The sequence below is a fragment of the Streptomyces bicolor genome, from assembly GCF_000719285.1.
Taxonomy (GTDB): Bacteria; Actinomycetota; Actinomycetes; order Streptomycetales; family Streptomycetaceae; genus Streptomyces; species Streptomyces bicolor.
In genome coordinates this window covers 110,793-223,501 of the sequence record NZ_JOFS01000017.1, presented here as the reverse complement: position 1 = coordinate 223,501, position 112,709 = coordinate 110,793, and the positions used below count along the sequence as shown (strand labels likewise).

Annotated in this window: 108 protein-coding genes and 5 pseudogenes (1 of these 113 only partly in view); 70 read left to right on the top strand and 43 right to left on the bottom strand. The window is 70.0% G+C overall.

The window, feature by feature from the left end:
• Positions 1-543 carry the 5' portion of a DUF3558 family protein gene (locus IF78_RS0123240; protein WP_031478137.1) on the bottom strand. 348 nt of this gene lie to the left of the window's left edge, so only the first 543 of its 891 coding nucleotides appear in the window; the start codon lies at positions 541-543; its stop codon lies beyond the left edge, outside the window.
• Positions 544-680: 137 nt separating this feature from the next.
• Positions 681-1,562 (bottom strand): hypothetical protein, encoded by an 882-nt coding sequence (locus IF78_RS0123235; protein WP_031478136.1) that lies wholly within the window; start codon positions 1,560-1,562, stop codon positions 681-683.
• A gap of 217 nt (positions 1,563-1,779) precedes the next feature.
• Here IF78_RS0123235 and IF78_RS0123230 point away from each other — a divergent pair, with 217 nt between their 5' ends.
• Positions 1,780-2,973 carry an RtcB family protein gene (locus IF78_RS0123230; RefSeq protein WP_031478134.1) on the top strand — a complete coding sequence of 398 codons (1,194 nt, stop codon included), beginning with the start codon at positions 1,780-1,782 and terminating at the stop codon, positions 2,971-2,973.
• A 52-nt stretch (positions 2,974-3,025) separates the two neighbouring features.
• On the opposite strand, the gene IF78_RS0123225 is transcribed toward IF78_RS0123230, so the two are convergent.
• From IF78_RS0123225 to IF78_RS0123215, 3 genes are read right to left on the bottom strand one after another with little or no spacing between them, the layout of a single operon-like run.
• Complete coding sequence (locus tag IF78_RS0123225; protein WP_031478132.1) at positions 3,026-4,291, bottom strand: GNAT family N-acetyltransferase; 1,266 nt, start codon at positions 4,289-4,291, stop codon at positions 3,026-3,028.
• A 58-nt stretch (positions 4,292-4,349) separates the two neighbouring features.
• Positions 4,350-4,475 carry a hypothetical protein gene (locus IF78_RS50460; RefSeq protein ID WP_267882944.1) on the bottom strand — a complete coding sequence of 42 codons (126 nt, stop codon included), beginning with the start codon at positions 4,473-4,475 and terminating at the stop codon, positions 4,350-4,352.
• Positions 4,475-5,251 (bottom strand): SDR family NAD(P)-dependent oxidoreductase, encoded by a 777-nt coding sequence (locus IF78_RS0123215; protein ID WP_031478130.1) that lies wholly within the window; start codon positions 5,249-5,251, stop codon positions 4,475-4,477. Before IF78_RS0123215 ends, IF78_RS50460 begins: the two co-directional genes overlap by 1 nt.
• Positions 5,252-5,368: 117 nt before the next feature.
• On the opposite strand from IF78_RS0123215, the gene IF78_RS0123210 reads away from it, so the two are divergent.
• Positions 5,369-5,797 carry an ester cyclase gene (locus IF78_RS0123210; RefSeq protein ID WP_031478128.1) on the top strand — a complete coding sequence of 143 codons (429 nt, stop codon included), beginning with the start codon at positions 5,369-5,371 and terminating at the stop codon, positions 5,795-5,797.
• Positions 5,798-5,962: 165 nt separating this feature from the next.
• Positions 5,963-6,409: a hypothetical protein gene (locus tag IF78_RS0123205; RefSeq protein ID WP_031478126.1), complete on the top strand. Its 447-nt coding sequence runs from the start codon at positions 5,963-5,965 to the stop codon at positions 6,407-6,409.
• A gap of 78 nt (positions 6,410-6,487) precedes the next feature.
• On the opposite strand, the gene IF78_RS0123200 is transcribed toward IF78_RS0123205, so the two are convergent.
• Positions 6,488-6,895 carry a winged helix-turn-helix transcriptional regulator gene (locus tag IF78_RS0123200; RefSeq protein ID WP_031478124.1) on the bottom strand — a complete coding sequence of 136 codons (408 nt, stop codon included), beginning with the start codon at positions 6,893-6,895 and terminating at the stop codon, positions 6,488-6,490.
• A 124-nt stretch (positions 6,896-7,019) separates the two neighbouring features.
• Between IF78_RS0123200 and IF78_RS0123195 the strand changes: the two genes are divergently transcribed.
• Complete coding sequence (locus tag IF78_RS0123195; RefSeq protein ID WP_031478123.1) at positions 7,020-7,910, top strand: NADP-dependent oxidoreductase; 891 nt, start codon at positions 7,020-7,022, stop codon at positions 7,908-7,910.
• Here IF78_RS0123195 and IF78_RS0123190 read toward each other — a convergent pair.
• Entirely contained in the window at positions 7,907-8,731 is an 825-nt protein-coding gene (locus tag IF78_RS0123190) for a helix-turn-helix domain-containing protein (RefSeq protein WP_031478122.1), read from the bottom strand. The genes IF78_RS0123195 and IF78_RS0123190 overlap by 4 nt on opposite strands.
• A 63-nt stretch (positions 8,732-8,794) precedes the next feature.
• Between IF78_RS0123190 and IF78_RS0123185 the strand changes: the two genes are divergently transcribed.
• The 5 genes from IF78_RS0123185 to IF78_RS0123165 all read left to right on the top strand — a co-directional run bounded on the left by IF78_RS0123185 (position 8,795) and on the right by IF78_RS0123165 (position 13,388).
• Complete coding sequence (locus tag IF78_RS0123185; protein ID WP_031478120.1) at positions 8,795-9,385, top strand: TIGR03086 family metal-binding protein; 591 nt, start codon at positions 8,795-8,797, stop codon at positions 9,383-9,385.
• A gap of 64 nt (positions 9,386-9,449) precedes the next feature.
• A complete protein-coding gene (locus IF78_RS0123180) occupies positions 9,450-10,535 on the top strand; it encodes an LLM class flavin-dependent oxidoreductase (protein ID WP_031478119.1) in 1,086 nt (361 codons plus the stop codon).
• Entirely contained in the window at positions 10,532-11,128 is a 597-nt protein-coding gene (locus IF78_RS0123175; protein ID WP_031478117.1) for an FMN reductase, read from the top strand. The genes IF78_RS0123180 and IF78_RS0123175 overlap by 4 nt, the downstream gene beginning before the upstream one ends.
• 73 nt (positions 11,129-11,201) lie before the next feature.
• The gene (locus IF78_RS0123170; RefSeq protein WP_031478115.1) at positions 11,202-11,927 is read left to right on the top strand and encodes a response regulator transcription factor; all 726 of its coding nucleotides are present in this window, start codon (positions 11,202-11,204) and stop codon (positions 11,925-11,927) included.
• Positions 11,928-13,388, top strand: a complete 1,461-nt coding sequence (locus tag IF78_RS0123165) for a sensor histidine kinase (protein WP_425314626.1) — start codon at positions 11,928-11,930, stop codon at positions 13,386-13,388.
• Positions 13,389-13,421: 33 nt separating this feature from the next.
• Here IF78_RS0123165 and IF78_RS0123160 read toward each other — a convergent pair whose 3' ends face one another.
• On the bottom strand, positions 13,422-14,036 hold the full coding sequence (locus IF78_RS0123160; RefSeq protein ID WP_031478112.1) for a dihydrofolate reductase family protein: 615 nt from the start codon (positions 14,034-14,036) through the stop codon (positions 13,422-13,424).
• Positions 14,037-14,195: 159 nt separating this feature from the next.
• On the opposite strand from IF78_RS0123160, the gene IF78_RS0123155 reads away from it, so the two are divergent.
• Entirely contained in the window at positions 14,196-14,780 is a 585-nt protein-coding gene (locus tag IF78_RS0123155; protein WP_031478110.1) for an SUKH-4 family immunity protein, read from the top strand.
• A 105-nt stretch (positions 14,781-14,885) separates the two neighbouring features.
• Here the strand turns inward: IF78_RS0123155 and IF78_RS0123150 are convergent, their stop codons facing one another.
• From IF78_RS0123150 to IF78_RS0123135, 4 genes are read right to left on the bottom strand one after another with little or no spacing between them, the layout of a single operon-like run.
• Positions 14,886-16,532 (bottom strand): glycoside hydrolase family 13 protein, encoded by a 1,647-nt coding sequence (locus tag IF78_RS0123150; RefSeq protein WP_031478109.1) that lies wholly within the window; start codon positions 16,530-16,532, stop codon positions 14,886-14,888.
• A gap of 38 nt (positions 16,533-16,570) precedes the next feature.
• The gene (locus IF78_RS0123145; RefSeq protein WP_031478107.1) at positions 16,571-17,407 is read right to left on the bottom strand and encodes a carbohydrate ABC transporter permease; all 837 of its coding nucleotides are present in this window, start codon (positions 17,405-17,407) and stop codon (positions 16,571-16,573) included.
• Positions 17,404-18,447, bottom strand: a complete 1,044-nt coding sequence (locus IF78_RS0123140) for a carbohydrate ABC transporter permease (RefSeq protein WP_037641003.1) — start codon at positions 18,445-18,447, stop codon at positions 17,404-17,406. Before IF78_RS0123140 ends, IF78_RS0123145 begins: the two co-directional genes overlap by 4 nt.
• A gap of 11 nt (positions 18,448-18,458) precedes the next feature.
• A complete protein-coding gene (locus tag IF78_RS0123135; protein ID WP_051828104.1) occupies positions 18,459-19,757 on the bottom strand; it encodes an ABC transporter substrate-binding protein in 1,299 nt (432 codons plus the stop codon).
• A gap of 255 nt (positions 19,758-20,012) precedes the next feature.
• Here IF78_RS0123135 and IF78_RS0123130 point away from each other — a divergent pair, with 255 nt between their 5' ends.
• Together IF78_RS0123130 and IF78_RS43800 are read left to right on the top strand one after the other, a co-directional pair.
• Positions 20,013-21,071, top strand: a complete 1,059-nt coding sequence (locus IF78_RS0123130; protein WP_324617257.1) for a LacI family DNA-binding transcriptional regulator — start codon at positions 20,013-20,015, stop codon at positions 21,069-21,071.
• A gap of 107 nt (positions 21,072-21,178) precedes the next feature.
• Positions 21,179-21,442, top strand: a complete 264-nt coding sequence (locus IF78_RS43800; protein ID WP_234439748.1) for a hypothetical protein — start codon at positions 21,179-21,181, stop codon at positions 21,440-21,442.
• 119 nt (positions 21,443-21,561) lie between these two features.
• On the opposite strand, the gene IF78_RS0123120 is transcribed toward IF78_RS43800, so the two are convergent.
• A complete protein-coding gene (locus tag IF78_RS0123120) occupies positions 21,562-22,533 on the bottom strand; it encodes an arsenic resistance protein (RefSeq protein ID WP_031478100.1) in 972 nt (323 codons plus the stop codon).
• A 185-nt stretch (positions 22,534-22,718) separates the two neighbouring features.
• Complete coding sequence (locus tag IF78_RS0123115) at positions 22,719-23,156, bottom strand: hypothetical protein (RefSeq protein WP_003974483.1); 438 nt, start codon at positions 23,154-23,156, stop codon at positions 22,719-22,721.
• A 624-nt stretch (positions 23,157-23,780) separates the two neighbouring features.
• On the opposite strand from IF78_RS0123115, the gene hemL reads away from it, so the two are divergent.
• The 8 genes from hemL to IF78_RS0123065 all read left to right on the top strand — a co-directional run bounded on the left by hemL (position 23,781) and on the right by IF78_RS0123065 (position 32,106).
• Positions 23,781-25,115: a glutamate-1-semialdehyde 2,1-aminomutase gene (gene hemL, locus IF78_RS0123100; protein WP_031478098.1), complete on the top strand. Its 1,335-nt coding sequence runs from the start codon at positions 23,781-23,783 to the stop codon at positions 25,113-25,115.
• The gene (locus IF78_RS0123095) at positions 25,112-25,828 is read left to right on the top strand and encodes a histidine phosphatase family protein (protein WP_031478096.1); all 717 of its coding nucleotides are present in this window, start codon (positions 25,112-25,114) and stop codon (positions 25,826-25,828) included. The genes hemL and IF78_RS0123095 overlap by 4 nt, the downstream gene beginning before the upstream one ends.
• A 220-nt stretch (positions 25,829-26,048) precedes the next feature.
• Complete coding sequence (locus IF78_RS0123090; RefSeq protein ID WP_031478095.1) at positions 26,049-27,353, top strand: polysaccharide deacetylase family protein; 1,305 nt, start codon at positions 26,049-26,051, stop codon at positions 27,351-27,353.
• A gap of 66 nt (positions 27,354-27,419) precedes the next feature.
• Positions 27,420-28,025 carry a TlpA family protein disulfide reductase gene (locus IF78_RS0123085; protein ID WP_031478093.1) on the top strand — a complete coding sequence of 202 codons (606 nt, stop codon included), beginning with the start codon at positions 27,420-27,422 and terminating at the stop codon, positions 28,023-28,025.
• Between the two features lies 1 nt (position 28,026).
• The gene (locus IF78_RS0123080; RefSeq protein ID WP_031478091.1) at positions 28,027-28,800 is read left to right on the top strand and encodes a cytochrome c biogenesis CcdA family protein; all 774 of its coding nucleotides are present in this window, start codon (positions 28,027-28,029) and stop codon (positions 28,798-28,800) included.
• Between the two features lie 3 nt (positions 28,801-28,803).
• Positions 28,804-30,531, top strand: a complete 1,728-nt coding sequence (resB, locus tag IF78_RS0123075; RefSeq protein WP_031478089.1) for a cytochrome c biogenesis protein ResB — start codon at positions 28,804-28,806, stop codon at positions 30,529-30,531.
• Positions 30,528-31,628 carry a c-type cytochrome biogenesis protein CcsB gene (ccsB, locus tag IF78_RS0123070; protein ID WP_031478088.1) on the top strand — a complete coding sequence of 367 codons (1,101 nt, stop codon included), beginning with the start codon at positions 30,528-30,530 and terminating at the stop codon, positions 31,626-31,628. Before resB ends, ccsB begins: the two co-directional genes overlap by 4 nt.
• 73 nt (positions 31,629-31,701) lie before the next feature.
• A complete protein-coding gene (locus IF78_RS0123065) occupies positions 31,702-32,106 on the top strand; it encodes an SRPBCC domain-containing protein (RefSeq protein ID WP_031478087.1) in 405 nt (134 codons plus the stop codon).
• Here the strand turns inward: IF78_RS0123065 and IF78_RS0123060 are convergent.
• The 4 genes from IF78_RS0123060 to IF78_RS0123045 form a co-directional block, all read right to left on the bottom strand.
• Positions 32,078-33,490, bottom strand: a complete 1,413-nt coding sequence (locus IF78_RS0123060; protein ID WP_031478086.1) for a condensation domain-containing protein — start codon at positions 33,488-33,490, stop codon at positions 32,078-32,080. The genes IF78_RS0123065 and IF78_RS0123060 overlap by 29 nt on opposite strands.
• Before the next feature lie 103 nt (positions 33,491-33,593).
• Positions 33,594-34,577: an isopenicillin N synthase family dioxygenase gene (locus IF78_RS0123055; protein WP_031478085.1), complete on the bottom strand. Its 984-nt coding sequence runs from the start codon at positions 34,575-34,577 to the stop codon at positions 33,594-33,596.
• Positions 34,561-35,037: a nucleoside deaminase gene (locus tag IF78_RS0123050; RefSeq protein ID WP_031478083.1), complete on the bottom strand. Its 477-nt coding sequence runs from the start codon at positions 35,035-35,037 to the stop codon at positions 34,561-34,563. Before IF78_RS0123050 ends, IF78_RS0123055 begins: the two co-directional genes overlap by 17 nt.
• A gap of 5 nt (positions 35,038-35,042) precedes the next feature.
• A complete protein-coding gene (locus IF78_RS0123045; protein WP_031478081.1) occupies positions 35,043-35,756 on the bottom strand; it encodes a MerR family transcriptional regulator in 714 nt (237 codons plus the stop codon).
• A gap of 93 nt (positions 35,757-35,849) precedes the next feature.
• Between IF78_RS0123045 and uvrA the strand changes: the two genes are divergently transcribed.
• Positions 35,850-38,375: an excinuclease ABC subunit UvrA gene (uvrA, locus tag IF78_RS0123040; RefSeq protein WP_031478079.1), complete on the top strand. Its 2,526-nt coding sequence runs from the start codon at positions 35,850-35,852 to the stop codon at positions 38,373-38,375.
• A gap of 24 nt (positions 38,376-38,399) precedes the next feature.
• On the opposite strand, the gene IF78_RS0123035 is transcribed toward uvrA, so the two are convergent.
• The 3 genes from IF78_RS0123035 to IF78_RS0123030 all read right to left on the bottom strand — a co-directional run bounded on the left by IF78_RS0123035 (position 38,400) and on the right by IF78_RS0123030 (position 40,835).
• Complete coding sequence (locus IF78_RS0123035) at positions 38,400-39,497, bottom strand: helix-turn-helix transcriptional regulator (protein WP_031478077.1); 1,098 nt, start codon at positions 39,495-39,497, stop codon at positions 38,400-38,402.
• Positions 39,498-39,875: 378 nt separating this feature from the next.
• Positions 39,876-40,103 (bottom strand): hypothetical protein, encoded by a 228-nt coding sequence (locus IF78_RS48515; protein ID WP_158751477.1) that lies wholly within the window; start codon positions 40,101-40,103, stop codon positions 39,876-39,878.
• 420 nt (positions 40,104-40,523) lie between these two features.
• A complete protein-coding gene (locus IF78_RS0123030) occupies positions 40,524-40,835 on the bottom strand; it encodes a PLD nuclease N-terminal domain-containing protein (RefSeq protein ID WP_031478075.1) in 312 nt (103 codons plus the stop codon).
• A gap of 88 nt (positions 40,836-40,923) precedes the next feature.
• On the opposite strand from IF78_RS0123030, the gene IF78_RS0123025 reads away from it, so the two are divergent.
• The 3 genes and pseudogenes from IF78_RS0123025 (at position 40,924) to IF78_RS43795 (ending at position 43,898) form a co-directional block, all read left to right on the top strand.
• A complete protein-coding gene (locus IF78_RS0123025) occupies positions 40,924-42,381 on the top strand; it encodes a menaquinone biosynthesis decarboxylase (RefSeq protein ID WP_031478073.1) in 1,458 nt (485 codons plus the stop codon).
• A complete protein-coding gene (mqnP, locus tag IF78_RS0123020; RefSeq protein ID WP_031478071.1) occupies positions 42,378-43,280 on the top strand; it encodes a menaquinone biosynthesis prenyltransferase MqnP in 903 nt (300 codons plus the stop codon). The genes IF78_RS0123025 and mqnP overlap by 4 nt, the downstream gene beginning before the upstream one ends.
• Positions 43,281-43,326: 46 nt before the next feature.
• A pseudogene (locus tag IF78_RS43795) lies at positions 43,327-43,898 on the top strand (Uma2 family endonuclease).
• Here IF78_RS43795 and IF78_RS0123010 read toward each other — a convergent pair.
• A complete protein-coding gene (locus IF78_RS0123010) occupies positions 43,876-44,532 on the bottom strand; it encodes a rhomboid family intramembrane serine protease (RefSeq protein ID WP_051828102.1) in 657 nt (218 codons plus the stop codon). The pseudogene IF78_RS43795 and the gene IF78_RS0123010 overlap by 23 nt on opposite strands.
• Before the next feature lie 88 nt (positions 44,533-44,620).
• On the opposite strand from IF78_RS0123010, the gene IF78_RS0123005 reads away from it, so the two are divergent.
• The 9 genes from IF78_RS0123005 (at position 44,621) to IF78_RS0122965 (ending at position 52,831) form a co-directional block, all read left to right on the top strand.
• Positions 44,621-45,304: a UbiX family flavin prenyltransferase gene (locus IF78_RS0123005; protein WP_051828099.1), complete on the top strand. Its 684-nt coding sequence runs from the start codon at positions 44,621-44,623 to the stop codon at positions 45,302-45,304.
• 78 nt (positions 45,305-45,382) lie between these two features.
• A complete protein-coding gene (locus IF78_RS0123000) occupies positions 45,383-45,838 on the top strand; it encodes an Lrp/AsnC family transcriptional regulator (protein WP_031478067.1) in 456 nt (151 codons plus the stop codon).
• A gap of 84 nt (positions 45,839-45,922) precedes the next feature.
• On the top strand, positions 45,923-47,086 hold the full coding sequence (gene mqnE / locus IF78_RS0122995; RefSeq protein WP_031478066.1) for an aminofutalosine synthase MqnE: 1,164 nt from the start codon (positions 45,923-45,925) through the stop codon (positions 47,084-47,086).
• Positions 47,087-47,283: 197 nt separating this feature from the next.
• A complete protein-coding gene (locus IF78_RS0122990; RefSeq protein WP_031478064.1) occupies positions 47,284-47,943 on the top strand; it encodes a UdgX family uracil-DNA binding protein in 660 nt (219 codons plus the stop codon).
• 16 nt (positions 47,944-47,959) lie between these two features.
• Positions 47,960-48,484 carry a GNAT family N-acetyltransferase gene (locus IF78_RS0122985; RefSeq protein ID WP_031478062.1) on the top strand — a complete coding sequence of 175 codons (525 nt, stop codon included), beginning with the start codon at positions 47,960-47,962 and terminating at the stop codon, positions 48,482-48,484.
• Between the two features lie 87 nt (positions 48,485-48,571).
• Complete coding sequence (locus IF78_RS0122980; protein ID WP_031478060.1) at positions 48,572-48,883, top strand: DUF4229 domain-containing protein; 312 nt, start codon at positions 48,572-48,574, stop codon at positions 48,881-48,883.
• A 207-nt stretch (positions 48,884-49,090) separates the two neighbouring features.
• Positions 49,091-50,755 carry an SPFH domain-containing protein gene (locus IF78_RS0122975; RefSeq protein ID WP_031478059.1) on the top strand — a complete coding sequence of 555 codons (1,665 nt, stop codon included), beginning with the start codon at positions 49,091-49,093 and terminating at the stop codon, positions 50,753-50,755.
• The gene (locus IF78_RS0122970) at positions 50,752-52,098 is read left to right on the top strand and encodes an SPFH domain-containing protein (protein WP_031478057.1); all 1,347 of its coding nucleotides are present in this window, start codon (positions 50,752-50,754) and stop codon (positions 52,096-52,098) included. Before IF78_RS0122975 ends, IF78_RS0122970 begins: the two co-directional genes overlap by 4 nt.
• Before the next feature lie 70 nt (positions 52,099-52,168).
• Positions 52,169-52,831 carry a TetR/AcrR family transcriptional regulator gene (locus tag IF78_RS0122965; protein ID WP_031478056.1) on the top strand — a complete coding sequence of 221 codons (663 nt, stop codon included), beginning with the start codon at positions 52,169-52,171 and terminating at the stop codon, positions 52,829-52,831.
• On the opposite strand, the gene IF78_RS0122960 is transcribed toward IF78_RS0122965, so the two are convergent.
• Together IF78_RS0122960 and IF78_RS0122955 are read right to left on the bottom strand one after the other, a co-directional pair.
• On the bottom strand, positions 52,813-53,652 hold the full coding sequence (locus tag IF78_RS0122960) for a MaoC family dehydratase (protein WP_031478054.1): 840 nt from the start codon (positions 53,650-53,652) through the stop codon (positions 52,813-52,815). The two genes, IF78_RS0122965 and IF78_RS0122960, sit on opposite strands and share 19 nt — an antisense overlap.
• Entirely contained in the window at positions 53,652-54,968 is a 1,317-nt protein-coding gene (locus IF78_RS0122955) for a 3-oxoacyl-ACP reductase (protein ID WP_031478052.1), read from the bottom strand. The genes IF78_RS0122960 and IF78_RS0122955 overlap by 1 nt, the downstream gene beginning before the upstream one ends.
• A gap of 84 nt (positions 54,969-55,052) precedes the next feature.
• On the opposite strand from IF78_RS0122955, the gene IF78_RS0122950 reads away from it, so the two are divergent.
• Together IF78_RS0122950 and IF78_RS0122945 are read left to right on the top strand one after the other, a co-directional pair.
• A complete protein-coding gene (locus IF78_RS0122950) occupies positions 55,053-56,339 on the top strand; it encodes an acetyl-CoA C-acetyltransferase (RefSeq protein ID WP_031478051.1) in 1,287 nt (428 codons plus the stop codon).
• Positions 56,340-56,598: 259 nt separating this feature from the next.
• Positions 56,599-58,527: an AMP-dependent synthetase/ligase gene (locus tag IF78_RS0122945; protein WP_031478050.1), complete on the top strand. Its 1,929-nt coding sequence runs from the start codon at positions 56,599-56,601 to the stop codon at positions 58,525-58,527.
• A gap of 27 nt (positions 58,528-58,554) precedes the next feature.
• Here IF78_RS0122945 and IF78_RS0122940 read toward each other — a convergent pair whose 3' ends face one another.
• Both IF78_RS0122940 and IF78_RS0122935 read right to left on the bottom strand, forming a co-directional pair.
• Positions 58,555-59,109 carry a hypothetical protein gene (locus IF78_RS0122940; protein WP_031478048.1) on the bottom strand — a complete coding sequence of 185 codons (555 nt, stop codon included), beginning with the start codon at positions 59,107-59,109 and terminating at the stop codon, positions 58,555-58,557.
• A gap of 125 nt (positions 59,110-59,234) precedes the next feature.
• Complete coding sequence (locus IF78_RS0122935; RefSeq protein WP_031478046.1) at positions 59,235-59,771, bottom strand: hypothetical protein; 537 nt, start codon at positions 59,769-59,771, stop codon at positions 59,235-59,237.
• Positions 59,772-60,000: 229 nt separating this feature from the next.
• Between IF78_RS0122935 and IF78_RS0122930 the strand changes: the two genes are divergently transcribed.
• Positions 60,001-60,516 carry an EF-hand domain-containing protein gene (locus tag IF78_RS0122930; RefSeq protein ID WP_031478045.1) on the top strand — a complete coding sequence of 172 codons (516 nt, stop codon included), beginning with the start codon at positions 60,001-60,003 and terminating at the stop codon, positions 60,514-60,516.
• A gap of 72 nt (positions 60,517-60,588) precedes the next feature.
• On the opposite strand, the gene IF78_RS0122925 is transcribed toward IF78_RS0122930, so the two are convergent.
• Both IF78_RS0122925 and IF78_RS0122920 read right to left on the bottom strand, forming a co-directional pair.
• Entirely contained in the window at positions 60,589-61,551 is a 963-nt protein-coding gene (locus tag IF78_RS0122925) for a CU044_5270 family protein (protein ID WP_031478043.1), read from the bottom strand.
• On the bottom strand, positions 61,544-62,161 hold the full coding sequence (locus IF78_RS0122920) for an RNA polymerase sigma factor (protein WP_031478041.1): 618 nt from the start codon (positions 62,159-62,161) through the stop codon (positions 61,544-61,546). The genes IF78_RS0122925 and IF78_RS0122920 overlap by 8 nt, the downstream gene beginning before the upstream one ends.
• 343 nt (positions 62,162-62,504) lie before the next feature.
• On the opposite strand from IF78_RS0122920, the gene IF78_RS0122915 reads away from it, so the two are divergent.
• Positions 62,505-63,641, top strand: a complete 1,137-nt coding sequence (locus tag IF78_RS0122915) for a sugar ABC transporter substrate-binding protein (protein WP_031478039.1) — start codon at positions 62,505-62,507, stop codon at positions 63,639-63,641.
• 18 nt (positions 63,642-63,659) lie between these two features.
• Here IF78_RS0122915 and IF78_RS0122910 read toward each other — a convergent pair whose 3' ends face one another.
• Positions 63,660-64,628, bottom strand: coding sequence for a LysR family transcriptional regulator (locus IF78_RS0122910; protein ID WP_234439747.1), 969 nt, complete (start codon positions 64,626-64,628; stop codon positions 63,660-63,662).
• A gap of 186 nt (positions 64,629-64,814) precedes the next feature.
• On the opposite strand from IF78_RS0122910, the gene IF78_RS0122905 reads away from it, so the two are divergent.
• Both IF78_RS0122905 and kstD read left to right on the top strand, forming a co-directional pair.
• Positions 64,815-65,354: a DUF6817 domain-containing protein gene (locus IF78_RS0122905; RefSeq protein ID WP_037640996.1), complete on the top strand. Its 540-nt coding sequence runs from the start codon at positions 64,815-64,817 to the stop codon at positions 65,352-65,354.
• 83 nt (positions 65,355-65,437) lie between these two features.
• Positions 65,438-67,189, top strand: coding sequence for a 3-oxosteroid 1-dehydrogenase (kstD, locus tag IF78_RS0122900; RefSeq protein ID WP_031478033.1), 1,752 nt, complete (start codon positions 65,438-65,440; stop codon positions 67,187-67,189).
• On the opposite strand, the gene IF78_RS0122895 is transcribed toward kstD, so the two are convergent.
• Genes IF78_RS0122895 through IF78_RS0122880 form a run of 4 tightly spaced genes read right to left on the bottom strand, consistent with a single transcriptional unit; the run spans position 67,186 to position 69,144 of the window.
• Positions 67,186-67,845 carry a class I SAM-dependent DNA methyltransferase gene (locus tag IF78_RS0122895; RefSeq protein WP_031478032.1) on the bottom strand — a complete coding sequence of 220 codons (660 nt, stop codon included), beginning with the start codon at positions 67,843-67,845 and terminating at the stop codon, positions 67,186-67,188. The two genes, kstD and IF78_RS0122895, sit on opposite strands and share 4 nt — an antisense overlap.
• A gap of 27 nt (positions 67,846-67,872) precedes the next feature.
• Positions 67,873-68,118 carry a glycine zipper domain-containing protein gene (locus tag IF78_RS0122890; protein WP_031478031.1) on the bottom strand — a complete coding sequence of 82 codons (246 nt, stop codon included), beginning with the start codon at positions 68,116-68,118 and terminating at the stop codon, positions 67,873-67,875.
• A gap of 25 nt (positions 68,119-68,143) precedes the next feature.
• Entirely contained in the window at positions 68,144-68,458 is a 315-nt protein-coding gene (locus tag IF78_RS0122885) for an AzlD domain-containing protein (RefSeq protein WP_031478030.1), read from the bottom strand.
• Entirely contained in the window at positions 68,455-69,144 is a 690-nt protein-coding gene (locus IF78_RS0122880; RefSeq protein ID WP_051828097.1) for an AzlC family ABC transporter permease, read from the bottom strand. Before IF78_RS0122880 ends, IF78_RS0122885 begins: the two co-directional genes overlap by 4 nt.
• Positions 69,145-69,250: 106 nt before the next feature.
• On the opposite strand from IF78_RS0122880, the gene IF78_RS0122875 reads away from it, so the two are divergent.
• Positions 69,251-69,799 (top strand): helix-turn-helix domain-containing protein, encoded by a 549-nt coding sequence (locus IF78_RS0122875; RefSeq protein ID WP_031478026.1) that lies wholly within the window; start codon positions 69,251-69,253, stop codon positions 69,797-69,799.
• Positions 69,800-69,877: 78 nt separating this feature from the next.
• On the opposite strand, the gene IF78_RS0122870 is transcribed toward IF78_RS0122875, so the two are convergent.
• Positions 69,878-70,081, bottom strand: coding sequence for a cold-shock protein (locus tag IF78_RS0122870; RefSeq protein ID WP_003992177.1), 204 nt, complete (start codon positions 70,079-70,081; stop codon positions 69,878-69,880).
• A 287-nt stretch (positions 70,082-70,368) separates the two neighbouring features.
• On the opposite strand from IF78_RS0122870, the gene IF78_RS0122865 reads away from it, so the two are divergent.
• The 9 genes and pseudogenes from IF78_RS0122865 to IF78_RS0122830 all read left to right on the top strand — a co-directional run bounded on the left by IF78_RS0122865 (position 70,369) and on the right by IF78_RS0122830 (position 77,500).
• Positions 70,369-71,217, top strand: a complete 849-nt coding sequence (locus tag IF78_RS0122865; RefSeq protein WP_031478021.1) for a menaquinone biosynthetic enzyme MqnA/MqnD family protein — start codon at positions 70,369-70,371, stop codon at positions 71,215-71,217.
• A gap of 104 nt (positions 71,218-71,321) precedes the next feature.
• Positions 71,322-73,031 carry a serine/threonine-protein kinase gene (locus IF78_RS0122860; protein WP_031478020.1) on the top strand — a complete coding sequence of 570 codons (1,710 nt, stop codon included), beginning with the start codon at positions 71,322-71,324 and terminating at the stop codon, positions 73,029-73,031.
• Positions 73,032-73,093: 62 nt separating this feature from the next.
• Positions 73,094-73,219, top strand: coding sequence for a hypothetical protein (locus IF78_RS50455; RefSeq protein ID WP_267882943.1), 126 nt, complete (start codon positions 73,094-73,096; stop codon positions 73,217-73,219).
• Positions 73,219-74,094, top strand: a complete 876-nt coding sequence (locus IF78_RS0122855; protein ID WP_031478019.1) for a prepilin peptidase — start codon at positions 73,219-73,221, stop codon at positions 74,092-74,094. Before IF78_RS50455 ends, IF78_RS0122855 begins: the two co-directional genes overlap by 1 nt.
• 73 nt (positions 74,095-74,167) lie before the next feature.
• Entirely contained in the window at positions 74,168-75,367 is a 1,200-nt protein-coding gene (gene mqnC, locus IF78_RS0122850) for a cyclic dehypoxanthinyl futalosine synthase (RefSeq protein WP_031478017.1), read from the top strand.
• Positions 75,368-75,374: 7 nt separating this feature from the next.
• Positions 75,375-75,980, top strand: coding sequence for a hypothetical protein (locus tag IF78_RS0122845; protein ID WP_031478015.1), 606 nt, complete (start codon positions 75,375-75,377; stop codon positions 75,978-75,980).
• Between the two features lie 8 nt (positions 75,981-75,988).
• Positions 75,989-76,632: pseudogene (locus IF78_RS0122840) on the top strand (glycosyltransferase family 2 protein); the annotation flags it as partial.
• A pseudogene (locus tag IF78_RS46360) lies at positions 76,620-76,808 on the top strand (acyltransferase family protein); the annotation flags it as partial. The pseudogenes IF78_RS0122840 and IF78_RS46360, both read left to right, overlap by 13 nt.
• Positions 76,805-77,500 (top strand): demethylmenaquinone methyltransferase, encoded by a 696-nt coding sequence (locus IF78_RS0122830; RefSeq protein WP_031478012.1) that lies wholly within the window; start codon positions 76,805-76,807, stop codon positions 77,498-77,500. The pseudogene IF78_RS46360 and the gene IF78_RS0122830, both read left to right, overlap by 4 nt.
• A gap of 9 nt (positions 77,501-77,509) precedes the next feature.
• On the opposite strand, the gene IF78_RS0122825 is transcribed toward IF78_RS0122830, so the two are convergent.
• Both IF78_RS0122825 and IF78_RS0122820 read right to left on the bottom strand, forming a co-directional pair.
• Positions 77,510-77,848 (bottom strand): PASTA domain-containing protein, encoded by a 339-nt coding sequence (locus IF78_RS0122825; RefSeq protein WP_267882942.1) that lies wholly within the window; start codon positions 77,846-77,848, stop codon positions 77,510-77,512.
• An 83-nt stretch (positions 77,849-77,931) separates the two neighbouring features.
• Positions 77,932-78,462, bottom strand: a complete 531-nt coding sequence (locus IF78_RS0122820; RefSeq protein ID WP_031478009.1) for a GNAT family N-acetyltransferase — start codon at positions 78,460-78,462, stop codon at positions 77,932-77,934.
• A gap of 97 nt (positions 78,463-78,559) precedes the next feature.
• Between IF78_RS0122820 and IF78_RS0122815 the strand changes: the two genes are divergently transcribed.
• Positions 78,560-79,867 carry a geranylgeranyl reductase family protein gene (locus IF78_RS0122815; protein ID WP_031478007.1) on the top strand — a complete coding sequence of 436 codons (1,308 nt, stop codon included), beginning with the start codon at positions 78,560-78,562 and terminating at the stop codon, positions 79,865-79,867.
• A 10-nt stretch (positions 79,868-79,877) separates the two neighbouring features.
• Here the strand turns inward: IF78_RS0122815 and def are convergent, their stop codons facing one another.
• Complete coding sequence (gene def, locus IF78_RS0122810) at positions 79,878-80,507, bottom strand: peptide deformylase (protein WP_031478005.1); 630 nt, start codon at positions 80,505-80,507, stop codon at positions 79,878-79,880.
• A 90-nt stretch (positions 80,508-80,597) separates the two neighbouring features.
• Between def and IF78_RS0122805 the strand changes: the two genes are divergently transcribed.
• Positions 80,598-82,442: a hydroxysqualene dehydroxylase gene (locus tag IF78_RS0122805; RefSeq protein ID WP_031478004.1), complete on the top strand. Its 1,845-nt coding sequence runs from the start codon at positions 80,598-80,600 to the stop codon at positions 82,440-82,442.
• Between the two features lie 89 nt (positions 82,443-82,531).
• Here the strand turns inward: IF78_RS0122805 and IF78_RS0122800 are convergent, their stop codons facing one another.
• Positions 82,532-83,359: a C40 family peptidase gene (locus IF78_RS0122800; RefSeq protein WP_031478003.1), complete on the bottom strand. Its 828-nt coding sequence runs from the start codon at positions 83,357-83,359 to the stop codon at positions 82,532-82,534.
• A 714-nt stretch (positions 83,360-84,073) separates the two neighbouring features.
• On the opposite strand from IF78_RS0122800, the gene IF78_RS0122795 reads away from it, so the two are divergent.
• The 15 genes from IF78_RS0122795 to recQ all read left to right on the top strand — a co-directional run bounded on the left by IF78_RS0122795 (position 84,074) and on the right by recQ (position 102,238).
• Positions 84,074-84,433 carry an NADH-quinone oxidoreductase subunit A gene (locus IF78_RS0122795; RefSeq protein ID WP_003974383.1) on the top strand — a complete coding sequence of 120 codons (360 nt, stop codon included), beginning with the start codon at positions 84,074-84,076 and terminating at the stop codon, positions 84,431-84,433.
• Between the two features lie 15 nt (positions 84,434-84,448).
• Complete coding sequence (locus tag IF78_RS0122790) at positions 84,449-85,003, top strand: NuoB/complex I 20 kDa subunit family protein (protein WP_003998928.1); 555 nt, start codon at positions 84,449-84,451, stop codon at positions 85,001-85,003.
• Entirely contained in the window at positions 85,000-85,761 is a 762-nt protein-coding gene (locus IF78_RS0122785) for an NADH-quinone oxidoreductase subunit C (RefSeq protein WP_031478001.1), read from the top strand. Before IF78_RS0122790 ends, IF78_RS0122785 begins: the two co-directional genes overlap by 4 nt.
• Positions 85,758-87,080: an NADH-quinone oxidoreductase subunit D gene (locus IF78_RS0122780; protein ID WP_031477999.1), complete on the top strand. Its 1,323-nt coding sequence runs from the start codon at positions 85,758-85,760 to the stop codon at positions 87,078-87,080. The genes IF78_RS0122785 and IF78_RS0122780 overlap by 4 nt, the downstream gene beginning before the upstream one ends.
• Positions 87,077-87,949 carry an NADH-quinone oxidoreductase subunit NuoE gene (gene nuoE / locus IF78_RS0122775; protein WP_031477997.1) on the top strand — a complete coding sequence of 291 codons (873 nt, stop codon included), beginning with the start codon at positions 87,077-87,079 and terminating at the stop codon, positions 87,947-87,949. Before IF78_RS0122780 ends, nuoE begins: the two co-directional genes overlap by 4 nt.
• A complete protein-coding gene (gene nuoF, locus IF78_RS0122770) occupies positions 87,949-89,298 on the top strand; it encodes an NADH-quinone oxidoreductase subunit NuoF (RefSeq protein WP_031477995.1) in 1,350 nt (449 codons plus the stop codon). The genes nuoE and nuoF overlap by 1 nt, the downstream gene beginning before the upstream one ends.
• Positions 89,295-91,799, top strand: coding sequence for an NADH-quinone oxidoreductase subunit G (locus tag IF78_RS0122765; RefSeq protein WP_031477993.1), 2,505 nt, complete (start codon positions 89,295-89,297; stop codon positions 91,797-91,799). Before nuoF ends, IF78_RS0122765 begins: the two co-directional genes overlap by 4 nt.
• The gene (gene nuoH / locus IF78_RS0122760; RefSeq protein ID WP_031477991.1) at positions 91,796-93,160 is read left to right on the top strand and encodes an NADH-quinone oxidoreductase subunit NuoH; all 1,365 of its coding nucleotides are present in this window, start codon (positions 91,796-91,798) and stop codon (positions 93,158-93,160) included. Before IF78_RS0122765 ends, nuoH begins: the two co-directional genes overlap by 4 nt.
• Positions 93,153-93,794, top strand: coding sequence for an NADH-quinone oxidoreductase subunit NuoI (gene nuoI, locus IF78_RS0122755; protein ID WP_031477989.1), 642 nt, complete (start codon positions 93,153-93,155; stop codon positions 93,792-93,794). Before nuoH ends, nuoI begins: the two co-directional genes overlap by 8 nt.
• A complete protein-coding gene (locus IF78_RS0122750) occupies positions 93,791-94,633 on the top strand; it encodes an NADH-quinone oxidoreductase subunit J (RefSeq protein WP_031477988.1) in 843 nt (280 codons plus the stop codon). The genes nuoI and IF78_RS0122750 overlap by 4 nt, the downstream gene beginning before the upstream one ends.
• Positions 94,630-94,929 carry an NADH-quinone oxidoreductase subunit NuoK gene (gene nuoK / locus IF78_RS0122745; protein ID WP_019756142.1) on the top strand — a complete coding sequence of 100 codons (300 nt, stop codon included), beginning with the start codon at positions 94,630-94,632 and terminating at the stop codon, positions 94,927-94,929. The genes IF78_RS0122750 and nuoK overlap by 4 nt, the downstream gene beginning before the upstream one ends.
• 15 nt (positions 94,930-94,944) lie before the next feature.
• Positions 94,945-96,909 (top strand): NADH-quinone oxidoreductase subunit L, encoded by a 1,965-nt coding sequence (gene nuoL / locus IF78_RS0122740; RefSeq protein ID WP_031477986.1) that lies wholly within the window; start codon positions 94,945-94,947, stop codon positions 96,907-96,909.
• A gap of 5 nt (positions 96,910-96,914) precedes the next feature.
• Positions 96,915-98,486, top strand: coding sequence for an NADH-quinone oxidoreductase subunit M (locus tag IF78_RS0122735; protein WP_031477984.1), 1,572 nt, complete (start codon positions 96,915-96,917; stop codon positions 98,484-98,486).
• Complete coding sequence (nuoN, locus tag IF78_RS0122730; protein WP_342342076.1) at positions 98,483-100,096, top strand: NADH-quinone oxidoreductase subunit NuoN; 1,614 nt, start codon at positions 98,483-98,485, stop codon at positions 100,094-100,096. Before IF78_RS0122735 ends, nuoN begins: the two co-directional genes overlap by 4 nt.
• A 129-nt stretch (positions 100,097-100,225) precedes the next feature.
• The gene (recQ, locus tag IF78_RS0122725; protein ID WP_031477981.1) at positions 100,226-102,238 is read left to right on the top strand and encodes a DNA helicase RecQ; all 2,013 of its coding nucleotides are present in this window, start codon (positions 100,226-100,228) and stop codon (positions 102,236-102,238) included.
• Positions 102,239-102,331: 93 nt separating this feature from the next.
• Here recQ and IF78_RS0122720 read toward each other — a convergent pair whose 3' ends face one another.
• Together IF78_RS0122720 and fahA are read right to left on the bottom strand one after the other, a co-directional pair.
• Positions 102,332-103,270: a M56 family metallopeptidase gene (locus tag IF78_RS0122720; protein ID WP_031477980.1), complete on the bottom strand. Its 939-nt coding sequence runs from the start codon at positions 103,268-103,270 to the stop codon at positions 102,332-102,334.
• Positions 103,271-103,581: 311 nt separating this feature from the next.
• Positions 103,582-104,802, bottom strand: a complete 1,221-nt coding sequence (gene fahA, locus IF78_RS0122715; RefSeq protein ID WP_031477978.1) for a fumarylacetoacetase — start codon at positions 104,800-104,802, stop codon at positions 103,582-103,584.
• Between the two features lie 187 nt (positions 104,803-104,989).
• Here fahA and IF78_RS0122710 point away from each other — a divergent pair, with 187 nt between their 5' ends.
• The gene (locus tag IF78_RS0122710; protein WP_031477976.1) at positions 104,990-105,451 is read left to right on the top strand and encodes a carboxymuconolactone decarboxylase family protein; all 462 of its coding nucleotides are present in this window, start codon (positions 104,990-104,992) and stop codon (positions 105,449-105,451) included.
• 132 nt (positions 105,452-105,583) lie between these two features.
• On the top strand, positions 105,584-106,414 hold the full coding sequence (locus IF78_RS0122705; protein WP_031477974.1) for a Cof-type HAD-IIB family hydrolase: 831 nt from the start codon (positions 105,584-105,586) through the stop codon (positions 106,412-106,414).
• Between the two features lie 31 nt (positions 106,415-106,445).
• On the opposite strand, the gene IF78_RS0122700 is transcribed toward IF78_RS0122705, so the two are convergent.
• The 3 genes and pseudogenes from IF78_RS0122700 to IF78_RS0122690 form a co-directional block, all read right to left on the bottom strand.
• A complete protein-coding gene (locus IF78_RS0122700; protein ID WP_031477973.1) occupies positions 106,446-107,177 on the bottom strand; it encodes a LysM peptidoglycan-binding domain-containing protein in 732 nt (243 codons plus the stop codon).
• Between the two features lie 553 nt (positions 107,178-107,730).
• Positions 107,731-108,774: pseudogene (locus IF78_RS46355) on the bottom strand (CocE/NonD family hydrolase); the annotation flags it as partial.
• A 19-nt stretch (positions 108,775-108,793) separates the two neighbouring features.
• Positions 108,794-109,945: pseudogene (locus IF78_RS0122690) on the bottom strand (peptide MFS transporter); the annotation flags it as partial.
• Positions 109,946-110,230: 285 nt separating this feature from the next.
• Between IF78_RS0122690 and IF78_RS0122685 the strand changes: the two are divergent.
• A complete protein-coding gene (locus IF78_RS0122685) occupies positions 110,231-111,241 on the top strand; it encodes a polyprenyl synthetase family protein (protein ID WP_031477971.1) in 1,011 nt (336 codons plus the stop codon).
• A 265-nt stretch (positions 111,242-111,506) separates the two neighbouring features.
• A complete protein-coding gene (locus tag IF78_RS0122680; protein ID WP_234439745.1) occupies positions 111,507-112,517 on the top strand; it encodes a CHRD domain-containing protein in 1,011 nt (336 codons plus the stop codon).
• The last annotated feature ends 192 nt before the right edge of the window (positions 112,518-112,709 follow it).

The following is a 112,709-nucleotide window of genomic DNA, read 5'->3' as shown; positions in this document are numbered from 1 at the left end:
CACCCCGGCGACCGGCTCCGACTTGACGTTCTTCGCGCCACTCACCGAGCGGGCGTCCTCCACCTGCGTCTCGAAGTACTCCCGCGCCAGCTCCTCACCCGAGCCACGCGTGACATCCGAGTCGAAACGCAGCAAAGAGACGTTCAGCCAGCGGAACTGCGAGCCCTTCACACCGTTGTTGTCGAGGCTGCTCCACGAGCACGAACCACGCGTCGAGGAATCGTCCGACGACCCCGCCTTGCCGGACTTGGCCTGCGGGACCAGATCCTCCAGCGTCTTCTTCGCCAACACCTTGCACGACTGAGGAAGCGACTCGTACACAGCCGCCTGCACCGTCGGCGACGGGCTCGCGGACGACTCCGACGCCGACGCCTTCGTGCTCTCCCCGGCTCCGTCATCCGAACCGGAGTCCGAGGAACAACCCGTGGCGATCAGCATCACCGGGACGGCGGCCGCGCAGACAAGGACGCGGCGCAGGCCCCTCGCCCACTGCTCGCGCTGCTCACACCGGTCATGCTGGTCTCGCTTCGCTGCTCGCTGCATGGTTCCTTCACTCATGACTGACACTCGTGGTCCCTGCGGTCGGAACGGGTCCGAGGGGCCACGGTACGCGGTGAAGAAGCTGTGTGGTCTCGTTTCGGTTACGTCGCACACAGGCGCACAGGCGCGACGCAGGGGCGCTACTCCGACAGCTCATCCGCCAGTCGCGAAGCCAGATTCAGGGCCCTGTCCTGCATTTCCTCACTGTCCGGGACCACACCGACCGTCGCCGGCTGCTCCTCGTACACGATCCGCACGATCACGTTGGACGTGCGGAACGCCACAGTCACCGTGCGCTGCTGGGCCGTCGAACCCGACGTACTGAGCCCGTCGTCGAGGAAGGCCTCGTCGCCGAGATCGTCGAGGACGCGAGGCTGCAACTCGGTGGGCGTCGCGCCGTCCGTGGGGATAGCAGGGGAGGACGACGAAGACGAGGAAGACGAGGACGCGGACGAAGGGGACGAGTCAGACGTAGCGGTAGAAGAGGAAGGCGACACCGACGCAGAAGGCGAACCGCTCGGATCGCCCGACGACGTCCCCTCGGCGCTCTCACCACTCCCCGAACTCGTCGGCTCCGGAAGGTCGGCCGCCTCCCGCTCCGTCGCGAAGATCTGCTCCGCCTCGCTGTCGTCGCTCACCGACGTGTCGTACGACACCACACGCTCGAAGTCGACGAAGAGATGGTCCGTGGCGTCCGCCGACTCCACCTTCCAACGGCAACCTGCCTTGCGGCCCGTGTCGAACGTCACCGTCGGCGTGCCCTCGTACGCCTTCTCACGCTGCTCCCCGTCCGTGAGCTGCTTGATGCCGGGCAGCAGCGAGTCGAGGGTGTCCTGGCCCACCACGTCGCACGGCTCCGGGAGCGTGTCGTACCGGCCCGGCTCGGCCGTCACGGTCGCCGTACCGGCATCGCCCGGGTTGGCGTCGTCGGTCGAACCACCGCTGTCGGAGCTGCCGGTGCAGCCGGCCAGCAGCGCCGCGAGGAGCGCGGCGACGCCGGATACGTACGCCTTCCGCTGCACGGTCAGGCTCCTCTCGACGGTGGCTGTGTGGTCGGTCCGTTGCCGGGTCTCTCAGTGTCCCCGCTGGTTAATCGCTTGCCGTGCGGGGGCGCCCACTGGAGACAATGTGTATCGCACGCACTGCCGTGGACGCCGGTCCGTTGTCCCATTTCACCGACCCTGGCGCCGGTTTTGCGATTTCAGGCTTGTGTTTTGATTCCGGGGGATAGAGGACGATATGTCGTACGTGGAGATGCCGGGCGCGAAGGTTCCGATCCGCATGTGGACCGACCCGGCGACGGTCGAGGACGTGGCCCTGCAGCAGCTGCGCAACGTCGCGACCCTGCCGTGGATCAAGGGTCTGGCGGTCATGCCGGACGTCCACTTCGGCAAGGGGGCGACGGTCGGGTCCGTCATCGCTATGCAGGGGGCTGTGTGTCCTGCGGCGGTGGGGGTGGACATCGGGTGTGGGATGTCGGCCGTCAAGACGTCCCTTACCGCCAATGACCTGCCGGGGGATCTGTCGCGGCTGCGGTCGAAGATCGAGCAGGCTATTCCGGTGGGGCGGGGGATGCATGACAGTCCGGTTGACCCCGGGCGGTTGCATGGCTTCGGTACGGCCGGGTGGGACGACTTCTGGGGGCGGTTCGACGGGGTCGCGGAAGCGGTCAAATTCCGTCACGAACGCGCCGGAAAGCAGATGGGAACGCTCGGATCCGGCAACCACTTCGTCGAGGTGTGCCTGGACACGACCGGTTCTGTCTGGCTGATGCTCCACTCCGGCTCGCGGAACATCGGCAAGGAGCTGGCCGAGCATCACATCGGCGTGGCCCAGAAGCTGCCGCACAACCAGGGCCTGGTCGACCGTGACCTCGCCGTCTTCGTCGCGGACACCCCGCAGATGGCGGCGTACCGCAATGACCTGTTCTGGGCGCAGGAGTACGCCAAGTACAACCGCTCGATCATGATGGGGCTCCTGAAGGACGTGATCCGCAAGGAGTTCAAGAAGGCGAAGCCGACCTTCGAGTCCGAGATCAGCGCACACCACAACTACGTGGCCGAGGAGCGCTACGACGGCATGGACCTGCTCGTGACCCGTAAGGGCGCGATCAGGGCCGGCTCCGGCGAGTACGGGATCATTCCGGGCTCGATGGGCACGGGTTCGTACATCGTGAAGGGCCTCGGCAACGAGAAGGCCTTCAACTCGGCCTCGCATGGCGCCGGTCGGCGCATGAGCCGTAACGCGGCGAAGCGGCGCTTCTCGACGAAGGACCTGGAGGAGCAGACGCGGGGCGTGGAGTGCCGCAAGGACTCCGGCGTCGTGGACGAGATTCCGGGTGCCTACAAGCCGATCGAAAAGGTCATCGATCAGCAGCGGGACCTGGTGGAAGTCGTGGCGAAGCTGAAGCAGGTCGTCTGTGTGAAGGGATGACGCGCGAGGCCCCGGTCGACGGGGTCTCGCACGTCCGCTCACTCCTCGCCCGTCACCCGAGCCGCTTCTCCAGCAGCGTCACCGCGTACGGGCTCCCCAACCCGCCGTCCTTCGCGGACTGTTCGCCGACCACTTCGTAGCCCGCCGACTCGTAGTAGGCGCGCAGGCGGGGGTTGGAGGCGAGGCAGTCGAGGCGGGCGTAAGGGCGGCCCTCCGCGGTGATGCGGGCCTCCGCCTCGGCCAGCATGCGGCGGCCCGTGCCCGGTGGGGCCGTGTGCGGGGTCGTCATCAGGCGGTGGATGTAGCCCGCGTCGGCGGGGCGCGGGCCCCAGGCCGCCGGGTCGCTCCACCAGAGTTCCCAGGCGCCCGCCACATGGTCACCGGCGTGCGCCAGCCAGACCTCGCCCTCCTGCATGCGGTGGATGAAGTGGGCCTCGTTCTTCTCGCCGGGGCGCCACTGGTCGATTCCGCGGGCCAGTTGCCAGAGGGCGGCCGAGTCGCGGAGGTGGACCAGCAGGGCCGCGTCCGTCGGTGTCGCCTTGCGGTACGTCAGGGGTGGATGGGCTGTGGGGTGGGGTTCCAGGAGGGTGTTGCGGAGGGTTGTCGACAAGGCTTCCGCGTCGAGGTCCAGGGCGTTCGAGACGTAGCCCTCCAGTGAGCCGTAGCGGGTCCTCAGGGCCGTGAGGAACAGGCGCATGACCGACTCCGGTGCCTTGCCGAAGCCCGGCCATGTGGGTGCGCGGCCGGCGTTGCGGGCCTTCCATTCCGTCAGCAGTGCCGGGGCCGCCAGTTCGGTGAGGCTGAAGTCCTCGGCGATGGTGGGGTCCGGTACTCCCAGCAGGCCCAGGACCAGCGCCGCCAGCAGGCCTGTGCGGTCCTTGCCGGAGGCGCAGTGGAAGGCCAGGGGTTGCGCGGACTGCGCCGACTCGGCCACCAGCTCCAGCGCTCCGCGGATCTCCTTGGTGCCGTCCTCCGCCACCTCCACGTACCGCTCGACCAGGTAGGGGCCGACTTCCGCCTCGGGGCCCAACCCTGCCTGGTTGTAGGGGCGGTGCTCGATGCTGAGGTTGTGGTAGGCAAGGGAGGGGTCGTCCGGTATGCGGCCCGTCGTGTCGATCTCCCAGGGGTAGCGCAGGTCGATCACCGTGCGGATGCCCAGGGAGAGGAAGCGGGTCCAGTCCGGGGTGCCCTCGCTCAACTTGCCCAGGGAGTCGGTGCGGTAGAGGCGGCCGGGGCGGACGCGGTGGCCGTCCGCCGTCGCGTAGCCGCCCAGGTCACGGAAGTTGTGCAGTGCGTCGAAGCGTATGTGTCTGTCCACGTGCAGTGACCATATGCGGTCGTCGCACGGCGTACCTCGCCATTTACCGCGGCGCCGGTCACTTCGGCGCGTGTGTCACCGCGTAGATCATGACGAACGCCACGATGTGGATGCCGAAGAGGAAGTAGCCGAGCCACCACCACATCTGGCGTTCGTCGTGCGGGCCCTTGCGGCGGTCGGTCACTACAGCTCCCTGTGGACCTTGGTGTTGGACGCCTGGGCGCGGGGGCGGAGCACGAGGAGGTCGACGTTGACGTGGCTGGGGCGGGTGACCGCCCAGGTGATGGTGTCGGCGACGTCGTCGGCCGTGAGGGGTTCGGCGACGCCCTCGTAGACCTTGTCCGCCTTCTCCTTGTCGCCGCCGAAGCGGGTCAGGGCGAACTCGTCCGTCCTGACCATGCCGGGCGCGATCTCGATGACGCGGACCGGCCGGCCGACGATCTCCAGGCGCAGGGTTTCGGCGAGGACGTGGGCGCCGTGCTTGGCGGCGACGTAGCCCGCGCCGCCCTCGTAGGTGCCGTGGCCGGCGGTGGAGGAGACGACGACGACCGTGCCGTCGCCGCTGGCGTCCAGCTTCGGGAGCAGGGCCTGGGTGAGGTTCAGGGTGCCGATGACGTTCGTCTCGTACATCGTGCGCCAGTCGGCGGGGTCGCCGGTGGCCACGGGGTCGGCGCCGAGCGCGCCGCCCGCGTTGTTGACCAGGACGCCGATCGTGGTGAAGGCCGTGGCGAACTCGTCGACGGCGGCTCGGTCGGTGACGTCCAGCTGGTAGGCGGTCGCCGAGTGGCCGGCCGCGTTGATCTCCTCGGCGAGCGCCTCGATGCGGTCCTTGCGGCGGGCGGTCAGGACGACCCGGTAGCCGGCCGCGGCGAGCTGTCGTGCCGTGGCGGCGCCGATTCCGCCGCTCGCGCCGGTGACGACGGCGATGCGGGAGGCGGCGGACGGTGCGGCGGCGGACATGGCTGCTCCTCGTGCGTGGTCGACGTGCGCGGTCGGGTCGAGCGTCTGTCCGGCCAGGATAGGCGGGCGGTGCGGTGGGACAATGGGATGGGTGATCCCCTGGACAGGAGGTGGATCATGGGACAGGCACGTGACGTGATGGACCGGCTCACGGACGCGATCACCACGCATGCGGACGCGAAGACGTTCGGTGAGCTGTATGCCGACGACGCGGTCGCGCTCACTCCCGACGGCGGTGAGATCCGCGGGCGTGACGGCATCGTCCAGTACTGGCGTCAGATGACGGAGGCGATCCCCGACGGGACGTACGAGTCGGTGCACTCGTACGAGGTCGGTGACACGGCCATCGACGAGGGGTACTTCAGCGGGCGCAACACCGGGCCGATCCAGCTGCCGACCGGGGAGACCCTTCCCGCGACGCAGAAGGAGATCCGGATCCGCGGGGTGGACTTCGCGACGGTCAGGGACGGCAAGATCGTGGAGTACCGGCTCTACTTCGACGAGATGGACTTCCTGGGGCAGTTGGGGCTGCTGCCGCCGAGTTAGGGCCTCGCGGCGGGGTTCGTTCGGCCAAGCCGGGCAGATTTCGCATGCCCTGGCGTGAGTTCGCGCATGGGCCCTCGAGTCACCTGTTGGACGGCGCCTGCCGGGCGCTCCGCGTGGGATACATCGGTACGACCGTATGACCACGTGGAGTGAGGAGTGGGGCGGATGCGGGTTGCCGTGGTGTGCGGTGCGGCCGTGGTGGCGGTCGGTGGGGCGGCTCCGGGTGTCGGTGCGGTGGGCGGGCCCGAGGCGCCGCTCGCCTATCACGGGTCCGTGGCGCTGGCCGCCGGGAAGGCCGATGTGCGGTTCGCGCCGCACCGTCCCGCGTCGGGCGGGGCGCCGGGTGGGAAGGTGACGGTACGGCTGCGCTGGTCGGTGCCGCTGGCGGACCGGCAGGCGCTGCCGCGGGGCTGTGTGCGGGCGGAGTCGCGGGTTCTGCTGTGCCGGGTGGGTGGGCCGGATGCGGACGGGGTGGGCCAGCGGGTCGGGTTGCGGGTACGGCTGCGGGACGCGCCGTCGGAGGTGGAGCTGGAGTTGGACACCGTGCACGGGGCGCCGTCCGGTCGGCAGCGGGTGCTCGTGCTGGACACGGGGGACACGTACTACTTCTGACCCCGGCTTCTCTGGCCCCGGCTTCTCTGGCCCCGGCTTCTCTGGCCCCGGTTTTTCTGGCTCCGGCTCCTTCTGACCTCAGTCGCCGGTGTCCTCGGCGTCGTAGCGCTCGCGGGCCTCGCGTACCTCGTCGAAGTGCGTCTCCGCCCAGTCCTTCACCGCGGTCAGCAGCAGGGCGAGGTTGCGGCCGAGGGGGGTGAGTTCGTAGTCGACGCGGACCGGGACGGACGGGGTGACGGTGCGGGTGAGGAGGCCGTCGCGTTCCAGTGAGCGCAGGGTCTGAGTGAGCATCTTGGGGCTGACGCCGGCGATCTTGCGGCCGAGGTCGCTGTAGCGCATGGGGCCGGTGGCGAGGGCGGCGACGACGAGGCTGACCCACTTGTCGCTGATGCGGTCCAGGAGCTGGTTGGTGGGGCAGCTCTTGAGGAACGCGTCGTACTCGATGCGGGCCTGTTCGCGTCGCTGTGCCGCGGTCATGGTCGGCATGGCTCACCTCCGGGGTACGTACGCACTCTCAGGTAACTACTTACCAATGGATAGTAGCTCTTCCTAGGGTTGTTCGCAGTGGACGGCGGAACGTCCAGATGCTGACAAACCAAGGAGAGCTGCTGTGCGTGCCGTAGTGGTGAACTCGTTCGGTGGGCCCGAGGTCGTGGAGGTCGTGGAGACGGAGGTGCCGGAGCCCGGTGCGCGGGAGGTGCGGATCAAGGTCTCCGCGGCCGCGCTGAATCCCGTGGACGCGGGGGTGCGGGCCGGGGTCTTCGGAGGTACGGGGAAGCGGATCGGGCTCGGCTGGGACGTCGCCGGGACCGTGGACGCGGTGGGTGTGGCCGCCGCGTGGAGTGTCGGAGACGAGGTGGTGGCGCTCGACTACGGCATGGTCAAGCCGGTGGGTACGCACGCCGAGTACGTCGTCGTGCCCTCGGACGCCGTGGCCAAGGCGCCGGTGACGGTGGACGCCGTCCACGCGGCGACGCTGCCGCTGAACGCGCTGACCGCCGTACAGGCGCTGGACCTGCTGGAGCTGACGCCGGAGCGGTCGCTGTTGGTGACGGGGGCCGCGGGGGCCGTCGGGGGGTACGCCGTCCAGCTTGCGGCGCGCCGGGGGATCTCGGTGACCGGGCTGGCGCGGGAGGGGGACGAGGAGTTCGTACGGTCGCTGGGGGCCGGGGAGTTCCTGAGCGGTGAGGTCGGGGCGGGGAGCTTCGACGCCGTGCTGGACGCCGCGGTTCTCGGTGCGCCGGCTCTGGAGTGGGTGCGGGACGGGGGCGCCTACATCGGCGTCATTCCGGGGGCGGAGCCGGCGTCGGTGCGCGGGGTGCGGACCGGTGCGGTCGAGGTGAGTGCGGATGGGGCGCGGCTCGCCGAGCTGGTGCGGTTGGTGGACGAGGGTGTGCTGACGCTTCGAGTGGCCGACACCTATGCCCTGGACGACGCGGCCAAGGCGCATGCCCGGCTCGATGAGGGCGGGGTGCGCGGCCGGTTGGTGCTCGTGCCCTAGGTCCCGGCCGCGGCTTCCGCGGCGTATGCCGTCGGTGGCACCCCCACCGTCGCCGTGAAGTCCCGTACCAGATGGGCTTGGTCGGCGTAGCCGAGGTCGGCGGCGAGGGTGGCCCAGTCGAGGTCGGTGCGGGTGCCGGCGAGTTCCAGGGCCTCGTGGATGCGGTAGCGGAGGATGCACCACTTGGGGCTGACGCCGACGTAGGTGGAGAAGAGCCGCTGCAGTGCCCGCACCGACAGGCCCTGTGCCTCGGCGAAGTCGCCGACGCGGCGGACCGTGCGGTCGGCGCGGATGTGCTGGACGAGGCTCATGGCCAGGTCGGCCTGGGGGTCGGGGGTGTGCGGGAGGGCCAGGAGGAAGGTGTCCAGGGCGGCCACTCGGGCCGCGTCGTCGGCCGGGGTGACGATCGTGTGGGAGGCGTCGGCCGTGGCCTGCGGGAACACCTCATGGGCGGGCAGCGCGCGGCCCGTCCACCGCGCCACCGGGGCCTCGGGGGCGTACGGGTGGAAGCCGCCGGGCCGGAACTTCACTCCGCAGACCCGGCCGCGTCCGGTCAGCTTCCGGGTGAACAGGCCCAGTGCCACGCCGGTGACCTCGGCGTAGGGCGGCCCCTCGGTCTCGTCCCACTGGAACGTGAGGTTGACGGCCGGATGCGGGACGACATGGGAGGCGTAGGGCGCGGGCAGGTCCCAGTCGATGAGCCAGTACCACTCGACGTGGCGGCGCACTGGCTCGGCGGGCTCGTGGCGGCGGAAGCGGACGTGGTTCAGCAGTCCGGACGGGTCGACGATCCCGCGGGTGTCGTGGCGGGGGGCGTCCATGGCCGGATCGTACGTCGCGTTTCTTCAAGAAGGGCAGCCGTCGGTGTCCCTACGGTCGGAGGCATGGACAGGAACGCGGTGAAGACGTACGGCATCGGTGAGCTGCTGGGCATGGCGCGGGAGCGGGCGGCTGCGGTGGTGCGGGGTATCCCGGACGAGGCCCTGGCCGGTCCCACGCCCTGCGCCGAGTACGACGTGAAGGCCCTGGTCAATCACCTCTTCCAGGTGGTCGTGCAGTTTCAGCGGCTGGCCGCGAAGGAGGCGTCGGACTTCGGTGAGACCCCCGACCGGGTCGCCGGGAGCCCCGAGTGGCGGGAGCGGCTCGTGGGGGAGGCGGACCGGCTGGTGGCGGCCTGGTCCGCGCCCGGCGCCGAGGAGGGGACGACCGGCGGGATGAACATGCCCGCGCGGCTCGTCGGCTCGATGGCGCTGCTCGATCTGACCGTGCATGTGTGGGATCTGGCGCGGGCGACGGGCCAGGACTACCCGGGTGTCGACGAAGCGGTCGTGGCGGAGCTGGCCGGCGCCGTTGCCGAGCTGGCGCCGACGGCCAGGAAGATGGGCGTGTTCGGGGAGCCGGTGCGGGCGGCCGAGGGCGCGTCGGCGTTCGAGCGGCTGCTCGCGCAGACCGGGCGCGATCCGTACTGGGAATAGCCATCCACCGGTCTCCGTTCTCCAGGTATAGTTGAACGGTAAACAATCTGGAGGGTGAGCGACCATGCAGTTCGGGATCTTCAGCGTCGGCGACGTCACGCCGGACCCGACGACCGGCCGTACGCCGACCGAGCGCGACCGCATCAAGGCCATGGTCGCCATCGCGCTGAAGGCCGAGGAGGTCGGCCTCGACGTCTTCGCGACCGGCGAGCACCACAACCCGCCGTTCGTGCCGTCGTCCCCGACCACGATGCTCGGCTACATCGCGGCGCGGACCGAGAGGCTGATCCTCTCCACCTCCACCACCCTCATCACCACCAACGACCCGGTGAAGATCGCCGAGGACTTCGCGATGCTCCAGCACCTGGCCGACGGGCGCGTCGACCTGATGATGGGGCGCGGCAACACCGGCCCGGTCTACCCCTGGTTCGGCCAGGACATCCGGCAGGGCATCAACCTCGCCATCGAGAACTACGCCCTGCTGCACCGGCTGTGGCGCGAGGACGTCGTGAACTGGGAGGGGAAGTTCCGCACGCCGCTGCAGGGCTTCACCTCCACGCCCCGCCCGCTGGACGGCGTACCGCCGTTCGTCTGGCACGGCTCCATCCGCTCGCCGGAGATCGCCGAGCAGGCGGCCTACTACGGCGACGGCTTCTTCCACAACAACATCTTCTGGCCGGCCGACCACACCAAGCGGATGGTCGAGCTGTACCGGACCCGGTACGCCCACTACGGGCACGGCACGCCCGAGCAGGCGATCGTCGGCCTGGGCGGGCAGGTCTTCATGCGCCGCAACTCCCAGGACGCGATCCGCGAGTTCCGGCCCTACTTCGACGTCGCGCCGGTCTACGGGCACGGCCCGTCGCTGGAGGACTTCATGGACCAGACCCCGCTGACGGTCGGCTCCCCGCAGCAGGTCATCGAGAAGACGCTGAGCTTCCGCGAGTACGCCGGTGACTACCAGCGCCAGCTGTTCCTGATGGACCACGCCGGGCTGCCGCTGAAGACCGTCCTGGAGCAGATCGACCTGCTCGGCGAGGAGGTCGTGCCCGTGCTGCGCAAGGAGTTCGCGAACGGCCGCCCGGCCGACGTACCCGAGGCGCCCACCCACACCTCCCTCAAGGCCGCCCAGGAGGTGAACGTCGCATGAGGCTCGTCGTCGTGTCCGCGGGGCTGAGCGTGCCGTCGTCCACGCGGTTGCTGGGTGACCGGCTGGCGGCTGCGGTCGGCCGGCAGGCCGACGTGGAGGTGGAGGTCGTGGAGCTGCGCGACCTCGCCGTGGAGATCGCGCACAACTTCACCAACGGCTTCCCGGGGCGGAAGCTGGCCGCCGCCATCGACGCGGTGACCTCGGCGGACGGCCTTATCGTCGTCACGCCCGTCTTCTCGGCGTCGTACAGCGGGCTGTTCAAGTCGTTCTTCGACGTGATCGAGCAGGACGCGCTGGCGGGCATGCCGGTGCTGATCGCGGCGACCGGCGGCACGGCCCGGCACTCGCTGGTCCTGGAGCACGCGCTGCGCCCGCTCTTCGCGTACCTGCGCACGGTCGTCGTGCCGACCGGGGTGTACGCCGCGTCGGAGGACTGGGGCGCCGAGGGGCTGGACGGGCGGATCGAGCGGGCCGCCGGGGAGCTGACGGCGCTGATGTCCGGACTGGCGGCCGGACGACCTGCGAGGAAGGGCGCGGAGCCCGAGGTGGTGCCGTTCGCCGAGCAGCTGGCCGCACTGCGACCGGCAGGGTGAGAGGCCGGTAAGAAGGGTGCCGGTGAGCCGCTCATCACGTCGTACGACTGCCGCGGCTTGGCAATATGAGTCTGTGCCCCAGACTGTTCTCCTCGCCGAAGACGACCGCGCCATCCGCCACGCGCTGGAGCGCGCGCTGACCCTGGAGGGCTACCAGGTCACCGCGGTCGCCGACGGCGTCGAGGCGCTGGCGCAGGCCCACCGGACGCCGCCGGACGTGCTCGTGCTGGACGTGATGATGCCCGGCATCGACGGGCTGCAGGTCTGCCGGGTGCTGCGCGCCGAGGGCGACCGCACGCCGATCCTGATGCTGACGGCGCTCGTGGAGACCCAGGACCGGATCGCCGGCCTGGACGCGGGCGCCGACGACTACGTCGTGAAGCCCTTCGACGTCGAGGAGGTCTTCGCCCGGCTGCGCGCCCTGCTGCGCCGCACCAGCGAGGCGAACGGCGCCCCCGTCGACGTACCGAAGCCGGCGCAGACCCCCGAGCCGGCCGGCCGGCTGATCGAGGCGGCCGGGCTGCGGATGGACCCGCAGGCGCGGCGGGCCTGGCGGGACGCGCGGGAACTGGAGCTGACGCGGACCGAGTTCGAGCTGCTGGAGCTGCTGGTGCGCAACGCGGGCATCGTCCTCGACCACGCCACCATCTACGACCGCATCTGGGGCTACGACTTCGGCCCCGGCTCCAAGAACCTCGCCGTCTACGTCGGCTACCTGCGCCGCAAGCTCGACGAGCCCGGCGCGCCGCAGCTGATCCACACGGTGCGCGGGGTGGGTTACGTGCTGCGGGAGGACTGAGTGGGCTCGGCCCGCCGCCTGCTGGAGCGGCTGCTGACCGGGCGGCGCCGGTCGGGGCTCGGCAGCACCTTCGCTGTGTCGTTCGCCGCCGTGACGGCCGTGGTCACCGTCCTGGTCGGTCTGCTGTCGTACACCGCCGCCGCCCGGCTGGTGCGGGTGGACCAGGAGTCCGTGTTCGACGAGGTCGTGCAGGATCTGCGGGGCGAGGTGCGGGACCGGTCGATGACACCGGAGGACTTCTCGTCCTCCGCGCCCGGGCACGATCTCGTACGGCCCGCCCGGACCGATGTGCAGGTGCTCGGCCCGGACGGCGCCGTCGTCGACCCGGGCCGTCCGGGGCTGCCGGTCACAGCCGCCGACCGGCGGATCGCGGCGGACGGCACGGCCGGGCGGATGGTCCAGCACAAGGACGTCGACGTCGGCAGCGACGTCTACCGCGTCGCGACCGTCGCGCTGGGCGGCGGACGGGGCGCGGTGCAGGTGGCCCAGGAGTTCAGCGACACCGAGGACCTGCTGCGCGCGCTGCAGCAGCGGACCCTGCTGCTGATGGCGGCGGTCGTGACGCTCGCGGGGCTCTTCGGCTGGTGGCTGGCCCGGCGCATCACCCGCCGCCTCGTCGTCCTCACCGCCGCCGCCGAGGACGTCGCCCGCACCCGGCGGCTCGGCATCCAGGTGCCGGTCACGGGATACGACGAGGTCGGCCGCCTGGGCCGGGCCTTCGACCGCATGCTGGGCCGGCTGGCGCAGTCGGAGGAGGACCAGCGGCGCCTGGTGCAGGACGCGGGCCATGAACTGCGTACGCCGCTGACGTCGTTGCGTACGAACATCTCGTTGCTGCGTCGCATGGACGAGCTGCCCCCCGCGACCCGGGACGAGCTGGTGGCCGACCTCGGCCAGGAGGCCCGCGAACTCACCGACCTGGTCAACGAGCTGGTCGACCTGGCGGCCGGCCAGTCCGACACCGGCCCGGTCCAGCGGGTGGACCTGGCCGAGATCGCCGAGGACGTCGCGGGACTGGCCCGACGGCGTACGGGACGGCGGATCGTGGTCCGCGCGAGCGGCGAGACGGCGACGGACGGGCGGCCGGGGCTGCTGCAGCGCGCGGTGACCAACCTGGTCGAGAACGCGGCGAAGTTCGACCGCGACGGCACGGCACCGATCGAGATCAACATCGCCGGGCCGGCGCGGCCCGGGACCGTTCGGGTGGAGGTCCTCGACCGGGGGCCGGGCATCGCCGAGGACGACCTGATCCGCGTCTTCGACCGCTTCTACCGCGCCGCCGACGCGCGGTCGCTGCCCGGTTCGGGGCTGGGGCTGTCGATCGTGAGGGAGGTGGCGCTGTCGCACGGGGGAGCGCCGTTCGCGTTTCGGCGGGAGGGGGGCGGGGCGGTGATCGGGTTCACCGTGGGGAGCTCCGCGACGGAGGAGTTCGAGGAGTTCACGGTGGGGGGCTCCGCGTAGCGGCTTCGGCCGCTCGCTCCCGCCCACTCCGGCTCACCCCACGAAGCGGTACTTCAGGTGGGTCGCCAGTGGCGTGGCGACCATCCTGACCGGTTCGAGAGTCCGCCGCCCGGCGGGCACGTCCTCGAAGAGCCGCAGTCCCTGTCCGAGGAGCGCGGGCACCACGTGCAGCTGCAGTTCGTCGATGAGCCCCGCCCTGAGGTACTGCTGGACCACGCTCGCACCGCCCGCGATGTCGACGTTCCGGTCGCCGGCCGCGGCCTTCGCCTGGTCGAGGGCGCTGTGGATGCCGTCCGTGACGAAGGTGAAGGTGGTGCCGCCCTCCTTGACCAGGGCCGGCCGGGGGCGGTGTGTGAGGACGAAGACCGGCGTTCGGAACGGCGGGTTGTCGCCCCAGAACTCCTCGCCCGTGTCGTACATCATCCGGCCCATGACCACCGCTCCGGTGGCGTCGAACCACTCGCGCATCAGCTCCGAGTCACGGTTCTCCTCCCCACCGGACAGGCCCTGGCGCTGCCGCCAGCTCGCAAGGTTGTGGATCCACTCGAACAGCGGCTCGGCGCCGTCGCCGCCCGGGTTGTCGATGGAGACGTCGGTCCCGGCGATGTAGCCGTCGAGGGAGATGGCCATGTCCGCGGTCACGATCATGATGAGGTGCTCCTGAACTCCTGGGAGGTACGGCCTTCACTCTCGCGTCGATCGGGAACCGGCGAATTCGACAGCCTTCCGAAGCCTTCCGGTGAACGGGCCGTGCGATTGACTGGGGCCGGGCAATGACCGACCGACTCGGAACATGAGGACCACGCAGTGAAGAGCAACGACACTCCGCTGATACCGGACGCGGTGTGGCTGGAGGAACGGCTGGGCGATGGCTCGCTCTGGCGACCGGACGAGACCGCTCTGCCGGCCGAGCTGACCCACGGCCCGTCGAGGGAGTTCCTGCTCACGGTCGGCTTTCCCGCCGTCCACGTCGACATCGTGGGGATCGACACCAGGCACTTGCGGGACGAGGACGGGCTCGAACCGTTCGACGCCGACGAGATCTACGGGGAACGCTACCCCGACGACGACTCCCCGCCCACGAACTTCTGCTTCACGGTGGCCACCTGGTACGACCAGCACCTCATGCTCGGCGCGGCCGACGGCGGCATCACCCACTACGACCCCAACGGGTGGGACCACGCCGCCGGCTGGAAGGGACCGGCCGCCGACGACCTCCCCGTGCTGGCCGTGCTCCTCGGGCTGATCGCCGAGGCGGGCGACGCCCTGGGCTCGGCCGACGACGCCGTACGCGCGACCGCCGTCACCGAACTGCGCGAGCGCATGATCGGTCAGGACCTGAACGTGGACGACTCCGAGTTCTGGGACGAGATCTTCGAGTGTCTGGGCTGAGACTGAGAGCCGGACGCGCGAGGAACCAGGGCCTGTCCGGTCGGCGGGGAGTGAACACCGGACAGGCCCTGGTGAATTGCGGGACCGCTGCACCGCCGGTCAGACCTACACCGCCAGCCAGGCCGCCTGGTCCGGTGCCAGTACGCCGCCCTCGACCGGACCGCCGGCCAGCAGGACGGCCCGGTGGCCGGGCAGCCGGTACGGCTCCGCCGACAGGTTGACCGCGCACACGAAGCCGGGCTCGCGGCGGAAGGCGAGCACCCCCTCGGGGGCGTCCAGCCAGGTCAGGGTGCCGTCGCCGAGGGCCGGGGACTCGCGGCGCAGGCGCAGGGCCGTGCGGTAGAGCTCCAGCATGGAGGTCTCGTCGCCGGTCTGGGCCGCCACACCGCGCTCGGCCCAGTCGGACGGCTGGGGCAGCCAGGGTTCGGCCGTCGCGCCCTCGGGACTGAATCCGTACGGCGCGGTCCGCCCGGACCACGGGATCGGGACCCGGCAGCCGTCGCGGCCGCGCTCGGTGTGGCCGGAGCGTTCCCAGACCGGGTCCTGGAGCACGGACTCGGGCAGGTCCTCGACCTCGGGGAGGCCGAGCTCCTCGCCCTGGTAGATGTAGGCGCCGCCGGGCAGGGCCAGCATGAGGAGGGCCGCGGCGCGGGCGCGGCGGATGCCCAGCTCCAGGTCCAGCGGGCCTTCGGCACGGTAGGGCTCGTTGGCCACCCAGCGCCGGGCGGGGCTGGGGCGGCCGTAGCGGCTGGGGTGGCGTACGACGTCGTGGTTGGACAGGACCCAGGTGGCCGGCGCCCCCACCGAGCCGAGCATGGAGAGGGAGTCGTCGATGACGGTGCGCAGGTCCTTGGGGTCCCAGGTCGACATCAGGAAGTCGAAGTTGAACGCGGTGTGCAGGCCGTCCTCGCGGACGTAGGCGGCGAGCCGTTCGGGGGTCTCCGCCCATGCCTCGGCGACGAAGCACCGGTCGCCGGGGAACTCGTCGGCCACCTTTCGCCAGGCGCGGTAGATGTCGTGGACCTCGTCGCGGTCCCAGTGCGGGTGGTCGACGTGCTGCCAGGGCTGCCCGTCGACCGGTTCGCGGCGGGGCGGCAGGTCCGGGAGCTCCGGGTGCTTGATCAGGCCGTGGGCGACGTCGATACGGAAGCCGTCCACGCCCCGGCTGAACCAGAACCGCAGGATCGACTCGAACTCCTGGCGCACCTCGGGGTGTTGCCAGTTGAGGTCCGGCTGTTCGGCGGCGAACAGGTGCAGGTACCAGTCCCCGTCGGGCAGTCGGGTCCAGGCGGGGCCGCCGAAGCAGGAGACCCAGTCGTTGGGAGGCTCGCAGCCGTCGGGGCCGCGTCCCGGCCGGAAGACGTAGCGCTCGCGCTCCGGGCTGCCGGGACCCGCGGCCAGCGCCGCCCGGAACCAGGCGTGCTGGTCGGAGGTGTGGTTGGGCACGATGTCGGGGATGACCCGGATCCCCTGGTCGTGTGCCTCCTCGATGAGCCGCTCCGCCTCGGCCACGGTGCCGAAGAGCGGGTCGATCTCGCGGAAGTCGGCCACGTCGTAACCGTGGTCGGCCATCGGCGACTTGTACCAGGGGTTGATCCAGATGGCGTCCACGCCGAGGGACTTGAGATACGGCAGCCGGGAGCGCAGTCCGGCGATGTCGCCGACGCCGTCGCCGTTGCCGTCGGCGAAACTGCGGATGTAGACCTGGTAGATGACGGCGCTGCGCCACCACGGTGCTGTGGCAAAGGACATGGGCTGTATGGCTCCTTTGAATGCTGAGGGGGGCGTGTCTACTTCGCCGCGCCGGCCGTGAGCCCGGCGACGATACGGCGCTGGAAGACCAGCACCATGACCACCAGCGGCACCGTGACGAGGACGCCCGCCGCCATCTGGCTGCCGAACGGGGTCTCGTACGTCGTCGCGCCGGTGAACTTCGAGATGGCGACGGGTGCGGTCTGCATGCCGGGCTTGTTGGTCATCGACAGGGCGATGAGGAACTCGTTCCAGGCCGCGATGAACGTGATGATCGCGGTGGTGAAGATGCCCGGCGCCGCGAGCGGGATGATGACCTTGCGGAACGCCTGGCCGCGCGTACAGCCGTCGACCATGGCGGCGTGCTCCAGCTCGTCCGGCATCTGCCGGAAGAACGTGGTCAGGTTCCACACCGCCAGCGGCAGCGCGAAGGACATGCTCGGCACGATCATGGCCTGGTAGGTGTTGATCCAGCCGATGTCCGTGAACAGCTTCAGCAGCGGCACCACGATCGACACCACCGGGAACATCGAGGTGGCGATGATCAGGGTCAGGATCAGCCGCTTGCAGCGGAACTCCAGCCGGGCCATGGCGTACGCCGTGAAAGTCGCCAGCAGCAGGGCCAGGACGGTCGTGATCCCGGCCACGACCAGGCTGTTGAGCAGCGCGCGGCCGAACCCCTGTGCGGGGTCGAACACGGCGCGGTAGTTGTCGAACGACACCACGGACGGGAAGAGCGAGGTGTCGAAGATGTCCGTTGTGGGGCGCAGGCTGGAGACCAGCATCCAGTAGAAGGGGGCCAGGCAGTAGGCCACGACCGCGATGACCCCCGCGTACAGCAGGCCGCTGCGCCACTTCGTCGTCAGGGTCGTCATGTCGTCACCTCCGTACGGCGGCGCAGTGCCGGGATGCGGCTGCCTTTCCGCTTACGGCCGCCCGCGCCGACGTCGCCGGTCAGGTCGGCGCCGAGCAGCCGTACGAAGGCCAGGGCGACGAGGAAGACGTAGAGGAAGAGGAGCACCGAGTACGCGGAGGCCGGGCCGAAGCGGACGTTGGACGCCTCGTTCTGCGCGAGCATCGACAGGGTCTCCACCGAGTGCTTCTGGGCGCCGATCAGGATGTACGGCAGGTCGAACATGCGCAGCGCGTCCATGCAGCGGAACAGCATCGCCACCAGCAGGGCGGGCTTCACCAACGGCAGGGTGATGTGCCAGAACTGGCGCGCCGGGCTCGCCCCGTCGATGCGGGCGGCCTCGTAGACCTCCTTCGGGATGACCTGAAGCCCGGCCAGGACCAGCAGCCCGATGAAGGGCGCCGTCTTCCACACCTCGGCGACGATGACCGCGACCTTGGCGTGGAAACCCTCGGTGGTCCACAGGACCTGATGGCCGATCAGCGCGTTGGCGATGCCGTCGCTGTTGAAGATCCACCGCCACAGCAGTCCGGAGATGGCCGTGGGCACCGCCCAGGGGATGAGGATGCCCGCCCGGACCAGGCCGCGGCCCCGGAACGCCTTGTGCATGATCAGGGCCATCGCCACCCCGATCAGCGTCTCCAGCGCGACCGTGACGACGGTGAAGAAGGTCGTGTTCCAGAAGGCGTTCCAGAACCGCTCCCCGGCCTCGCCGAAGATGTCGGCGTAGTTCCGCAGCCCGACGAACGGCTCGGTGGCGCTGATGAACCCGGTCTCCGGGTCCAGGCCCTTCGTCCCGTACAGGGACTCGTTCAGCGCCATGAGCGTCGGGTAGAGCACGACGATCGTCAGCACCAGCAGCGTCGGGGAGACCAGCAGAGCGGCCATCCGTGCCGAGCCCGCGGTCGCCCGGGACCGCCCCCGCGTACGGCGGCGGCTCGCCGGCTCCGAGGGCTCCCGTTTCCCCACCGGCGCCGCAGGCGGGATCTTGGTGTCGGCCATGACCCCGCGCCTCACTGCCCGGTGGACTTCTGCAGGGCTTCCTGCAGGTCCTTCAGCGCCTGCGCGATGCTCTTGCTCCCGGTCAGCGCGGCGTACGCCTCCCGCTGGACCGCGGAGGTCACGTCGCCGTACTGCACCACGCGCGGGCGCGGCACGGCACGCAGGATGGACTCCTTGAGCACCGGCAGATACGGGTACTGCTCGACCAGCGCCTTGTCGTCGTACAGGGAGGCGTACGGCGGGGCGAGGGAGGCCTCCTTGAGGAACGTGGCCGTGTTCTCCTCGCTGCTGAAGAACTTCATGAAGTCCAGGGCCGTGGCCTTGTTCTTGGCGAAGGACGACAGGGCCAGGTTGTGGCCGCCGAGGCTGGAGGAGCCGGGGCCGTTCAGGCCGGGCAGCGGGGCGACGGAGTACTTGCCCTTGATGTCGCTCTTGCCGGCCAGGGAGTAGACGTACGGCCAGTTGCGGTGGAAGACGAGCTTGCCGGACTGGAACGCCTGGCGGCCGTCCTCCTCCAGGTAGGTGATGCCCTCCTTGGGGATCGTCCCGTCCTTGACGGAGTCGACGAGGAAGTCCAGTCCCTCACGCGCCTGTGCCGTGTCGACGTCGGGCTTGCCGTTCGCGTCGGTGATGACGCCGCCCGCGGAGTTCACGGCCTCGGCGAAGTTGACGGTCAGGCCCTCGTACTTCTGGAACTGCCCGGCGTAGCAGGACATGCCCTGGGCCTCGGGAAGCTTCTTGACCTTGGCGCAGTCGGCCTTCAACTCGGCCCAGGTGGTTGGGGGTTTGGTGATCCCGGCCTTCTTCAGCAGGTCGGTGCGGTAGTACAGCATGCCGCCGTCGGAGCTGGCCGGGACCGCGTACAGGCCGTCGCGGTACCTGGCGGTCTCCACGACCGGCTTGAGCATCTTGTCGAGCGGGAACCGCTGCTCGGGCAGCCTGTCGATCCACTGGTGGGCGGCGAACTCCGACGTCCACACGACGTCGAGGGAGAGCACCGTATAGGCGTCGGACTTCGTCTCCGCGTTCTGGATCATCTGCTGGCGCTGCGCGTCCGCGTCCGTCGGCAGCTGGATGAAGGTGACCTTCTCCTTCGGGTGCAGCTTGTTCCACCGGTCGAGCATCGGCTGTATCGCGCCGGTGGTGTCCTTGCCCGCCACGAAGGTGATGGGCCCGCGGCCTTCGAAGGTCCCCGCCCCCGCGGCCTGCCCGGAGCCGCCGCCGTCGGACGAGCCGCAGGCGGTGAGGAGGAGGGCGCCGACGGTGAGCAGGCCCACGCACGGGAACGCTCTGGTGGTTGTGGTCTTCACTGTGTCTCCTATCCCTGGTGCGAGACCGCGTTGTCACGCCTTTGCGCACATCGAAATCCCAGGTCAATGCCCATTTGGGCGACTTGGAAGATGACTGTGTGGCCCTGCCGTGACAACGCTTGCAAGCTAGGGGGCGCTTTTGCTGGAAGTCAATGCGTTACCGCGCGGTAATGCGTTGTCGCCGATGGTTTACGGGCATGAAAGCGCTGTCAGAAAAGCCCGCGCCTGCTGTGTCGCCTGTGCTACCGTCCGCTCATGCCACCAGCTCAGCGGCACCCCACGATGGCTGACGTAGCCGAACGGGCCGGGGTCTCCACATCCACCGTTTCGCGCACCCTGCGCGGCATGTCCACCGTCTCCCCGGAGGTCCGCGCGCGCGTCGAGAAGGCCGCGCGCGAGCTGAACTTCGCCGTGTCGCGACAGGCCGCAAGCCTGGTCACGGGGAAGACCGGGAACGTGGCCGTGATGGTGCCCACGCTCACCTCATGGTTCATGGGCTCGGCTCTGACCAGCCTGGGGCCGATGCTGCGAGCGGCCGGCATGGAGATGAACATCTACGTGATCCCCGACCTGGCCGAGCGCACCGCGTTCTTCGAACGCCTCCCGGCCCGGCGGAACGCCGACGCGCTGCTGGTCTTCTGCTTCGACCTCACCGAAGCGGAAACCGCGCGGCTGGACGACCTCGGCATGCCGGTCATCTATGTCAGTCAGCACGTCGACGGCCGTCCCAGCGTCTACGTCGACGACGTGGCAGGCGCCCGGAAGGCCACCCACCACCTGCTCAACCTCGGACACCGCCGGATCGCCTTCGCCCACACGGTGGGGGCCAGAGGCTTCAGCTTCAGCTCACAGGAACGGCTCCTCGGCTACCGGCAGGCGCTCACCGAAGCGGGCATTCCCGTGGACGACGACCTGGTGGTCGGCGCGCCACCCCATGACAAGCGCGGCGTGATGGAGGCGGTGGGACACCTGCTCGGCCTGCCTGAACCTCCCACGGCCGTCTTCGCCGAACAGGACGAACTGGCCGCCTCCCTCATCGGGGTCCTGCGCAGGACGCGGATCGACGTGCCCGAGCGGATGTCCGTGCTGGGCTTCGACGACCAGCCACTGGCCGACTGGTCCGACCTGTCCACCGTCGCCCAGTCACCTGCGGACATCGGCCGCGAGGCCGGCGAGCTCGCCCTCGCCCTCATCGACGACTCCGAGGCGGACCACGTGCGGCACGTGGTCCTGCCCACGCATCTGATCCCCCGGCAGACCACGGCCCCGCCTCCGGTCCCGCAGGGCGATGACGTTCGCGACACCTCGGTCTGACGGTCGTTATAGAACCGGAGTAGCCTGCTCTCGTCCATAACGACCGTCATGTACCCGAGGTCGGCCGGCTCGCGCCGGCCGCGCGGGTCGGATTCCAGGTGCACTTCGTGGAGCGGGAGCCCGACATGATGGCCATCGGCGGACGGCTGCTGGCGGACGCCGGGCAGGGGCTCGACGTGATGGTGATCGACGTGGCGGTCATGGACGCCGCCTGGCAGCCGGGGGTCCGGGCCGAGGTCATCGAGCGGGTGCTGGCCGCGCTGGCGGCGGCCTGCGGGATGGAGCGGCCGTCACCGAGCTGGTGGGTCAACTTCCGGGTGATCGAGGAGGGCAGCTGGGGTTCCTCGGGCCGGGTGCTGTCCGTTCTGTAGCTGCTGGACAGCGGTGTGTTCACGGAGGAGAGGGCCAAGGCGGTGCGCGCCGCTCTGGGTGCGTGAGCGGGCGGCAGGCACCGGCGCGGCCGACCGCTCCATCCCGGCGTCGCGGCTGGTCAGTGTCCGGCGGGCTGCGCCTCGGCCGGTTCCGTGGCGGGCATCATGCGGGGGACGAGGCGGACGTACGCGACCATGCCGAGGACTTCGACGAGGGTCTGCGTCACCACGACGACCGCGGCGACGGCCAAGGTGTCGGGCAAGGCCAGGGCCAGGGGCAGCACGACCAGCGAGTTGCGGGTGGCGCCGGTGAAGACGATCGCCCGCCCGGCCGAGGCGTCGAGGCGGAACAGCCGGGCGACGGCCTTCCCGGCGAACGCCATGATCACGAGGAAAGCCGCGTAGAACGGGATGACGGCGGCGACATCGGTGAGGCTGTCGCCGAGCTTGGGCACCTGGGAGGCGACCACCGTCAGCAGGGTCGCGGCCATCAGCGGCACCATCGTGCTGGTCGCGGCGTCGGCCACCCGCTGTCCGGCCGGGCGGCGCGCCGCCCACCCCTGCAGGGCCCAGGCCAGCACGAGCGGGACGACGATCAGGACGGCGAAGGCCTCCAGGAACGGACCCACGTCCACGATCTCGGCCAGGCCGGAGCCCATGACCAGGTACAGGAACCCCGGCAGCAGCAGCATCTGCGCCACCAGCAGGAGCGGGGTGGCGGCCAGCAGACGTCGGCTCGAACCGCCGGCCAGCCCGCAGAAGACGATCACGTAGTCCACGCAGGGGCACAGCAGCACCAGCAGGACCCCGACCCGGACGGCCTGGTCGGCGGGCAGGAACGCGAACATCGCGGCGACGACCAGCGGCGCGACCACGAAGTTCACCACGAGCGCGGCGGACAGGAACCGCCCGTCGCGCAGGGAGCGGAACAGCTCCGCGGCCGGGACCTGGAGGAACGTGACGAACAGCAGCGCGCCGAGGACGGGGTTGATGGCGTGCTCCAGGCCGGGGCCGGCGTCCGGGGCCGACCACCCCAGCAGCCCTCCGACGGCCATCGCGCCGAGGTAGATCGCCACCTGGTGGCGTTCCATCCGCCCGACCAGGCCACGCGGCCCCTGCTCCGGGACGTCCGACTGCACTCTCATCTCCTGCGTGGCGGCGGCCTCCTGCGCGGCACGGGTCTGCGACGCCGGCTGTGCCGAGGCCTGCCGGCCCCACCCCGCACATGACGAGGGCGGGGTCGTAGAACCCCGCCCGAATTCAGTGAAACCCCAGCTCAGGGCCACACAAGGCAATACGGCTGATGCCCAGCCTCATGCAACCGATGGCTGAAGTCCTGCCACTCGTGCAGCAGTTGATAGACGTTGAACGCGTCCCGGGGCCCACCCCGGTCCGGAACCGTCGACCAGATGAACGCGGCCGCGCCGACCGCTTCCTCTCCTATGCCCCGCAGCGGGTCCACCACCGTCATCGGCAGCTTGACCACCGCGTAGTCGGGGTGCAGGACGACCAGCTCCAGCGGTGGGACCTTGTGCAGGGGGACGCCCTCGATGCCCGTCAGGACCATCGCGGCCATCGTCTCCGGCTTGATCTTGGTGAACATGCCGTTCATGCCGAGCTCGTCGCCGCCGAGTTCCTCGGGGCGCATCGAGATCGGGACCCGGGCCGCGGTCGCGCCGTCGGGCGCGCCGAAGTACTTGTACGTCACCCCCACCCGACCACCATTCCTGCTCACCCTCAGCCGATCCCGATCACTGCGTCGGTCGGCCCGCTCTGACTCATTGGGAACACCCGGCATAGGCATATCCGGTACTACGTGTTCGTGACGTGCTTCGTTCGAATCCTCCGCGTCGCGCCGGTGCCTTCCCCGCCGGGCACGTCGAGGACCCAGGTCATCAGTCCCCTCGCCCAGTCCGCCACCGCGATGCATATCTCCACCCGACTGCTTTTCTAGGACGCGTGGTCCCCGCCGCGCAACCCGATCATCGTGTCAGTGACCTCCCCCACGGCCGCCCGCCGAAACGTGCGCTGAAACACCTGTCCGCAGGATCTTTTCAGTCCCTGTCCATCACACCCCGCATGAGCTGTGAGTATCACGTCCAGTCTCGCAGATCGCCGACGGGGGGCGGGGGTGAAGGGGAGTGGAGGGGATGGGGGGAGGGGGTGCGGAAGAGCGGAGGGGGGCGGACGGAAGGGCGGAGGCGCACGGGAGCCCGGGCGTCGGGTCAGCGGTGGCCCGCTGCCCTCGCCGCCCGCTGGCCTACCCTGAGGAGGTCACTGGGAACCGGAGTCCGAGATCATCGGAGAAGGTCAGAGAAGGTCGGAGTAGTCGCAGGTCATGAGCGAAGCGCCCTCTTCAGGAACGCCCTATCCGTACGATGCGCCTGCCTCGCAGGCTCTGTTCGACCGTGCGGCCGCCGTTACGCCCGGCGGCGTGAACTCCCCGGTGCGCGCTTTCCGCGCCGTGGGCGGTACGCCCCGGTTCATGGTGTCCGGCGCCGGTCCGTACCTGACCGACGCCGACGGGCGCGAGTACGTCGACCTCGTCTGCTCGTGGGGGCCCATGATCCTCGGGCACTCCCACCCGGAGGTCATCGCCGCCGTCCAGGACGCCGTCTCGCGCGGCACGTCCTTCGGTACGCCGGGGGAGGGTGAGGTCGCGCTCGCCGAGGAGATGGTCGACCGGATCGACCCGCTCGAGCAGGTGCGGCTGGTCTCCAGCGGCACCGAGGCCACCATGTCCGCCATCCGGCTCGCCCGCGGGTTCACCCAGCGGTCGAAGGTGATCAAGTTCGCCGGGTGTTATCACGGACATGTCGATTCGCTGCTCGCCGCGGCCGGGTCGGGCGTCGCCACCTTCGCTCTTCCCGACACCCCGGGTGTCACCGGCGCCCAGGCCGGCGACACCATCGTCCTCCCCTACAACGACCTCGAGTCCGTGCACGAGGCCTTCCACCGCTACCCCGGTGAGATCGCCTGCGTCATCACCGAGGCCTCGCCGGGCAACATGGGCGTCGTCCCGCCGCAGCCCGGCTTCAACGAGGGGCTGAAGGACGCCTGCCGGAAGAACGGCGCCCTGTACATCTCCGACGAGGTCATGACCGGGTTCCGGACCAGTCGCGCCGGGTGGTACGGCATCGACGGGGTCAAGCCGGACCTCATGACCTTCGGCAAGGTGATGGGAGGCGGCTTCCCGGCCGCCGCCTTCGGTGGCCGCGCCGACGTCATGGCCCACCTCGCGCCCGCCGGGCCCGTCTACCAGGCCGGCACCCTCTCCGGTAACCCGATCGCCACCGCCGCCGGCCTCGCCCAGCTCCGGCTGCTCGACGACGCCGCGTACGACAAGGTCGACACGGTGTCGGAGACCATCCAGTCCCTCGTCACCGAGGCCCTCACCAAGGAAGGCGTCGCGCACCGGCTGCAGAACGCCTCCAACATGTTCTCCGTCTTCTTCACGGACCGAGAGGTCCGCAACTACGAGGACGCCAAGCGGCAGGAGTCCTTCCGCTTCACCGCCTTCTTCCACTCGATGCTGGCGCAGGGCGTCTATCTGCCGCCCTCGTCCTTCGAGTCCTGGTTCGTTTCCACGGCACACGACGAGCAGGCCGTCCAGCGGATCGCCGACGCCCTCCCGGCGGCGGCCCGAGCGGCGGCGGAGGCCACGGCGGCATGAGCACCGACAGCAACAAGGGCGACGGCGTCCACAAGAGCGACAGCGACGTCACCGTCGTACATGTCATGCGGCACGGCGAGGTCGCCAACCCGGACGGGATCCTCTACGGCCGTCTGGCGGGCTACCACCTCTCCGACCTCGGGCGGCAGATGGCCGACCGGGTCGCCGAGCATCTCGCCACCCGTGACATCACGTACGTCTGCTCCTCGCCGCTGGAGCGGGCGCAGGAGACCGCGACACCGATCGCCAAGACGCACGGACTGGACCTCGCGACCGACGAACGGCTCATCGAGGCCGACAACGTCTTCCAGGGCAAGACCTTCGGAGTGGGGGACGGCGCCCTGAAGCGGCCGGAGAACTGGAAGCATCTCGTCAACCCCTTCAGGCCGTCCTGGGGTGAGCCGTACGTCGACCAGGTCATCCGCATGATGGGCGCCCTCGACTCCGCCAAGGACGCGGCGCGTGGGCACGAGGCCGTACTGGTCAGTCATCAGCTGCCGATCTGGATCGTGCGCAGCTATGTCGAGAAGCGGCGGCTGTGGCACGACCCGCGCAAGCGGCAGTGCACGCTCGCGTCCCTGACGACCTTCACCTACCAGGGTGACCGGATCGTGTCCGTCGGGTACTCCGAGCCCGCCATCGATCTCGTGCCCGCCCATCTCCGCGCCGGTGCAAAGCCGGTGAAGGGGAAGGACAAGGCCTTCGGAGCGTAGACGCGCCGCCGGGAGCGCCGTGATGCATCTGCAGGCCCGGTGGGGGCTGGTCGCGCCCACGCGGCGGAGCCGCATATCGATACAGCCCGCGCCCCTTCGGGGCGCTCAGTACATGTCTGTGACATTTGTTGCCAATCCTCCGTGATCAGGAGGAACCTCCCCGTTCGTCGTGCCCTCTGACTGGGTGACCACCCAGAGAAACACGACGGACGGGGCAGTAATGCGCAACTTCAGCCGAAGGGGACTTATCGGGCTCGGTGTGGGTACGGCCGCCGCCGTCGGACTCTCCGGATGCGGCGCCCTCACCGCGTCAGACGGGTCGAACCAGGGCGGAGGTTCCTCCGGCGGCGAGGGCAACGAGCCCGGAACGCAGGCCAACCGCGCCCGTCCCATAGGTGACGGCTCCACCTCCCACACCGGCAAGCAGCCCCACCAGCCCGGCAGGCCCGAGCCGCTGGAGCCCGGCCAGGAGCCGCCGCAGTTCGTCGTCTTCTCCTGGGACGGCGCCGGCGAGGTCGGCAACGGCCTCTTCCCGCGCTTCCTCGACCTCGCCAAGGAGCACGAAGCCCACATGACCTTCTTCCTCTCGGGGCTCTATCTGCTCCCCGAGTCGAAGAAGCGGCTCTACGACCCCCCGAACAACGCACGCGGCGCCTCCGACATCGGCTACCTCACCGACGACCACATCAAGGAGACGCTCAAGGGCGTGCGTCGCGCCTGGCTCGAGGGGCATGAGATAGGCACCCACTTCAACGGGCACTTCTGCGGGGAAGGCTCCGGCTCGGTCGCCCACTGGACGCCGAAGCACTGGCGCAGCGAGATCGAGCAGGCCAAGGCCTTCGTCAAGGAGTGGCGGACCAACACCGGGTGGACCGACCTGCCCTCCCTGCCGTTCGACTACGACAAGGAACTCGTCGGCGGCCGTACGCCCTGCCTCCTCGGCCAGGACAACCTGCTGCCCACCGCCCGTGAGCTCGGCTGGCGGTACGACGCCTCCTCGCCGGGCGGGCGTCAGGTGTGGCCGACGAAGAAGCAGGGGCTGTGGGATCTGCCGTTGCAGCAGATACCTTTCCCCGGACGTTCGTTCGAGGTCCTGTCCATGGACTACAACATGCTCGCCAACCAGTCGATCAACTCGACGAACGCGCCCAGCCACAACTACCCGGCCTGGCGCGAGCAGTCGGCGCAGGCGTACATCCAGGGATTCAAGCGGGCATACGAGACAAACCGCGCCCCCTTCTTCGTCGGCAACCACTTCGAGCAGTGGAACGGCGGCATATACATGGACGCCGTCGAGGAAGCCCTCAAGCACATCGCGCGGGAGAAGGAGAAGGGTGCCGACATCCGGCTCGTCTCCTTCCGGCAGTTCGTGGACTGGATGGACGTACAGAAGCCGGACGTTCTCGACAAGCTGCGCACCCTGGACGTCGGCCAGGCGCCCGCCGGTGGCTGGAAGGCTTTCCTGAAGGGCGGTTCCACGAGCCCCTCCACCGGCTCCGCCACGGGCACTCAAAACGCTGCCTGAAATGCGGGTTTACGCCCGGGAGGGGGGTGCGCAAGATCCCCGGAACGGACATGCGAAACTTTTCACATGAGTGCCGCCCGTCGCGCCAGTAGCCGTACCGCCCTGCTCGCCGTCACCAGCGCCGCCGTTGCCGCGCTGACCCTGTCCGCGTGCAGTTCGGGCGGTACGTCCGGTGGGGGCGGCGACACCAACTTCGTCGCCGGCGGCAACGGCATCGACTCGGTCGCGCAGGGCAAGCGCGCCGAGGCGCCGGAGCTGTCCGGCGAGACCATCGACGGCAAGCAGCTCAGCACCGCCGACTACAAGGGCAAGATCCTCGTCATCAACGTCTGGGGATCGTGGTGCCCGCCGTGCCGGGCCGAGGCGAAGAACTTCCAGACCGTCTACGAGGACGTCAAGGACCAGGGTGTCGAGTTCGTCGGCATCAACACCCGGGACACCAGCACCACTCCCGCGAAGGCCTTCGAGAAGGAGTACGGGGTCACCTACCCGAGCCTGTACGACCCCACGGGCAAGCAGATGCTCCGCTTCGAGAAGGGCACGCTCAACCCGCAGGCGATCCCCTCCACGCTCGTCATCGACCGGGAGGGAAGGATCGCCGCGCGTGCGCTGACCCCCCTCAGCGAGGAGACACTGCGCGGCATGATCAAGCCCGTCCTCGCGGAGAAGTGACGTGAGCGCACCGTCCACGCTCGCCGAGGCCGCGAGCTACAACGACACCGTGCTGAACGGCGCCCTGCTGATCGCGCTGCCGATCGCTCTGCTCGCCGGCCTCGTCTCCTTCTTCTCCCCGTGCGTCCTGCCGCTCGTGCCCGGCTATCTGTCCTACGTCACCGGAGTCAGCGGCACCGACCTGGCCGACGCCCGGCGCGGCCGGATGGTCGCCGGTGCCTCCCTGTTCGTGCTCGGCTTCACCGCCGTGTTCGTCTCCGGCGGGGCGCTGTTCGGCTACTGGGGCGCCAACCTGCAGGAGAACAAGGACGTCCTGACGAAGGTCCTCGGCGTCCTCATGGTCGTCATGGGCCTCTTCTTCATGGGCCTGATGCCCTGGCTCACCCAGCGCGAGTTCCGCTTCCACACCAAGCCGACCACCGGGCTGGCCGGTGCCCCCCTGCTGGGCGCCCTCTTCGGTATCGGCTGGACGCCCTGTCTGGGTCCCACTCTCTCCTCCGTGACGATCCTCGCGGCCCACGAGGGCAGCGCGGGCCGCGGCGCCGTACTCACCGTCGCCTACTGCCTCGGTCTCGGCGTCCCCTTCGTGCTCGCTGCCGTAGCCTTCCGCAAGGCCCTCGGCGCCTTCGCCTGGGTCAAGCGCCACTATGTCTGGGTGATGCGCATCGGCGGCACCATGATGATCGCGACCGGTGTGCTGCTGCTGACCGGCGCGTGGGACCGCATCGTGCAGGAGATGCAGGTCTGGTCCAGCGGCTTCACTGTGGGGATCTGATCGATGAGCAACACGACCGACAAGGCCGCCCCGGCCCCCGCTGACGAGGACCTGGGCGCCGCCGGCTCCCAGCTCTCCACCGCCCCCGCCGAGGAGATCTCCAGCCCGCCCTCCCTCGGCCTCATCGGCTGGGCCCGCTGGTTCTGGCGGCAGCTCACCTCGATGCGGGTGGCGCTGCTGCTTCTCCTGCTGCTGTCGCTCGGCGCGATCCCCGGCTCGCTCATCCCGCAGACCGGTATCGACGAGACGAAGGTCGCCGAGTTCCGCCAGGCGCACGAGACGCTCGCGCCGATCTACGACAAGCTCGGCCTCTTCAACGTCTACAGCTCGGTGTGGTTCTCCGCGATCTACATCCTGCTGTTCGTCTCCCTCATCGGCTGCATCGTCCCGCGCACCTGGCAGTTCGTCGGCCAGCTGCGCGGCCGCCCACCGGCCGCCCCGAAGCGCCTGACCCGGCTGCCCGCCTACACCACCTGGCGCACCGAGGCCGAGCCCGAGCAGGTCCGCGAGGCCGCGCTCGCCCTGCTGAAGAAGCGCCGCTTCCGCGCTCACCCCTCCGGTGACGCCGTCGCCGCCGAGAAGGGCTATCTGCGGGAGGTCGGCAACCTCCTCTTCCACATCGCGCTGATCGTGATGCTGATCGCCTTCGCCTGGGGCCAGCTCTTCAAGTCCGAGGGCAACAAGCTGACCGTCGAGGGCGACGGGTTCTCCAACACCCTCACCCAGTACGACGACTTCAAGTCCGGCAGCCTCTTCAGCCAGGACGACCTCGACCCGTTCAGCTTCACCCTGAAGAACTTCAAGGGCACCTACGAGGTGACCGGCCCCAACCGCGGCACCCCGCGCACCTACCAGGCCGACATCACCTACAGCGTGGGCGCCTACGGCAAGGACGAGAAGGCCACCGTCAAGGTCAACGAGCCGCTGGAGATCGGCGACTCGAAGGTCTACCTCGTCAGCCACGGCTACGCCCCCGTCATCACGGTCCGCGACGGCAGGGGCAACGTCGTCTACCACGACGCCGTCCCCCTCCTCCCGCTCGACGGCAACGTCACCTCCACCGGCGCCATCAAGGTCATGGACGGCTACACCGACGCCAAGGGGAAGTGGGACCAGCTCGGCTTCCAGGCCTTCTTCCTGCCGTCGTACGGCGGCGCCGGCACCGCCGTGGTCTCGCAGTTCCCGGCCCTGCTGAACCCGGTGCTGAACCTGGAGGCCTACCACGGCGAACTCGGCGTCAACTCGGGCATCCCGCAGAGCGTGTACCAGCTGAACAAGAGGAACCTGACGGGGTTCAAGAACGCCAAGGGCGAGCAGCTCCGGGAGAACCTCAAGCCCGGCGAGACCATGAAGCTCCCGAACGGCGCCGGCTCGATCACCTTCGAGAAGGAGATCAAGGAGTGGGCCGGCTTCCAGGTCGCCCGCCAGCCCGCCAGCGGCTGGGCGCTCGCCGGTTCCGTCGCCGCGATCCTCGGCCTCGCCGCCTCCCTCTTCATCCAGCGCCGCCGCGTGTGGGTGCGGGCCACCACGGGCCCCGACGGCGTCACCGTCGTCGAGATGGCCGGCCTCGGCCGCAGCGAGTCCGCCAAGGTGCCGGAGGAACTCGGCGACCTCGCCGGGGTCCTGTACGAGCAGGCGCCGGGCACGCCCGACCCCGACGACGACTCCACCGACGACACCCCCACCCCCGACCCCCAAGTCGCACCCGCCGAAGGGGCTGAGACCAAGTGACTCTCGCCGCCGCGACCGAGCTGGCCGCCGCCACCAACGAAAACCTCGCGAACATCAGCAACACGCTGATCTACTCGTCGATGGCCGTCTACACGCTGGCCTTCTTCGCGTACATCGCCGAGTGGCTCCTCGGCAGCCGCAGCAAGGTCGGCCGCACGGCCGCCGCGCTCACCCCGGCGAAGGCCGGCAAGGCCGCCGCGCCGGCCGTCACCGTGAAGAAGGGCGGCTCCACGGCCGTACTGGAGCGGCCGAAGGTCGTCGTGCGGGCCACGGCCGGGCAGCGGGACGTGCCGGACGGGCCCGGGGCGCACGGCGGGGACGCGCAGGGCGACCTCTACGGGCGTATCGCCATCTCCCTCACCGTCCTCGCCTTCCTGATCGAGTTCGGCGGTGTGCTCGCGCGGGCCCTGTCGGTGCAGCGGGCGCCGTGGGGCAACATGTACGAGTTCAACATCACCTTCTCCACGGTCGCCGTCGGCGTGTACCTCTCGCTGCTCGCGCTGAAGAAGAACGTGCGCTGGCTCGGGCTGTTCCTGATCACCACGGTCCTCCTGGACCTCGGCCTCGCCGTCACTGTCTTGTACACCGCCAGCGACCAGTTGGTTCCCGCCCTTCACTCGTACTGGCTGTACATCCACGTCTCCACGGCGATCTTCTGCGGCGCGGTGTTCTACGTGGGTGCCGTCTCCACGCTGCTCTACCTGTTCAAGGACTCGTACGAGAACAAGCTGGCGAACGGCGGCACGCCGGGCCGCTTCGCGAACTCCGTCCTGGACCGGCTGCCCGCCTCGGCGTCCCTCGACAAGTTCTCGTACCGCGTCAACGCCGCCGTCTTCCCGCTGTGGACCTTCACGATCATCGCGGGCGCGATCTGGGCGGGCGACGCCTGGGGCCGCTACTGGGGCTGGGACCCCAAGGAGACCTGGTCCTTCATCACCTGGGTCGCCTACGCCTGCTACCTGCACGCCCGCGCCACGGCCGGCTGGAAGGGCCGCAAGGCCGCCTACCTCGCCCTCATCGCATTCGGCTGCTGGCTGTTCAACTACTACGGCGTCAACATCTTCGTCTCCGGCAAGCACTCGTACGCCGGGGTCTAGGCCCTGTCGTCGACAAGGCAGGTCAGCGGGCGTAAGGGGTGCGGATCGTCCCCGGCGGAGTCAGGCTGGTGCTATGAGCGGTTCCATCGAACAGGGCACCAGCCAGGCCCACGGGAACACGCACATCCTGCACTTCCTCGTGCGGCTTCCCCGGCCCATGGAGACGGTCTGGCCGGCCCTGGCCACCCAGGAGGGGCTCGCGGCGTGGTTGACGCCGGCCGACGTCCTGGAACCCCGGCTCGGCGGAGCGGTCACGCTGCGTGACATCGGCTCCGGGCGGGTCACCGCATGGGACGTGGAGCGGATCGCCGAGTACACCCTGGAGGGCGGCGGTCGGCTCAGGTTCCATCTGGAGCGCGACGGGGACGAGGGCAGCGCCCTGCGCTTCACCCATGAGTTCCAGCGCGGGGAGGAGTCGGAGCAGCGGTGGCGGGCACGCTTCGAGCGGCTTATCGAAGTACTTGAACCGGGCCCGTGACCGTCGACGCGATGACGTCCCGCAGCCGCTCCATGTACAGCCGCATGTTCTTGCCCGCGACGTCCGTGTCCGGGTAGCGGCTCGCGAACCACAGGCCCTCATGGAGGCGGGTGACCCAGGCGCACACCTGGTCGCCGTACGACACCCGGATCAGCCCGTACGCCTTCTGCTCGGCCCAGCGCCCGGATCCGGGGACGCCGCGGGCGTCGACGTAGGAGACGATCGAGTACAGGTCGGGGGAGGTGGGGCGGAAGTCCGCGCCGAGCAGGCGCAGCACCCGGGCCAGCGGCATGCGGGCCATGTGCCGGTTGGCGTGCAGCGTGGCGCGTACCGTCCGCAGGGCGCTGGGCAGGTCGCGGGCCTCGGTCATGGGGATCTCGATGGGGGCGCCGCCCACGTACCAGCCCACGGAGTCCGACCAGCGGGACTTCACCCGGGTGTGGAAGGGCACGACGGTGCGGTAGACGGGCTCGCCGCCGATCTCGTGGACGATGAGGGCGGTGGCGGCCAGGATGCCGACCGCGCTGCCGCCGTAGGGGCGGCAGTACGCCTCGAAGGCGGCGGCGGTGTCCCGGTCCGCGAGCTCCTCGCGCAGGAGACTCTGGGTGGGCAGCCCGGCGTCGGGGTCCAGGCCGAGGTCGATGGGGAAGTTCGGCAGCCTGCCGTCGCAGCGGCCGACGAACTCCCGCCAGCGGGCGACGATGTCGTGGCTGTCGTCGATCCGGTCGGCGTCCGTCCGCTCGATCTCGCAGAAGTCGACGTAGCTGCTGACCGGCCCGAGCTCCATCGCCCGGCCCGCGACGCGCGCCGCGTAGAGCTCGTGGATCTCGCCGGGGATGCGGTGGATGGAGTGGCCGTCGACATTGCTGTGGTCGAAGGCCATGTACACGCTGGTGGAGTCGTCCCGGACGACGGCCGCGTAGATCAGGTTGGGCCAGCGCAACGCGTCCGCCGTGGCGTCGAACCGGTCCTGGAGGTACCCGACCAGCTCAGCCGGGTCGGTGAAGTCGCCGACGTCCACGCGCCGCAGGGACACGGCGTCGGCGTCGAGCGTGAACCGGCGCATCTCGTCGCCGGACTCCCCGGACCAGCGGAAGCCGCTGCGCAGCGTCTCGTGCCGCAGTGTCCAGCCGCGCAGCGCCTCCTGAAGCGCGTCGAGGTCGGCCCGGCCCGGGATGTCGAAGGCGGTGCCGAGCCAGGTCGGCACGAACAGGCCGTCCTCGCGTACGGACCGGGCGGTCCTGATGTGCGACTCCTGGATGTACGCCGGCGGCCGCGAGTCCTCGGGCAGCCCTGTCGCCGTCGCGACGGTCGACGGGCTGAGCGTCCATTCCACGAGACGTCCGGGCCGGACCTCGCAGCGCTGGATGTCAGTCATTCGCACAGGCGGCTCCATTCGCGGCGGGGGACACACCCGAAAGGGTGGTATCCCGCCCAACGAGGCAACCCTTGCTCAGAAACGGTTCGCGACGATCAGCCGAGCGCGATCAGTCCACCGTGATCGAATCCAGCTTCTCCCGCAGGTACACATGCGAGTCGACCGGCTCGTACGCCACCCGGCCGACGGGCGCCGGTACCGACTCGACCCGCGTCCCCGGCGTGCACTCGCCGAAGTAGACGAGGGACATCAGCTCCTCGGCCGGCGCGTCGGCGGGCGGCGGCAGCACGCGATGCCGGCCCGACCGCCACCGGCCGCCGGTCCAACGGGCCATCAGGTCCCCGATGTTGATGGTGAAGGCGTCCGGATCGTACGGCGCGTCCTCCCACCCGCCGTCGTCCGTGTAGACCTGCAACCCGCCCTTGCCCGCCTGCCGGTCGAGGATCGTCACCGTCCCGAAGTCGGTGTGCGGCCCGATGCGGAACTGGCCGGGTTCCGGTTCCCCGACGACCTCGGTACCCGGGTACCAGTTGATGTTGAAGCCGTACGTCGGATGGTCCATGTGCCGTGAGAAGAAGTCCGGTTCCAGGCCCAGGGCCTCACCGAGCAGGGACAGCAGCGTCTTCTCCAGCTCGGCCATCCGCGTCAGGTACTCCTCGACCAGCGCCCGCAGCTCGGGCACCTCGGCGGGCCACACGTTCGGCGCGCACCACTCGGCGTTGGTCGCCGGGTCGTCGAAGGGCTCGTGCGTCGCGAAGCTCAGGGACTCCTTCAGGTCCGGCGGGGTCTCGGTGCCCTCCGAGTAGCCGTTGGCCTCCGCCCCGGGGCCGAGCCAGCCGCGGTCGCCGACCTTCACGGCGTAGGGCTGCTTGACGTCCGGCGGGAGGGTGAAGAAGACACGGGCCACCTCCCGGATCCGGGCGCGCAGGGCCGGGTCGACACCGTGCCCGGTGACCAGGAGGAAGCCGGCGGTCTGGAGGGCCTCGTCGACGGTGCGGGCGATCGCCCCGCGCGCCTCGGCGTCGCCGTCGAGCCAGGGCCTGAGGTCGATCGTGGGGATGCGTGGCTTACGTGGCTCACTTACCGATGTCACCGATGTCACCAATGTCCTCGTTCCACAGTGCCGGATGGTCCTTGATGAAGTCGCGCATCATCCCGATGCACTCGGGGTCGTCCAGGAGCACGATCCGCACACCGTGCTCGGCCAGCCAGTCGTGCCCGCCGCAGAAGGTGACCGCCTCCCCGATCACCACCCGCGAGATCCCGAACTGCCGCACCAGCCCTGAGCAGTACCAGCACGGCGACAGCGTGGTCACCATGGTCGTACCCCGATACGACCGCTGCCGCCCCGCCGCCCGGAAGGCCGCCGTCTCCGCGTGCGTGGACGGGTCGCCGTCCTGCACCCGCCGGTTGTGCCCGCGCCCGAGGAGGGCCCCGTCGGGGCCGTAGAGGGCGGCGCCGATGGGGATGCCCCCTTCGCCGAGCCCGGCACGCGCCTCGGCGACGGCGGTGGCGAGCCAGATACGGGCCGTCGCCTCGTCCAAGAGATCCATGGCTCTCACTCTCCGGTGCACTCCAGGTAGTCGTCCAGGCGGCCGGCGCCGGACAGCATGGCCCGGGTGCGGGCCGTCAGCGCCTCACCCCGCGTCGCGATCGCCGCCCGCAGGGCCTCGCTGCTGCCTTCGCGGCGCAGGCCGTCCAGGACCGGGCGGATCTGGCCGAGGAGGTAGTGGCTGCGGCGCAGGGTGTGGATCAGGCGGGTGTCGCGGACGTCGACGGGGCGGTAGACGCGGTACCTCGTGCCCCGCTCCCGTTCCGGCGTGATCAGTCCGGCCGCCTCCCACACTCGCAGCGCCGACGTCCGCACCCCGAGCAGCGCGGCCACCTCGCCGATACGCAGCCCGGAACGCGGCAGCTCGGCCGGGGGCGCCCCGGCCAGCGTCTCCAGGGCCTCGCTCGTCGCCCGCAGCGCCGCCCGCTCCTGGTGCAGCGCGGCGTGCGCGGCGTCGACCAGGGCGAGCGCGGCCGGGACGGCACCGGCGTGCACGGCACGCATGATCCCCGCCGCCGTCACCGGCCCGTAGCCGCGCCGCAGTGCGCGATAGGTCAGCAGCGCCCGGCGGTGCACACCGGTGAAGGTCCGGTAGCCGGACGCCGTGCGCGCGGCCGGGGGCAGGATCCCCGCCTCCTCGTAGTTGCGGACCTGCTGCGTCGAGATCCCCGCGAGGCGGGCCAGGTCGACCGGCCGCAGGCGTTCGTCGTCGTTCCTCACGGGACTTGAAGGTTACGCGATCCCGATTCCCGTATCACCAGGGCGATGGGCGTCCAAAGTCTCCAAAAGCACTTCAATGAAAAACTTGAAGGCATGGAGGACTGCATCCACATCACCGGCGCCCGTCTGCACAACCTCGACAACGTCACCCTCGCGATCCCCAAGAACAAGCTGATCGTCATGACCGGCCTGTCCGGCTCCGGCAAGTCCACCCTCGCCTTCGACACCCTCCACCGGGAGGGCCAGCGGCAGTACATGGAGTCGCTTGGCATGGTCACCGGTCTGGTCAGCCGCCCCTCCGTGGACTCCATCACCGGCCTGTCCCCGTCCATCAGCGTCGACCAGCACCTCACCAACCGCAGCCCCCGCTCCACGGTCGGCACCGTCACCGAGGTGTTCACCTATCTGCGGCTGCTGTGGTCGAGGATCGGGATACGGCCGTGTCCCGGCTGCGGGAAGGACGTCCCGCCGTCGCACGCGTACGAGTACGACGACGAGGACACCGAGGGCGAGCAGAGCCCCTGCCCGCACTGCGGTGCCCCCGTCCCCGAGCTGGTGATGGGCTCCTTCTCCTTCAACAAGCCCGCCGGCGCCTGCCCCACCTGCACCGGCCTGGGCGAGGTGATCCGGGCGGACGTGAGCCGCCTGGTCGACGGCGGGCGATCGGTCGCCGAGGGGGCCGTACTCGGCCTGCACCCGAAGGCCGTCGAGCGCACTGTGCAGGTGCTGAGGGCGGCAGCGCGGCACTACGGGTTCACCTTCGACACCGAACGTCCGCTGGACCAACTGATCGATCCTGAGCGGGACTTGCTCCTGTACGGCGTCGAAAGCCCCGAGTTCCGCCGCCACTTCCCGGACACCGAGCCGCCCGCCACCGTCACCGCCGGACGCTTCGAAGGCGTCGCCACCGCGGTGATGCGGCGCTACGCCGAGCGCATCGAGGACACCGAGTACCGGGAGCGAACCGAGAAGCAGGCCCTGGTCAAGGAGGTCTGCGGGGAGTGCGGGGGCGCGCGGCTGCGGGCGGAGAGCCGGGCGGTCACCGTGCACGGCCTGACGATCGTCGAGGCGGCCCGTGCGTCCCTCGACGAACTCGCCGCCTGGCTCGGCGGGTTGCGGGAGCGGGTCTCCGAAGAGGAGTGGCTGTTCGTGGAGCCGGTCGTCGCCGACCTCGAAGAGCGGGTACGACGGCTGGTCGACGTCGGCGTCGGCTATCTCACCCTGGAGCAGCCGACCCCGAGCCTGTCCGCGGGCGAGTCGCAGCGGCTGCGGCTGGCCGCGCTGCTGGGATCGGGGCTCACGGGCGTGCTGTACGTCCTGGACGAGCCGACCATGGGACTCCACCCCGCCGACACCGCCCGCCTGGTCGACGTGCTGCGCAGGCTGCGGGACCTCGGCAACACGGTGCTGGTCATCGAGCACGACCTGGACGTGCTGCGGGCGGCGGACCATGTGGTGGACGTCGGTCCGGGCGCGGGGCGCGACGGCGGGCGGATCGTGGCGCAGGGGACGCCGCAGGAGGTGGCGCGGGCCGGGGCCACGGGGACCGTGGGCTCGCTGACGGGGGCCGAGGGCGGCTTTACGGCCGCTGAGGCTCCCGGCTCGATCACGGGGGCGTATCTGGCGGGCCGGCTGTCGGCGCCCGCCTCGAAGGGGCGGGGGAACGCCGGCCGGGCGCTGGTGATTCGCGGGGCGCGGGCGCACAACCTCAAGGACCTCACCGTACGGATCCCGCTCGGCCGCCTGGTCACCGTCACCGGGCCGTCCGGGTCGGGGAAGTCGACCCTGCTGCTGGAGATCCTGGGCCGGGCGGCCCGCAGGCACTTCCACGGCGCGGGGGACCGGCCCGGCGAGCACGACGGGATCGACGGCTGGGAGCACCTGGGCAAGGTGGTGACCATCGACCAGGAGCCGATCAGCCGGCTGCCCCGCTCGAACGCGGCGACCTACTCGGATGTGTTCACCCCGATCAGGGAGACGTTCGCGGCCCGCTCCGGCGGGCGGCTGACTCCCGGCGCCTTCTCCTTCAACGTCCCCGGTGGCCGTTGCGAACGGTGCGAGGGTGCCGGCGTGCTCTCGGTCCATATGCACTTCCTGCCGCCGGTGGAGGTGAGGTGTCCGGGCTGCCGCGGCCGGCGCTTCAAGCCGGAGGTGCTGTCGGTGCGCCATGCCGGACACGACATCGCCGAGGTGCTTCAGGCGACGGTCGACGAGGCCCTGGCGATGTTCGCCGATGTCCCGGCGATCACCGCCCGCCTGCGCCGCCTGTCCGACGTCGGTCTCGGCTATCTCCCGTTGGGCCAGCCGGCCACGACGCTCTCCGGGGGCGAGGCCCAACGCCTGAAACTGGCCAAGGAACTGGGCCGCAAGGCTGCCGGCAGCACCCTCTACCTCCTGGACGAACCCACCACCGGCCTCCACTGCGCCGACACGGCCCGCCTCCTCGCCGTACTCCAACGCCTCGTCGACACCGGCCACTCGGTCGTCACCATCGAGCACAACCTCGACGTCGCCCACGCCTCGGACTGGCTGATCGACCTCGGGCCGGAAGGCGGGTCGGGGGGAGGCAGGCTCGTGGCGGAGGGGGCGCCGGGAGAGGCGACGAGGGGCGTGGGCTGACGGCTGCGTGGGCCGGCCCGGCGCTCAGATGGTGTCCTGCGCCGGCCGTACGGCCCGTCGCACCACGATCGGGCGCCGGCGCTGGTCCCAGTAGCGGCTCAGGTTGGGTGCCGGCACCCGTGGATACAGCCGGCCGTAGCGGGCGTAGTTGGTACGGACCGTGCTGAGGCCGTTCTCGGTGGGCGTGGCGTAGGCCTGGTCGCCGCGTTGCAGGACGGTGGCGTACTGCCGGATCTGGAGGACGGCGAGGTCCGCGGCGGACGCGTAGCGCGAGATGCTGGACAGGGCGATGCCGTCGAGGCCGGCGTTGGTGAGGGCGACCATGAGCCGCCACTGACGGACGTTCATCGCCTCCGACAGAAACCGGCTCACATTCTTCGCGGCGGTGGGTTCGGCCAGCTCGATCAGGGCTTCGAGACGGATACGGCGGTTGCGGGCGCCGGCCGCGTCGTCGGCCGACTGTGCGAAGGCCTCGTCGACCTTCATACGCGCATGGTCGCGCAACAGCTCGCGGTAGGCGTCGAGTTCGGCGTTGACGATGCGGCAGGCGACTTTCGGGGACCGCTGCAGGAGCTTGGCGATGCGCTGGAGCAGGGGGTCGTCGACGTCGATGACGGCGGGGGCGTGCTCCTGGTGGGCCCGCTGGAAGACGATGCGGAGCTGTTCGGCCAGTTCGGCCTGGCGGGCGACCGCCGCGGGGTGTTTGAGCAGCGCGCGGTCGATGACGGCGGGCGTCACGCCGAAGACGCGGGCCAGGTTCATGCGAACCGTTCCGTCGTCCCGGACGGGCAGCAGGGCGCGCCGCTCGAGGTTGGCATAACTGCTGCGGCTGATACCGACTTTCGCGGCGGCCTCGGCCAGGGTCAGTCCGCTCTGGCAGCGCAGCCCGTGGAGGTCGGCCAGGGCGCGCTTCGTGCGGAGTCTGCGTGCGGGGATGCTGAAGAGGTCGCTGAGCTGCGCGATGCGTTTCGGATCCGGCTTGGAGGTGTTGTTCTCGTAGGCGAGGATGCGGCTCTTGGACGTGCCCAGGCGCCTGGCGACCGCCTCCGCGCTGAGGAGCTCGCCGTCCACCGGGCGGGTCAGGCGCGCGGTGCGCAGGGCCTCGCCGTCGAAGTCCGTCATGCCACGAGCCACTGCCGCCCGCTCCCTCTCTCGTTACCCATTCAAACTAGCTTTGCTAGCCGTGCGGTACCGTTCACGTCCATTATCGTGGGTGCGGATTCATCCTGAAGGGTGTTCTGGCGGCTTTCTGCAGCTCAAGTGGTATGGCGTGGTACCGTTCAGAACTGTTTTGGGTTTCCGTGGCATGGCTGCGGGCATCAGGATGGGCGCGCAACGGGGTGGCTTTCTGGGGGGATCTCTACAGTGGGACTGTCCCCGGAGCGCTGTGCTCCGCGACGACTTACCGAAGAGTGACTGTGGGCCCGCGCCAAGGCGGGAACCTGACCGCGGGCCCACGTGCCGACTATTCGGTAACTGACGGCGGATGAGGTCCCAACCTCATCCGCCGTTGTCGTACAGGTCGAGCATCAGCCGGACGAGCCAATACAGGCACTCGCCGGCCACGCGTGCCCGACTGCGCGGCGCGTTACCGCGGTCCGCCTCTGGAGTGCCGTGCGGCGGATCGGCGCTGTCCCGGCCCGTGGTGTCCGGTTCCGGTGGGCCCGGATCCTGCGGGTCAGGGGGGACGGCGTCGTCCCGGTCGCTCGGCTGGTCAGGGCTAGCCACGGACCTTGCTCCTCTCTGTTGGGTACCGGGCCTTGTGAACCCGTACGGCGCCCACGGGCACCGGTACAGCGAGGAGCTAGGAGGAGACTACCGGGTGTCGGGCTCGGAACCCCTATCACTCATGTGGGTCAACCCCGCGTCATCAACGGACGTGCGGCGTCAACGTGCGGGAGTGGGCGGCGAGTTCGAATAGATGAGTCGACATTCCTGTGCTCTGTGACGTTCACGCCTTGCATGTGAGGGGTGTGTTCGAGCAACTCTCTTGAGAATGAAGGCGATTGTTACCCTCGGGTAGGCTGAAAAAAGTTGTGCAACTTGCTTGGGTAAACGTCCCGAGGTCTGTCGCCGTCCGAGCGGGATGTATCATCCGCCGCTCATTCTCGGTGAGTTGTGACCGAGCGTGGCCAACAGGAGCGCCGGTCAGGGCTCGTCGCGCTTCTTCTCGTCGTCGTCCTCGTCCAGCGACTTCAGGAACTCGGGATTGTCGTCGGGGGCGACCCACCGCTGCCGTCGACGCTGGTCCCGTACGCCGGACCAGCCCTCGGCGGCCGGGCTGCGCTTCTTGCCCGCGATCATCCAGGAGATGGAGCCGACCAGCGGGAACACCAGGACGAGGATCGCCCACAGCGGCTTGGGCATGTGGCGGATGTCCTCTTCCTTCGTGCTGATGCAGTCGATGAACGCGTACACGCTCAGCGCCAGTGGCACGAGGAACATCAGCACCCGGAGCATGGGCCCTCTCCAGTGAAACGGTCGTCGGGGCCGGGGGCACGGCCCCCGGGTCAATGGCCAGGGTAGCCCCTCGGGGATACTTGACCCCATGGCTTACGACGATCTTCGTTCCCTGCTCAGGGCGCTGGAGCGCGAAGGCGACCTCAAGCGCGTCAAGGCTGAGGTCGATCCGTATCTGGAGGTCGGGGAGATCGTCGACCGCGTGCAGAAGTCCGGCGGTCCCGCGCTGCTCTTCGAGAACGTGAAGGGGTCGTCGATGCCCCTCGCGATGAACGTCTTCGGGACCGACCGGCGGCTGCTCAAGGCCCTGGGCCTGAAGTCGTACGGCGACATCTCCGACAAGATCGGCGGGCTGCTCAAGCCCGAGCTGCCGCACGGGTTCGTCGGGGTCCGCGAGGCCTTCGGGAAGCTCGGCGCCATGACGCACGTACCCCCGAAGAAGGTGAAGTCCGACAACGCGCCGGTGCAGGAGGTCGTGCTGCACGGCGACGAGGTCGACCTGGATCGTCTCCCGGCCCTGTTCACCTGGCCCAAGGACGGCGGCTCCTTCTTCAACCTGGGGCTGACCCACACCAAGGACCCGGAGAGCGGCGTACGGAATCTCGGCCTGTACCGCCTGCAGCGCCACGACAAGCGCACCATCGGCATGCACTGGCAGATCCACAAGGACAGCCGGAACCACTACCAGGTGGCGGCGAGGAGGGGAGAGCGGCTGCCGGTCGCGATCGCCTTCGGGTGCCCGCCCGCCGTGACGTACGCCTCCACCGCCCCGCTTCCCGGTGACATCGACGAGTACCTGTTCGCGGGCTTCGTCGCGGGTAAGCGGATCGAGATGGTCGACTGCAAGACCGTCCCGCTCCAGGTCCCGGCGCAGGCCGAGGTCGTGCTGGAGGGGTGGCTGGAGCCCGGCGAGATGCTGCCGGAAGGCCCCTTCGGCGACCACACCGGTTTCTACACGCCGCAGGAGCCCTTCCCCGCCCTGAAGATCGATTGCGTGACGATGCGCCGTCGACCCCTGCTCCAGTCGATCGTCGTAGGCCGGCCTCCGACGGAGGACGGTCCCCTGGGTCGTGCGACGGAACGCTTCTTCCTCCCCCTGCTGAAGATCATCGTCCCGGACATCGTGGACTACCACCTGCCGGAAGCGGGCGGCTTCCACAACTGCGCGATCGTCTCCATCGACAAGAAGTACCCCAAGCACGCCCAGAAGACGATGCACGCGATCTGGGGCGCCCACATGATGTCCCTGACCAAGCTGATCGTGGTCGTCGACTCCGACTGCGACGTCCACGACCTGCACGAGGTCGCCTGGCGGGCCCTCGGCAACACGGACTACGCCCGTGACCTCACGGTCGTCGAAGGCCCCGTCGACCATCTCGACCATGCCTCCTACCAGCAGTTCTGGGGCGGCAAGGCGGGCATCGACGCGACGAAGAAGTGGCCCGAGGAGGGCTACACGCGCGACGGCGGCTGGCCCGACATGGTGGAGTCCGACCCCGAGACGGCGGCGAAGGTCGACCGCCGCTGGAAGGAGTACGGACTGTGAGCAGCGCCTCCGCCGCGATTCCGCAGCCAGGACGCACGAAGGCGTTCCTCCGCCTCGTCATGATCGAGCACTCGGTGTTCGCGCTGCCCTTCGCGTACATCGCCGCGCTCACCGCGATGTTCCAGATGGACAGGAACATCCACTGGGGCCGACTGCTCCTGGTGACGGTCTGCATGGTGGGCCTGCGTACCTTCGCGATGGCCGTGAACCGGATCATCGACCGCGAGATCGACGCGCGGAACCCGCGCACGGCCCAGCGCGAACTGGTCACGGGCGCGATGTCGGTCCGCCACGCCTGGACCGGCGCCCTCATCGCCCTGGTGATCTTCCTGGGCGCGGCCGCCCTGCTCAACCCCCTGTGCCTGGCCCTCGCGCCCATCGCCGTGATCCCGATGGTCGTCTACCCCTACGGCAAACGGTTCACGAACTTCCCCCAGGCCATCCTGGGCCTCGCCCAGGCGATGGGCCCGGTCGGCGGCTGGCTGGCGATCACCGGCTCCTGGTCCTGGGACGCGGTGATCCTCGGTCTGGCGGTGGGCATCTGGATCGGCGGCTTCGACCTCATCTACGCCTGCCAGGACGTCGAAACCGACCGCGAGATCGGCGTGATGTCGGTGCCGGCCCGCTTCGGGATCCCGGCGGCGATCTGGGGAGCGCGGGTCTGTCACGCGGTGACGACGGGATTGTTCGTCTGGTACGCGGTGGTCACGGACGCGGGCGCGTTCTTCTGGCTGGGCCTGCTGATCGTGGCCGCCGCGTTCCTCTACGAGCACTCGATCGTCCGCCCGCACGACCTGTCCCGCGTGAACAGGGCGTTCTTCAGCGTCAACGGGTTCATCGGGATTGCCCTGTTCGTGTGTGCGCTGCTTGATCTCTTGGTTCGGGGTCTGACCGTGTAAGTACGGTGCGGCCTACCATCGAGGGCAGGACCCCAGGGAGGCCAGCGTGACCGTCTCGGGCATCGACCGCCTGCACTCGCAGCTCAGCAAGCTGGAGGGCATGTTCCCCGGCTATCTGACGGAGATTGTCGAGGGCAGCATTGTGATGAACCCGGTCAGGCCGTTCCACGGGAGGACGATCCGGAAGGTGTCCAACGATCTGGAGCCGCAGCTTGCGCCGGTCTGGGAGCTGGTGAGCGATGTTGCGTTCCCCTTTGACGACGCCAATGAGTTCTGCCCCGACATCGCGGTCATCCCGGCCGAGGCGGAGGACGAGAACCGCAGTTCCTACCCCGCCGATCTCATCGAGTTCGTGGCCGAAGTGGTGTCCCCGGAGAGCATCCGCCGCGACTACGAGCTCAAACCCCGCTGAACGCCTCCCGAGGCATCGCCAACTACCTGATCCTCGACTGGCTGAAGGGCCATTGCGTCACGATGTGGAACCCAGGGCCCGACGGCTACCTGGGCCGCGACACCATCCCGTACGGCCCCGACCTCACCATCGACTCACCGCTCGGCAAGCTGACAGTCCCCACCGCCGGCCTCCCGATCGACCCTAAAGCGCGCTCCCGGCCCTGAGTGCCGGACCAGTCGTCCGGCGACGCAGCAAGAACGCCGCCGCCACCCCCGCCACCAGCCCCACCAGGTGCCCCTGCCAGCTGACGCCGGACTGGGTCGGGGCGAGGCCTGCCAGTATCGAGCCGCCCCAGACCGCGGCCACCAGCAGGCCGACCAGGACGCCGAGCGGGCGACGTTCCACGAAGCCGGTGACGACCAGGAAGCCGAACAGACCGAAGATCAGGCCCGAGGCGCCCGCGGTGTTGGTGCCGGCCGGGGATATCAGCCAGACGCCGAGGCCGTCGGCGACGACGATCAGGGCACAGACCGCGGCGAACCGGCGTATGCCGCCGAGCGCCGCCAGGAACCCCAGGACCAGCAGCGGCACGCTGTTCGCGGCGACGTGGGCGAAGCCGAAGTGGATGAAGGCGGCCGGGACGACGTCCACCAGCTCGGACGACGTGCGCGGGACGATGCCGAAGCCGTCCAGGGCGTGCCCGCTGATCACGTCGGCCACTTCCAGCAGCCACAGCAGGGCCACCCAGCCCAGCATCAGCTTGGCCGCGGTCCTCGCGCGCTCACCCCACGACCACTCGCGCCCCGCACCCCACGCACCCGGACCGCGCGTACCCCATGTGCCCGACGTACCCGGCATGGCAACCCCCGCCCAACTCGTCCCCCCTGGGAACGCCCGGCCCCCCTTCGTCGGTTCCCACCCCGCAACGCCGGATAGGCTCGGGGGCGTGAACCCAGTCAAGCCAGGAGAGACGCCGCGTACGCCTTGGATCGTAGGGGTGTCCGGCGCTTCCGGCACCCCATACGCCGCCGCGGTGCTGCGTGCGCTCCTCGCCGCCGGGGAGAGCGTCGACCTGGTCGTCAGCCGGGCCTCGCGGCTCACGCTGCTCGACGAGACGGGCCTCGCCTTCCGGGACGCGCACTGGCGGGACGACCTGCGGGAATGGCTCTCCCGCGGGGCCGACGGCAAGCCCGGGACCTTCGAGGTCGACATCACCGGCGTACGGCACTGGAGCGCGGGGGACCTCGCGGCCGGGCCGTCCTCCGGGTCGTACCCCACCAAGGGCATGCTGATCGTGCCCGCCTCGACGGCCTGCGTCGCGGGCGTCGCGCTCGGGCTGTCCAAGGATCTGCTGCAGCGGGCGGCGAGCGTCACCCTCAAGGAGCGTCGCACGCTGGTCGTGGCCGTAAGGGAGACCCCGCTGAACGGGCAGACGCTGCGGCATCTCGTCGCGCTGGACGACGCCGGCGCGAGCGTCGTACCGGCCTCGCCGGGCTTCTACGCGGGCGCGACCCACATCCAGGACCTGGTCGACTTCGTCGCCGGACGGGTGCTGGACGCGGCGGGCGTCGAGCACGACCTGTACCGGCGCTGGAAGGGCGAACTGGGCGGCGGCACACCCGTCCGGTAGCGGCAGGCACACAGCAAGTCGCAAGTGGCAGTACCTCTCATCACTTCTGGAACTCTTCAGCGGAAGGCTTCGAATCGCATGGACGCGGTGGACAGGCAGCTCATCCAGGCCCTGAGGGAGAACGGCCGGGCCTCCTACGCGGAGCTGGGACGCCTCGTCGGCCTGTCGGGACCCAGCGTCACCGACCGCATCAACCGGCTGGAGGCGGCCGGCGTCATCACCGGCTACCGCGCCACCGTCGACGCCGCCTCGCTCGGCCTCGGCGTCACCGCGCTGATCGGCATCTCGCTCTCCGACGCGACCGACCACGAGGACGTGGCGAACCGGCTGAAGGACCTGCCGGAGATCGAGGACTGCTGGTTCATCGCCGGCGACGACTCCTACATGCTCAAGGTGCGGGCGGCCGACGTGGACGGGCTGGAGAAGATCATCCGGCGGCTCAGCGGGACCACGGGCGTGTCCCGGACCCGTACGACGATCGTGCTCTCCACGAAGTGGGAGAACCGGGTGGGTGAGTTGCCGGCGGAGGCGTAGGCCCGGAGGGCCGTATGGGGGCACCTCCCGCCCGGAGGGTGGGGGAGTACGGTTGATCGCGGTTGTCGTAGAAAGGGTTGAGGTATGGACGTCGGGCTCAAGCGCGAGCTGGAGCAGAAGGTCATGGCCGGTGAACGGCTGACCCGTGAGGACGGCATCGCGCTGTACGAGTCGGACGACCTGGCGTGGCTCGGCGGCCTCGCGCACGAGGTGCGCACGCGCAAGAACGGCGACGTCGTCCACTTCAACGTCAACCGTCACCTCAACATGACGAACGTGTGCACGGCCTCCTGCGCCTACTGCTCGTTCCAGCGCAAGCCGGGCGAGAAGGACGCGTACACGATGCGCATCGAGGAGGCAGTCAAGCTCGCCAAATCGATGGAGAGCGAGAACCTCACCGAGCTGCACATCGTCAACGGCCTGCACCCGAACCTCCCCTGGCGCTACTACCCGCGCTCGCTGCGGGAGCTGAAGGCCGCCCTTCCGAACGTCTCGCTGAAGGCCTTCACGGCGACGGAGATCCACCACTTCGAGACGATCAGCGGTCTGTCGGCGTCCGAGATCCTGGACGAGCTGATCGACGCGGGCCTGGAGTCGCTCACCGGCGGCGGCGCCGAGATCTTCGACTGGGAGGTCCGGCAGCACATCGTGGACCACCGCACCCACTGGGAGGACTGGTCCCGCATCCACCGCCTGGCGCACGAGAAGGGCCTCAAGACCCCGTGCACCATGCTGTACGGCCACATCGAGGAGCCGCGGCACAGGGTGGACCACGTCCTGCGCCTGCGTGAACTCCAGGACGAGACGAACGGCTTCCAGGTCTTCATCCCGCTGCGCTACCAGCACGACTTCGTGGACATGAAGGACGGCAAGGTACGCAACCGCCTCCAGGCCCGCACCCAGATGGCCACCGGCGCCGAGGCCCTGAAGACCTTCGCGGTGTCGAGGCTGCTGTTCGACAACGTCCCGCACGTCAAGGTCTTCTGGGTCATGCACGGCGTCCAGACCGCCCAGTTGGCGCTGCAGCACGGCGCCGACGACATGGACGGCTCGGTCGTCGAGTACAAGATCACCCACGACGCGGACAACTACGGCACCCCGAACAAGCTGACCCGCGAGGACCTGCTGGACCTGATCCGGGACGCGGGGTTCCAGCCGGTGGAGCGGAACACGCGGTACGAGATCATCCGGGAGTACGACGGTCCTGACCCGTTGCGCCGGGAGTCGCCGCAGCCGATGCGGGTCTGACGGCTCGCCGGCTGCCGGCGACCGTCGCCGTCGCCGTCGGCAGTCCAGGGCCTACCAGGTGCCGGGCTCGGCGTACCAGGAACCCCGTGGACCGTCGGAACCGCCGTCCTCGCGGCTCGTGAATGTGTGCGCCCTGTCCTGGCATCGATCGATCGGGCTGGCCGGGTTGACTACCGGCTAGGGGGTACTCGTCGGCCATGGTGAGCACAAAGGCACCCGAGGACGCCTACACGGCCGCACCCTTCGTCCCGGACCGCGGCGGCCTCCCTTCCCTGCGTCGTGCCGCCGCCGACTGCCATGGCTGCCCCCTGCACCGAAACGCCACCCAGACCGTCTTCGGCCAGGGCACCGTCAACGCCCGCGTCATGCTCGTCGGCGAACAGCCCGGCGACCAGGAGGACCGCCAGGGCAAGCCGTTCGTCGGCCCCGCCGGCAAGCTCCTCGACCGAGCTCTCGCAGAGGCAGGCATAGACCCGGCGGACGCGTACGTCACCAACGCCGTGAAGCACTTCAAGTTCACACCGACGGAAGGCCCGAAGCGCCGTATCCACAAGGCGCCGACCCTGCGCGAGATGACCGCGTGCGCGCCGTGGCTGGCCGCCGAGCTGGCCCTCGTCGAGCCCGAGCTGATCGTGCTCCTGGGCGCGAGCGCGGGCAAGGCGCTGCTCGGCTCGTCGTTCCGGGTCGGTGAGGTGCGCGGGGCGCTGCTGGAGCGGGAGATTCACGGGCGGCAGGAGAAACTGGTGGCGACGGTGCATCCGTCGTCGGTGCTGCGGGCACGGGACGACGCTGACCGCAAGGCCGCGTACGAGGGGCTGGTCGCCGATTTGAAAGTGGCGGCGCGAGCCTTGTCGTAATAGATACGATGCCTGGGTGTCCCTTACTTTCACTCTCGATCCGGCCGTCACCCCCGCCCTTCGTGATGGGATCCTCGATCTGTGGACCGACGTCTCCAACGCGGGTGGGGCCGTGGGCTTCGTGCCGCCGGTGACGCGTGAGGAGATCCGGCCCGAGCTGGTGCGGAAGTTCGCCGCCATGGCCGACGGAAGCCGGCGGCTGCTCGTCGGGCACGACGAGGACGGCCGGGTGGCCGCGACCGCCTTCCTCACCTTCAACTCGCACCGGCTGATGACCCACTGGATCTGGCTGTACACGGTGATGGTGCACCCCCGCCACCAGGGCAAGGGCTACGGCCGCGACCTGCTGACGGCCGCCGAGCGGGCCGCCCGCACCTTCGACGGCATCGAGGCGATCCGCCTCACCTGCCGCGGCGGCCTCGGCCTGGAGCGTTTCTACGGCTCCTGCGGCTACAAGGAGGTCGGCCGGATCCCCGCCGCCATCCGGGTCGCGCCGGACGACGACCGGGACGACGTGATCATGCTGTTGCCGCTCGGCTGAGCCGCGTATCGACCCCCCTGCAAGATCAGCGGGGCGGCGTGCTTCACTGGACGGTGGCCCTTTTTGGAATCGGAAGAGTGGATTGAGATGCTCCGCTACACACTGATGCGCCTCGGGATCTTCGTGGGCTGCCTCGTGGTCGTCTGGGGCCTCGTCTACTCCGGCCTTGCCCCGCGCGGCCTCGGCGACTCCAACGGCATGTGGATCATCCTGCTCGCCCTGCTGATCTCGGCCCCGATCAGCTTCGTCGTCCTGCGCAAGGAGCGCGACCGCGCCTCCGTCCAGATCGTCCAGAAGGTCGACCGCGTGAAGGCCAACCTGGAGGCCAACCGCAGCCAGGAGGACGACGTGGTCGACGAGGCGGCTCGGGCGCAGGGGAAGGCTTCGCAGGCCTCGTAGGCCGCGGCACGTTCTCTTCCCGATCCCGGCACTTCCCGATCCTGGCGCTTCGGGATCCCGGCAGCGCATACCAACGGGTAACTGTCCGGGCCGCCCCCCTTACCCTTGTCCGGATCATGATGTGGGATGGCTGGAACCACATCGGGCCGACCGGTGTATCACCAGTAGCACCCGCATCCAACGGGCATCGGAACACAAGGGGGAAGCGTGGCACGAGCGCGCGCGAAACAGGGCGCACGACGCGTTGCCGAGGCCGTAGCCTCCGGCACCGATCCGCGGACGGCCGCGCAGGAGGAACTGCGGCGGCAGATCGGCGGACGCGGGACACCGGGAGCCGGCGGCGAGGAGTACGACGCGCAGGGCTGGGCCATCGACCCGGCCGACTTCCTGGCCGCCCGGGAGCAGGGCGGCTCCACCGCCACCGTCATGCGGCAGAAGACGGTGCCGCTGGACGAGGCAGGGGAGGCGCTCGGCCGTAGCGAGCAGGTGCGCGAGGGCGGCGAGGTGGCGCACGCCATCTGCCCGATGGTGATCCCCAAGGGCCGCTCGTTCGTCTCCATGCTGCCGGTGCTGACGCTGCTCGTGCTGGGTGCGGTGGGCGCGGGAATCGTGGGGGCGGCCGGTGCCGACGTCCTGACGAACCCGCTGTTCGGCGTGCACTACTGGGTCATCTCGCTCGTCGCCGTCGGCTTCGTGTGGTGGCGGCAGGGCATGGTCATGGTGCCGGACGGCTGCCAGGCGATGATCACCAAGTTCGGCAAGCTGGAGAAGGTCGTCGGCCCGGGCCGGGTCGTGCTGCTGAGCCCGTGGAAGCGGGTGTCGTACATCGTCAACACCACGATCGAGTACCCGTTCAACGCGCCGGTGCGCGAGGCCCCGACCAGGGGTGGCGTGAAGGCGTCGATCGACCTGTTCATCCAGTTCCGGATCAGCGACCCGACCGAGTTCGTCTACACGCTGGGCGCGGTGCGCGGCTTCGAGGAGAAGCTGAGCAACGCGGTGAGTGAGACCATTCGCAGCCTCATCTACGAGCAGGAAGCCGCCGGCATCTACGACATGGTCGGCGAGGACACCGGCCGGCTGCTGGAGCAGCTCAACCAGCAGTTCCGCCCGGCCGTCGAGCTGACCAACGCCAACATCACCCACGCCGAGCCCTCCGACCAGCGCTACCGCATGGACCTGGCGGCGCCCGAGATGGTGCGGGTGGCCAAGGAGGCGTACACGCACGAGTACGCCCTTCAGCTCCGCAAGGAGCAGGACGAGGGCGACCTCACCCGCGAACTCGCCTCCAGCCAGGAGACGCTCTCCGCGATCCAGGCCGACATCGCCCAGTACCAGGCGCAGATGGACACGGCCGTGGAGCGCGAGACCAACCGCGCCGAGGCCCTCGCCCGGCAGCGCTACGTCCAGGCCGAGTCGGAGGCGAAGGCCAACGCGGCCCTGCTCGAGGCCCAGGCCCTGGACATCCGCGCGGTCACCGCCGCCGAGGCGCCGGAGATCCTGGAGTACCGCTACCAGCAGCAGGTGCTGGACACCCTCGAGCAGGTCGCCGACCATCTGCCGCGGCTCGTGCGCATCGGCGGCACGGCGGACGGCGGCGGCGTCGCCGGGATCGACTTCCTTGAGCTGGCCCGCGAACTGGTCGGCGAGCGGGGCACGGAGCTGTTCACCGACGAGGACATGGCCGCCGCACGGTCGCGTCTCGCCGAGGTGTCCGAGCGGATCGCCGCGCGGGAGGCGGAGATCGGCGCGCTGCTGGCCGCCGAGCGGCCGACGGTGCCGCAGGTGCCCGACCAGTCCGCATCGACCGACAGCTCCGAGAGCTCCGACGTCTCCGACAGCTCCGACGTGTCCGAGGAGGCCGCCCAGTGAGCAGCGCCCGTTCCCACCGCCGGTCGGTCATCGCCGAGACGGTCGCCCCCTGGAGCGACATCGCGCGGCTCCTGCGCGGCGGCGAGGCCGACACCCTGATCCCGGTCATCATCCCCCGCCACCGGCGCCGCCTGTGGTGGATGCTGCCGCTGTGGCTCGGCGTCTACGCCCTGCTGACAGGCCTGATGCTGACACTCGGCGAGGCGGATGCCGCGAGCACCGGGGATCTCACCTACGGCACCCTCGCCGCCCTCTCCTACGCCGGCGGCGTCGTCCTGCTGCTGATCGGCGCGCTGTGGTGGTGGCGCTCCTCGATCGTCGAGATCGAGCAGGGCACCAACGGCGTGCAGACCCGCTACGGCGCCGTCGTCCGCACCCTCGACGCCGGCCGCCACTACCTGTGGCACCCGTGGTCCCGGGTCGACTTCGTCGTCGACGTGGCCACGGAGATCCCGTACTCGGCACCGGTGATGGCCTGCCCCACGCAGGAGAACGTGCCGCTGCGCTCGATCGAGTTCTTCCTGAAGTTCCGCATCACCGACGCCGTGCTGTTCGTCCGCACCATCGGCGCGGGCAACTTCGACCTGGTGCTCTCCAGCGCCGTACAGGACGCGATCCGGCAGCGGGCGCGGAAGATGCGCACCGAGCGGGCGTACGACCTGCGCGGCTCGGACGTGGCCGACATGCAGGAGCTGCTCAACCGCCAGCTGTCCGGCTACGGCGTACGCATCACCGGCTCCAACATCCCGGACGTGCAGCTGCCCGCGCAGTACCAGCAGCACCTGGCCACCCGGGAGCGGGTCGCCAAGGAGCGCACGGCTTACGACCAGGAGTGGGGGCTCGTCCGCAAGCGCCGGATCGACCAGCTGGGCATGGACATCGAGCGCGCCAAGAAGGTGCGGGACGCCCGGATCGTCGAGGTCAGGGCCGCGCTGAACCGGGCCCGCGAGGAGGTCGCCCAGCTGCTCGAGCAGCAGGAGACCAACGCCCAGCGCGTGCGGTTCGAGATCGAGACGCGGGGCCGCAGCGGCCTGATCGCCGCCGAGAACGAGGCGCGCGCCCAGCGTGCCCTCGCCAAGGCCTACCGCGACAACCGGGCCGTCCTGCAGTACGAACTGGCCCGGCGCCGCCTGGAGGTGGGCGCGAAGCTCGCCGGGAAGGCCCCGCAGCCGGTGGTCGTACGGACCGACGGCACGGGCGCCGACACCTCGGCCCTGTCCACCCTCCTCACCGCCCAGCTGCTGCCCCGGCTGACGGCCCTGCCGTCCGGCGAGGGGCGGCAGTGGAGCGACCGGATCGACCGGATCGAGCGGCTCGCGGACGAGATGAGCGGCGAGGAGTAGGGCGGGGGAGCAGGCAGCGGTTCGCGGCGGGCCGGGTGGGATCGCCCTCCCGGCCCGTACGCTAATCGGCATGGGTGCCGTGAAGACCAAGCGGATGCCGCGTGCCGTCCGTGAGCAGCAGATGCTCGACGCCGCCGTGCGGACCTTCGGCCAGCGGGGGTACATGGCCGCGTCGATGGACGAGATAGCCGAACTCGCGGGCGTGTCCAAGCCGTTGGTGTACCTGTATCTGAACTCGAAGGAAGACCTCTTCACCGCCTGCATCCGACGCGAGGCGGCCGCCCTCACCGCGGCCGTGCGGGCGGGCGTCCACCCCGAGTCGGCCGCCGACCGGCAACTCTGGGACGGACTGCGGGCGTTCTTCACGCACACCGCCCAGAACCCGGACGGCTGGTCCGTCCTGCACCTCCAGGCCCGCACCCATGGCGAGCCGTTCGCCTCCGAGGCCGCCGCGATGCGCGCGGAGATCGTCGCGTTCGTCACGCAGCTGATCCTCGCCGCGGCCCGCGAGGCCCATCGGGACCCCGACCTTCCCGAGCGTGAGGTCGCCGGTCTCGCCGAGGCCCTGGTGGGCGCCGCCGAGTCGCTCGCCGACTGGGCCAACGCCACGCCGGGCGTCACGGAGACGGAGGCGGCGGCCACCCTGATGAACTTCGCCTGGTCGGGCCTGGGCAACCTCATGGGCGGCAGGCCCTGGACACCTCCGGGCACCACTCACGAGGTGAGTGGATAGACCTCCCCGGCCAGGTGGACGCGACCCTCGCCGCCCCGCAGCTCGAACCGCCCGCCCTCCGCGGCGTAGGTCACCGTCCCCGGCAGCAGGACCGGCGCTCGGAACTCCGCCCGTACCAGCACCTTCTCCGGTGTGCCGTGCGCGGCGAGGCAGCGGGCCACCGTCCACATGCCGTGGGCGATGGCGCGCGGGAAGCCGAACAGCCGGGCGGTGAGGGGGTGGAGGTGGATGGGGTTGCGGTCGCCGGAGGCGGCGCCGTAGCGCCGCCCGACGTCCCCGGCGATGCGCCATTCGGCGACCTGAGGGAGCGGCTCGGGCACCGTGGATGTGCGCCCGTCCACCGCGTTCGTGCGGTGCCGGGCGAGATACCTGCTCCTCGACTCCCATACGACGCCCTCCCGCGCCCGCATCTCGGTGACCACCACGGCCTCCGTCCCCCGGCGATGCGGCACCAACCCGTCGACGTGAACGGTGAGTTCGTACTCGCCGGTCGCCGTCATCGCCGCGTGCCGGGTGATCTCGATCGACGTGTGAACGAGTCCGAGCAGCGGCAGTGGGAACTCCCGCGCGCTCATCAGCCGCATGGCCAGGGGGAAGCCGAGGACGTGCGGATAGGTGATCGGCAGCGCGTCGTCGCCCGTGGCGAAGCCGCACACCCGCTCGTACGCCGCCAGTCGCGCGAGGTCGACGCCCACACCGGGCAGGACGAGCCGGGTGCGCGGGAACTCCGCGTCCGCCGCCGGTCGTTTGAAGGGTGACAGCAGGGCGCCCCGGGCGAGCAGGGGCGGAAGGGAAGGAGCACTGGTGAGGACGAGGGACATCAGGCCCCCAGCAGGCTCTGGCCGCATACGCGTACGACCTGCCCGTTGACGGCACCGGATCCCGGATCCGCCAGCCAGGCGGTCGTCTCGGCGACGTCGACCGGCAGTCCTCCTTGCGCGAGGGAGTTCATCCGCCGCCCCGCCTCCCGGATGAAGAGGGGAACCGCGGCGGTCATCTTCGTCTCGATGAAGCCCGGCGCGACCGCGTTGACCGTCACCCCGTGCTCGGCGAGCGCGCGCGGCGCGAGGGAGCGGACCAGGCCGACGACGCCGGCCTTGCTCGCGGCGTAGTTGGTCTGTCCGGCGTTCCCCGCCAGCCCCGCGATCGACGCCGTCGCCACGATCCGGCCGCCCCGCCCCAGCGTCCTGCTCGCCAGGAGCGCGTCCGTCGTGCGCAGCACGCTCGCGAGGTTGACGTCCAGCACCGAACTCCAGCGCTCGGCGGTCATGTTGACCAGTCGCCGGTCACGGGTGATCCCGGCGTTGTGGACCAGCACGTCCAGCCCGTCGGGCAGCGCGGCCGCGATGCGCTCGCCCGCGTCGGGGGCGGTGATGTCGAGCGCGAGGGCGGTGCCGCCGAGCCGGTCGGCCACGCGCCGCGCGTCCTGTTCGGCCTGCGGCACGTCGAGGACGACGACCCGGGCGCCGTCCCTGGCCAGCGTCTCGGCGACCGCCTCACCGATGCCGCGCGCGGCACCGGTGACGAGGGCGGTGCGGCCGGTGAGGGGGCGGTCGGGGTCGCCGGGCTCCGTGATCCCGTCGTCGGCGCCGATCTCGATGACCTGGCCGCTGACGTACGCCGACTTGGGAGAGAGGAGGAAACGGAGGGTCGACTCGGCGGCGCGTGCCTGCGTCAGCCGGACGAGGTTCACGGTCCTGCCGCGCCCGATCTCCTTGCCGAGCGAGCGCGTGAAGCCCTCCAGTGCCTGCTGGGCGGCGGCCTGGTGGTGGTCGGCGGGGTCGAGGGGCGCGCCGAGGACGACGATCCGGCCGCTCGTGGCGACCGACCGTACGACGGGGTGGAGCGCCGTGTGCACCTCGGCGAGCGTCTCGACGTCCCGGACTCCGGTGGCGTCCAGGACGACGGCGCCGGGCTGCTCGGATGAGGCTGCCTGCGCGGAGGAGGCCGTCAGGTCGAGGCGCGGCCCGGTCAGGTCCAGTTCCGACTTGCCGGCCGTCAGCAGCAGCCGGCCGCCCTCCGGCGCGGGCCGCCCCGCCGACGAGCGTTTCAGTGGCGCGGGTTGGGGCAACCCCAGACGGCGGGTGAGGAAGCGGCCGGGTGCGGTGCCCGTGAAGCTCAGATAGCGGTCGGCCATGTGGGACTCCCAGTGCGCTCCAGAACTGACTCCGGAGTAAGGTTACCGGAGGTAAGCCCATGGTGACGTGAGGAGTGAGTGGAGATGAGCTCGCTGTTGGCCCCTGCGGTACGGCGCGTCGCGATCATCGGCGGCACCCGCATCCCGTTCGCCCGCTCCGACGGCCCCTACGCCACCGCGTCCAACCAGGACATGCTCACGGCCGTCGTCGACGGTCTGGTCGAGCGGTACGACCTGGCCGGCTCCGGCGCGGTCGGCGAGTTCGTCGCCGGGGCCGTACTCAAGCACAGCCGCGACTTCAATCTCGCCCGCGAGACCGTCCTCGGCTCGAAACTGGACGCGCGTACGCCCGCGTACGACATCCAGCAGGCTTGCGGCACCGGCCTCCAGGCCGTCATCGCCGCCGCCAACAAGATCGCGCTCGGACAGATCGAGTCGGCCGTCGCGGGCGGCGCGGACACGGCCAGCGACGCGCCCCTCGGCGTCAACGAAGAGCTGCGCCGGATCCTGCTGGAGGCCAGGCGGGCCAAGTCGCTCGGCGATCGGGTCAAGGCCCTCACGCGCGTGCGGCCGTCCCACCTGATCCCCGACATCCCCCGCAACGCCGAGCCCCGCACGGGGCTCTCCATGGGTGAGCACGCCGCCGTCACCGCCCGAGCCTGGGGTGTCTCCCGTCAGGCGCAGGACGAGTTGGCGGCGTCGAGTCACCAGCGGCTGGCGGCGGCGTACGAACGCGGCTTCTTCGAGGACCTGGTCGTGCCCTTCCGTGGTCTGACCCGCGATCAGAACATGCGCCCCGACTCGACGCCGGAGAAACTCGCCGCGCTCAAGCCCGTGTTCGGCCTCGACCGGCCCGACCCGACCATGACGGCGGGCAATTCGACGCCGCTCACGGACGGGGCGGCGGTCGTGCTGCTGGCGAGCGAGGAGTGGGCCCAGGCGCGGGGCCTGGAGCCCCTGGCCTACCTCACCGCGTACGAGACGGCGGCCGTGGACTTCGTACGCGGCGATGTGGCGGACGGCGAGGACGGGCTCCTGATGGCACCCGCGTACGCCGTCCCCCGCATGCTGGAGCGGGCCGAACTGGCCTTCCCCGACTTCGACTTCGTCGAGATCCACGAGGCCTTCGCGTCCCAGGTGCTGGCCACGCTGGCGGCGTGGGAGAAGCGGGGGCTCGTCCCCGTGGACCGGGCCCGGCTGAACGTGAACGGATCCTCCCTGGCCACCGGTCACCCCTTCGCGGCGACCGGTGCGCGGATCGTGGCGACGCTGGCCAAGTTGCTGGAGCAGAAGGGTGGTTCAGGCCGCGGGCTGATCTCCGTCTGCGCGGCGGGCGGACAAGGGGTCACGGCGGTGCTGGAGCGAGGCTGACGGCGGCTCCGGGGTGAAGGGTAAGGAAAGAGTGAGACGAAGCTGAGTACCCCTCACATAGCCCCCGACGTTGCACATACCCGGCCCCGGACCCTCGCCGAACCCGCACAACGCCCACACGCGGGCCCCGTACGATCACCTGCCTAACCAGCGGTAACCCTTTTCCGCAGGCCTCCGCAGGTGAACGCCACGGTGCGCGAGGCACGTACGTCATGCAGCAAGCAGTTTCGTCGCTGCACGCCCGCCGCAGGAGCCGCCCGTGTCCACCCCCCTTCCTTCCTTCGCCCCCTCGGCCGCCTTCGACGACGCTCCCGGACCGAACCTGGTCCAGCCCGAGACGCGGCGACTGGACGGGGCGGTACGGGAGGCGTACGTACCGCCGTTCGCGCCCCCGGTGACCCACGGCTCGCTCGCGGATCTGCCCTTCGACAACGCGCACGCGGCTCCGGACGCGGTGGTCCTCAGCCGCAAGGGCGAGGACGGGAAGTGGACGGAGGTTGCGGCGGCACAGTTCGCCGAGCAGGTGCAGGCGGTGGCGAAGGGCCTGATCGCCGAGGGATTCGTGCCGGGCGACCGGATCGCGGTCATGGCGCGCACGCGTTACGAGTGGACGCTCCTCGACTTCGCGGCCTGGGCTGCCGGTCTCGTGACGGTCCCCGTCTACCCCACCTCCTCCGTCTTCCAGACCCGCTGGATCCTCCAGGACTCCGGCGCGGTCGCCCTGGTCACCGAGACCGCCGGCCAGGCGGCCGCCCTCGGCCCCGAACTGGACCGGGTGCCCGACCTGCGCCACATGTGGGTGATGGAGAAGGGGCACGTGGAGCGGCTGGCCGAACTGGGCGCCCAGCAGCCGGACGGGGAGGTGGCCGTACGGCGGGGCATGCTGGCACCGGACACGCTGGCGACGCTCATCTACACCTCGGGCACGACGGGCCGCCCCAAGGGCTGCGCGCTGACACACGGCAACTTCTTCGCCGAGGTGGACAACGCGATCGAGCTGCTCTACCCGATCTTCAAGGCGAGGACGAGCGAAGAGGCGTCGGTGCTGCTCTTCCTGCCCATGTCACATGTCTTCGGCCGCATGGTGGCGGTGGCGTGCGTCCGGGCCCGGGTCCGCCTCGGCCACGCGCCGAGCCTGAAGGCGGAGCACCTGCTTCCCGACCTGGCGGCCTTCCGCCCCACCTGTCTGCTCACGATCCCCTACATGCTGGAGAAGGTCTTCAACTCCGCCCGCGCCAAGGCCGAGACGGGCGGCCGGGTGTCGTCCTTCGACCGCGCGGCGTCGGTGGCCGAGCGCTACGGCGAGGCGACGGAGGCCCGCGCGGCGGGGACGGGGTCGGGCCCGAGCACGGCACTCAAGACGGCCCGCGCCTTCTACGACCCCCTCGTCTACCGCCGTATCCGCAACGCCATGGGCGGCCGCGTGAAGTACGCCATCTGCGGCGGCTCACCGCTCGGCCGCCGCCTGGCCGCGTTCTACGCCGGCGCGGGCATCGAGATCTACGAGGGCTACGGCCTCACCGAGACGACGGGCGCGGCGACGGTGACACCGCCCCTGAAGCCCCGTCTGGGCACCGTCGGCTGGCCGTTGCCCGGCACCCGGGTCCGGATCGCGGCGGACGGCGAGATCCTTGTCGGCGGCGAGCAGGTGCTGCGCGGCTACTGGGACCCGGCGGCGGGCGGTGTGGTCCCCGCGGCGGCCGACGGCTGGCTCGCGACCGGTGACATCGGCGAGCTCGACGACGAGGGCTACCTGACGATCACCGGCCGCAAGAAGGAGATGCTGATCACGGCGGGCGGCAAGAGCGTGGCCCCGGCGCCCCTGGAGAACTGGCTGCGCTCGCACCCGCTGATCTCGCAGTGCATGGTCGTGGGTGACCGGCGGCCGTACGTCTCGGCGCTGATCACCCTCGACATGGACGGCGTCACCCACTGGCGCCGGATGAACGGCAAGCACTCGGTCCCCGCCGAACTCCTCGTGACCGACGACGAGTTGAGGTCGATCCTGCAGCGCGCCGTGGACGAGGCCAACAAGCTGGTCTCCCGGCCCGAGTCCATCCGCCGCTTCGCCATCCTGCCGACCGACTTCACGGAGATGGACGGCCACCTGACCCCGTCGATGAAGCTGCGGCGGGAGGCGGTCCTGCGGGACTTCGCGGCGGAGGTGGAGGGGCTGTACGAGAAGTAGGCGCACCCTCGGCGTGCCCGGCCCCTCTCAGGAGGTGCTGCCGGCGGTCTTCAGAGCCCTTTCCAGCAGGCGGTCGGCGAGGCCCGCGAAGGCCGTGCTCAGGGCCTTGTCCGTGATGCGGTGGGCGTAGGACTGGAAGACCAGTGCGGCCGAGGCCTGGATGGCGGGGGAGACGCGCTTCGGATCGGCGACGACCTGCTGCCGCAGCTGCACGGGCACGGGCCACTTCTTCGGCCAGGGCAGTTTCGGCGGGTCGGGGCAGATGTCGTCCCCGACCTCCTTCAGGACCTCGGCGGGCTTCCTTCCCGCCAGGCTGGCGGCGATGGTGGCCTCCGCCACCGCGACGGACATGTCCCGGACGGCCGGCAGCACCGCGGTCCGGGGCGGGAGCGGCTGTGGGTTCAGGCTCGCGCCGTCCCCGGCCGCCGACCTGAACCCGACGCCGAATCCGTTGCCGACGCCCGGGTCGTGGATCGGGTGGGGCGGGACGGGCGGCTCGACGATCTCCCACAACCGGGGGTCGAGACGGGCCAGCATCTCCATGACCTCGACGGTCAGCGCCGCACGGGAGGCGGTTGCCATGGGGGCTCCCTTCCTGGATCTCGGGTGACAGCGTGAGACCGTAGGCCGGGCTGGTACGGCTGTTCGGGCATTGGCCCTTTCGAGGGCGCGGCCGTTGCGAGCGGGCCGCGCCCGGCGGCTGTGTCCTACGGCAGGATCTCCAGCCGAACCGCGCTCTCGGTGCCCCGCAGGCCGGAGGTGAGGCAGTCCGTGGGCAGTTGCCGGGGGAGCGAGGTCACGGTCCGCCGTACGACGTGGCCCTTGCCGCGCCCCTCCAGGACCCGGCCCGACTGCAGGACCACCAGGACGCCGGCGACCCGGGCGGTGGTGGCGCCGTCGATGACGATCAGCGACCGGCTGCCGTCGGCGTAGCGGACGGTTTCGATGCCATGCGCGCCGGCCAGTGAGAGGCAGGACGCCGTCGGCGCGACGGCGTGGAAGGAGCCGGTGGCCGCCATGGTGTGCCCGGGGGTGGTCGTGCAGGTGTAGGCCACGTCCGCGTGGTTGTGGGTCTTACGGGGCTGGAGGGTGAGCGAGGGGTCGTAGCGGCTGCTCGCGTTGCCCGTGCAGAGGACGGACTCGTGTCCGCCCGTACCGGCCTGACCGGCCGGCGCCGCCACCAGCGATGAGACCACGAGCGCCAGAACTCCCAGCGTGACCGCCGTACCGCGCCTACCGAACACATGCCCTCCTTGAAGACCGCGCACCGCGACTGGTGCCACCAGTGCTCAACCGGCCCGGAGAACAGGCGGTTTCAGGCGCCTCGCAGCGCATCGTCGGCGCACGCGTGCGCCGCGCGCCGCCGAGCACGCGTCTGCTCCAGCTGGGCCGCTTGGAGCCGGCCGGGCGCCGGGTAGGAAGCGCCGGACGAGTCCTCGTCGAAGAGCAGGAACCGAGCTGGAGGAGACCCGAGTGAGCCGTACGACCGCCGACGCCGCGACGACCGCACGCGTGCGCGTGTTCGCGATGATGGACGCCGACGGGGACCAGGTCGTCACAAGGCACGACTACCTCTCCCGGATCGACCGCACGGTCGCGGCCACCGGCCGCAGGGAGGACGACCCCCTCGTCGTCGCCGCCCGCGCGGAAGGCGTCAAGGCGTGGGGTGAGATGGACCCCGACGGCGACGGGAAGCTGACCTTCGACGAGTACAACGCGTGGGTGGGCGCCGACAAGTTCGACAACGTCTGCCGCTTCGCCCTCGGCGCCCTCTTCGATCTCGCCGACGCGGACGGCGACGGCACCCTGGACAAAGCGGAGTTCACGACCCTGCGCACCGCGCTGAACAACCCGCCCGACAATGCCGCCGCCGCGTTCGACGCCCTGGACACCGACGGCGATGGCCGGGTCGCCCGCGACGCGTATCTGGCGTCGATCCGGGCGTACATCGTGGGCGCGGACTCACCGATGGGCGAGGTCCTGTACTGACCCGAATTCTCCCTTGAGGGGCGGCCTCGACGAGACCGCCCCTGACCAGCCATCAGCCCGAGTGCCAGGGGCCTAGGGCTGCTGCCTCAAGCGGTCGACGATCGCCCACTCCACCACGTGCGACAGCTGGATGTACGTCTTCTCCCCGGAACGCGAGGTCCGCTCGGCGCGGAAGCCCAGGAATTCATAGGACTCCGGGTCGAAGATGAGGTACTTGCCCTTCTCGGACGCGTGCTCAGGGTAGGAGATCCCCACACCGGTGCGCCCGGCGGAGTCCTCCACCCCCGGCGTCACCTTGACCCCGGGCACCAGTGCCAGCGCCTCGTACGCGGCAGGACGCAGCCCCTCGGGCAGCACCGGCCACTTCAGGAGCTCGCCGAGCATGAAGTAGGCGTCGTACCAGTCCCACGCGGTGAAGTCGTCGATCGACTTGCCGGACGTGCCGGAGCCGACGATGCGCGGGATGAGCTTCTCCGGGTCGGTGGGCAGCTTCTCCAGCTTGCTCCACTCCCGAGGCGGCCACACGCTCCCGTTCCCCATGGGTTCCTCCCAGATCACCCGGCCGAGTTCCATGGTCAAAGAGCGCTTGGAGCCGTCCACCGAGTCCCAGTTCACGTCCACATAGGTCTTGACCGCGCCGGTCTTCGTCTCCGTTTCCTTGATGATCCGCTTCGAGTAGATGAACTGGTCGTCGCGCGGCGCCACGGGCTTCTCGTGCCTGGTCGCCCACGCCGCCGCCCCGTTCAGCACCGTCACGGCGGCGGCGTTGCGCATCCGCGGGGCGTTCGTGCCCGCGCCGCCGCCTTCGTCTGCGCCGTCCGCGGTGATCACTACCGCTGTGCCCGTGACCGCCATGGTGACCACCGCGGCTGTCGCGAGGCGCAGCGCGAGGCGGCGGCTGGGTGCGGCGTCGGGGTGCCGCTTCGTGCGCGCAATCGTGTTGAGCAGCCGGTGGCGGGCCTGCGCTCGGGTCGGTTCGGTGAGCGGGGCCGCGTCCGCGTTCCAGTCCCGCAGGAGTTCGAGTTCGTCACTCATGGCCGGATGCCTCTCGCAGTGTCGTCGGATCGGATCCGCCCAACGCTTCGCGTAGCTTGCTGCGAGCCCGGTGCAGCCGTGATCTGACCGTGCCGATGGGGACACCGAGGGCCTGGGCCACCTCCTCGTAGCCGAGACCGCCCCACGCCACCAGCAGCAGCACATCCCGGTGCCGTGCGGGCAGTGCGGCCAGTGCCGCCGCCAGCTCGCGGCGTACGGCCTCGGCCCCCACCCGGGCCGCGGCCCGGTCGGCCAGCGGCTCCTCGTGGTCGGCGGGAGCCGGGATGCGGGCCAGGGCCTTGAACCGGCGGGCCTCGGCCCGCCGGTGCCGGCCGACCAGGTTGGTCGCTATCCCGAACAGCCAGGGCCGGGCGTCGTCGCCCGTGACCCGCGCCGGGTCGTACCGGCGCCGTTGCTGGAAAGCGGTGGTGAAGGTCTCCGCCATGAGGTCGTCGGCGGACTCGCCGCCGAGCCTGCGGGCCAGATAACGGTGTACCGCATCCGCGTGCCGGTCGAAGAGCACGGCGAATGCCTCGGGCTCATCCCGGGACCGCGCAATCACCGAGGCATCGCTCTCCGCCCCCGTGCGGACGCCTGGTTCGACGGTCATCGGGGCTCCTCTCGTGCTGTGGAACGCTTCGAAGGCTTGGGCTTTCAACTCTCCTTCGCCCGTCGCCTCCGGTGAGTTCCATCGCCGCGCCCCCAGCCCCGCTCGGCGACCAACTCCCCTGACCGGAAGGCCGACCAGGTAGTGGGCTCTGACCTGGGGAGTTGCCGGTCGGGACGTCGGCAGGACGGTGTGGGCGGACGTCGCACTGAAGGACGCCTTGTCCTGGACGTGGAAAACGGTTGCCGTCTCGTTACGACAACACCTTGACGTGACATGCCCTATCCGCGTTGGCTACCGCCAACCCGGGTAGCAACGCCGCTCCTCCGCTCGGAAGGCACCACTAGTGACCGCTCGTACCCCCCACACCTCTGCCGTACGCCGTATCGGCATAACCCTCGCCGCCTCCGTCTCGGCCCTGTCGCTCACGGCGTGCGGTGTCATCGACGGAATCGGGGGCGGTGACAGCTCCGCGGCACCGGAGAAGGGCGACGACATCACGGTGGGGCTCCTGCTGCCCGACAAGGACACGGCACGTTTCGAGAAGTTCGACTACCCCCTGATCAAGAAGGAAGTCGCCTCCCTCACCCACAACAAGGGCAAGGTCGACTACGCCAACGCCGAGGCGAGCCCGGACAAGCAGAGCCGGCAGTTCCAGCAGATGATCGAGGACCAGGTGGACGTGATCCTGGTCGACGCGCTGGACGCCAAGGCCATCGCCTCCGATGTGCGCAAGGCCAAGGACGCGGGCATTCCGGTCATCGCCTACGACCGGCTCGCCGAGGGGCCCATCGACGCGTACGTCTCCCACGACAACGAACTCGTCGGCGAGGTCCAGGGCCGCTCGCTCGTCGAGGAACTCGGTTCGAAGGCCGCGACCAGCAAGGTCGTCATGATGAACGGGGACCCCGCCGACCCGAACACGGGCCGGTTCAAGGAGGGCGCGCTCGACGAGCTCGAGGGCGAGGTCGACATCGTCAAGCGGTACGACACCGACAAGTGGTCGCCCGAGATCGCCAAGAAGAACATGCAGGCGGCGATCGCCTCCGTCGGGCTGAGCACCATCGCCGCCGTCTACTCGGCCAACGACGGCATGGCGGGCGCCGTCATCGAGGCGCTCAAGGGGGCCGGGGCCACCAAGATGCCGCCGGTGACCGGGCAGGACGCGAATCTGGACGCGGTGCAGCGGATCGTCGCGGGCGAGCAGTTCATGACGGTGTACAAGCCGTTCGCGCAGGAGGCGACCAACGCCGCGAGGATGGCCGTGTACAAGGTCCAGGGGCGTGACATCGAGTTCGACGCGCTGACCCAGGACTCGGTCGACAGCGGGTCGGAGGAGAACATCCCCGCGCAGCTGGTGTCGGTGGTCTCCGTCACGAAGAAGAACATCAAGGACACGGTGGTCAAGGACGGCGTCTACACCGTCAAGGAGATCTGCACTCCCGAGTACGCGGCGGACTGCGCGGCCATCGGCCTGAAGTAGGCGCGAGGCCGGGAGCGTTCAGCCCCGCTCGCGCCGGCGGTGTCCGTTCGAGCCTCGCGCGCCCCGGCGGTGTCCGTCCGCGTCCCGCGCCCCCCGGCGGTGGCTCTCCACCAGGTCCGCGAACGCCCTCGCCGGGGGACTGAGCGCGTCCCAGCGGCGGACCGCCCAGCCGACGGGGAGGGGCCGCAGGGCGGGGAGGGGGATCAGGCGCAGGTCGCCTTCGGCCTCCCCGCCGGGGGCGGGCAGCCCCGGAAACGCCGGCACCACCGCCCGCCCGACCCCCAGCTCGGCCAGCAGCAGTGCCGTGTCCCAGTCGGCGACGCTCGTGTCGTGCGCGAGCCGGACGCCCAACTCGGCGCAGGCGGCGTCCAGATGGGCGGCCGAGGCGGAGTTCGGTGGCAGCCGGATCAGCCGTACGTCACGCAGGTCGGCGCCGGCATCGACGTACGGCCGCTCCGCCAGCGGATCGTCGGCCCGCACCGCCAGCACCCACGGCAGCTCCACCACCGGTCGCTGCTCGATGCCGCGCACCGGTGGGCCGAGGGTGATCCAGGCCAGGTCGAGCGTGCCGTCGGCCAGCGCGTCGAAGCTGCCCCGGCCCGAACTCACCGTGCGGAACTCCAGGCTGACCTTGGGGTGCCGACGCCGGTACGCGACGACCGCCTCCGACATGAAGTGCCGTACGCTCGTCGCCCCCGTCGCCACCCGCACGTACCCGCTCTCGCCGTCGACCAGGTCCCGCAGCTGCCGTATCGCCAGATCCAGCCCGGAGATCCCCTCGGCGGCGGCCGTCTCCAGCATCCGCCCCGCCCGGGTCGGTACGACTCCGCGAGGCTGCCGTTCCAGCAGCGCGACCCCGGTCTCCCGCTCCAGCCGCTTCACGTGCTGACTCACCGCCGACTGGGTGCACCCCAGCTCCCGGGCCACCGAACTCAGGCTCCCGGCCCGGCACACGGCCACGAACACACGCAGGTCGTCGAGAGTCATGACCCCCAAGCTAACACTTGGGGGTCGCGACAAATCCCAAGGATTGACTGGGCTTTGCCCGATGCACGACGATCCTGAACGGGCCCGGGCGGCAACCCGCTCCACGCCCCCGCAGGAGTCCGGACCAGTGCGGGGAGGGAGCGGGTGCCGACCCAAAGACGACCGAAAGCTCCGAGAGGAAAGCACGTGTCGACCCCCATCGCTCACGCCGAGTCCCTCCTGGCGGACCTCGGCGCCGGGACCGTCCCGCACCCGGGCGGCACCCTGCTCGCCCACCTGCGCCGCGTACGGACCCGCCTCGCCGGCTGGAACGCCCGCCCGGCTCTCCAACTCGCCGGTCTCTGCCACGCGTTCTACGGCACGGACGGCTTTCCGACGGCCCTGCTGCCGCTCGACCGCCGTGACGAACTGGTGGGGATCATCGGAGCGGAGGCAGAGTCGATCGTGTACTTCTACGCCTCCTGCGACCGCACGGCCTCGTATCCGAGCCTCGCCGACGAGGGCTCGCCCTTCCACGATCGCTTCACCGGTCACTCCCACACGCCGGACACCGGCCTGCGCCGCGACTTCGCCGAGCTCACCGCCGCCAACGAACTCGACCTCGCCGACCACGATCAGACGTTCCTCGAACAACACGGCACCGACCTGTTCGCCTTGTTCAGCCGCTTCCGGCCGCTGCTGAGTGAGCCGGCCTGGAAGGACTGTCTGACCCTTGACTTCACATGACAGTCGCGTCACATTCGCATTTCTGACACATCGTCAGGACGGGTCGGACGGTCCAGGGCGGGAGCGGCGAGATGAACAGTGACATGAACCCCTCGCGCAGACACGTACTCGCCGTGGGCGCCGCAGGCACGGCCGCGGCACTTGTCGGTGTGTCTCCACAGGGCGCACACGCGGCCGACCTACCCCTTCTCGGCACCTACGACGTCGTCGTCATCGGCTCCGGAGCCGCCGGCATGACCGCCGCCCTGACCGCCGCCGAGCAGGGCCTGAGCTGTGTGGTGCTGGAGAAGGCCGCCACCTTCGGCGGGTCCGCCGCCCGGTCCGGTGCCGGGATCTGGATTCCGAACAACTCCGTGATCCTCGCGGCCGGCGTCCCGGACACACCCGCGAAGGCCGCCGCCTATCTCGCCGCCGTGGTCGGCCCCGACGTCCCCGCCGGCCGGCAGCAGGCCTTCCTCGCTCACGGCCCGGCGATGCTCTCCCTCGTCATGGCCAACAGTCCGCTGCGGTTCCGCTGGATGGAGGGGTACAGCGACTACTACCCCGAGCTGCCCGGCGGCCTCCCGAACGGCCGCTCCATCGAGCCGGACCAGCTCGACGGCAACATCCTGGGCCCGGAGCTGGCCCGGCTGAACCCGCCGTACATGGACGTGCCCGCCGGCATGGTCGTCTTCAGCGCCGACTACAAGTGGCTGGCCCTGGCCGCCGTGAACGCCAAGGGGGCCGCCGTGGCCGCGGCGTGCCTGGTGCGGGGCACGGCGGCGGCCCTGCACGGGGAGAAGCCGCTGACCATGGGGCAGTCGCTTGCTGCGGGACTGCGGGCGGGGTTGCGGTCGGCCGGGGTGCCCGTATGGCTCGGTACGCCGCTCACCGATCTGTACGTCGAGGGCGGCGCCGTGCGCGGAGCGGTCGTCACCAGGGACGGCGCCCCCGCCCTGGTCCGCGCCCGCCGGGGCGTGATCGTCGGCTCGGGCGGCTTCGAGCACAACGCGGCCATGCGTGAGCGCTATCAGCGACAGCCCATCGGAACGGACTGGACGGTCGGCGCCAAGGAGAACACGGGCGACGGCATCCAGGCCGGGCAGCGGATCGGCGCCGCCCTCGGCCTCATGGACGACGCCTGGTGGGGCCCGGCGATCCCGCTTCCCGGCCGGCCGTACTTCTGCCTCGCCGAACGCACCCTCCCCGGGGGCCTGCTGATCAACGCCGCGGGCGCGCGCTTCGTCAACGAGGCCGCCCCCTACAGCGACGTCGTCCACACCATGTACGACGTCAACGACACCGACCCCGCCATCCCGGCCTGGCTGATCGTCGACCAGCACTACCGGAACCGGTATCTGTTCAAGGACGTCCTGCCGACGCTGCCGTTGCCCGGCGCCTGGTACGGCTCGGGCGCCGCGCACAAGGCCTGGACCCTGGACGCGCTCGCCACCTCGATCGGCGTCCCGGCGACCGCCCTCCGCACGACGGTGGACCGCTTCAACTCCCAGGCGCTGCGCGGCGAGGACCCCGACTTCCACCGGGGCGACAGCGCCTACGACCACTACTACACGGACCCGTCGGTCCTCCCGAACTCCTGCCTCGCGCCCCTCTGGCTCCCTCCGTACCACGCCTTCCGCATCGTCCCCGGCGACCTCGGCACCAAGGGCGGCCTGCTCACCGACGCGCGGGCGCGGGTGCTGCGGGAGGACGGCTCGGTGATCCCCGGCCTGTACGCCGCCGGAAACGCCAGCGCCGCCGTGATGGGCCGCAGTTACGCGGGGGCGGGCTCGACGATCGGCCCGGCGATGACGTTCGGGTACATCGCGGCGCGGGACATCGCCGGGGTGCTCTAGATCTCCGGACGAGTGGGCTTCCGGACGATCAGGAACGCCTGCGGGGACACCTCGTCGAGCGCCGGGTCCGGTTCGCGGACCGTCCGGGAGAGGAGGGCGAAGCCGGCCGCCCTCAGCAGGTCGACGATGTCGTCCGGCCGGCGCCGCTGGAAGGTGAGCGAGACCGGCTGCCCGAAGGGCCGGTCATGGTGCCGGTGCTCGTCGCCGGCCTGGAAGGCGACGAGCAGGGGCGCGCCGGGGGCCAGTACGCGGTGGAACTCGGCGAAGAGAGCCGGGAGTTGATCCATGGGGGTGTGGATGGAGGAGTAGAAGGAGAGGGCGCCGGCCAGAGCGCCGTCCGGGATGTCCAGCTCCAGCATCGACCCCTGCTCGAATCGCAGCCCCGGGTTCTCGCGGCGGGCGATCGCGAGCATCGACTCCGACAGGTCGATCCCGAACATGGGCAGCCCCAGCGCGGCGAGGCGGGCGGTCGTCCGCCCCGGGCCGCATCCGAGGTCGGCCACCGGGCCGTCCCCCTCGACGAGTTCGGCGAACACCCCCAGCACTGCCCGCTCCACCGGCCTGTCCGCCAGCTCGTCCCGGAAGAGGTCCGCGTAGTCCTCGGCGATGGCGTCGTAGAAGGTGCGGGTGGTGGTGATGAAGTCGGCTTCGGTCATGGCCGGGGACCCTAGCGAAGCCGGTGACTACTCGCCTCCGGCTCCCTGCTTGTCCGTCCCCTTCAGGCCAAGGCCGATGGCGGGTCCGAGGGCGGTACCCATCCCCATGCCCAGGGCAAGTCCGACCCCTATGTTGTCGAAGACGGTCATCCCGAGCATGATGCCGATGCTCGTGCCGAGGGAGAGGCCGATCGCAATGCCCATGGCCAGTTTGTTGTCGTCGGCGGAAGTCCCGCCGCTTTCCCCCTGGTTGTTCTCCTCATCGCTGGTCATCCGGCAAGTCTCCCATGGGGGCTCCTCATGCCACCCCCGCAGCCCGCAGCACCGCCGTGACCCCCGCGGCCCCCAGCACCACCACCGGAAACGGCGCCCGCCTCCACGCCAGTACGCCCGCCACCAGCACCCCGGCCGGCCGAGCCCACCCCGCGAAGCCGCCGCCCTCGGTCAGAGCACCCGTGGCCAGCAGAGCCACCAGCAGGACGACCGCGCCCGCCGACAGCAGCTCCTGGACTCGCGCGGGGAGTTGCACACGCCCGTGGAGCACCGGCCCGACCAGCCGGAAGGCGTACGTCCCGACCGCCAGCGCCAGCATCATGGCCACCGTCGCGCTCATGCCGTACGCCTTCCGTGGTCGCGTCCGAAGACGGCGAGCCCCGCCAGTGCCACCAGCACCGGCACCCCCGCCGGGGCGGCCGGCGTCACCGCCAGCGCCAGACCGGCGCCGAGCAGCGCGGAGCGCCGTACGGCCGGATCCTCGCGCAGGGCGGGCAGGACCAGGGCGACGAGGACGGCGGGGAAGGCCGCGTCCAGGCCGTAGGTGCCGGTGTCGCCCAGCGCGCCGCCCGCCAGTGCGCCGGCCAGGACGCCGAGGTTCCACACGGCGAACAGGCCGAGCCCGGAGATCCAGAAGGCCGCCCGCCGCCGCGCCGGATCCGGCTGGGCGAGCGCGAAGGCCACCGTCTCGTCTGTCACCAGGTGCGCGCCGAGAAACCGGGCGAGGCGGCCCGAGCCGATGATGTCCGCGACGGCGAGACTGAAGGCCGCCGTACGGGTGTTGAGCAGCAGCCCGGTGGCCGCGGCCGCCACCGGCCCGCCCCCGGCGAGCAGCACACCGACCGCGCTGAACTGCGCCGAGCCCGCGTACACGACCAGCGACATCACCACCGGCACCCACACCGGCAGCCCACCGGCGACGGCGATCGCGCCGAACGACACGCCGACGACGCCGCTGGCCAGCCAGACGAGTGCGCTGTCCCGCACCAGCGGTGCTGTCGGCGGTGCTTTCAACCGTGCGATCATCGGTGTTCGGAGTAGCGAACGCATGTTTTCCAGAATGAACAGGTGACCGGTCGTTCGTCAAGGCGAACGAACGTACCTGTGGAGCGAACGGCAGGAAGTGAACCGCATGAGCGAACCCCTCGCGTGGATCGCCGCCTCACTGCGACGCGAGCGCACCCGGGCCGGGCTGTCCCTGTCCGAGCTGGCCAAGCGGGCCGGGATCGCGAAGTCCACGCTGTCCCAGCTGGAGGCGGGCGGCGGGAACCCCAGCGTGGAGACGCTGTGGGCCCTGGGGGTCGCGCTCGGCGTGCCGTTCAGTGCTCTGGTGGAGCCTCCGGCGTCTGCCGTTCAGGTCATCAGGGCCGGTGAGGGGTCGACCGTGGCCTCCGAGCGGTCGGACTTCGTGGCGGCCCTGCTCTCCGCCAGTCCGCCCGGCGCCCGCCGGGACATCTACCACCTGCGCGCGGAGCCCGGCACGCCCCGGGAGTCGGAGCCGCACATTCCGGGCAGCGTGGAGCATCTGATCGTCAGCACGGGGCGGGTGAAGGCGGGGCCACGGGGCGAGGAGGTCGAGTTGGGGCCCGGCGACTACATGTCGTATCGCGGGGATGTGCCGCACTCGTACGAGGCGCTGGCGCCCGGGACGACGTTCGTGCTGGTCATGCAGCACGTATAAGGCAGGAGCCCCTGCGCCGGACGGCGAGGGGCTCCTTGGGTACTGCTCTCAGACGTCTTCAGAGGGGCATCCCTCGGATCAGACGGGGGTGACGTTCTCCGCCTGCGGGCCCTTCGGACCCTGGGTCACGTCGAAGGAGACCTGCTGGTTCTCCTCCAGCGAACGGAAGCCGCTCGCGTTGATCGCGGAGTAGTGAACGAAGACGTCGGGGCCGCCGCCTTCCTGGGCGATGAAGCCAAAGCCCTTTTCGGCGTTGAACCACTTCACGGTTCCGGTAGCCATAAGCCCTCCTTGGGCCCAAAGGGTTGCCCTGCTCCAGAACCCTGCAAGTGTGAAAACAAGATGCCGCACAACTGCATACGTCTGAAAACGACGAGAGCCCGCGGTTACATGCTCCGCAGGCTCTGTACTGCAAGGGAAACCAAACTGCAACTTGCGGCGAGCCTAGCACGCGGGCAGCCGAAAGCAATAGAGGTCAAGATCACGTCACCCGGACGTTTGAAGATCGAGAAGTGGTTGACCCTGGGGTCGAAGTTCGAAGCGTACCCCACGGGGTCTAGTCTCGCGATGTGGACAATTCTCGCACCCGGCCGCGCGTGGGCCACATCCAGTTCCTGAACTGCCTGCCCCTGTACTGGGGGCTCGCGAGAACGGGCACGCTCCTCGACTTCGAGCTGACCAAGGACACCCCGGAGAAACTCAGCGAGCAGCTGGTGCGGGGCGACCTCGACATCGGGCCGATCACCCTCGTCGAGTTCCTGCGCAACGCCGACGATCTGGTCGCCTTCCCCGACATCGCGGTCGGCTGCGACGGCCCGGTGATGTCCTGCGTGATCGTCTCCCAGGTCCCACTGGACGAGCTGGACGGCGCCCGGGTCGCCCTCGGTTCGACGTCCCGTACGTCCGTCCGCCTCGCGCAGCTGCTGCTCGCCGAGCGCTATGGCGTACATCCCGACTACTACACGTGCCCGCCCGACCTGAGCGTGATGATGCAGGAGGCGGAGGCGGCCGTACTCATCGGGGACGCGGCCCTGCGGGCCAACCTCCTCGACGGCCCGCGCTACGGCCTGGAGGTCCATGACCTCGGTTCGCTCTGGAAGGAGTGGACCGGCCTGCCCTTCGTCTTCGCCGTGTGGGCGGCGCGCCGGGACTACCTGGAACGCGAGCCCGTCATCACCCGCAAGGTCCACGAGGCCTTCCTCGACTCCCGCAACCTCTCCCTGGAGGAGGTCGGCAAGGTCGCCGAGCAGGCGGCCCGCTGGGAGGCCTTCGACGAGCGGATCCTGGAGCGGTACTTCACCACCCTCGACTTCCGCTTCGGCGGCCCGCAGCTGGCGGCGGTCGCGGAGTTCGCGCGGCGGGTGGGTCCGACGACCGGATTTCCGGCCGATGTGAAGGTGGAGCTGCTCCAGCCGTAAACGGCGGGGTGCTTCGGCACCAGGGCCTGTCCGGCGGATCAGGCCCTAACCTGCTGTCAGTTTCCACGGCCGCGACAGGCCGTACGGGGGAGGAGTGGGCGCCGATGCAGCCGCTCGGAGTTGACGAGCCGACCGTCGTCGGGCCGTACCGGCTGCTCGGGCGGCTCGGTTCCGGCGGGATGGGGCGGGTGTACGTCGGACGCAGCGCGGGCGGCCGTACGGTCGCCGTCAAGATCGTGCACCCGCACTTCGCGCTGGACGAGGAGTTCCGCGCCCGCTTCCGCCGGGAGGTGGCGGCGGCGCGCCGGGTGGGCGGTGCCTGGACGGCGCCCGTGCTGGACGCGGATCCGGAGGCCGCGGTGCCGTGGGTGGCCACGGCGTTCGCCGCGGGGCCGTCGCTGGCGGCGGCCGTCGCGGGCTCGGGTGCGCTGCCCGCGCATTCGGTACGTGTGCTGGGGGCGGGGCTGGCCGAGGCGCTGGCGGCGGTGCACGAACTGGGCCTTGTGCACCGGGATGTGAAGCCGTCGAACGTGCTGCTGACGCTCGACGGCCCCCTGCTGATCGACTTCGGCATCGCGCGGGCCATGGACGGCACGGCGTCACTGACGTCGACCGGCGTCTCGATCGGCTCGCCCGGCTACATGTCGCCCGAACAGATCCTGGGCAACGGGGCCACGGGGGCGGCGGACGTCTTCTCGCTGGGCGCGGTGCTGGCCTACGCGGCGACCGGGGAGCCGCCGTTCTCCGGGGACTCGTCGGCTGCGCTGCTCTACAAGGTCGTCCACGAGGAGCCCGAACTCGGCTCGCTGGACGGGGAGTTGCGGGAGCTGGTGGCGTCCTGCCTGGCCAAGGAGCCGGGTGCACGGCCCGCGCCGGGGGAGGTGGCTCGGCGCCTGGCTCCGGACGGGGCCGCTCGGGCGGTGGCGGGTGGGTGGCTGCCGGGGCCGTTGGTGGAGCAGGTCAGCCGCAGTGCCGTGCGGCTGCTGAATCTGGAGGCGGGGGACGACGTCCCCTCGGGGCCGGTGGAGTTCAGCCGACAGGCGACGGTCGGGGAGTTCGGGCCGCCGCCGGTGATGCCGGGAACCGCGCCAGGGACCGCTGCCGCCTCCGAGGCCCCCGTCGCCGCGCCCGAACCGCGTGACGCCGCGCCTTCCCAGGGCACGGCTTCGTCTTCCCACGACACGCCCCCGCCTCCTCAGGGCACCGCTCCGGCATCCGAGAACCGCCCGGGCAAGCTCTCCCTCTCCGTCGCGGCGGCCTCGACGCCGGGGGACGGAGGGCGAGGGCGGCGGCTGAGCTGCACGGTGGCGCTCGCGGTGGCGGGGGCGTTGGCGGCGGTGACGGTGGGGTCCGTGTTCGTGTTCGAGTTGCTGCCGGGCGGGGACCAGGACACCAACGCGGATTCGGGAGCGGTCTCGTCCCAGACGCCGGGCGAGGAGGCGTCCGCCACCCCGGCCGCGGGCTCCGTCCCCGCCCGCTACCTCGGCACCTGGGAGGGCGAGGCCAGTGCCCTGGGCGGCAGGTTGCCGGCGGGCACCTTCCGGCTAACCGTGCACAAGGCCGACACCGGCGACGAGTTGGGCACCCTGCGGCAAACGGACCTGCTCGGCGGCACCTGCAACGACGTACTGACCCTGAAAGAGGTGACGGCGAAGGAGCTCGTCGTCACCTCCGTGGGCAAAAAGGGCAACCACAAAGGCTGCAACCCGACCCCGCACACCGTCCGGATCACTCCGGCGGGCGACGACCTGGTGTACCGCTCGGAGAGCGACGCGGAGGGCAATCCCGAGGCGCGGTTGTCGAAGGTCGGGTAGTCACAGGGACCCTCTACTGTGTCTGTCTGCTCAGGTGCGCATGACGACGGGGGAGGGCCACCATGGCGACACCGCAGCCCGACGAGCCGCGGGAGTTGGGCGGTTTCCGACTGCCGCGCGGACTCCGTGCGGGCGGTGAGGGGCGCGTGGCGAACGGCCCGGCCGGCTGCGCGTCGCCGGCCGTCTGATGAGCACCGCCCTGCTGGTCCTCGCCGCCGCGCTCTGGGGTGCGGCGGCGGGGGCGCTGCTGCCCAGGGCCGCGTACCGGTTCTCCGTGCCGGAGGTGCCGGAAGAGTCGGAGAAGGCGGAGGCCTCGGAGGATTCCGAGAAGGCGGAGGAGCCGGAGAAGTCGGAGAAGCCGGAGGAGGGGTGGCGGGAGCGGTGTCCGGGCGGGCATCCCATCGCGGGGTTCGGCGGGGGGTGGATCGGGCGGGCCCGGTGCGGACAGTGCGGGACCGGTTCGCCGTCCAGCTCCGGTTCGCCGTCCAGCTCCGGCACGCCGTACGGCCCGGGCACGTTGTACGGCCCCGGCGCCCCGACGCTCGCCACCGTCACCGCCCTGGTGTGCGCCGCCCTCGCCGCCGCCACCGGCACCCGGCCCGAGCTGGGCGTCTGGCTGCTGCTGGCGCCGGCCGGCGTGCTGCTCGCGGTCGTCGACCTCCGGGTACGGCGGCTGCCCGACCCGCTGACCCTCCCGCTCGCGGCCGCCGCGCCGTTGCTGCTCGGCCTGGTCGCGCTCGTCCCCGAGCACACCGGCGACTGGCCGACCGCCCTGTGGGCCGCGCTCGCGCTCGGTGTCTTCTACTACCTGCTGTGGCTCATCAACCCCGACGGCATGGGCTTCGGCGACGTGAAACTCTCGGTCGGCGCGGGGGCGGTGCTGGGCTGGTACGGCTGGCCGGCGGTCATGCTCGGCACCTTCGCCGGGTTCCTGTCCGGGGCGCTGTACGGCTGGGGGCTCGTGCTGATACGGCGGACCGGGCGCAAGTCGGCGATCCCGTTCGGGCCGTTCCTGCTCGGCGGGACGTTCGTGGGGCTGCTGATCGGGGCGTACGCGGCCTGACGTCGGCCGCCCTCGGTGCCTGGCGTACGCTGGATCAGTCCGTCCACAACCCTTGATGAAAGGGACGCCGCCGGTGACCGAGAAGGCCGACCTTCAGTCCGTCCTCGACCGTGCCGCCGCGGGCGGGCGCATCACGCCCGAGGAGGCGCTCGACCTCTACCGGGACGCGCCGCTGCACGCGCTCGGCGCCGCCGCCGACGCCGTGCGCCGCCGCCGGTACGCGGGCACCGAGCACATCGCGACGTACATCATCGAGCGCAACATCAACTACACGAACGTCTGCGTGACGGCGTGCAAGTTCTGCGCCTTCTACGCGCCGCCCACCGCCAAGGACAAGGGCTGGACCCGCGACCTGGACGACATCCTGCGCCGGTGCGCCGAGACCGTCGAGCTGGGCGGCACCCAGATCATGTTCCAGGGCGGCCACCACCCGGACTACGGCGTCGAGTACTACGAGAAGCACTTCGCCGCCATCAAGAAGGAGTTCCCGCAGCTCGTCATCCACAGCCTGGGGGCGAGCGAGGTCGAGCACATGGCGCGGATCTCGAAGGTGAGCGTGGAGGAGGCGATCCAGCGCATCCACGCGGCCGGTCTCGACTCCTTCGCGGGCGCCGGCGCGGAACTGCTCCCCGAGCGCCCGCGCAAGGCCATCGCGCCCCTGAAGGAGTCCGGCGAGCGCTGGCTGGAGATCATGGAGACGGCTCACCGGCTGGGCGTGGAGTCCACCTCCACCATGCTGATGGGCACCGGCGAGACCAACGCCGAGCGCATCGAGCACCTGCGGATGATCCGTGACGTACAGGACCGGACGGGTGGCTTCCGCGCCTTCATCCCGTACCTCTACCAGCCGATGAACAACCACCTGAAGGGCCGCACGCAGGCCACGATCTTCGAGTACCTGCGGATGATCGCGATCGCCCGGCTCTTCATGGACAACATCGCCCACATCCAGGGCTCCTGGCTGACCACCGGCCAGGACGCCGGGCAGCTGACGCTGCACTACGGCGCGGACGACCTCGGCTCGGTCATGCTGGAGGAGAACGTCGTCTCGGCGGCCGGTGCCAAGCACCGCTCCAACCTGCAGGAAATGATCGACATGATCCGTACGGCGGGGCGGGTCCCGGCCCAGCGCTCCACCACGTACGAACACCTCGTCGTCCACGACGACCCGGCGAACGACCCCGTCGACGAGCGGGTCGTGTCCCACATCTCCTCCACGGCGATCGAGGGCGGCACAGCCCACCCCGAGCTGAAGATCCTCGCGTCCAACTGACGTACTCGTGCTGACGATTCACGCGGACTCCAGAGGGCGGGCGCTCGCCGTGAAGGGCGCGTGGATCGCCGACACGGGGGAGTTGGTGGAGCTCGTCGCCGCCCATCCGCGGGCCCGGGTGCGGGAGTGGCCCGGCATCCTCACGCCCGGACTGATCAACCTCCACGGCAACGAGCTGCTGGAGGAGGCGTACCACCCCGACCCGCGCGAGGCCGACGAACTGGGCACCGAGCCGCTGACCGGCGACGCGCTGGCGGCCCTCGCCATGGACGACGCCCGCTGGGGCGCGAGTGCGCGGCGCGCGCTTCAGCGGATGCTGGCGCACGGGACGGTCCGGGTGGCCTGCGAGGAGTTGCGTAACCGCGCGGTACGGGACGCGGTGCACCGCTCGGGTCTGGCGGTCATGGGCCGACTCGGACGCCCTGGCGGGACCCCGGCGCTCGACCCCTACCGCTCCGGGCTGCCGGTGGAGTTCGCGGAGCCGAGGGAGCGGAACTCCGCAGCCCACTTCGCGGTGTTCGACGTACAGGACGAGGCGGAACTGCCGGAACGCGGCGCGGGAACGTGCGTGGCGACGGTGGTGGATGGGCGGTTGGTGTACCGCCGTCGGTGAGTCCGTGCATCGTGGTCGACGACGGTTCCACGGACAACACGTCCGAGATCGCCCGCAACGCGGCCCACGAACTCGGCATGACCAACATCCGCGTCATCCGTCAGGCGACCCAGAGGTCGGCGCGGTCGCCGACAATGCCAAGGTCGGCAACCGCAACACCGTCATCGGGGCCTGGCAGCACATCGAGTACGTGATGGGCTTCAACCTCGACCGCCGCATGTACGACCTGCTGCGCTGCATGCCCACCGTCCCCGGCGCGATCGGCGCGATCGGCGCGATCGGCGCGTTCCGCCGTGACGCGGTCCTGCAGGTCGGCGGCATGAGCGAGGACACGCTCGCCGAGGACACCGACATCACCATCGCCATGCACCGCGCGGGCTGGCGGGTCGTCTACCAGGAGCACGCGCGCGCGTGGACGGAGGCGCCGGGCTCGCTCAAGCAGCTGTGGTCGCAGCGCTACCGGTGGTCGTACGGCACGATGCAGGCCCTGTGGAAGCACCGCAAGTCCCTGACGGACAAGGGTCCCTCGGGCCGCTTCGGCCGGGTCGGCATGCCTCTCGTGGTCATCTTCCAGATCATCACTCCGGTCTTCGCCCCGCTCATCGGCGTCTTCACGGTCTACTCGATGATCTTCGTCGACTTCACCAGTTCTGGAACGTCCCCGCGTTCGAGAAGTACCTGCCGCTGGAGAGCCAGTGGTTCATGTTCGGCATCGGCTGGACCCTGATCGCGGTGTTCGTGCTCCTGTGCGGCTGGGTGGAGGACGTGGCGGCCAAGAAGAAGCCGACGCTCCTCCCGGGAGGCCGTACTGCCACAATGGGCCCGTGACCCGCGCATCCCTGGACAAGCAGCCGCACGAAGTCGCCTCGATGTTCGACAACGTGGCGGAACGGTACGACCTGACCAACGACGTGCTGTCGCTCGGCCAGGACCGCAGATGGCGCAAGGAGGTCGCCAAGGCCGTCGACGCCCGCCCCGCGCAGAAGGTCCTCGACCTTGCCGCGGGGACGGCCACCTCCTCGCTGCCCTTCGCGCAGACCGGCGCCTACGTCGTGCCCTGCGACTTCTCCCTCGGCATGCTCCAGGTCGGCAAGCGCAAGCACGCCTGGCTGCCGTTCACGGCGGGCGACGCGACGAGGCTGCCGTTCAAGGACGACACCTTCGACGCCGTGACGATCTCCTTCGGGCTGCGCAACGTCCAGGACTTCGACACCGCCCTGCGCGAGATGTACCGGGTCACGAGGCCCGGCGGCCGGGTCGTGATCTGCGAGTTCTCGCACCCGACCTGGGCGCCCTTCCGCACGGTCTACACCGAGTACCTGATGCGCGCCCTGCCGCCGGTCGCCCGCTCGGTGTCCTCGAACCCCGACGCGTACGTCTACCTCGCCGAGTCCATCCGGGCCTGGCCCGACCAGCCGGCCCTCGCCGAACGCCTGCGCAAGGCGGGTTGGTCGAAGGTGGCCTGGCGGAACCTGACGGGCGGGGTCGTGGCCCTGCACCGCGGTTTCAAGCAGGCCTGAGCGTCGGTTTCAAGCCGAGCTGACAACGGGGTACGGGTCCCCGGGCGCGTCCAACTCGCGCTGCAGCCCACCCGACGGCGGCCGAGGGATGCGTGGCTCGCGTACGCCTCCGCCGCCCTCGCCGTCGCCGAGGTCGAACCAGATGTAGACCATCGAGTCCCGCGGCACCTCGGCACCGGGCTGGGGGTATTGACGTACGACGTAGTCGACGACCGTGAGGTGGAAGTCCGGCCGGTCCGGTGCGTTGAGGAGCAGGCCGTGCGACTTCGCTGCCTCGCGCGCGTCCATGGCCATCAGACCGACGAGCTTCGGCACCCGCACCTCGGGCGTTTTGGGTGTTATACGCACAGATGTCACCCCCAGCGGTATTGGCAGGGTAACCGCCCGGGGGTACCGTCCGGAAGCGCTAAGTGCCTTTCTGTAGCAGTCGGTTACTCAGAGTCATCGTGCGGTGAGGGCAGAGCCAGCCGGTAGCAGTGCCCCTTCTGCTGCCCGTCCGGCGTGGTGAACACCTCGGCGAGCTCCATCCCCAGCCGCCGGGTCACCGCGATCGACCGCGCATTGCGTGCGTCGACCATCGCCACCACACTCGGCACCCCGGCCGCCCGCACCCGCTCCAGCGTCAGCCGCGCGGCCGCCGTGACATACCCCTGGCCCCAGTACTCCCGCCCGAGCCGCCAGCCGATCTCGATCTCCCCGACGGGACCCCAGTCCCGCTCCCACGGCTGGGCGCCGGTGAAGCCGATCACCCGTTCGTCCTCGTCGAGCACGGTCCACAGGCAGAACCCGCGCTCGGCGTCGTGCCGGCGCTGGCGGGCGGTGAGTTCCTCGTAGACGGACAACTCCGCGGCCTTGCCGCCGTGGAACTCCATGACGTCCGGGTGGGCGAAAGCCCGGTGCCAGGCGACCGCGTCCTCGTCGGTGGGCACACGCAGCCGTACTACGGGGAGAACTCGGTTCACAGGGCAGCCCTTCAGCCGGGTGATCAATTCTGCTGAATAGACTGCCCATGTCCAGTGCCGGTCGGCACGCAGATTTCGAACCTGGGGAGATCCAGCCGTGACCGTTGTGACCGAGCCCCCCTCCTCGCCCCTCTCCGAGAACACCGCCGATGTGATCGTCGTGGGCGCGGGGCCGGCCGGCTCCACGACGGCGTATCACCTGGCCAAGTCCGGCCTCGACGTACTCCTGCTGGAGAAGACCGAGTTCCCGAGGGAGAAGGTCTGCGGCGACGGCCTGACCCCGCGCGCGGTCAAACAGCTCGTGGCGATGGGCATCGACATCTCCGAGGAAGCCGGCTGGCTGCGCAACAAGGGCCTGCGGATCATCGGCGGCGGTGTGCGCCTCCAGCTGGACTGGCCGGATCTCGCCTCCTTCCCCGACTACGGCCTCGTCCGCAAGCGCGACGACTTCGACGAGCAACTCGCCCGCCAGGCCCAGAAGGCGGGCGCCCGGCTCTACGAGCGCTGCAACGTCGGCGCCCCGATCATCGACGACCGCACCGGCCGGATCACCGGCGTCCACGCCAAACTCGGCGAGGAGAAGCGCGAGGTCACCTTCCACGCCCCGCTGGTCGTCGCCGCCGACGGCAACTCCACCCGCCTGTCCCTGGCGATGGGCCTGCACCGCCGCGAGGACCGCCCGATGGGCGTGGCCGTACGGACGTATTTCGAAAGCCCCCGCCACGACGACGACTACCTGGAGTCGTGGCTGGAGCTGTGGGACCGTCGTGGCCCCGGCGAGGACCGCCTCCTCCCCGGCTACGGCTGGATCTTCGGCATGGGCGACGGCACGTCGAACGTCGGCCTGGGCGTGCTCAACACCTCGGACTCCTTCAAAGAGCTGGACTGGCGCGAGGTGCTGAAGGCCTGGTGCGCCTCGATGCCGGAGGACTGGGGCTACACCCCGGACAACATGACCGGCCCCATCCGCGGCGCCGCCCTGCCCATGGCCTTCAACCGCCAACCGCACTACACCAAGGGCCTGCTGCTGGTCGGCGACGCCGGCGGCCTGGTGAACCCCTTCAACGGCGAGGGCATCGCCTACGCCATGGAATCCGGCCAGATCGCCGCCGACGTCATCGTCCAGGCCCACGCCCGCTCGACGCCCGCGGGACGTGAACTGGCCCTCCAGCGCTACCCGCGCGTCCTGAAGGACACCTACGGCGGCTACTACACGCTGGGCCGCGCCTTCGTGAAGCTCATCGGCAACCCGAAGGTCATGAAGATCGCGACCCAGCGCGGCCTGACCCACCCGCTCCTGATGAAGTTCACCCTCAAGCTCCTGGCCAACCTCACCGACCCGACGGGCGGCGACGCGATGGACCGGATCATCAACGGGCTGAGCAAGGTGGCACCGAAGGCCTGACCGGCAGAGCCTAAGGCCTGCCGAGGGCCTCGATGTTGGCGGACCGGCGCGCGAAGACCTCCTCGCGCCGGTCCGCCACCTGCCGCAGCGCCTCCTTCCGCTCCCGCCTGGAAAGCCGGTCCAGATAGACCTGCCCTTCGCAGTGATCGGTCTCGTGCGCGAGGCAACGGGCGAAGTACCCGGTGCCCTCGATCACGAGGGGCTCGCCGTCCTTGTCGAAGCCGCGTACCACGGCCCGGTCCGGGCGCGGTACGTCCATCACCGCGCCCGGCACCGACAGGCACCCCTCGCTGTCGTCGAGGAGCCGGCGGTGTGTGGCGTCGGGCGCCTCCAGCACCGGATTGACGATGTGCCCGACGTGCCGGACCCCGTCGTCGTCCGGGCAGTCGTACACGAACAGCCGGAGATCGACGCCGACTTGATTGGCCGCGAGCCCGGCCCCGTCGGCGATGTACATCGTCAGGAACATGTCGTCGATGAGCGCGGCGAGATCCGGCCCGAACTCGGTGACGTCCCGGCACCGCTTGTGCAGGACGTCCTCACCCGCTTCGGTGATCCTGCGCACCGAGCCGCGCCGGGCCTCGGGCGCGAGCTGCGGGTACGACTCGACGGGCCTGCCCTGCACGAACACGCTTGGCATGGCTGCTTCTCCCTGTGGTTGTGAGGATGCTGTAGGTGACCGGGAAACGGGCTTCCGACCTTCGGAGCCCCTCCCTACCCTCCGGGAATCATGACAACAGAACACACCCAGGAGCCCCAGGAGAAGACAGACCGCGCCCCATCCGGCCACACCCGCAGACGCTTCCTCACGGCCACCGCCGGAGCCGCCCTCGCCGTAAGCGCCTTAGGAACGGCCGGCACAGCGTCCGCGGCGGCCCCGTCCGGCAACTCCGGCAGACGCGTCGCCGTCCTCGGCGGCGGAGTCTCCGGCCTGAGCGCCGCCCACGAACTCGCCGAACGCGGCTACGCCGTCACCGTCTACGAGTACTACGACGCCCTCGGCGGCAAGGCCCGCTCGATGCCCGTCCCCGGCACGGCCGCCGGTGGCCGCGCGGACCTCCCCGCCGAGCACGGCTTCCGCTTCTTCCCCGGCTTCTACCGGAACCTGCCGGACACTATGCGCCGCATACCCGTGCCCGGCAACGCGAACGGCGTCCACGACAACCTCGTCAGCGGCACCGAGGCGCTGTTCGCCCGCGCCGGCGGCCGCCCCGACCTGCACTTCCCGCTCCGCCGCGCCACCACCCCGCCGCGCCTCGGCGACCTCACCCCCGGCTGGATCCGCGACCAGATCCTCTCGGTGCTGGACCTCGGCACCCGCCTGCCCGCCCACGAGGTCGCCTACTTCGCCGACCGCCTCCTCGTCCACCTCACCAGCTGCGACGCCCGACGCGAGGAGCAGTGGGAGAAGGTCGCGTGGTGGGACTTCATACGAGCCGAGGAGATGAGTGAGGAGTACCAGACCGTCCTCGGCATAGGCCAGACCCGCAACCTCGTCGCCACGCGCGCGGAGGTCGCCTCCACCCGAACCGTCGGCCGGATCATCATCGAGGCCCTGCTCCTGTGGGGCCTGCTCGGCCGCGGCATGGACGGCGACGCCGACATCGACCGCGTCCTCAACGCCCCCACCAGTGAGGCCTGGATCGACCCCTGGGAGACCCACCTGCGCTCCCTCGGCGTCGAGTTCGCCCTCGGCTCCCAGGTGCGTGAGGTTCTGCACGACGGCGGCCGCGTGACCGGCGTCCGCGTCTCGGCCCGCGACGGCGGCGACGAACGTACCGTCACCGCCGACCACTACATCTCCGCGCTCCCGGTCGAGCACGCGCGCATGACGTGGGGCCCGGCCCTGCGCGCGGCGGACCCGCAGCTCGCGCGGTGCGACGCCCTCCAGACCGACTGGATGACCGGCGTGATGTTCTATCTACGCACGCCCACACCGGTCGTGCACGGCCACATCAACTGTCTCGACTCGCCCTGGTCGGTGACCGCTGTCGGCCAGGCCCAGTTCTGGGACGGACGGGACTTCTCCCGCGACTACGGCGACGGCCGCGCCCACGACTGCCTCTCCGCCATCATCTCGGAGTGGGACAAGCCGGGCATTCTCTACGGCAAGACCGCCAAGGAGTGCACCAAGGAGGAGGTCGTCGCCGAACTCTGGGCCCAGTTGAAGGACGGCCTCAACGACGCGGGCAAGACCACGCTGCGGGACGAGGACCGCCTCGGCTGGTTCATGGACCCGGCGGTGACCGGTCTGGGCGGCCCCGACCCGCAGAACCGCGAGCAGCTCCTCATCCACCCCTCGGGCACCCTCTACAACCGTCCGACGGCCCGTACGAAGGTCCCGAACTTCTACCTCGCGGGCGACTACGTCCGCACCGACGTGGACCTGGCGACGATGGAGGGCGCCAACGAGTCGGCCCGCCTCGCGGTCAACGCGCTCCTGGACGCGGACAATTCGGACGCCGACCGCTGTGAGATCCGAGAGCTGTACCGGCCCCCGGAACTGGAACCCCTCAAGCGGATCGACGAGGTGCGCTACAAGCTGGGCCTGCCCAACACCTTCGACCTCGGATAGGGCACAGGGTCACCTCGGACAGGACGGAGGGGCCGCTGCCCCCGAGCGGCTGCGGCCCCTGCCGTACGACTGCGCTGTACGACCGTACGTCAGAGCACGCGCACCGCGCCCGTCGCCGGGTAGCCGGAAAGGTCCTGGATGACGACGCCCTTGGACGGGTTGGCCGCGTCCAGGTACTGGCCGTTGCCGATGTAGACGCCCACGTGGTACGCGGAGCCCTTGGCGCCCCAGTACAGGATGTCGCCCACCTGGAGGTTGGACAGCGACACCTCGGTGCCGGCCATCGACTGGTCCTGCGAGACCCGCGGCAGGTCGACGCCGACCTGCTTGAACGCGGCCTGGACCAGGCTGGAGCAGTCCCACGCGTTGGGGCCGGTGGCACCCATGACGTACGCGTCGCCGACCTGCGCCTGGAGGAAGGAGATGACGGTCCCCACGCTGCCGCTCGCGGGAGCGGACATGCTCGTGCTCGCGGAAGCGGACAGGGTGGCCCGCTCGGCGCTGCGCGAGGCGGCGGCCTCGGCGGCGGCCCGGCGAGCCTCCTCCGCCTTCTTCTTCGCCTCGGCCTTCTTCTTGGCCTCGGCGAGGTCCTTCTTGGCTTCCTTGGCCGCCGCGGCGGCGGCCGCGTCACGCTCGGCGTCGAGCTCGTAGTTCGCCGCCGCCAGCTGGGTGGCGTCCGCGGGCTGGGCGAGCTGGGTCGCCAGGTCACCCGTGAGGGTGGGCAGTTCGATGGTCTGGGTCACCGGCTCGGCGGCGTTCGCCGTGGCCGACGCACCCGCCGCTGCCATGCTGAGGACGCCACCGGCAACTCCGGCACGCATCGCGATGGACGACGACGCGCTGCGGCGGGGCTTCCGGTGGCTACGTATGTGAGCGGTGTGGGACATGAGAACAACGGGTATCAGGGGCTCCTCCATACCTTCAAGAAACGTGTGCTGCGCCACAGTTGTTCAATCGGCGCCCCAATTCCCCGGCGCACCACTCTTTATTGACGCCGTAACGGACATTGCGGACGCAGCCCTGCACGCCCGTGATCACGGCCTTTCATCATTAAGTCCGGATTGCCCGCCGCCTACCACTTGTTGGGACCGGTGGCCAAGCCCGGTTCTCAGAGGTCTCTCATTGATGTGGTGGAGGTCACGCAACGATTACGGCGTCGTGCGCGTCCTGTGTCCGAATCCCACCCCGTGTCGCTCGTGAACGTGTGCACGCGTCCACATCTCGCTCCAAAGCTCCCTCCGAGGTGTGAACGCGCTCCCCTACCAAGGCGTTCTGTCCAACACCAATTTGCATGCAAGGGAACTCTCTTGATATTGAGACGCCCCTTCCGAGCTGCGCCGACGAGCGAAAATGTCACCTCTGGTGATCACTCGGACGCTTCTTGTACGAAGATCGCCGCTCATCCAGCTTCATGATCCTTCGTCAGGTGGTGGAGATCACAAAGCTTGTGCAATACCCCGTGTCGCAGATCACAGAGCGGCGGGCATAAGATGCGAGGCAGTTGGGCTTGTGACCTGCTTCACATGTTCTCGATCTTCGCCGGGACGAGCGGGGCTCCTGGGATCGGTGGGGCGGTTGTGAGTCCAGTGCAACCGCCAGCAGTCAGTGCCGACTGAGAGGAGCGAGGAGCGGTGAACGCGTATGCGCCCATCCTCGTACTGGGAGCCCTCGGGGCAGGCTTTGCGATCTTCTCCGTGGTCATGGCCACGCTGATCGGTCCGAAGCGATACAACCGGGCCAAGCTCGAGGCGTACGAGTGCGGTATCGAGCCGACCCCCACGCCGGCCGGCGGCGGGCGCTTCCCCATCAAGTACTACCTGACGGCGATGCTCTTCATCATTTTCGATATCGAGATCGTCTTCCTCTACCCCTGGGCCGTCACCTTCGACGCCCTGGGGATCTTCGGGCTCGTGGAGATGCTGCTCTTCGTGCTCACCGTCTTCGTCGCGTACGCGTACGTATGGCGGCGCGGCGGCCTGGAATGGGACTGAGGGGCCTTTAACGACATGGGACTCGAAGAAAAGCTGCCGAGCGGATTCCTGCTGACCACCGTCGAGCAGGCCGCGGGCTGGGTGCGCAAGGCGTCCGTCTTCCCGGCCACTTTCGGCCTCGCCTGCTGCGCCATCGAGATGATGACCACCGGCGCCGGCCGCTACGACCTGGCGCGCTTCGGCATGGAGGTCTTCCGCGGATCCCCGCGTCAGGCCGACCTGATGATCGTCGCCGGCCGGGTCAGCCAGAAGATGGCGCCGGTGCTCAGGCAGGTCTACGACCAGATGCCGAACCCCAAGTGGGTGATCTCCATGGGGGTCTGCGCCTCCTCGGGCGGCATGTTCAACAACTACGCGATCGTCCAGGGCGTCGACCACATCGTCCCGGTCGACATCTATCTCCCCGGCTGCCCGCCACGGCCGGAGATGCTGATGGACGCCATCCTCAAGCTGCACCAGAAGATCCAGACCTCCAAGCTCGGCGTGAACGCCGAGGAGGCGGCCCGCGAGGCGGAGGAAGCGGCGCTCAAGGCCCTGCCCACGATCGAGATGAAGGGGCTGCTGCGGTGAGCGACGCGAACGGCACCAACGGGGCGAACGGGTCGAACGGGGTCAACCCCGAGAAGGACCTCTCCGCCTCCAACCTCCCCGGCCAGCGCGGCGAGGGCGGCGAGGAGATCCGCGTCCAGCGCGGCATGTTCGGCGCCGACAACGGCGGCGACACCTCCGGCTACGGCGGCCTGGTTCGCTCGGTCCGGCTCCCGGGACCGGCGAGCCGCCCGTACGGAGGTTGGTTCGACGAGGTCGCCGACGAACTCGAGGGCGCGCTGGAGGAACAGGGCCTCCTGCCCGAGAACGCCATCGAGAAGACGGTCGTCGACCGCGGCGAACTCACCCTCCACATCGAGCGCGAGCACCTGGTCCGTGTCGCCCGCACCCTCCGCGACGACCCGGCCCTGCGCTTCGAACTGTGCACCGGCGTCAGCGGCGTCCACTACCCGACCGACAAGGGCCGTGAGCTGCACGCCGTCTACCACCTGCGCTCGATCACCCACAACCGGCTGATCCGCCTCGAAGTCAGCGCCCCCGACAGCGACCCGCACATCCCGTCGCTCGTCTCCGTGTACCCGACCAATGACTGGCACGAGCGCGAGACGTACGACTTCTTCGGCATCGTCTTCGACGGTCACCCCGCCCTGACGCGGATCATGATGCCGGACGACTGGCAGGGCCACCCGCAGCGCAAGGACTACCCCCTCGGCGGCATCCCCGTCGAGTACAAGGGCGCCCAGATCCCGGCTCCGGACCAGCGGAGGTCGTACTCGTGAGCACGCAGTCAGCATCCGCCCGCGAAACCACCGAAGGCACCGTCTATACGGTCACCGGTGGCGACTGGGACGAGGTCGTCGAGTCCGCGGCCCGCGCCGACGACGAACGCATCGTCGTCAACATGGGCCCCCAGCACCCCTCCACCCACGGGGTGCTGCGCCTGATCCTGGAGATCGAGGGCGAGACCGTCACCGAGGCCCGCTGCGGCATCGGCTATCTCCACACCGGCATCGAGAAGAACCTCGAGTACCGGACCTGGACGCAGGGCACCACGTTCGTGACGCGCATGGACTACCTGACGTCCTTCTTCAACGAGACCGCCTACTGTCTCGCCGTCGAGAAGCTCCTCGGCATCGAGGACCAGATCACCGAGCGCGCCAAGATCATCCGGGTGCTCCTGATGGAGCTGAACCGGCTCTCCTCCCACCTGGTGTGCATCGCCACCGGCGGCATGGAGCTCGGCGCCACCACGATCATGATCTACGGATTCCGTGATCGTGAAATGATTCTCGACATCTACGAGCTCATCACGGGCCTGCGCATGAACCACGCGTACATCCGGCCCGGCGGACTCGCCCAGGACCTGCCGCCCGGCGCGGTGGACCAGATCCGCGAGTTCGTGAAGAAGATGAAGAAGAACCTCCCGGAGTACGACAAGCTCGCCACCGGGAACCCCATCTTCAAGGCCCGCATGCAGGACATCGGCTATCTCGACCTGGCCGGCTGCATGGCCCTCGGCGCCACCGGCCCGATCCTGCGCTCCACCGGCCTGCCGCACGACCTGCGCAAGGCACAGCCGTACTGCGACTACGAGACGTACGACTTCGAGATCCCGACCGCCGACACCTGCGACTCCTACGGGCGTTTCCTGATCCGCCTGGAGGAGATGCGTCAGTCGCTCGGGATCGTCGAGCAGTGCCTGGACCGGCTCCAGCCCGGCCCGGTCATGGTCGCCGACAAGAAGATCGCCTGGCCCGCCCAGCTCGCTCTGGGACCCGACGGGCTCGGCAACTCCCTCGACCACATCAAGAAGATCATGGGCACCTCCATGGAGGCCCTGATCCACCACTTCAAGTTGGTCACCGAGGGCTTCCGCGTCCCGCCGGGACAGGCGTACGCGGCCGTCGAGTCGCCCAAGGGCGAGCTCGGGGTGCACGCCGTGTCCGACGGCGGCACCCGTCCCTTCCGGGTCCACTTCCGCGACCCGTCGTTCACCAACCTGCAGGCCATGGCGGCGATGTGCGAGGGCGGCCAGGTCGCCGACGTCATCGTCGCCGTCGCGTCCATCGACCCCGTGATGGGAGGCGTCGACCGGTGACCACCTCTTCTTCCGAGCGGGGCGTCAGCCTGGGCATGCCCGAACTGCCCGCGCCCGGCTACCCGGACGACGTTCGAGAGCGGCTCGAGAGGGACGCGCGCGACGTCATCGCCCGATACCCGGACTCCCGGTCCGCCCTGCTGCCGTTGCTGCACCTCGTGCAGTCGGAGGAGGGCCATGTCACGCGCACCGGAATGCGGTTCTGCGCGGACATGCTCGGCCTGACCACGGCCGAGGTCACCGCGGTCGCCACCTTCTACACCATGTACCGGCGCAAGCCGAGCGGTGACTACCAGGTGGGCGTCTGCACCAACACCCTGTGCGCGGTGATGGGCGGGGACGCGATCTTCGAGGAGCTCCAGGAGCACCTGGGCGTCGGCAACGGCGAGACCACCGACGACGGCAAGGTCACCCTGGAGCACATCGAGTGCAACGCGGCCTGCGATTTCGCGCCGGTCGTGATGGTCAACTGGGAGTTCTTCGACAACCAGACCCCGGCGAGCGCCAAGCGCCTGGTCGACGACCTGCGCGCGGGGCGGCCCGTCGATCCGACGCGCGGGGCCCGGCTGTGCACCTTCAAGGAGACCGCGCGGATTCTGGCCGGCTTCCCCGACGAGCGGCCCGGGGCCGTCGAGGAGAGCGGCAGTGCGGGACCGGCGTCGCTGGTCGGCCTCCGCCTGGCCAGGGGAGAGGCCGCACCCGCGCGCGTGGTCCATCCGCGGGAGGGCGGCCCGCACGAGGGGCCGCAGGACAGTGCGGTGCACGAGCCGTCGCCGGCCGAACACCTCAGTTCGCATGACGCGCCGCAGGACACATCGGCATCCGACCCCGGCCATCCGGCAGGGCCTACCGCCGAGGAGGGGGAGTGATGACCTTGGCACCCGAGCTGAAAGACACCAGCCCCGAGAAGTTGCTCGCACCCGTGCTGTCGGCCTTCTGGGACGAGGACAGGTCCTGGACGCTGGACGTCTACAAGAGGCACGAAGGATACGAGGGACTTCGCAAGGCGCTCGCCATGTCGCCGGACGACCTGATCGCGTACGTCAAGGACTCAGGTCTGCGCGGGCGCGGCGGCGCGGGGTTCCCGACGGGAATGAAATGGCAGTTCATTCCCCAGGGTGATGGAAAACCGCACTATCTAGTTGTCAACGCCGACGAATCGGAGCCCGGAACCTGCAAGGACATTCCGCTCCTCTTCGCGAACCCGCATAGCCTCATCGAGGGCATTGTCATCGCGTGTTATGCCATCAGGTCTTCGCATGCCTTCATCTATCTGCGTGGTGAAGTCGTCCCCGTCCTGCGGCGGTTGCACGAGGCCGTGCGCGAGGCCTACGCGGCGGGCTACCTCGGCGAGAACATCCTGGGCAGTGGCCTCGATCTCGAACTCACCGTGCACGCGGGCGCCGGCGCGTACATCTGCGGTGAGGAGACCGCACTGCTCGACTCGCTCGAAGGCCGCCGTGGTCAACCGCGGCTTCGTCCCCCCTTCCCTGCGGTGGCAGGTCTTTACGCCTGCCCGACTGTTGTGAACAACGTCGAGTCGATCGCGTCGGTTCCCGCGATTCTGCATCGGGGCAAGGACTGGTTCCGGTCGATGGGGAGCGAGAAGTCCCCGGGCTTCACGCTCTACTCGCTCAGCGGCCATGTCGCGAGCCCCGGCCAGTACGAGGCACCCCTCGGCATCACACTCCGCCAGCTCCTCGAGATGAGCGGCGGCATGCGCCCGGGCCACCGCCTCAAGTTCTGGACACCGGGCGGTTCCTCGACGCCGATGTTCACCGACGAGCACCTCGACGTCCCCCTTGACTACGAAGGGGTGGGCGCCGCCGGTTCCATGCTCGGTACGAAGGCGCTCCAGTGCTTCGACGAGACGACCTGCGTCGTCCGCGCCGTCACCCGCTGGACCGAGTTCTACGCCCACGAGTCCTGCGGCAAGTGCACGCCCTGCCGCGAAGGCACGTACTGGCTCGTGCAGTTGCTGCGCGACATCGAGGCCGGCAAGGGCGTGATGAGCGACCTCGACAAGCTGAACGACATCGCCGACAACATCAACGGCAAGTCCTTCTGCGCCCTCGGCGACGGTGCCGCCTCGCCGATCTTCTCCTCGCTGAAGTACTTCCGCGAGGAGTACGAGCAGCACATCACGGGCCGTGGCTGCCCCTTCGACCCGGCCAAGTCGACGGCCTGGGCCGACCACCGCACGGAGGTGAACGCATGACTGTGACCACCAGCGCTCCCTCCGGAGGGGGAGAGGCGGCGGTCCCGCCGGAAGATCTCGTGACACTGACGATCGACGGCATCGAGATCAGCGTGCCGAAGGGCACCCTGGTCATCCGGGCCGCCGAGCAACTCGGCATCGAGATCCCCCGCTTCTGCGACCACCCCCTTCTCGACCCGGCCGGCGCCTGCCGCCAGTGCATCGTCGAGGTCGAGGGCCAGCGCAAGCCGATGGCGTCCTGCACGATCACGTGCACGGACGGCATGGTCGTGAAGACGCACCTCACCTCGCCGGTCGCCGAGAAGGCCCAGAAGGGTGTGATGGAGCTCCTGCTCATCAACCACCCGCTGGACTGCCCGGTCTGCGACAAGGGCGGCGAGTGCCCGCTGCAGAACCAGGCCATGTCGCACGGGCACGCCGAGTCCCGCTTCGAAGGGCGCAAGCGGACGTACGAGAAGCCCGTGCCGATCTCCACACAGGTGCTGCTCGACCGTGAGCGGTGCGTGCTGTGCGCCCGCTGCACCCGGTTCTCCAACCAGGTCGCGGGCGACCCGATGATCGAGCTGGTCGAGCGCGGCGCGCTCCAGCAGGTCGGCACCGGCGAGGGCGACCCGTTCGAGTCGTACTTCTCCGGCAACACCATCCAGATCTGCCCGGTCGGCGCGCTCACCTCGGCGGCGTACCGGTTCCGCTCCCGCCCCTTCGACCTCGTCTCCTCACCGTCGGTGTGCGAGCACTGCTCCGGTGGCTGCGCGACGCGTACGGATCACCGGCGCGGCAAGGTCATGCGGAGGCTCGCGGCCAACGACCCCGAAGTCAACGAGGAGTGGATCTGCGACAAGGGCCGGTTCGGGTTCCGGTACGCCCAGCAGCGTGACCGGCTCCAGACGCCGCTCGTGCGCAACGCCGAGGGCGATCTCGAACCGGCTTCCTGGCCGGAGGCGCTGCAGATCGCGGCCCAGGGGCTGCTCGCCTCGCGCGGCCGGACCGGGGTCCTGACCGGCGGCCGGCTCACCGTCGAGGACGCCTACGCGTACAGCAAGTTCGCGCGCGTGGCGCTCGACACCAACGACATCGACTTCCGCGCGCGTGTGCACAGCGGCGAGGAGGCCGACTTCCTGGCGGCCCGGGTCGCGGGTCACGGCCGTGACCTCGACGGTACGGGCGTCACCTACGCCTCCCTGGAGAAGGCACCGGCCGTCCTGCTGGCCGGGTTCGAGGCCGAGGAGGAGGCGCCCGGCATCTTCCTGCGGCTGCGCAAGGCCTGGCGCAAGCACGGCCAGAAGGTCTTCTCGCTCGCCACCCACGCGACGCGCGGCCTGGAGAAGGCCGGCGGCACGCTGCTGCCCGCAGCTCCCGGCACCGAGACCGAGTGGCTGGACGCGCTCGCGAGCGGGGTCGGCCTGGAGGGGGACGGTGCGAAGGCGGCCGAGGCACTGCGCGCCGAGGGCGCGGTGATCGTCGTCGGCGAGCGGCTGGCCACTGTGGCGGGCGGGCTCACCGCCGCCGTACGGGCCGCGACCGCGACCGGCGCCGAGCTGGTGTGGATTCCGCGCCGGGCGGGGGAGCGCGGTGCCGTCGAGGCCGGTGCGCTGCCGTCGCTGCTGCCGGGCGGACGTCCCGCGACCGACCCACGCGCGCGCGAGGAGGTCGCCGCCGTCTGGGGTCTGTCCGATCTCCCGCACCGCTACGGCCGTGACACCGGACAGATCGTCGAGGCCGCCGCCACCGGCGAACTGCAGGCCCTGCTGGTCGCGGGCGTCGAGGTCGCCGACCTGCCCGACCCGGCACGCGCGCGTGAGGCGCTCGCCGAGGCCGGGTTCGTGGTGTCGCTCGAACTGCGGCCGGGCGAGGTCACTCAGCGCGCCGACGTCGTCCTGCCCGTCGCCGCGGTCGCCGAGAAGGCCGGCACCTTCCTCAACTGGGAGGGCCGGGTGCGCTTCTTCGAGGCCGCGCTCAAGCCCGACCAGATGACCCGCCGCCTCGCCCCGACCGACGCGCGCGTGCTGCAGATGCTGGCCGACGCCATGGACGTACACCTCGGTCTGCCGGATCTGCGCACGACGCGCGCGGAGATCGACCGGCTCGGACCCTGGGACGGACCTCGGGCCACCGAACCCCTGGCGATCGCCGACCAGCTGCCGCGACCGGCTGCCGGTGAGGCCGTTCTGGCCGGGCACCGGCTGCTGCTCGACCAGGGCCTCCTCCAGGAGGGCGACGAGGCTCTCGCCGGTACCCGGCACGCCGCCCACGCGCGCCTGTCGGCCGCCACGGCTGCCGAGGCCGGCGTCAAGAGCGGCGACGTCCTGGCTGTGACCGGCCCCCGCGGAGTCGTCGAACTCCCGCTGCAGATCACCGAGATGCCCGACCGGGTGGTCTGGCTCCCGCTGAACTCCACCGGCGGCGGCGTCGCCTCCGACACCGGGGCGCTGCCCGGCTCACTCGTCCGCATCGGCCCGGCGACCCTTGCGGCCGAGTCCCCGAAGGAGGTGGAGGCATGAACCCGTACCTCGCCGCTGAAGACCTCTCGATGTTCGGCCGCGACCCCTGGTGGCTGGTCGTCATCAAGGCGGTGTTCTGCTTCGCCTTCCTGATGGTGACCGTGCTGTTCTCCATCGTCTGGGAGCGCAAGGTCGTCGCCTGGATGCAGCTGCGCATCGGCCCCAACCGGCACGGCCCCTGGGGAATGCTGCAGTCGCTCGCCGACGGCATCAAGCTGATGCTCAAGGAAGACGTCATCGTCAAACGCGCGGACAAGGTGGTCTATGTCCTCGCACCGATCGTCGCGGCCATCCCGGCCTTCATGGCGATCGCGGTGATCCCGTTCGGCCCGGCCGGCAACGAGATCTCGATCTTCGGCCAGCGCACCACGATGCAGCTCACCGATCTGCCGATCGCGATGCTCTACATCCTCGCGGTCGCCTCGGTCGGCATCTACGGCATCGTCCTGGCGGGTTGGAGTTCCGGATCCACCTATCCGCTGCTCGGTGGTCTGCGTTCCTGCGCGCAGATGATCTCGTACGAGATCGCCATGGGCGCCGCCTTCGCCTCGGTGTTCCTCTACTCCGGGTCGATGTCGACCTCGGCGATCGTCGAGGCACAGCAGGACCGCTGGTACATCGTCCTGCTGCCGGTGTCCTTCCTGATCTACATCGTGACGATGGTCGGTGAGACCAACCGTGCCCCCTTCGACATGCCGGAGTCCGAGGGCGACCTGGTCGGTGGCTTCAACACCGAGTACTCGTCGATCAAGTTCGCGATGTTCATGCTCGCCGAGTACGTGAACATGGTGACGGTCTCGGCCGTGTCGGTGACGCTCTTCCTGGGCGGCTGGCGGGCCCCGTACCCGGTCAGCTCCTTCTGGGAAGGCGCGAACCACGGCTGGTGGCCGCTGCTGTGGTTCGTGATCAAGGTTCAGCTGCTGCTGTTCTTCTTCATCTGGCTGCGCGGCACGCTGCCGCGCGTCCGCTACGACCAGCTGATGAAACTCGGCTGGAAGGTCCTCATCCCGGTCTCCGTCGTCTGGCTGATGCTCGTCGCGACCGTGCGGACTCTGCGCAACGAGAACTACGAATTCGCCGACATCGCCCTCTACGTCGGCGGTGGCGTCCTCGCGCTGCTGATCCTCTCCTTCGTCGCGGACATGTTCCGCGAACGGACGAAGGTGGGCGCGCAAGGCGTCGAGGAGCCCGCCGCCTTCGACGCGATGGCGGGCGGATTCCCCGTACCGCCACTGCCCGGACAGGAGCTTCCGCCGGTGCCGCGGCGCCGCCCGCGCCGGGAGCGGGAGCTGATTGTCAGTGGCGGGCCCGATACTCAGAGTGACGGATCTCTGGATGGAAAGGAGGCGTCCGATGGCTGAGGAGCCCAAGGAGACCAAGCCCGGTTTCCTGAACCCCGTGGCCGGCTTCGGCGTGACCTTCAAGGCCATGTTCAAGAAGCGGCTGACCGAGCAGTACCCGGAGCAGCAGAAGACCACCGCTCCGCGCTTCCACGGACGGCACCAGCTCAACCGCCATCCGGACGGCCTGGAGAAGTGCGTCGGCTGCGAGCTGTGCGCCTGGGCCTGCCCCGCCGACGCCATCTATGTGGAGGGCGCCGACAATACCGACGAGGAACGCTACTCGCCGGGCGAGCGGTACGGCCGCGTCTACCAGATCAACTACGCCCGCTGCATCCTGTGCGGCCTGTGCATCGAGGCGTGCCCCACGCGCGCGTTGACGATGACCAACGAGTTCGAGCTCGCCGACTCCAGCCGCGCCAACCTCATCTACACCAAGGAGCAGCTGCTCGCCGGCCTGGAAGACGGCATGGTCGACACGCCCCACGCCATCTACCCGGGGACTGACGAGCAGGACTACTACCGGGGCCTGGTGACGGAGGCCGCGCCCGGCACCGAGCGCCAGGTGGCTCTCTCCAAGGGAGAGGTGCCCCAGGAGGCCGCCTCGACCTTCGGCGAGGACGAACCGGCGTCGGAGAAGGTGATCGGCCGATGACCGAGCAGCTCGCCGCCTACTCCACCTCCACCGGAGAGGCCGTCCAGTTCTGGATCCTCGGGACCGTCGCGGTCATCGGCGCCCTGTGCACCGTCTTCATGAAGAAGGCCGTGCACAGCGCGCTCTGCCTCGCCGGTACCATGATCGTCCTGGCGGTCTTCTATCTCGCCAACGGTGCCTACTTCCTGGGCGTCGTGCAGATCATCGTCTACACCGGCGCGATCATGATGCTGTTCCTGTTCGTGGTGATGCTTGTCGGTGTCACGGCCGCGGACTCCCTGAGGGAAACCATCAAGGGCCAGCGGTGGCTGGCCCTCCTCTGTGGGCTCGGATTCGGCATCCTGCTCGTCGCGGGCATCGGGAACGCCGCGCTCACGGAGTTCAACGGCCTCGCCCAGGCGAACGCGAACGGCAATGTGGAGGGCCTCGCCGCCCTCATCTTCACCAAGTACGTCTTCGCCTTCGAGATCACCGGCGCCCTGCTCATCACGGCCACCGTCGGCGCCATGCTGCTCACCCACCGCGAGCGCACCGAGCGCGCCAAGACCCAGCGCGAGCTGGCCGAACAGCGCGTCCGCGAGGGCAAGCACGTTCCGCCGCTTCCGGCGCCCGGGGTGTACGCCCGGCACAACGCCGTCGACATCGCCGGCCTGCTGCCCGACGGCACCCCGTCCGACCTCACGGTCAGCAAGACGCTGCGCGAGCGCGGCCAGATCCGGGACGTGTCCGCCGAGGCGCTCAACGACCTGCGGGCCCTGGAACAGCGTGCGGAGGAACGGCTGGAGCGGACAGCGATCGAGCCGTCGACCTTCAAGCGGCCCGAGGAGGCATCGAAGTGAACCCGGTCAACTACCTCTATCTCGCCGCCCTGTTGTTCACGATCGGTGCCACCGGCGTGCTGATCAGGCGCAACGCGATCGTCGTCTTCATGTGCATCGAGCTCATGCTCAACGCCTGCAACCTCGCGCTGGTCGCCTTCTCCCGGATGCACGGCAATCTCGACGGCCAGATCATCGCCTTCTTCACGATGGTCGTCGCCGCCGCGGAGGTGGTCGTCGGGCTCGCGATCATCGTGTCGCTGTTCCGTTCCCGCCACTCGGCCTCGGTCGACGACGCCAGCCTGATGAAGCTCTGAGGGGTCGGAAGAATCGTGGAGAACCTGATTGCGCTGCTGATCGCGGCGCCCTTGCTCGGAGCGGCCCTACTGCTGTGCGGCGGCCGGCGTCTCGACGCCGTGGGCCAGTGGATCGGCACGCTTTTGTCGTTCCTCTCCTTCGTGTTCGGTGTGATCCTCTTCGCCGACCTGCTGGGCAAGGACGCCGAACACCGCACCCTCACCCAGCACCTGTTCAGCTGGGTCCCCGTCGAGGGCTTCCAGGCGGACATCGCCTTCCGGCTCGACCAGCTGTCGATGACGTTCGTGCTGCTGATCACCGGCGTCGGCTCGCTGATCCACCTGTACTCGGTCGGGTACATGGAGCACGACGAGCGGCGCCGCCGCTTCTTCGGCTATCTGAACCTGTTCCTCGCGGCGATGCTGCTGCTCGTCCTCGCCGACAATTACCTTCTGCTGTACGTCGGCTGGGAGGGCGTCGGTCTCGCGTCCTACCTCCTCATCGGCTTCTGGCAGCACAAGCCCAGCGCCGCCACGGCAGCCAAGAAGGCCTTCCTGGTCAACCGCGTCGGCGACATGGGCCTGTCGATCGCGATCATGCTGATGTTCCTGTGGTTCGGCACCTTCGCCTTCGGGCCGCTGCTCGGCACCCAGGGGGAGCCCGGCCTGGTCGGTGACGCGAACGAGGGCAAGCTGACCGCCATCGGCCTGATGCTGCTGCTCGCCGCGTGCGGCAAGTCCGCCCAGGTGCCGCTGCAGTCCTGGCTCGGGGACGCGATGGAGGGCCCGACCCCGGTCTCGGCCCTGATCCACGCCGCGACGATGGTGACCGCGGGCGTCTACCTGATCGTCCGCTCCGGGGTCATCTTCAACGCGGCGCCCGACGCCCAGCTGCTGGTCACCATCGTCGGAGCCGTCACACTCCTCTTCGGTGCGATCGTCGGTTGCGCGAAGGACGACATCAAGAAGGCGCTGGCCGGCTCGACCATGTCGCAGATCGGCTACATGATCCTCGCCGCGGGCCTCGGCCCCATCGGCTACGTCTTCGCGATCATGCACCTGGTCACGCACGGCTTCTTCAAGGCCGGGCTGTTCCTCGGCGCCGGTTCGGTCATGCACGGCATGAACGACGAGGTCGACATGCGCAAGTACGGCGGCCTGCGCAAGTACATGCCGGTCACCTTCGTCACCTTCGGCCTCGGCTACCTCGCGATCATCGGCTTCCCGGGCCTGTCCGGCTTCTTCTCCAAGGACAAGATCATCGAGGCGGCGTTCGCCAAGGGCGGCACCGAGGGCTGGATCCTCGGCGGCTGCGCGCTGCTGGGCGCGGCCATCACGGCGTTCTACATGACGCGCGTGATGCTGATGACGTTCTTCGGCGAGGAACGCTGGCGCCACGCCCCGACCCCGTCCCCGGCCGAGCCCAGCGTGGAGCCCGCCGCCGAGACGCGCGGCGAGCACGCGCAGCCGCACCCGCACGAGTCGCCCAGGGTCATGACGATTCCCATGATCGTGCTGGCCGTAGGGTCGGTGGCCGGCGGTGCGTTCTTCAGCATCGGCGACCGCTTCATCCACTGGCTGGAGCCCATCACCGGGCATGCCCACGGTCACCCTCCCATCAGTGCGGGAGCGGTCACCGGCGCGACCGTCGCGTGCATGGTCATCGGCGTCGCCATCGCCTACGCGCAGTACGGCCGCCGACCGGTCCCGGTCGTCGCCCCGCGCGGATCGCTGCTCACCCGGGCTGCCCGGCGCGATCTGCTCCAGGACGACTTCAACCATGTCGTCCTCGTCCGCGGCGGCGAGCACCTCACGCGCTCCCTGGTGTATGTCGACCACACCCTGGTCGACGGCGTCGTCAACGGTACGGCGGCCTCGATGGGCGGCCTGTCCGGACGGATGCGCAGGCTGCAGAACGGCTTCGCGCGGTCGTACGCGGTCTCGATGTTCGGCGGTGCGGCGATCCTCATCGCCGCGACCCTGCTGATGAGGGCGGTCTGATACCGATGTCCTTTCCTCTGCTGACAGCCACGGCGGTGCTCCCGGCGATCGGGGCGATCGCCACGGCCGCCGTACCGGCCGCGCAGCGCACCGTCGCCAAATGGCTGGCGCTGCTCTTCTCGCTCGGCACACTCGCCCTCGCGATCACCCTCCTGGTCCGCTTCGACCCGGACGGCGACCGCTACCAGCTGACCGAATCCCACGCCTGGATCGCGGACTTCGGGGTCCGCTATGAGCTCGGCGTGGACGGCATCGCGGTGGCGCTGATCGCGCTGACGGCGCTGCTGATCCCGTTCATCGTCCTCGCGGGCTGGCACGACGCCGACCCGCTGGAGACCGGCAGCACGCGCTGGCGGCCGACGCAGGGCTTCTTCGCCCTGATCCTGGCCGTCGAGGCGATGGTGATCATCTCCTTCGAGGCCACCGACGTCTTCCTCTTCTACATCTTCTTCGAAGCCATGCTCATCCCGATGTACTTCCTCATCGGCGGCTTCGGGGACCGTGCCCACGAGCACGGCGAGAAGGTGGCGTCGACGCAACGGTCGTATGCGGCCGTGAAGTTCCTGCTCTACAACCTGGTCGGCGGTCTGATCATGCTGGCCGCGGTGATCGGCCTCTATGTGGTCGCCGGGAACTTCTCGCTCACGGAGATCGCGGAGGCCCGTGCCAGCGGCGAGCTGGACATGGCGACCAACACAGAGCGCTGGCTGTTCCTGGGCTTCTTCTTCGCCTTCGCGGTGAAGGCGCCGCTGTGGCCGCTGCACACCTGGCTGCCCAACGCGATGCAGGAGGCCACCGCACCGGTCGCCGTCCTCATCACCGCGGTCGTCGACAAGGTGGGCACCTTCGCGATGCTCCGCTTCTGCCTCCAGCTCTTCCCGGAGGCCAGCAAGTGGGCGACGCCCGCCATCCTCGTCCTGGCGTTGATCAGCATCGTCTACGGAGCGCTGCTCGCCGTCGGCCAGCGGGACATGAAGCGCCTGATCGCGTACGCGTCGATCTCGCACTTCGGCTTCATCATCATGGGCATCTTCGCGATGACCAGCCAGGGCCAGTCCGGCGCGACGCTGTACATGGTCAACCACGGGATCTCGACGGCCGCGTTGATGCTGGTGGCCGGCTTCCTGATCTCCCGGCGCGGTTCGCGGCTCATCGCCGACTACGGCGGCGTGCAGAAGGTCGCCCCGGTGCTCGCCGGCACCTTCCTGATCGGCGGTCTGGCGACCCTGTCCCTGCCAGGACTCGCACCGTTCGTGAGTGAATTCCTGGTCCTGGTCGGCACCTTCACCCGCTATCCGGTGATCGGCATCATCGCCACGTTCGGCATCGTGCTCGCCGCGCTCTACACCCTCGTCCTCTACCAGCGGACGATGACGGGCCCGGTGAAGCCGGAAGTCTCCGCGATGCCCGACCTCAGGGTGCGCGAACTCGTGGTCGTCGCCCCGCTGGTCGCACTGCTGATCTTCCTGGGCGTCTACCCGAAGCCCGTCACGGACATCGTCAACCCGGCGGTCAAGCAGACCATGTCCGACGTACAGAAGAAGGACCCCCAGCCCGAGGTGGAGGCGGCCAAGTGAGCGCATCAGCCGTCCACAGCCTGTGGACAACCGCGGCCGACCCGATCTCGAAGATCGGCGCGCCGAAGATCGAGTACGGACAACTGTCGCCCACCCTGATCGTCGTCGGTGCGGCAGTCGTCGGGGTGCTGATCGAGGCGGTCGTTCCGCGCAAGGCCCGTTACTACGCCCAGCTGTTCGTCTCCGTCGTGGCGCTCGTCGCGGCCTTCGCCGCGGTCGTGGCGCTGGCGGCCGGCGGATACGCGACGACCAAGTCGGGCATCGCGGCGATGGGAGCGATCGCCGTCGACGGACCGGCGCTCTTCCTGCAGGGCACGATCCTGCTGGCGGGCCTGGTGGGCCTGTTCACCTTCGCCGAGCGGCGGCTCGACCCGGCGGCGCACGGAAACCGCGTCGACTCCTTCGCCGCACAGGCGGCGTCCGTGCCGGGCAGCGACGGAGAAAAGGCCGCGGTGAAGGCCGGGTTCACCACGACCGAGGTCTTCCCGCTGCTGCTGTTCGCGGTCGCCGGAATGCTGATCTTCCCGGCGGCCAACGACTTGCTGACGCTGTTCATCGCCCTGGAAGTCTTCTCCCTCCCGCTGTACCTGATGTGCGCCCTGGCCCGCCGCAAGCGGCTCATGTCGCAGGAGGCCGCGGTCAAGTACTTCCTGCTGGGAGCCTTCGCGTCCGCGTTCACCCTGTTCGGCATCGCGCTGCTGTACGGCTACGCGGGCTCCGTGTCGTACGCGACGATCGCGCAGGTCGTCGACGGCACGGTCCCGGACGTGAACCCGGCCCTCGCGGACACGATGGGCAACGACGCGCTGCTGCTCATCGGCGCCGCGATGATCGTCATGGGCCTGCTGTTCAAGGTGGGCGCGGTGCCGTTCCACATGTGGACGCCGGATGTGTACCAGGGCGCGCCGACGCCGGTGACCGGGTTCATGGCGGCGGCGACGAAGGTGGCCGCGTTCGGTGCGCTGCTGCGCATTCTGTACGTCGTGCTGCCCGGGCTGCGCTGGGACTGGCGGCCGGTCATGTGGGGCGTGGCGATCGTCACCATGCTGGGCGGCGCGATCGTCGCGATCACACAGACCGACATCAAGCGGCTGCTGGCGTACTCGTCGATCGCGCACGCCGGCTTCATCCTCGCGGGTGTCATCGCGGCCACGCCGTCCGGTGTGTCGTCCGTCCTCTTCTACCTGGGCGCGTACTCGTTCGTGACGATCGGCGCGTTCGCGGTGGTGACGCTGGTGCGCGACGCGGGCGGCGAGGCGACGCACCTGTCCAAGTGGGCCGGTCTCGGCCGCCGTTCACCACTGGTCGCGGCGGTGTTCGCGGTGTTCCTGCTGGCCTTCGCCGGCATCCCGCTGACCTCCGGCTTCGCCGGGAAGTTCGCCGTGTTCAAGGCGGCGGCGGAGGGCGGGGCGGGCCCGCTGGTCGTGGTCGGTGTGGTCTCGTCCGCGATCGCGGCGTTCTTCTACATCCGCGTCATCGTCCTGATGTTCTTCAGCGAGCCGAAGCCGGAGGGCACAACAAACCCCCGGAGCCCCCCCCCCCCCCCCCCCCCCCAAAAGCGGCGCCGCCCCGCCCCCCCCCCAGGGAAGGCGGGGCCGCCGCCGTTGTAGCGGGGTGGGAGGGGGCGGGACGCTCCGGTGTCTGTGTGTGGGGGCAGCCTGTGGATAACTCCGGCGGTGTCCGTGGCGACCCCTATCGTGGAGGCAGTGGTCGAGGTACGACGTACGGGGGACACGGCGATGGGCGCGACGGGTGGGATCAGGGAGATGCCAAGGGTGACCGAGGCGGCAGGCGCGGCCGACAGCGAGGCGCTGGCCGCGCTGCACCGGGTCTTCGGGTACGAGGCCTTCCGGGGTGAGCAGGAAGCGGTCATCGAGCATGTGACGGGCGGCGGGGATGCCGTCGTGCTCATGCCGACCGGCGGCGGGAAGTCGCTGTGCTACCAGATCCCGTCCCTGGTCAGACCGGGTACCGGCATCGTCGTCTCGCCGCTCATCGCGCTGATGCAGGACCAGGTGGACGCGCTGCGGGCGCTCGGTGTGCGCGCCGGGTTCGTCAATTCCACGCAGGACTTCGACGAGCGGCGGGTGGTGGAGGCCGAGTTTCTGGCGGGTGAGCTGGACCTGCTCTACCTGGCCCCGGAGCGGCTGCGGCTCGACTCGACGCTGGACCTGCTGTCGCGCGGCAAGATCGCGGTGTTCGCGATCGACGAGGCGCACTGCGTGTCGCAGTGGGGCCACGACTTCCGTCCCGACTACCTGGCCCTGTCACTGCTCGGCGAGCGCTGGCCGGACGTCCCGCGGATCGCGCTCACGGCGACGGCCACACATGCCACGCACCAGGAGATCACCGAGCGGCTGAACATGCCGACGGCCCGGCACTTCGTGGCGAGCTTCGACCGGCCCAACATCCAGTACCGGATCGTGCCGAAGGCCGACCCGAAGAAGCAACTGCTGAGCTTCCTGCGCCAGGAGCACGAAGGCGACGCGGGCATCGTCTACTGCCTCTCGCGCAAGTCGGTGGAGGCGACGGCCGAGTTCCTGACCCGCAACGGCATCGAGGCGGTGCCCTACCACGCGGGCCTGGACGCGGGCACGCGCGCGGCGCACCAGTCCCGGTTCCTGCGGGAGGAGGGCCTGGTCGTGGTGGCGACCATCGCCTTCGGAATGGGCATCGACAAGCCGGACGTCCGCTTCGTCGCCCACCTCGACCTGCCCAAGTCGGTCGAGGGCTACTACCAGGAGACGGGCCGCGCCGGACGGGACGGACTCCCCTCCACGGCCTGGATGGCCTACGGCCTCAACGACGTCATACAGCAGCGCAAGCTGATCCAGTCGGGCGAGGGCGACGAGGCGTTCCGGCGCCGGGCCGCCGCGCACCTGGACGCGATGCTGGCGCTGTGCGAGACCGCCCAGTGCCGGCGCGGTCAGTTGCTCGCCTACTTCGGCCAGGACCCCGATCCGGTGGGCTGCCGCAACTGCGACACCTGCCTCACTCCGCCCGAGACCTGGGACGGCACAGTCGCGGCGCAGAAGGGCCTGTCGACGGTGGTGCGGCTGCAGCGGGAGCGAGGACAGAAGTTCGGTGCCGTGCAGATCGTCGACATCCTGCTGGGCAAGCGCACGGGCAAGGTGATCCAGTTCGACCACGACCAGCTGTCCGTGTTCGGTATCGGCGAGGAGCTGACCGAGGGCGAATGGCGCGGCGTCATCCGGCAGTTGCTGGCGCAGGGGCTGCTCGCGGTCGAGGGGGAGTACGGGACGCTCGTGCTGACGGAGACCAGCGGGGCCGTGCTGCGGAGGGAGCGGGAGGTGCCGCTGCGGAAGGAGCCGAAGAAGCCGACGACCTCGCGGTCGGCGTCGGGGTCGGGTTCCGCGGGCTCCGGGCGGGGGGAGCGCAAGGCGAAGGCCGCGGTGGCCGAGTTGCCGGAGGAGCTGGTGCCGGCCTTCGAGGCGTTGCGGGCCTGGCGCGCCGAGCAGGCTCGGGAACAGGGGGTTCCTGCGTACGTGATCTTCCATGACGCGACCTTGCGGGAGATCGTCACGGTGTGGCCGGCGTCCGTGCGCGAGCTTGGGGGTGTCAGCGGCGTGGGGGAGAAGAAGCTGGCGACGTATGGCGACGGGGTGCTCGAGGTGTTGCGGTCGGTACGTGGGGAACCTGGAGCGGAGGCGCCCACCGAGGCGCATACCGGGGTGGATCTTGGGGCGGACGACTGGCCTGAGGTGGATGCGGAGCCGGAGGACTGGGCTTAGCGGTCGGGAGGGGGACGGAGGTTTGGACTGGGCCCGGTTCCTTGGCGGCCTCCGACATGACCGGCGGCGCCCGCACTCCTGCCGGATTCGGCGTCAGCCGAGTGCTGTGAGGCCTGGCGCGAACGTGATCAGGAGGGGGAGCAGCGGTACCAGCGCCGCCAGTGTCGTGGTGAGGGCGCGGTGTCGGCGGCCCAGGCGGGGTGGGGGCTGGAGGAGGCGGTTGACGCGTTCGCCCAGGAGGCGATTGCTGGAGGAGCAGGAGAGAACGCCCCGGTGCTGGTTGAGCTCGATCAGGGCCAGTGCCGTCGTGAGGTGACCGCAGCGACGGGACGCGGCGTCGTCGGCGGCCAGTTCGACCAGGCGGTGGGTCTGGTCGCAGAAGTGGGCGAACAACGGGATACGGGGGAAGCCGGTGGCAAGCGCGGTGGAGAGGTGCAGCAGCCAGTCGTGGCGGGCTTGGGCGTGGCCACGCTCGTGGGTGAGGACGGCGTCGAGCTGGTGGTCGGTCAGGCGGTGCAGGGCGCCCGTGGTGACGATCAGCTGGGGCGGGCTGCCGGGCATCCACCAGGCGTCGGGGTACTCGTCCTCCAGCACCAGGAGCGGGCCTCGCGCCGAACCCAGGCCGGCCGGGAGGTCGGGGGCGCGTTCCCTCAGGTGGGCCCTGGCCTGGCCACGTCGTCGGCGCGCCTCGACGAGCTCGCGGGCCAGCATCGCGGTCGTCCAGGCGGCACCGCAGGCCAGCAGCACGCTGAGCGCGGCCGCCCAGGCGGGCGCGGCCGAGAGGTCGTACGCCTCGGTCACCGACGGCGGCGCCGGGGCGAAGAGCTGGGCGCGCACCGTCCCGAAGACGGCGGCGGTGCCCAGGGCCAAGGCCGTCAGGCAGCACAGCAGGACGGTGGCGACCAGGCACTGCCACGCCCAGAGCGCGACCACGGGTTCTCGTTCGGGCCAGGTGGCCCGTGTCAGTGCCCGCGGGACGGGTACGGCGGCCGTCAGGGCGACGATGCTCAACAGGAGCAGGCAGACGGTCATGCCAAGGGCTCCGGATCCTGGTCAGGGAAGGTGCGGGGGCGGCTGTGCGGGGCGGTGGGCCGCGCAGACAGGGTGCGGCTCGCTTCCCACCGCCAGCCAGTATGACGGTGACGATCGCGTGAGTCAGGGGGAAAGACCCGTCGAATCCCCTGGACGGGGCCGATCACTTGTCCGCCCCGCCCTCGCGCCACCGTCGCGAAACACCGGCCGGGACCCGCTGGTTGAGCCGGGATCCGGTGTCAGCCTGGGCCGGATTGCCGGTGTCAGCCCGGGCCGGGCCTTCGGTGTCGGCCTGGCCCGGATCGTCAGGATCAGCCGGCCACAACCCGCCCCGTGACCTCCCCCAGCCCCACTCGAACCCCACCCGGCCCCGGAGCCCACGCGGACAGTGTCACCACGTCGCCGTCCTCCAGGAACGTCCGCTTGCCGTCCGGGAGTTCAAGAGGATCCCGGCCGTTCCACGTCAGCTCGAGCAGCGACCCGCGCTCGCGTTCCGTCGGGCCGCTCACCGTGCCGGACCCGTACAGGTCGCCGGTGCGCAGGGAGGCGCCGTTCACGGTCATGTGGGCGAGTTGCTGGGCGGCCGTCCAGTACATGGTGGAGAAAGGAGGCTCGGAGACGACGTGGCCGTTGATGGCCACTGAGATACGCAGGTCGTAGCCGCGGGGTTCCGCCGAGGGGTCGGAGTCGTCCAGGTACGGCAGCAGGGGGTGCGTCCGCTCCGGCGGTGCCACCCGGGCCTCCTCCAGCGCGTCCAGCGGGGTGATCCACGCCGACACCGACGTGGCGAAGGACTTGCCGAGGAACGGGCCGAGGGGCACGTACTCCCAGGCCTGGATGTCGCGCGCCGACCAGTCGTTGAGCAGGCACAGGCCGAAGACGTGTTCGCGGAAGTCGCCCAGTGCCGCCGGCGTGCCCATCTGCGACGGGACGCCGACCACGAAGCCGACCTCGGCCTCGATGTCCAGGCGGACCGACGGGCCGAAGACCGGCGCCGGTTCGGTGGGGGCCTTGCGCTGGCCGGAGGGCCGTACGACATCCGTGCCGGAGACCACCACCGTGCCCGAGCGGCCGTGGTAACCGATCGGCAGATGCTTCCAGTTGGGGGTGAGGGAGTCCTCGGCGTCGGGGCGGAAGATCTGGCCGACGTTCCGGGCGTGGTTCTCGGAGGCGTAGAAGTCGACGTAGTCGGCGACCTCGAAGGGGAGGTGCAGGGTCACGGAGGACAGTGGATGGAGGAGGTCCGCGATGGCCTCCTGGTGCGCCGGCACCGTCACCCACGCCGTCAGGGCGCGCCGTACGTCCGACCAGGTGGTGCGGCCGGCGGCGAGCAGCGGGTTCAGGGAGTCCTGGGCGAGCAGCGGGGCGTACGGCGAGCCGAGCGCGTAGGCCGCCTTGCCCGCGTCGAGGACGTGGTCGCCGAGCCGGACGCCGACCCTGCGCGCGGAGTCCGAGCCGGGGAGGGAGAAGACGCCGTACGGAAGGTTGTGCGTGCCGAAGGGGTCGCCCTCGGGGAGATCGAAGGGGGGCATGGGGTGCTGCCTCACTCTCATCCGCTCCGTGTGCCATTGCCATGTGGTCGGGCCACACGTTACGTGTGAGTCGCCTGTCTGGGGCTTCCGGCGGCCTCCAAAAAATCTTCGGCCTGCCGGTCACATCTGTTTCCTCCGCTCCGTCAGTGCAGTGAAGACGGAAGCACTGACACAGGAGGCACGCACCATGCAGGCACGGATGACCAACCCGGCGTACGTCCTTCCCGGCGCGATGAAGGGCATCGGCACCCTTCTCCAGGCGATCGGCGAGAGCGGCCTGTCGCAGGAGCTCGTGGAGATCGTGGGACTGCGCGCCAGCCAGATCAACGGCTGCAGCGCCTGTGTGCACGGTCACACGGTCAACCTGCGCAAGGCCGGGGCGGGTGACGAGCGGATCGATGCCGTTGCCGCCTGGCGGGAGGCGCCCTACTTCACCGACGCCGAACGGGTCGCGCTGCAGTTGACCGAGTCGGTCACCCGTCTCGCGGACCGCTCCCACGAGTCGGTGCCGGACGCCCTGTGGGACGAGGTGGCCGACCACTTCGACGAGAAGCAACTGTCGGCTCTCATCCTGCTCATCGGCGTGATGAACATGTTCAACCGCGTCAACACCACCATCAAGGAGCCCGCGGGCACCACATGGGGGTGAAATCGCAACGGCCGGAAGGCAGTTGCGGGGCGGGGAGGAAACCCGAACCGGAACAGGTGTCAACACATGTGAACACAGCAGCCGTCCGGTTCACGTCGAGTCGATGGGGCGTCCTGTCCGTATTCTCTGATCATGGCCGCACCTATCGCATATTCACTCATCGCCACTGACCTGGACGGGACGTTGCTCCGAGGCGACGACACCCTGTCGGACCGGTCCATCGACGCGCTCGCGCTGGTGGCGGCGGCCGGTGCGCAGCACCTCGTCGTGACGGGACGGCCGGCGCCCAGAGTGCGGCCGCTCCTCGACGACCTGGGCAGTACGGGGCTCGCGGTGTGCGGGCAGGGCGCGCAGTTGTACGACGCCGGCGCGGACCGGCTGCTGTGGTCCGTCACTCTGGACCGGGAGTTGGCGGAGACCGCGCTGGGCAAGATCGAGGCCGAGGTGGGGCAGGTGTACGCGGCCGTCGACCAGGACGGCGTCGACGGCCTCACGCTCATCGAGCCCGGGTATCTGATGCCCCACCCCACACTGCCCGCCGTACGCGTCCAGCATCGCGACGACCTGTGGTGCGAGCCGATCAGCAAGGTGCTGCTGCGCCATCCCAGCCTGTCCGACGACGAGTTGGCGGCGACGGCGCGCTCGGTGGTCGGCTCGCTCGCCACCGTCACCATGTCGGGGCCCGGGACCGTCGAACTCCAGCCATGCGGCATCACCAAGGCGACCGGTCTTGCGCTCGCCGCCGAGCACCTCGGCCTCGGGGCGCACGAGACCATCGCCTTCGGGGACATGCCCAACGACATCCCCATGTTCGACTGGGCCGCCCGCGGGGTCGCGATGGCCAACGCGCACCCCGAACTCAAGGAGGTCGCGGACGAGATCACCCTTTCGAACGAGGACGACGGCATCGCCGTCGTCCTCGAGAGACTGTTCGCGGGCATCTTGGCCGACTTCGTCCAGTAGGACGTTTTCCGCGGCCAATGGTGCCTTTTGTCTAGTAAGGCCCGTTCACGTTGTCGATGGAGCCGTACCGCGCGGCCGCGTAGTTGCACGCGGCCACGATGTTCGCGACCGGGTCGAAGGGGTCGTACACCGTGCCCGGCACGTGGTAGGTGGCGAAGGTCGGGTCGATGACCTGCAGGAGGCCCTTGGACGGGGTGCCCGCGGCGGCGTTGGAGTCCCAGTTGTTGATGGCGGACGGGTTGCCGGACGACTCGCGCATGATGTTGCGGTGAATGCCCTCGTACGATCCGGGAATTCCGTTTTGCGACATGATGTCCAACGCGTTGCGAATCCAGCCGTCGAGGTTGTTCGGGTAGGACTTCACGGAGGACTGGGTGGCCTGGGCGACGGAGGACTTCTTGGCGGGCGCGGACGCCTTGTCGGCGGTCGTGCCCGCCTTCTTCGTCGCCCGGACCTTCAGGTCGAGGCCCGGGTGGATCAGCCGGGGGTTGTCGCCGACGGCCTTGCGGTTGTCCTTGTAGAGCTGCTTCCAGCCGCCCTGGGCGTCGTACCGGTCCGCGATGTCGTAGAGCGTGTCGCCCTTCTTCGTGGTGTACGTGACGGAACCGACCTTCGCCGGGGCGGAGGCCTGGGTCGTCTCAGCGGCGTTCGCGGTGGTCGCCCCCAGGAGCGGGAGGGCGAGCGCGGCGGTGCCGGTTCCGGCGGCCACGACGTGGCGGGTGAGCGGGTTGGTGCGGGGGCGGCGGTGCTTGCCTCGGGGCATGGCGCTGTTCCTCTCCGACGCCTGCGAGGTGAGCTGTCGGGTTCGGGCGGGGAGGTGCCCGGCCGTGCCGCCGGGTGGCGGCGCGACTTCACCCCGAGCCGCGCCGGTACGCCATCAAGGCGTCCGGTGCGGCGACTTACCTGGGTCCCCCGCTCCTGCCGTGCGAGTGTGAGTGCGTGGGTGGATGACTCGGGCGGCGGCAGGATTCGGCGTCCGCCCGACGAGCGGGAACGTATGCGAGAGCACATGCCCGGAACAAGTGCCATGGTCGTTTGTCGTGCGGTTGACCATGGTCTGGTGCGTATGGGGTGCTTGATCCTTTGCGGTTGCCAATCCTCAACTTGCGTTTGGCGCAAGGAGGGACGTGGTCTGCCGGGTCGGGCGTGAGGCCGCTTGTGCGTGACTCAACTCACTGGCGTCCACAAGAGCGGCAAATCGGGCAATGAGTCCAACTCGCGTTTAACCGGCTGTCCGTGGAGTCCGTTTCTCCCATGTCCGGCGGAAAAGTACCTCTTCGCCCTCCGGGCAGATCACCTCGTGGGAGGTGCAGAAGTTCCTCCTCCCGCTGGTCGGGCGGCAGATCGGCGGCGTTGCCTGGACGAGGACGGGGGCGCCCTGGAGGGCGTACGTCACCGGCCGCACATGGGAGAGGGCCAGGCAGGCTCGCCCACCCAGCGGCCGGGCAGGGCGTACGCCGTGGCCGGGCGGTGCGAGTCGCTGACGTACGCGCGCAGCAGGGGCTCGGACATGACGCCCGTGTCCTTGCCCTTGAGCCAGTGGTCCCACCAGCGCGGGCGTCTCCTGGAGGAAGCCGATCGGGGGCCCGGGGGCAGGCCGTGGTCGGGGTACTGGTGTGACCCGGGGCCGATCAGGCCGCGTATCCGGTCGGCGGGCAGGTGCTCCACCAGACGCAGCACCGTGTCGCGGTACGGGTCGTGCCAGCCGCCCACCGCCAGGACGGCGGCGTCGATCGCGCCGTAGTCCTCGCAGACTCCCCACGCTCGAATCTCGCTCGCGCGCGGGGGGCCCTCATCGTGGCGCCAGTAGTCGTCGCGGGTCTGGTGGTTCAGCCACGTGTGGATGAACGGGTCGACGGACTCCAGGCGCCCCAGCCACATGTCGCGCCAGGCCTCGCCGACGTACCGCGGATCCGGCGGCCGGGAGACGAGGGCGAGCATCGTCGCCGCCCCGGCGTGCATGTCGACCGCGAGGACGGAACCTCCCAGGTAGTGCACGTCGTTGTCATAGCGATCGTCCGTGGAGCGGACCGTGACGATCGCCTTGAGCGGCTCGGGCGCGAGAGCCGCGATCTGGAGGGAGTTGAAGCCGCCCCAGGAGATGCCGAACATGCCGACCCTGCCGTCACACCAGGGCTGCACCGCCAGCCAGTTGACGACGCGTGGTGCCGATGCGGGCCTGGCCCTGCCTCGACCCCGTCGGCCAGTTCCAGGCGGTACGGCAGGTATTCCAGGAGCGCCGGTACGGGCTCGTCGGTCAGCGGGCGCCACACGCGCGCGTACAGCAGGGCCCCGTCCGGGAGCGGGAGCCGGAGGCCCTCGTGAGTCGCCTCGAAGGGGAAGGACGTACGGATGTGCATGAGCGGGTCCCCCGTCGTGTCAGTGCACCGGGTGCATCGTGCGGCGCAGCCAGGGTGCCGCGGCCATCACGGCCGGCCCCGCGGATACCGCGATCGCGCCGTTGATGCCGAAGCAGGCGGGCTTGGAGACGTCGTCGTAGAGCTTCACCGTCTGGTTCGTCGTGGCCGACGTGCCGGAGGTCTCCAGAAGGATGTCGCCGAGGCCGAGCAGCAGGTGCGAACCCACGATCCACCAGACGGACATGAGGTCGTCGTCGGTGGAGTGCCCGGCGGTCGGCAGCGCCATCAGCAGGAAGGAGAGTCCGCTGAGGACGGCCCCGATCGCGATCTTGTCGGACGCGTGCGGCCGGCTGTGCCCCATGCGGACCCACAGGGCGGCGACGACGGGGGCGAGGGCGACCTCGAAGGCGCCGACTGCGCAGGCGTACCAGCTCGCCGGGAAGTCGAAGCCGAGGATCGTCTTCTCGGCGTTCGTCGAGGCCGGCAGCATCATGGTCGAGTACGCCTGGAAGAGGACGGAGTTGAAGGCCGTCGAGGCAAGGAAGAGGACGATGTACGGGCGCAGCCGGCCGCGCTCCTCCGGGGCCACACCGGGGCCGGCGAACATGACCGCGAAGTAGGCGACCGGGGCGATCACCGAGACGAGGGTGAGCAGGTCGACGAAGCGGCCCATGGTGAGCCGGCCGGCGGCGACGAGGAGGACGGCGAGCGCGGTGGCGGTGACCAGGCCCGAGGCGATCAGATGGATCGCCCGGCGCATGGCGTCAGGCGCGAGCGCGAACTCGGCGGCGTGCTTCCGTCCGGCCAGGTGCCGGCGGCCGACGACGTACTGGGCCAGGCCGAACGTCATGCCGATCGCGGCCGCCGAGAAGCCCCGGTGCCTGCCCTTGTGGTCGCCGAGCCAGCCGGTGACCAGCGGGCCGGCGAAGGCGCCGATGTTGATCGCCATGGAGAAGAGCGCGAAGTCGGCGTCCCGGCGTTCGTCGTCGGTGCGGTAGAGCTTGCCGACCACGGTGGCGGCGCTGGGCTTGAGCAGTCCCGTGCCCGCGCTGATCAGGCCGAGGCCGACCCAGGTCATGAGGGCCGTCGGCACCGCCATGGCGTAGTGGCCGCCGGCGACGGAGACCAGGTAGACGAGGGTGCCGTAGGCGGCGGGGATGGAGGCGGCGGAGACGGAGACGGCGGTTCCGGCAGACATGCCTGGCGGGGGCCCGCTGCCGGGCTCGAAGTCCACTTCGGTTCGGGACTCCGGCCGCTGCTTCCCTATAGGTCGATAGATATCCGGCCGTATCAGGTGATCAAAAACATACCGGTCGTGATCCGATACCGCCCGTGGTGGACGGGTGGGCGGCATCGGTGATCGAAACGTGACCGGATACGCTGACTTGAGTGATGGCAGCGACCTATCGACAAACCGTGTAACCGCCAGAAGACACCAGCAGACAGGAGACCCCTCGTGACCGTCGTCGGGCCGTTCGGGCTGAGCGTGCGGGACCAGGCTCTGGAAGCCGATGTCCAGGCCGGATTGGCGGCTGTCGAGGAGGGATTGCTCGAAGCCACCAAGAGTGAGGTCCCCTTCATCACCGAGGCCGCCCAGCATCTGGTGCGAGCGGGTGGAAAGCGGTTCCGGCCGCTGCTTGTGATGCTCGCTGCCCGGTTCGGGGACCCGTATGCGCCGGGTGTCGTGCCGTCGGCGGTGGTGGTGGAGCTGACCCATCTGGCGACGCTGTACCACGACGACGTGATGGACGAGGCGGCCGTACGGCGTGGCGTCGAGAGCGCGAACACCCGCTGGGGGAACTCGGTCGCCGTACTGACCGGGGACTTTCTGTTCGCGCGGGCTTCGCACATCCTCGCCGACCTGGGGCCCGAGGCGGTGCGGGTGCAGGCCGAGGCGTTCGAGCGGCTGGTCACCGGACAGATCCTGGAGACGGCCGGGCCGCAGGACGGGCGGGACCCTGTCGAGCACTACCTGGATGTGCTCGGCGGGAAGACCGGGTCGCTGGTGGCGGTGTCGTGCCGGTTCGGGGCGATGATGTCGGGCGCCGACGAGACGGTGGTCGATGTGCTGACCCAGTACGGGGAGCGGCTGGGGGTCGCCTTCCAGCTGGCGGATGACGTGCTGGACATCGCGAGTGACTCGCACGAGTCCGGGAAGACGCCGGGGACGGATCTCCGGGAGGGGATTCCCACGCTGCCCGTGCTGCGGTTGCGGGAGCGGGCCGAGCGGTTGGGGCTGGCGGAGGATGTCGCGCTGTGCGAGTTGCTGGACTCCGATCTGAGTGACGATGCGCGGCATGCGGAGGCGTTGGCCGCGCTGCGGGTGCATCCGGCGTTGGAGCAGGCTCGGCGGGACACGGTTCGGTATGCGGAGGATGCGCGGGCTGCGTTGGCGCCGTTGCCGGACATTGATGCCAAGGCCGCGTTGATGGAGTTGTGCGACGCCGTTGTGCATCGGGCCGGGTAGGGGTTCGCCCCCCGTTCGCTCCCGCCGCCCCTACCCGTCCCATCCTGAAGGGGCCCCGCCCTTTCTGCCCCGCCAGGGGGCTCTGCCCCCTGGACCCCCGTCGACCCTGAACGGGCCTCGTCCTCATCCGCCGGACCGGTTGAGAGTGCGTGACGCACGTCACAAAGCTGGACTGAGTCCAAACTAAGATCGCCTCCGTATGAATGCCCAGAAGCTGACGCAGGGGGCGTCAGCGTCAATACGGGGAGACAACAACATCATGGGCATGAACGCGACGTTCTCGAAGCGCCGTAAGAGCCTGATCGTCACCGCTGTCGCGGTGGCCGCCGTCGGTGGTGTGGCCGCCGCGGTGATTCCCGCCTTCGCCGCCGGAGGTGACCGCGCTGACCACGCGGGCCACGCCGGAGGCGACGCGCAGGGGATCGTCAGTCAGAGCGGGATCGCCGGTGGCGGCCCCGGGGGAACCGTCCTCGCCGCCGGTCTTCGTGGGGCCAACGAGGTGCCCGTCCCGGGTGGGCCCGCCGTCGGGGACAAGGACGGTGCCGCCCTGCAGTTCGTGAAGGTCAAGGGCGACAAGGTGTCCGTCGCCGTCACCTGGCGCGGCACCGGCAAGCCGACCGCCCTCCACATCCACCAGGGCGCCAAGGGCACCAACGGCGGCATCAAGGTCGACTTCGGCGGCCTTCTCGGCAAGGGCGAGGGGCGCAGCGTCACGGGAGCCGTCACGGTGAAGGACGCCGCTCTCCTCAACGCCCTCAAGTCCGACCCGAGTTCGTTCTACGCCAACCTCCACACGGCCGAGTTCCCGGGCGGCGCCGTACGGGGTCAGCTCCACAAGGTCACCGTCGCCGAGTTCGACTTCCGCGACGCGCTCGACAACTTCCAGGCATCCGTCATCAAGGGCAAGCAGATCTACGAGTGCAAGCCCGTCGACGGCGGCGGGTACGCCTTCGCCCAGCGGGACGTCAGCGCCGTACTGGGCGGTCGTATCGCCCACTCCTTCGTCGCGCCCAACTCCGGTACACCGCAGTGGATAGCGCGGGACGGCAGCGCGGTGACCGGGTCCGTCATCTCCAGGACCCCGAACGGCGCCAAGAACATCCCCGAGCTCGACCTGAAGGCCACTCAGTCCGGCAAGCACCACGGCCTCCTCGCCGGCACCGCCGAGATCCTGCGGCTGAACACCGTCGGCGGCGTGGCACCGGCCGGCTCCTGCACGCCCGGCGACATCGTCGGCGTGCCGTACCAGGCCGACTACGTGTTCATCAACGGCTGACAGCGCGGCGGCGAACGGCGGCGTCTTCCCCCCAACCCCTACGGGTCGGGGGAGGCGCCGCCTCCGTGTGTCATACCCCAGGTGTACGCCGAGTTGGCTCCGAAGGTTGACGAATCTCCGTGGCGGATTTGGTCAGATGGAAACCACGGAAATCACCACTCCTCACCGATTCGGGTGAGAATGGCGGCTCAG

Bases quoted from the DNA above. Each gene is read 5' to 3' on its own strand.
- IF78_RS0123215 (WP_031478130.1), bottom strand. From the start codon at position 5,251: ATGTCCGCCGCCGCACCGTCCGCCGCCTCCCGCATCGCCGTCGTCACC.
- IF78_RS0123230 (WP_031478134.1), top strand. From the start codon at position 1,780: ATGTCGTACGTGGAGATGCCGGGCGCGAAGGTTCCGATCCGCATGTGG.
- IF78_RS0123160 (WP_031478112.1), bottom strand. From the start codon at position 14,036: ATGATCGTGACCGCGGACATGGCCATCTCCCTCGACGGCTACATCGCC.
- IF78_RS0122880 (WP_051828097.1), bottom strand. From the start codon at position 69,144: ATGATCGCACGGTTGAAAGCACCGCCGACAGCACCGCTGGTGCGGGAC.
- IF78_RS0122680 (WP_234439745.1), top strand. From the start codon at position 111,507: ATGAACGCGACGTTCTCGAAGCGCCGTAAGAGCCTGATCGTCACCGCT.
- IF78_RS0122890 (WP_031478031.1), bottom strand. From the start codon at position 68,118: ATGACCAGCGATGAGGAGAACAACCAGGGGGAAAGCGGCGGGACTTCC.
- IF78_RS0123090 (WP_031478095.1), top strand. From the start codon at position 26,049: ATGCGCAACTTCAGCCGAAGGGGACTTATCGGGCTCGGTGTGGGTACG.
- IF78_RS0123190 (WP_031478122.1), bottom strand. From the start codon at position 8,731: ATGGACGCCCCCCGCCACGACACCCGCGGGATCGTCGACCCGTCCGGA.
- IF78_RS0123130 (WP_324617257.1), top strand. From the start codon at position 20,013: ATGCCACCAGCTCAGCGGCACCCCACGATGGCTGACGTAGCCGAACGG.
- IF78_RS0122990 (WP_031478064.1), top strand. From the start codon at position 47,284: ATGGTGAGCACAAAGGCACCCGAGGACGCCTACACGGCCGCACCCTTC.
- fahA (WP_031477978.1), bottom strand. From the start codon at position 104,802: ATGCCCCCCTTCGATCTCCCCGAGGGCGACCCCTTCGGCACGCACAAC.
- def (WP_031478005.1), bottom strand. From the start codon at position 80,507: ATGCCAAGCGTGTTCGTGCAGGGCAGGCCCGTCGAGTCGTACCCGCAG.
- IF78_RS0122710 (WP_031477976.1), top strand. From the start codon at position 104,990: ATGCAGGCACGGATGACCAACCCGGCGTACGTCCTTCCCGGCGCGATG.
- IF78_RS0122790 (WP_003998928.1), top strand. From the start codon at position 84,449: ATGGGACTCGAAGAAAAGCTGCCGAGCGGATTCCTGCTGACCACCGTC.
- IF78_RS0123120 (WP_031478100.1), bottom strand. From the start codon at position 22,533: ATGGAACGCCACCAGGTGGCGATCTACCTCGGCGCGATGGCCGTCGGA.
- IF78_RS0122895 (WP_031478032.1), bottom strand. From the start codon at position 67,845: ATGACCGAAGCCGACTTCATCACCACCACCCGCACCTTCTACGACGCC.
- IF78_RS0123185 (WP_031478120.1), top strand. From the start codon at position 8,795: ATGGACAGGAACGCGGTGAAGACGTACGGCATCGGTGAGCTGCTGGGC.
- IF78_RS0122940 (WP_031478048.1), bottom strand. From the start codon at position 59,109: ATGGCAACCGCCTCCCGTGCGGCGCTGACCGTCGAGGTCATGGAGATG.
- IF78_RS0123200 (WP_031478124.1), bottom strand. From the start codon at position 6,895: ATGCCGACCATGACCGCGGCACAGCGACGCGAACAGGCCCGCATCGAG.
- IF78_RS0122700 (WP_031477973.1), bottom strand. From the start codon at position 107,177: ATGCCCCGAGGCAAGCACCGCCGCCCCCGCACCAACCCGCTCACCCGC.
- IF78_RS0123145 (WP_031478107.1), bottom strand. From the start codon at position 17,407: ATGACGACCCTGACGACGAAGTGGCGCAGCGGCCTGCTGTACGCGGGG.
- IF78_RS0122910 (WP_234439747.1), bottom strand. From the start codon at position 64,628: ATGACTCTCGACGACCTGCGTGTGTTCGTGGCCGTGTGCCGGGCCGGG.
- IF78_RS0122875 (WP_031478026.1), top strand. From the start codon at position 69,251: ATGAGCGAACCCCTCGCGTGGATCGCCGCCTCACTGCGACGCGAGCGC.
- IF78_RS0122805 (WP_031478004.1), top strand. From the start codon at position 80,598: ATGACAACAGAACACACCCAGGAGCCCCAGGAGAAGACAGACCGCGCC.
- IF78_RS0122980 (WP_031478060.1), top strand. From the start codon at position 48,572: ATGCTCCGCTACACACTGATGCGCCTCGGGATCTTCGTGGGCTGCCTC.
- IF78_RS0123035 (WP_031478077.1), bottom strand. From the start codon at position 39,497: ATGACGGACTTCGACGGCGAGGCCCTGCGCACCGCGCGCCTGACCCGC.
- IF78_RS0122800 (WP_031478003.1), bottom strand. From the start codon at position 83,359: ATGGAGGAGCCCCTGATACCCGTTGTTCTCATGTCCCACACCGCTCAC.
- IF78_RS0122925 (WP_031478043.1), bottom strand. From the start codon at position 61,551: ATGAGTGACGAACTCGAACTCCTGCGGGACTGGAACGCGGACGCGGCC.
- IF78_RS0123095 (WP_031478096.1), top strand. From the start codon at position 25,112: ATGAGCACCGACAGCAACAAGGGCGACGGCGTCCACAAGAGCGACAGC.
- IF78_RS0122885 (WP_031478030.1), bottom strand. From the start codon at position 68,458: ATGAGCGCGACGGTGGCCATGATGCTGGCGCTGGCGGTCGGGACGTAC.
- IF78_RS0123065 (WP_031478087.1), top strand. From the start codon at position 31,702: ATGAGCGGTTCCATCGAACAGGGCACCAGCCAGGCCCACGGGAACACG.
- IF78_RS0122855 (WP_031478019.1), top strand. From the start codon at position 73,219: ATGAGCACCGCCCTGCTGGTCCTCGCCGCCGCGCTCTGGGGTGCGGCG.
- nuoH (WP_031477991.1), top strand. From the start codon at position 91,796: ATGAACCCGTACCTCGCCGCTGAAGACCTCTCGATGTTCGGCCGCGAC.
- IF78_RS0122950 (WP_031478051.1), top strand. From the start codon at position 55,053: ATGAGCTCGCTGTTGGCCCCTGCGGTACGGCGCGTCGCGATCATCGGC.
- mqnE (WP_031478066.1), top strand. From the start codon at position 45,923: ATGGACGTCGGGCTCAAGCGCGAGCTGGAGCAGAAGGTCATGGCCGGT.
- IF78_RS0123030 (WP_031478075.1), bottom strand. From the start codon at position 40,835: ATGCTCCGGGTGCTGATGTTCCTCGTGCCACTGGCGCTGAGCGTGTAC.
- IF78_RS0122750 (WP_031477988.1), top strand. From the start codon at position 93,791: ATGACCGAGCAGCTCGCCGCCTACTCCACCTCCACCGGAGAGGCCGTC.
- IF78_RS0122705 (WP_031477974.1), top strand. From the start codon at position 105,584: ATGGCCGCACCTATCGCATATTCACTCATCGCCACTGACCTGGACGGG.
- nuoI (WP_031477989.1), top strand. From the start codon at position 93,153: ATGGCTGAGGAGCCCAAGGAGACCAAGCCCGGTTTCCTGAACCCCGTG.
- IF78_RS0123140 (WP_037641003.1), bottom strand. From the start codon at position 18,447: ATGGCCGACACCAAGATCCCGCCTGCGGCGCCGGTGGGGAAACGGGAG.
- IF78_RS0122860 (WP_031478020.1), top strand. From the start codon at position 71,322: ATGCAGCCGCTCGGAGTTGACGAGCCGACCGTCGTCGGGCCGTACCGG.
- IF78_RS0122765 (WP_031477993.1), top strand. From the start codon at position 89,295: ATGACTGTGACCACCAGCGCTCCCTCCGGAGGGGGAGAGGCGGCGGTC.
- IF78_RS0123150 (WP_031478109.1), bottom strand. From the start codon at position 16,532: ATGTCCTTTGCCACAGCACCGTGGTGGCGCAGCGCCGTCATCTACCAG.
- IF78_RS0122960 (WP_031478054.1), bottom strand. From the start codon at position 53,652: ATGTCCCTCGTCCTCACCAGTGCTCCTTCCCTTCCGCCCCTGCTCGCC.
- IF78_RS0123000 (WP_031478067.1), top strand. From the start codon at position 45,383: ATGGACGCGGTGGACAGGCAGCTCATCCAGGCCCTGAGGGAGAACGGC.
- IF78_RS0122965 (WP_031478056.1), top strand. From the start codon at position 52,169: ATGGGTGCCGTGAAGACCAAGCGGATGCCGCGTGCCGTCCGTGAGCAG.
- IF78_RS0123205 (WP_031478126.1), top strand. From the start codon at position 5,963: ATGCGGGTTGCCGTGGTGTGCGGTGCGGCCGTGGTGGCGGTCGGTGGG.
- IF78_RS0122870 (WP_003992177.1), bottom strand. From the start codon at position 70,081: ATGGCTACCGGAACCGTGAAGTGGTTCAACGCCGAAAAGGGCTTTGGC.
- IF78_RS0123010 (WP_051828102.1), bottom strand. From the start codon at position 44,532: ATGCCGGGTACGTCGGGCACATGGGGTACGCGCGGTCCGGGTGCGTGG.
- recQ (WP_031477981.1), top strand. From the start codon at position 100,226: ATGGGCGCGACGGGTGGGATCAGGGAGATGCCAAGGGTGACCGAGGCG.
- IF78_RS0122955 (WP_031478052.1), bottom strand. From the start codon at position 54,968: ATGGCCGACCGCTATCTGAGCTTCACGGGCACCGCACCCGGCCGCTTC.
- IF78_RS0122735 (WP_031477984.1), top strand. From the start codon at position 96,915: ATGTCCTTTCCTCTGCTGACAGCCACGGCGGTGCTCCCGGCGATCGGG.
- nuoF (WP_031477995.1), top strand. From the start codon at position 87,949: ATGACCTTGGCACCCGAGCTGAAAGACACCAGCCCCGAGAAGTTGCTC.
- resB (WP_031478089.1), top strand. From the start codon at position 28,804: ATGAGCAACACGACCGACAAGGCCGCCCCGGCCCCCGCTGACGAGGAC.
- IF78_RS0123085 (WP_031478093.1), top strand. From the start codon at position 27,420: ATGAGTGCCGCCCGTCGCGCCAGTAGCCGTACCGCCCTGCTCGCCGTC.
- IF78_RS0123180 (WP_031478119.1), top strand. From the start codon at position 9,450: ATGCAGTTCGGGATCTTCAGCGTCGGCGACGTCACGCCGGACCCGACG.
- hemL (WP_031478098.1), top strand. From the start codon at position 23,781: ATGAGCGAAGCGCCCTCTTCAGGAACGCCCTATCCGTACGATGCGCCT.
- IF78_RS0122920 (WP_031478041.1), bottom strand. From the start codon at position 62,161: ATGACCGTCGAACCAGGCGTCCGCACGGGGGCGGAGAGCGATGCCTCG.
- IF78_RS0123025 (WP_031478073.1), top strand. From the start codon at position 40,924: ATGGCTTACGACGATCTTCGTTCCCTGCTCAGGGCGCTGGAGCGCGAA.
- IF78_RS0123210 (WP_031478128.1), top strand. From the start codon at position 5,369: ATGGGACAGGCACGTGACGTGATGGACCGGCTCACGGACGCGATCACC.
- kstD (WP_031478033.1), top strand. From the start codon at position 65,438: ATGAACCCCTCGCGCAGACACGTACTCGCCGTGGGCGCCGCAGGCACG.
- IF78_RS50455 (WP_267882943.1), top strand. From the start codon at position 73,094: ATGGCGACACCGCAGCCCGACGAGCCGCGGGAGTTGGGCGGTTTCCGA.
- IF78_RS0123175 (WP_031478117.1), top strand. From the start codon at position 10,532: ATGAGGCTCGTCGTCGTGTCCGCGGGGCTGAGCGTGCCGTCGTCCACG.
- IF78_RS0122720 (WP_031477980.1), bottom strand. From the start codon at position 103,270: ATGACCGTCTGCCTGCTCCTGTTGAGCATCGTCGCCCTGACGGCCGCC.
- IF78_RS0123050 (WP_031478083.1), bottom strand. From the start codon at position 35,037: ATGGATCTCTTGGACGAGGCGACGGCCCGTATCTGGCTCGCCACCGCC.
- uvrA (WP_031478079.1), top strand. From the start codon at position 35,850: ATGGAGGACTGCATCCACATCACCGGCGCCCGTCTGCACAACCTCGAC.